This window comes from Bacteroides muris (ex Afrizal et al. 2022), assembly GCF_004793475.1.
Classification (GTDB): domain Bacteria; phylum Bacteroidota; class Bacteroidia; order Bacteroidales; family Bacteroidaceae; genus Bacteroides; species Bacteroides muris.
Genome location: NZ_SRYZ01000004.1, coordinates 1 through 115343, shown reverse-complemented (window position 1 = coordinate 115343; position 115343 = coordinate 1). Strand labels below are relative to the sequence as shown.

83 protein-coding genes, 1 tRNA gene and 7 pseudogenes (1 of these 91 running past the window's edge) are annotated in these 115343 nt (G+C 48.0%); 34 read left to right on the top strand and 57 right to left on the bottom strand.

Annotated elements, in window-relative coordinates; translation table 11 throughout:
* The 9 genes from epsC to E5355_RS03345 all read left to right on the top strand — a co-directional run.
* Window positions 1-264, top strand: partial view of a serine O-acetyltransferase EpsC gene (gene epsC / locus E5355_RS03385; protein ID WP_136009182.1) — the end only. 636 nt of this gene lie to the left of the window's left edge; only the last 264 of its 900 coding nucleotides appear in the window; its start codon lies beyond the left edge, outside the window; its stop codon occupies window positions 262-264.
* Window positions 265-452: 188 nt separating this feature from the next.
* The gene (locus tag E5355_RS03380; RefSeq protein ID WP_136009181.1) at window positions 453-1946 is read left to right on the top strand and encodes a THUMP domain-containing class I SAM-dependent RNA methyltransferase; all 1494 of its coding nucleotides are present in this window, start codon (window positions 453-455) and stop codon (window positions 1944-1946) included.
* Window positions 1947-2155: 209 nt separating this feature from the next.
* The gene (locus E5355_RS03375) at window positions 2156-4366 is read left to right on the top strand and encodes a S9 family peptidase (RefSeq protein WP_136009219.1); all 2211 of its coding nucleotides are present in this window, start codon (window positions 2156-2158) and stop codon (window positions 4364-4366) included.
* 189 nt (window positions 4367-4555) lie between these two features.
* Window positions 4556-5830: a phosphoribosylamine--glycine ligase gene (gene purD / locus E5355_RS03370; protein WP_136009180.1), complete on the top strand. Its 1275-nt coding sequence runs from the start codon at window positions 4556-4558 to the stop codon at window positions 5828-5830.
* A gap of 188 nt (window positions 5831-6018) precedes the next feature.
* Window positions 6019-7014 carry a hypothetical protein gene (locus E5355_RS03365; protein ID WP_136009179.1) on the top strand — a complete coding sequence of 332 codons (996 nt, stop codon included), beginning with the start codon at window positions 6019-6021 and terminating at the stop codon, window positions 7012-7014.
* The gene (locus E5355_RS03360) at window positions 6999-7478 is read left to right on the top strand and encodes a YqaA family protein (RefSeq protein WP_136009178.1); all 480 of its coding nucleotides are present in this window, start codon (window positions 6999-7001) and stop codon (window positions 7476-7478) included. The genes E5355_RS03365 and E5355_RS03360 overlap by 16 nt, the downstream gene beginning before the upstream one ends.
* Window positions 7479-7640: 162 nt before the next feature.
* Complete coding sequence (gene mnmD / locus E5355_RS03355) at window positions 7641-8324, top strand: tRNA (5-methylaminomethyl-2-thiouridine)(34)-methyltransferase MnmD (RefSeq protein ID WP_136009177.1); 684 nt, start codon at window positions 7641-7643, stop codon at window positions 8322-8324.
* 52 nt (window positions 8325-8376) lie between these two features.
* Window positions 8377-9282 carry a metal ABC transporter solute-binding protein, Zn/Mn family gene (locus tag E5355_RS03350; RefSeq protein WP_136009176.1) on the top strand — a complete coding sequence of 302 codons (906 nt, stop codon included), beginning with the start codon at window positions 8377-8379 and terminating at the stop codon, window positions 9280-9282.
* A 34-nt stretch (window positions 9283-9316) separates the two neighbouring features.
* A complete protein-coding gene (locus E5355_RS03345) occupies window positions 9317-10123 on the top strand; it encodes a metal ABC transporter ATP-binding protein (RefSeq protein WP_136009175.1) in 807 nt (268 codons plus the stop codon).
* Window positions 10124-10205: 82 nt separating this feature from the next.
* On the opposite strand, the gene E5355_RS03340 is transcribed toward E5355_RS03345, so the two are convergent.
* The 6 genes from E5355_RS03340 to E5355_RS03315 all read right to left on the bottom strand — a co-directional run bounded on the left by E5355_RS03340 (window position 10206) and on the right by E5355_RS03315 (window position 23523).
* Window positions 10206-12095 (bottom strand): hypothetical protein, encoded by a 1890-nt coding sequence (locus E5355_RS03340; RefSeq protein WP_136009174.1) that lies wholly within the window; start codon window positions 12093-12095, stop codon window positions 10206-10208.
* Window positions 12088-14613, bottom strand: a complete 2526-nt coding sequence (locus E5355_RS03335) for a glycoside hydrolase family 9 protein (RefSeq protein ID WP_136009173.1) — start codon at window positions 14611-14613, stop codon at window positions 12088-12090. The genes E5355_RS03340 and E5355_RS03335 overlap by 8 nt, the downstream gene beginning before the upstream one ends.
* 5 nt (window positions 14614-14618) lie before the next feature.
* Window positions 14619-15863 carry an AGE family epimerase/isomerase gene (locus tag E5355_RS03330; protein WP_136009172.1) on the bottom strand — a complete coding sequence of 415 codons (1245 nt, stop codon included), beginning with the start codon at window positions 15861-15863 and terminating at the stop codon, window positions 14619-14621.
* A gap of 202 nt (window positions 15864-16065) precedes the next feature.
* Window positions 16066-17745 (bottom strand): RagB/SusD family nutrient uptake outer membrane protein, encoded by a 1680-nt coding sequence (locus tag E5355_RS03325; protein ID WP_136009171.1) that lies wholly within the window; start codon window positions 17743-17745, stop codon window positions 16066-16068.
* A 24-nt stretch (window positions 17746-17769) separates the two neighbouring features.
* Entirely contained in the window at window positions 17770-20943 is a 3174-nt protein-coding gene (locus tag E5355_RS03320; RefSeq protein ID WP_246866880.1) for a SusC/RagA family TonB-linked outer membrane protein, read from the bottom strand.
* A gap of 204 nt (window positions 20944-21147) precedes the next feature.
* Complete coding sequence (locus E5355_RS03315; protein ID WP_136009169.1) at window positions 21148-23523, bottom strand: TIM-barrel domain-containing protein; 2376 nt, start codon at window positions 23521-23523, stop codon at window positions 21148-21150.
* Window positions 23524-23779: 256 nt separating this feature from the next.
* On the opposite strand from E5355_RS03315, the gene E5355_RS03310 reads away from it, so the two are divergent.
* Both E5355_RS03310 and E5355_RS03305 read left to right on the top strand, forming a co-directional pair.
* Window positions 23780-27691, top strand: a complete 3912-nt coding sequence (locus E5355_RS03310) for a hybrid sensor histidine kinase/response regulator transcription factor (protein ID WP_136009168.1) — start codon at window positions 23780-23782, stop codon at window positions 27689-27691.
* A 327-nt stretch (window positions 27692-28018) separates the two neighbouring features.
* Window positions 28019-30553 (top strand): glycoside hydrolase family 9 protein, encoded by a 2535-nt coding sequence (locus E5355_RS03305; protein WP_136009167.1) that lies wholly within the window; start codon window positions 28019-28021, stop codon window positions 30551-30553.
* 153 nt (window positions 30554-30706) lie between these two features.
* On the opposite strand, the gene E5355_RS03300 is transcribed toward E5355_RS03305, so the two are convergent.
* On the bottom strand, window positions 30707-32128 hold the full coding sequence (locus E5355_RS03300; RefSeq protein ID WP_136009166.1) for a sialate O-acetylesterase: 1422 nt from the start codon (window positions 32126-32128) through the stop codon (window positions 30707-30709).
* 193 nt (window positions 32129-32321) lie between these two features.
* On the opposite strand from E5355_RS03300, the gene E5355_RS03295 reads away from it, so the two are divergent.
* Complete coding sequence (locus E5355_RS03295; RefSeq protein WP_136009165.1) at window positions 32322-33449, top strand: AAA family ATPase; 1128 nt, start codon at window positions 32322-32324, stop codon at window positions 33447-33449.
* Window positions 33450-33500: 51 nt separating this feature from the next.
* On the opposite strand, the gene E5355_RS03290 is transcribed toward E5355_RS03295, so the two are convergent.
* The 4 genes from E5355_RS03290 to E5355_RS03275 all read right to left on the bottom strand — a co-directional run bounded on the left by E5355_RS03290 (window position 33501) and on the right by E5355_RS03275 (window position 39927).
* Entirely contained in the window at window positions 33501-34037 is a 537-nt protein-coding gene (locus tag E5355_RS03290) for a hypothetical protein (protein WP_136009164.1), read from the bottom strand.
* 36 nt (window positions 34038-34073) lie between these two features.
* Window positions 34074-36611, bottom strand: a complete 2538-nt coding sequence (locus tag E5355_RS03285; protein ID WP_136009163.1) for a leucine-rich repeat protein — start codon at window positions 36609-36611, stop codon at window positions 34074-34076.
* Between the two features lie 826 nt (window positions 36612-37437).
* On the bottom strand, window positions 37438-38709 hold the full coding sequence (locus E5355_RS03280) for an ATP-binding protein (RefSeq protein WP_136009162.1): 1272 nt from the start codon (window positions 38707-38709) through the stop codon (window positions 37438-37440).
* Window positions 38710-39171: 462 nt separating this feature from the next.
* Window positions 39172-39927 carry a response regulator transcription factor gene (locus E5355_RS03275; RefSeq protein ID WP_136009161.1) on the bottom strand — a complete coding sequence of 252 codons (756 nt, stop codon included), beginning with the start codon at window positions 39925-39927 and terminating at the stop codon, window positions 39172-39174.
* A gap of 90 nt (window positions 39928-40017) precedes the next feature.
* On the opposite strand from E5355_RS03275, the gene E5355_RS03270 reads away from it, so the two are divergent.
* The 6 genes and pseudogenes from E5355_RS03270 (at window position 40018) to E5355_RS03250 (ending at window position 46147) form a co-directional block, all read left to right on the top strand.
* Window positions 40018-40575 carry a sugar O-acetyltransferase gene (locus tag E5355_RS03270; RefSeq protein ID WP_136009160.1) on the top strand — a complete coding sequence of 186 codons (558 nt, stop codon included), beginning with the start codon at window positions 40018-40020 and terminating at the stop codon, window positions 40573-40575.
* 20 nt (window positions 40576-40595) lie between these two features.
* Entirely contained in the window at window positions 40596-41240 is a 645-nt protein-coding gene (locus E5355_RS03265) for a DUF1349 domain-containing protein (protein ID WP_136009159.1), read from the top strand.
* A 27-nt stretch (window positions 41241-41267) separates the two neighbouring features.
* Window positions 41268-41399 (top strand): annotated as a pseudogene (locus tag E5355_RS19780) (IS982 family transposase); the annotation flags it as partial.
* Window positions 41400-41987: 588 nt separating this feature from the next.
* A pseudogene (locus E5355_RS20290) lies at window positions 41988-43941 on the top strand (DUF2723 domain-containing protein); the annotation flags it as partial.
* Window positions 43942-44042: 101 nt separating this feature from the next.
* Window positions 44043-45380 (top strand): annotated as a pseudogene (locus tag E5355_RS20285) (hypothetical protein); the annotation flags it as partial.
* A gap of 110 nt (window positions 45381-45490) precedes the next feature.
* A complete protein-coding gene (locus E5355_RS03250) occupies window positions 45491-46147 on the top strand; it encodes a polysaccharide deacetylase family protein (RefSeq protein ID WP_136009157.1) in 657 nt (218 codons plus the stop codon).
* Between the two features lie 178 nt (window positions 46148-46325).
* Here the strand turns inward: E5355_RS03250 and E5355_RS03245 are convergent, their stop codons facing one another.
* The 12 genes and pseudogenes from E5355_RS03245 to E5355_RS03190 all read right to left on the bottom strand — a co-directional run.
* The gene (locus E5355_RS03245) at window positions 46326-47558 is read right to left on the bottom strand and encodes a DUF4861 domain-containing protein (protein WP_136009156.1); all 1233 of its coding nucleotides are present in this window, start codon (window positions 47556-47558) and stop codon (window positions 46326-46328) included.
* 166 nt (window positions 47559-47724) lie between these two features.
* A complete protein-coding gene (locus E5355_RS03240; protein WP_016272247.1) occupies window positions 47725-48528 on the bottom strand; it encodes a gluconate 5-dehydrogenase in 804 nt (267 codons plus the stop codon).
* Between the two features lie 38 nt (window positions 48529-48566).
* Window positions 48567-48719 carry a 5-keto-4-deoxyuronate isomerase gene (locus E5355_RS03235; RefSeq protein WP_035457530.1) on the bottom strand — a complete coding sequence of 51 codons (153 nt, stop codon included), beginning with the start codon at window positions 48717-48719 and terminating at the stop codon, window positions 48567-48569.
* A 284-nt stretch (window positions 48720-49003) separates the two neighbouring features.
* A tRNA-Gln gene (locus E5355_RS03230) sits at window positions 49004-49074 on the bottom strand.
* A 124-nt stretch (window positions 49075-49198) separates the two neighbouring features.
* Window positions 49199-50491 (bottom strand): tyrosine--tRNA ligase, encoded by a 1293-nt coding sequence (gene tyrS, locus E5355_RS03225; RefSeq protein ID WP_016272246.1) that lies wholly within the window; start codon window positions 50489-50491, stop codon window positions 49199-49201.
* A gap of 107 nt (window positions 50492-50598) precedes the next feature.
* Window positions 50599-51264 (bottom strand): TatD family hydrolase, encoded by a 666-nt coding sequence (locus E5355_RS03220; protein WP_136009155.1) that lies wholly within the window; start codon window positions 51262-51264, stop codon window positions 50599-50601.
* Entirely contained in the window at window positions 51261-51482 is a 222-nt protein-coding gene (gene yidD / locus E5355_RS03215) for a membrane protein insertion efficiency factor YidD (RefSeq protein ID WP_016272244.1), read from the bottom strand. Before yidD ends, E5355_RS03220 begins: the two co-directional genes overlap by 4 nt.
* Entirely contained in the window at window positions 51479-51895 is a 417-nt protein-coding gene (rnpA, locus tag E5355_RS03210) for a ribonuclease P protein component (protein WP_136009154.1), read from the bottom strand. The genes yidD and rnpA overlap by 4 nt, the downstream gene beginning before the upstream one ends.
* Before the next feature lie 173 nt (window positions 51896-52068).
* The gene (locus E5355_RS03205; RefSeq protein ID WP_016272242.1) at window positions 52069-52821 is read right to left on the bottom strand and encodes a uroporphyrinogen-III synthase; all 753 of its coding nucleotides are present in this window, start codon (window positions 52819-52821) and stop codon (window positions 52069-52071) included.
* Between the two features lie 4 nt (window positions 52822-52825).
* Complete coding sequence (locus E5355_RS03200; RefSeq protein WP_016272241.1) at window positions 52826-53557, bottom strand: DUF4271 domain-containing protein; 732 nt, start codon at window positions 53555-53557, stop codon at window positions 52826-52828.
* Window positions 53554-54141: a TIGR00730 family Rossman fold protein gene (locus tag E5355_RS03195; RefSeq protein WP_136009218.1), complete on the bottom strand. Its 588-nt coding sequence runs from the start codon at window positions 54139-54141 to the stop codon at window positions 53554-53556. Before E5355_RS03195 ends, E5355_RS03200 begins: the two co-directional genes overlap by 4 nt.
* A gap of 338 nt (window positions 54142-54479) precedes the next feature.
* Window positions 54480-55404: pseudogene (locus tag E5355_RS03190) on the bottom strand (RHS repeat-associated core domain-containing protein); the annotation flags it as partial.
* A gap of 140 nt (window positions 55405-55544) precedes the next feature.
* On the opposite strand from E5355_RS03190, the gene E5355_RS03185 reads away from it, so the two are divergent.
* A complete protein-coding gene (locus E5355_RS03185) occupies window positions 55545-55736 on the top strand; it encodes a hypothetical protein (RefSeq protein WP_316929046.1) in 192 nt (63 codons plus the stop codon).
* A gap of 122 nt (window positions 55737-55858) precedes the next feature.
* On the opposite strand, the gene metK is transcribed toward E5355_RS03185, so the two are convergent.
* The 13 genes and pseudogenes from metK to E5355_RS03120 all read right to left on the bottom strand — a co-directional run.
* On the bottom strand, window positions 55859-57151 hold the full coding sequence (metK, locus tag E5355_RS03180) for a methionine adenosyltransferase (RefSeq protein WP_136009153.1): 1293 nt from the start codon (window positions 57149-57151) through the stop codon (window positions 55859-55861).
* 286 nt (window positions 57152-57437) lie between these two features.
* Window positions 57438-58361, bottom strand: coding sequence for an Rpn family recombination-promoting nuclease/putative transposase (locus E5355_RS03175; protein ID WP_016272236.1), 924 nt, complete (start codon window positions 58359-58361; stop codon window positions 57438-57440).
* A gap of 125 nt (window positions 58362-58486) precedes the next feature.
* Complete coding sequence (locus E5355_RS03170) at window positions 58487-59221, bottom strand: HAD family hydrolase (protein ID WP_136009152.1); 735 nt, start codon at window positions 59219-59221, stop codon at window positions 58487-58489.
* 6 nt (window positions 59222-59227) lie between these two features.
* On the bottom strand, window positions 59228-60223 hold the full coding sequence (locus tag E5355_RS03165) for a lysylphosphatidylglycerol synthase transmembrane domain-containing protein (protein WP_016272234.1): 996 nt from the start codon (window positions 60221-60223) through the stop codon (window positions 59228-59230).
* A complete protein-coding gene (locus E5355_RS03160; protein WP_016272233.1) occupies window positions 60213-61121 on the bottom strand; it encodes a CDP-alcohol phosphatidyltransferase family protein in 909 nt (302 codons plus the stop codon). Before E5355_RS03160 ends, E5355_RS03165 begins: the two co-directional genes overlap by 11 nt.
* Before the next feature lie 7 nt (window positions 61122-61128).
* A complete protein-coding gene (locus E5355_RS03155) occupies window positions 61129-62688 on the bottom strand; it encodes an NTP transferase domain-containing protein (RefSeq protein WP_136009151.1) in 1560 nt (519 codons plus the stop codon).
* A gap of 327 nt (window positions 62689-63015) precedes the next feature.
* Window positions 63016-63471: a 2-amino-4-hydroxy-6-hydroxymethyldihydropteridine diphosphokinase gene (gene folK, locus E5355_RS03150; protein ID WP_016272231.1), complete on the bottom strand. Its 456-nt coding sequence runs from the start codon at window positions 63469-63471 to the stop codon at window positions 63016-63018.
* Between the two features lie 29 nt (window positions 63472-63500).
* Window positions 63501-64559 (bottom strand): tRNA preQ1(34) S-adenosylmethionine ribosyltransferase-isomerase QueA, encoded by a 1059-nt coding sequence (queA, locus tag E5355_RS03145; protein WP_016272230.1) that lies wholly within the window; start codon window positions 64557-64559, stop codon window positions 63501-63503.
* 74 nt (window positions 64560-64633) lie between these two features.
* Window positions 64634-65350, bottom strand: a complete 717-nt coding sequence (truB, locus tag E5355_RS03140; protein WP_016272229.1) for a tRNA pseudouridine(55) synthase TruB — start codon at window positions 65348-65350, stop codon at window positions 64634-64636.
* Window positions 65351-65360: 10 nt separating this feature from the next.
* A complete protein-coding gene (locus E5355_RS03135) occupies window positions 65361-66164 on the bottom strand; it encodes an undecaprenyl-diphosphate phosphatase (protein ID WP_136009150.1) in 804 nt (267 codons plus the stop codon).
* A 157-nt stretch (window positions 66165-66321) separates the two neighbouring features.
* A complete protein-coding gene (locus tag E5355_RS03130; RefSeq protein WP_136009149.1) occupies window positions 66322-66564 on the bottom strand; it encodes a DUF3098 domain-containing protein in 243 nt (80 codons plus the stop codon).
* Window positions 66565-66776: 212 nt separating this feature from the next.
* A complete protein-coding gene (locus E5355_RS03125; RefSeq protein WP_136009148.1) occupies window positions 66777-67649 on the bottom strand; it encodes a cell division protein FtsX in 873 nt (290 codons plus the stop codon).
* 213 nt (window positions 67650-67862) lie between these two features.
* A pseudogene (locus E5355_RS03120) lies at window positions 67863-68756 on the bottom strand (class I SAM-dependent methyltransferase); the annotation flags it as partial.
* Window positions 68757-69068: 312 nt separating this feature from the next.
* On the opposite strand from E5355_RS03120, the gene E5355_RS03115 reads away from it, so the two are divergent.
* The 4 genes from E5355_RS03115 (at window position 69069) to E5355_RS03100 (ending at window position 72540) form a co-directional block, all read left to right on the top strand.
* Window positions 69069-71141 carry a DUF3836 domain-containing protein gene (locus E5355_RS03115; protein WP_328515052.1) on the top strand — a complete coding sequence of 691 codons (2073 nt, stop codon included), beginning with the start codon at window positions 69069-69071 and terminating at the stop codon, window positions 71139-71141.
* A 132-nt stretch (window positions 71142-71273) separates the two neighbouring features.
* Window positions 71274-71666, top strand: a complete 393-nt coding sequence (locus tag E5355_RS03110) for a DUF3244 domain-containing protein (RefSeq protein WP_136009146.1) — start codon at window positions 71274-71276, stop codon at window positions 71664-71666.
* A 31-nt stretch (window positions 71667-71697) separates the two neighbouring features.
* Entirely contained in the window at window positions 71698-71910 is a 213-nt protein-coding gene (locus tag E5355_RS03105) for a hypothetical protein (RefSeq protein ID WP_136009145.1), read from the top strand.
* 42 nt (window positions 71911-71952) lie between these two features.
* Window positions 71953-72540, top strand: a complete 588-nt coding sequence (locus tag E5355_RS03100; RefSeq protein WP_136009144.1) for a hypothetical protein — start codon at window positions 71953-71955, stop codon at window positions 72538-72540.
* A gap of 271 nt (window positions 72541-72811) precedes the next feature.
* Here E5355_RS03100 and miaB read toward each other — a convergent pair whose 3' ends face one another.
* A complete protein-coding gene (gene miaB, locus E5355_RS03095) occupies window positions 72812-74185 on the bottom strand; it encodes a tRNA (N6-isopentenyl adenosine(37)-C2)-methylthiotransferase MiaB (RefSeq protein WP_136009143.1) in 1374 nt (457 codons plus the stop codon).
* Between the two features lie 386 nt (window positions 74186-74571).
* Here miaB and E5355_RS03090 point away from each other — a divergent pair, with 386 nt between their 5' ends.
* Both E5355_RS03090 and E5355_RS03085 read left to right on the top strand, forming a co-directional pair.
* A complete protein-coding gene (locus E5355_RS03090; protein ID WP_136009142.1) occupies window positions 74572-74952 on the top strand; it encodes a hypothetical protein in 381 nt (126 codons plus the stop codon).
* 94 nt (window positions 74953-75046) lie between these two features.
* Complete coding sequence (locus E5355_RS03085) at window positions 75047-76543, top strand: acetyl-CoA hydrolase/transferase family protein (protein ID WP_136009141.1); 1497 nt, start codon at window positions 75047-75049, stop codon at window positions 76541-76543.
* 139 nt (window positions 76544-76682) lie between these two features.
* Here the strand turns inward: E5355_RS03085 and dcm are convergent, their stop codons facing one another.
* The 10 genes and pseudogenes from dcm to E5355_RS03030 form a co-directional block, all read right to left on the bottom strand.
* Complete coding sequence (gene dcm / locus E5355_RS03080; protein WP_210434513.1) at window positions 76683-78659, bottom strand: DNA (cytosine-5-)-methyltransferase; 1977 nt, start codon at window positions 78657-78659, stop codon at window positions 76683-76685.
* Between the two features lie 5 nt (window positions 78660-78664).
* Complete coding sequence (locus E5355_RS03075) at window positions 78665-79540, bottom strand: TdeIII family type II restriction endonuclease (RefSeq protein ID WP_136009140.1); 876 nt, start codon at window positions 79538-79540, stop codon at window positions 78665-78667.
* A gap of 4 nt (window positions 79541-79544) precedes the next feature.
* Entirely contained in the window at window positions 79545-80312 is a 768-nt protein-coding gene (locus E5355_RS03070) for a PmeII family type II restriction endonuclease (protein WP_210434512.1), read from the bottom strand.
* A 576-nt stretch (window positions 80313-80888) separates the two neighbouring features.
* Window positions 80889-81560: pseudogene (locus E5355_RS03065) on the bottom strand (efflux RND transporter permease subunit); the annotation flags it as partial.
* Window positions 81561-81596: 36 nt separating this feature from the next.
* A pseudogene (locus tag E5355_RS03060) lies at window positions 81597-82082 on the bottom strand (efflux RND transporter periplasmic adaptor subunit); the annotation flags it as partial.
* A gap of 135 nt (window positions 82083-82217) precedes the next feature.
* A complete protein-coding gene (gene dacB, locus E5355_RS03055) occupies window positions 82218-83699 on the bottom strand; it encodes a D-alanyl-D-alanine carboxypeptidase/D-alanyl-D-alanine-endopeptidase (protein WP_136009139.1) in 1482 nt (493 codons plus the stop codon).
* Between the two features lie 174 nt (window positions 83700-83873).
* Entirely contained in the window at window positions 83874-85232 is a 1359-nt protein-coding gene (gene lpdA / locus E5355_RS03045; RefSeq protein WP_136009138.1) for a dihydrolipoyl dehydrogenase, read from the bottom strand.
* Between the two features lie 193 nt (window positions 85233-85425).
* Complete coding sequence (locus E5355_RS03040; protein WP_136009137.1) at window positions 85426-85827, bottom strand: PH domain-containing protein; 402 nt, start codon at window positions 85825-85827, stop codon at window positions 85426-85428.
* Between the two features lie 205 nt (window positions 85828-86032).
* Window positions 86033-88045 (bottom strand): RagB/SusD family nutrient uptake outer membrane protein, encoded by a 2013-nt coding sequence (locus E5355_RS03035; RefSeq protein ID WP_136009136.1) that lies wholly within the window; start codon window positions 88043-88045, stop codon window positions 86033-86035.
* A gap of 12 nt (window positions 88046-88057) precedes the next feature.
* Window positions 88058-91282 (bottom strand): SusC/RagA family TonB-linked outer membrane protein, encoded by a 3225-nt coding sequence (locus E5355_RS03030; protein ID WP_168354267.1) that lies wholly within the window; start codon window positions 91280-91282, stop codon window positions 88058-88060.
* A 342-nt stretch (window positions 91283-91624) separates the two neighbouring features.
* Between E5355_RS03030 and nadB the strand changes: the two genes are divergently transcribed.
* The 3 genes from nadB to E5355_RS03015 are packed head-to-tail and all read left to right on the top strand — an operon-like array spanning window position 91625 to window position 97177.
* Window positions 91625-93196 carry an L-aspartate oxidase gene (gene nadB, locus E5355_RS03025; RefSeq protein WP_136009135.1) on the top strand — a complete coding sequence of 524 codons (1572 nt, stop codon included), beginning with the start codon at window positions 91625-91627 and terminating at the stop codon, window positions 93194-93196.
* Window positions 93197-93214: 18 nt separating this feature from the next.
* Complete coding sequence (locus tag E5355_RS03020; protein ID WP_136009134.1) at window positions 93215-94963, top strand: transglutaminase domain-containing protein; 1749 nt, start codon at window positions 93215-93217, stop codon at window positions 94961-94963.
* Window positions 94964-94993: 30 nt separating this feature from the next.
* Entirely contained in the window at window positions 94994-97177 is a 2184-nt protein-coding gene (locus E5355_RS03015) for a DUF3857 domain-containing protein (RefSeq protein WP_136009133.1), read from the top strand.
* Here E5355_RS03015 and E5355_RS19320 read toward each other — a convergent pair.
* Together E5355_RS19320 and rbr are read right to left on the bottom strand one after the other, a co-directional pair.
* Complete coding sequence (locus E5355_RS19320) at window positions 97174-97341, bottom strand: hypothetical protein (RefSeq protein WP_168354266.1); 168 nt, start codon at window positions 97339-97341, stop codon at window positions 97174-97176. The two genes, E5355_RS03015 and E5355_RS19320, sit on opposite strands and share 4 nt — an antisense overlap.
* A gap of 126 nt (window positions 97342-97467) precedes the next feature.
* The gene (gene rbr / locus E5355_RS03010) at window positions 97468-98046 is read right to left on the bottom strand and encodes a rubrerythrin (protein ID WP_136009132.1); all 579 of its coding nucleotides are present in this window, start codon (window positions 98044-98046) and stop codon (window positions 97468-97470) included.
* A 322-nt stretch (window positions 98047-98368) separates the two neighbouring features.
* Here rbr and E5355_RS03005 point away from each other — a divergent pair, with 322 nt between their 5' ends.
* The gene (locus E5355_RS03005) at window positions 98369-100045 is read left to right on the top strand and encodes a SulP family inorganic anion transporter (RefSeq protein ID WP_136009131.1); all 1677 of its coding nucleotides are present in this window, start codon (window positions 98369-98371) and stop codon (window positions 100043-100045) included.
* 204 nt (window positions 100046-100249) lie between these two features.
* On the opposite strand, the gene E5355_RS03000 is transcribed toward E5355_RS03005, so the two are convergent.
* The gene (locus E5355_RS03000; protein WP_136009130.1) at window positions 100250-101254 is read right to left on the bottom strand and encodes an Rpn family recombination-promoting nuclease/putative transposase; all 1005 of its coding nucleotides are present in this window, start codon (window positions 101252-101254) and stop codon (window positions 100250-100252) included.
* A gap of 147 nt (window positions 101255-101401) precedes the next feature.
* Here E5355_RS03000 and E5355_RS02995 point away from each other — a divergent pair, with 147 nt between their 5' ends.
* Window positions 101402-102286, top strand: a complete 885-nt coding sequence (locus tag E5355_RS02995; RefSeq protein ID WP_136009129.1) for a DNA/RNA non-specific endonuclease — start codon at window positions 101402-101404, stop codon at window positions 102284-102286.
* 127 nt (window positions 102287-102413) lie between these two features.
* Here E5355_RS02995 and E5355_RS02985 read toward each other — a convergent pair whose 3' ends face one another.
* Window positions 102414-103187: a radical SAM protein gene (locus tag E5355_RS02985; protein ID WP_136009128.1), complete on the bottom strand. Its 774-nt coding sequence runs from the start codon at window positions 103185-103187 to the stop codon at window positions 102414-102416.
* A 376-nt stretch (window positions 103188-103563) separates the two neighbouring features.
* Here E5355_RS02985 and E5355_RS02980 point away from each other — a divergent pair, with 376 nt between their 5' ends.
* Both E5355_RS02980 and E5355_RS02975 read left to right on the top strand, forming a co-directional pair.
* Window positions 103564-103878 carry a hypothetical protein gene (locus E5355_RS02980; protein ID WP_246866879.1) on the top strand — a complete coding sequence of 105 codons (315 nt, stop codon included), beginning with the start codon at window positions 103564-103566 and terminating at the stop codon, window positions 103876-103878.
* Window positions 103871-104074, top strand: a complete 204-nt coding sequence (locus tag E5355_RS02975; RefSeq protein WP_136009127.1) for a helix-turn-helix transcriptional regulator — start codon at window positions 103871-103873, stop codon at window positions 104072-104074. The genes E5355_RS02980 and E5355_RS02975 overlap by 8 nt, the downstream gene beginning before the upstream one ends.
* A 79-nt stretch (window positions 104075-104153) precedes the next feature.
* Here the strand turns inward: E5355_RS02975 and E5355_RS02970 are convergent, their stop codons facing one another.
* Window positions 104154-106199, bottom strand: coding sequence for a helix-hairpin-helix domain-containing protein (locus tag E5355_RS02970; protein WP_136009126.1), 2046 nt, complete (start codon window positions 106197-106199; stop codon window positions 104154-104156).
* Between the two features lie 97 nt (window positions 106200-106296).
* Here E5355_RS02970 and E5355_RS02965 point away from each other — a divergent pair, with 97 nt between their 5' ends.
* Window positions 106297-106929 (top strand): DUF4294 domain-containing protein, encoded by a 633-nt coding sequence (locus tag E5355_RS02965; RefSeq protein WP_136009125.1) that lies wholly within the window; start codon window positions 106297-106299, stop codon window positions 106927-106929.
* Between the two features lie 162 nt (window positions 106930-107091).
* On the opposite strand, the gene E5355_RS02960 is transcribed toward E5355_RS02965, so the two are convergent.
* Both E5355_RS02960 and E5355_RS02955 read right to left on the bottom strand, forming a co-directional pair.
* Window positions 107092-108054, bottom strand: a complete 963-nt coding sequence (locus tag E5355_RS02960; protein WP_136009124.1) for a YitT family protein — start codon at window positions 108052-108054, stop codon at window positions 107092-107094.
* Between the two features lie 505 nt (window positions 108055-108559).
* Window positions 108560-109087 carry an RNA methyltransferase gene (locus E5355_RS02955; protein WP_136009123.1) on the bottom strand — a complete coding sequence of 176 codons (528 nt, stop codon included), beginning with the start codon at window positions 109085-109087 and terminating at the stop codon, window positions 108560-108562.
* 563 nt (window positions 109088-109650) lie between these two features.
* Between E5355_RS02955 and nadA the strand changes: the two genes are divergently transcribed.
* A complete protein-coding gene (gene nadA / locus E5355_RS02945) occupies window positions 109651-110589 on the top strand; it encodes a quinolinate synthase NadA (RefSeq protein ID WP_246866878.1) in 939 nt (312 codons plus the stop codon).
* A 71-nt stretch (window positions 110590-110660) separates the two neighbouring features.
* On the opposite strand, the gene E5355_RS02940 is transcribed toward nadA, so the two are convergent.
* From E5355_RS02940 to leuS, 3 genes are all read right to left on the bottom strand, one after another.
* On the bottom strand, window positions 110661-111239 hold the full coding sequence (locus E5355_RS02940; protein WP_136009121.1) for a non-canonical purine NTP diphosphatase: 579 nt from the start codon (window positions 111237-111239) through the stop codon (window positions 110661-110663).
* 39 nt (window positions 111240-111278) lie between these two features.
* Window positions 111279-112181 carry a YitT family protein gene (locus E5355_RS02935; RefSeq protein WP_168354264.1) on the bottom strand — a complete coding sequence of 301 codons (903 nt, stop codon included), beginning with the start codon at window positions 112179-112181 and terminating at the stop codon, window positions 111279-111281.
* Window positions 112182-112249: 68 nt separating this feature from the next.
* Entirely contained in the window at window positions 112250-115087 is a 2838-nt protein-coding gene (gene leuS / locus E5355_RS02930; RefSeq protein ID WP_136009120.1) for a leucine--tRNA ligase, read from the bottom strand.
* Window positions 115088-115343: the final 256 nt, after the last annotated feature.

The following is a 115343-nucleotide window of genomic DNA, read 5'->3' as shown; positions in this document are numbered from 1 at the left end:
GAGACCTGCATCATCGGCAACAACGTGAAGCTGTACCAAGGTGTGACCCTCGGTGCCAAGAGCTTCCCGCTGGACGAGGACGGCAAGCCCATCAAGGGTATTCCCCGCCATCCCATACTGGAGGACAATGTGATAGTCTACTCCAACGCCACCATACTGGGACGCATCACCATCGGACAGGGAGCCACCGTGGGCGGCAACATCTGGGTGACGGAGGACGTTCCGGCAGGAGCGAGAATTGTACAGACAAAGGCGAAGAAATGAAAAGCCCGGAATCCTGCTTAAAAGGCAATATTGCTGCATCTGACAGGCACTTGTGTCTGTCACGTCAGACACAAGTGTTCAACGCAACAGACACCAGTGTCTGAGCCGACAGACGCCAGTGTCTGGCAAACGGGAGACAAACTACTGATAAACAACAGAATAAAAACAGTAAAATAGTAAATAAATAGATGAGCGAACAATCTTTTGAAATGATTGCCAAAACCTTCCAAGGACTGGAAGAGGTACTGGCGCAAGAACTGACTGCACTGGGCGCCAACGATATAGAAATAGGCCGCCGCATGGTATCTTTCAGTGGAGACAAGGAAATGATGTACAAGGCAAACTTCTGCCTGCGTACAGCCATCCGGATACTGAAACCCATCAAACACTTCACAGCCAAGAATGCCGACGAGGTTTACGAACAGATTAAAGCCATCCGATGGGAAGACTATCTGGATACGGACAAGACCTTTGCCGTGGACGCGGTTGTATTCAGCGAGGAGTTCCGTCATTCCAAGTTCGTTTCCTACAAGGTGAAGGATGCCATCGTGGACTATTTCCGTGAGAAGAGCGGCGAACGTCCCGGCGTGCGTGTCAACAAACCGGACGTGCTGCTGAACATACACATTGCCGAAACCAAATGTACACTCTCTCTCGACTCCAGCGGCGAATCGCTGCACCGCCGCGGTTATCGCCAGGAAGCAGTAGAGGCCCCACTGAATGAGGTGCTGGCCGCCGGCATGATATTGATGACCGGCTGGCGTGGTGAATGCGACCTGATAGACCCGATGTGCGGCTCGGGAACCATTCCCATTGAAGCGGCGCTGATTGCACGCAACATCGCTCCGGGCGTATTCCGCAAGGAATTTGCTTTCGAGAAGTGGGTGGATTTTGACCAGGAGCTGTTCGACACCATCTACAATGACGACAGCCAGGAACGCGAATTTACGCATAAGATATACGGTTACGACAACAACCCGAAGGCAAACGAAATTGCCACACACAATATAAAGGCTGCCGGCGTAAGCAAGGATGTAGTACTGAAGCTCCAACCTTTCCAGCAATTCGAGCAACCTGCGGAGAAATCCATCATTATCACCAATCCGCCCTACGGCGAACGTATCTCTACCAACGACCTGCTGGGACTTTACTCCATGATTGGCGAGCGCCTGAAACATGCCTTTACGGGCAACACTGCGTGGATTCTTTCTTACCGCGAAGAGTGCTTCGACCAGATCGGGCTGAAAGCCACCTCCAAAATTCCTTTGTTCAACGGTGCGCTGGAATGTGAATTCCGCCAGTACGAAATCTTCGACGGAAAGTACAAGGAATTCCGTGCCGAAGGCGAGGAGCTGAGCAAGGAACGCAAAGAGTTTCGTCCGGCCGGGGGAGAACGGAAAGAGCTCAAGCCCGGAGAAAGAAGGGAGCCCCGTCCGAGATTCGGTGGAGAAAGACGCGAATTTAATAGGGAAAAACGTGAATTCAGCGGCGAACGCAGACCGAGAGAATTCAGAGACGGCGAGAAACGCGAATTCCGTCCAAGGGAAAGAAGAGAGTTCAAAGACGGGGAAAAACGGGAGTTCAAACCGAGGGAAAGACGTGAATTCGGCGGAGAACGCAGACCGAAATCGGGAGAGTCTTACCCGGAAAGAAAAAGAAGGGAGACGGAAGATAAACAATGAAGGAACTTTCCTGATTAGCGTCGTAGATTATTGAAATTCAAGGGGGATGTATCAAAACACCAAAAACATGAAAATCACCCCTGTCACAGATATCTGTAGCAAGGCTTTGCCAAACTCAGTGCTACCATACAAGTGAGAAGCACCCCCGACAGGCAGAGTAGAAGTGAAAGTATTCAGAAAAGAGAACAACAAAAACAATGACAAGGAGAATGAATGCAAAGGAAATAAGTAAGAGCATTCTTGCACTGTTGATGGCAGTGCCTGCTCTGTTTACAACAAACGTTATGGCACAAGAACTGAAAAAGCCGACTTTGGAAGATTTGATTCCCGGAGGCGAAACGTATCGTACCCCCGAAAACCTGCATGGATTGCAATGGTGGGGTGATGTTTGTATCATTGCGGACATAGACAAAGTAAAGGCCGTGAATCCGCAAAACGGCAAAGAGACAGTACTTTTCACCCGCGAAACCGTGAACCGCGCCCTGAAAGCCGCCGGACTGAAAGAGCTGTCGCACCTCTACAATCTGAAGTTCCCCTGGGCGGAGAATACTGAAGTCCTGCTCCCCCTACCGCAACGCTACGCCGTCTACAACTGGCATATGGACTCTGTGACCGGACGCGATGACCTGCCCAAAGAGCCTGCAGCCAATTACGACTACAACACTGCAAGCCATAACCTGGCTTACACCGTAAAGAACAATCTCTACGTGAACGGACAGCGCGTGACCAACGAACCCGAAGGCATCGTCTGCGGACAAAGCGTACATCGCAACGAGTTCGGCATCTCGAAGGGCACATTCTGGAGCCCGTCGGGAGACCTGCTTGCCTTCTATCGGATGAACGAAAGCATGGTCACCCCCTATCCGCTGGTGGACATCACGTCAAGAATAGCCGTAACGGACATGATACGCTACCCCATGGCCGGCATGCTGAGCCACGAAGTAGAGGTAGGTATCTATAACCCTGCCACCCAAAAGACCATCTACCTGAACATGGGAGCCCCCAAAGACCGCTACTTCACCAACATTACCTGGGCACCGGACGGGAAAAGCCTCTATCTGATAGAGCTGAACCGCGACCAGAACCACTCCGTTCTCCGCCAGTACGACGCAGAAACCGGAGAGCCCATAAACGGCATCCTCTACGAAGAGAAGCATCCCAAATATGTGGAACCCCAGCAGCCCATCCTCTTTCTGCCTTGGGACAGCAGCAAATTCATCTACCAAAGTCAGCGCGACGGCTACAACCATCTGTATCTGATGGATACCAAAAACCAGATGTATCCCGAGACACACTCTGCATCCGCAGGAGGCACTTACCGTCAGGGCTGCAAAGTGAAGCAACTGACGCAAGGCGACTGGCTGGTGCAGAACGTGCTCGGCTTCAACAAGAAGAAGAAAGAAGTCATCTTCACCGCTACCAAGGAATCGCCCCTGCAAAGCAATATATATAAGGTGAACGTAAACAATGGCAAGCTCACCGCAGTGGGTAACAACGAAGGAGTGCACCGCCCTCTGTTATCTGCATCGGGAGGCTACCTGATAGACCGCTATTCCACTCCCCGGATTACCCGCAATATCGACATCGTATCGACCCAGAACGACAAGGTCGCAAATCTGCTGGTAGCCACGAATCCCTACGAGGGCTTTGAAATGCCCAGCATAGAAGTAGGCACCATCAAAGCCGCCGACGGCAAGACAGACTTGTACTACCGCCTGATAAAGCCTGCCGACTTCGACCCGGCAAAGAAGTATCCCGCCATCGTCTACGTATACGGCGGCCCGCACGCCCAGATGATAACGAACGGCTGGATGAACAATGCCCGCGGCTGGGACATCTACATGGCAAACAAAGGCTATATCATGTTCAGCCTCGACAACCGTGGCAGCAGCAACCGTGGACTGGAGTTTGAAAACGCCACCTTCCGCCAGCTGGGCATCGAAGAGGGCAAGGACCAGGTGAAGGGTGTGGAATTTCTGAAAAGCCAGCCTTATGTGGACGGAGAGCGTATCGGCGTGCACGGCTGGAGCTTCGGAGGACACATGACCACGGCACTGATGCTGCGCTATCCCGAAATTTTCAAGGTAGGCGTTGCCGGCGGACCGGTTATCGACTGGGGATACTACGAGATAATGTACGGTGAGCGCTATATGGACACTCCGCAAGCGAACCTGGAAGGCTACAAGCAGACGAACTTGAAAAACCTTGCCGGTAACTTGAAAGGACATCTGCTCATCATACACGACGACCATGACGACACCTGCGTGCCGCAGCATGCCCTTTCGTTCATGAAGGCGTGCGTGGATGCCCGCACCTATCCCGATTTGTTCATCTATCCCACGCACAAGCACAACGTTCTGGGACGCGACCGTGTGCATCTGCACGAGAAGATAACAAGATATTTTGAAGACTATCTTTAACGTACAATTTGCCATTTACAATGTACAATCTGCTATGCAGTATCACAGTATAGCCTGATTATACATTGTAAAACGGAATCATAAAGCGAAACAAATCATTAAAAGTATAACACTTGTACAGATTACCATCTGCCTGTCACGTAGCACAGCCCGATTGTAAATTGTACATTGTAAATTGTAAATGGAATCATGAAAGTATTATTATTAGGCTCCGGTGGCCGCGAACACGCTCTGGCATGGAAGATTGCCCAAAGCCCGAAAGTAGAGAAACTATATATCGCTCCCGGCAATGCAGGTACAGGCGAAGCAGGCGAGAATGTGAACCTGAAGGCGACAGACTTTCCCGCACTCAAGACCTTTGCCCTTGAGAAAGGAATCGACATGATTGTTGTGGGTCCCGAAGACCCCCTGGTACAAGGCATCTTCGACAGCTTCAAGGAAGACCCTGCCACCCGCCATATTGACATCATCGGCCCCACCGCCAAAGGTGCCACTCTGGAAGGCAGCAAGGAATTTGCCAAAGGCTTCATGATGCGCCACAACATCCCCACTGCCCGCTACAAAAGCATCACTGCCGACAACTTGCAGGAAGGACTCGATTTCCTCGCAACCCTCGAAGCGCCCTACGTTCTGAAGGCCGACGGGCTGTGTGCAGGCAAGGGCGTACTGATTCTGCCCACGCTGGAAGAAGCTCAGAAAGAACTGAAGGAAATGCTGGGCGGCATGTTCGGCGATGCCAGCGCCACGGTAGTCATTGAAGAATTCCTCAGCGGCATCGAGTGTTCCGTGTTCGTGATGACAGACGGCCGCCACTATAAGGTCTTGCCCGTAGCCAAGGATTACAAGCGTATCGGCGAAGGCGACAAAGGCCTCAACACCGGTGGTATGGGCAGCGTTACCCCCGTGCCTTTTGCCGACGAAACATTTATGGAAAAAGTACGCACCCGCATCATCGAACCTACCGTAAACGGCCTGCTGGAAGAAGAAATCGGCTATCAAGGCTTCATCTTCCTGGGACTTATCAACGTGAAGGGCGAACCTATGGTGATTGAATACAACGTCCGCATGGGCGACCCCGAAACCGAAAGTGTGATGCTGCGCATCAAGAGCGACCTGGTAGACCTGCTCGAAGGCGTTGCCAAAGGCGACCTCGACCAACGTGCATTGGAATTCGACCCGCGCACAGCCGCTTGCGTCATGCTGGTGAGCGGAGGATATCCGGAAGCTTACGAAAAGGGCAAGGCAATGACCGGATTCGACCTCGCCGCCCAGACCGACAGCATCTTGTTCCATGCCGGAACGGCCACGAAAGACGGGCAGACCGTAACCGCCGGTGGCCGTGTCATCGCTGTCTGCTCCTATGGCGAAACAAAGGAAGAAGCTTTGCAGAAGAGCTACCGCGTAGCCGACATGATAGACTTCGAGAAGAAGTATTTCCGTCGCGACATCGGATTTGACTTATAAGAGCCTCTCCCCTAACCCCTCCCCCATAGGGAGGGGAATAGGGATGGTCTGTAAATGTAAACAGAAAAAAAGAAGCTTACGCAGGCAGAGGGGAACAAAGGACAGATTGTGAATAAGATAAACAGTAAACATAAAACAGAAGTAACCAACCTCCCCTCCCTACAGGGGAGGGACCGGGAAAGAAGCTTATGAGAACCAAACGATTCCAGAACCGGATAACGGCAGGGCGGTTCACACTACCCGCCGCTATCCTGATTTCAGTATCCTGCTGGACACTGACCGCCGTTCTGTTGTCCGAGACGGAGACACAGCAAAACGGATATTCCCTTTGGGAAACATTCTGCAACTTCTGCATCCCCACCTGGGCAAACCGTCTCTTCAGCTTCATTCTGTATGCCGTCATCGGGTATTTCCTGATACAGCTTAACAATACGTTTGCCATCATCCGGATGCGGGCATCGGTACAGACTTCTGTCTACCTTCTGCTGATATCCGTCTGCCCCAGCCTGCACATGCTGTATGCGGGAGACTTGGCAGCCGCCTCCTTCCTTGTGGCACTGTTCTTCCTCTTCAGAAGCTACCAGCAGGTACGGCCCACAGGCAGTCTCTTCCACGCCTTCTTCTTCATCGGACTGGGCAGCCTGCTTTTTCCGCAGCTCATGCTGTTTGTCCCCATCTTCTGGATAGGCGCCTACAACTTCCAGTCTCTCCAACCCAAAAGCTTCTTCGCTTCATTGGTAGGATGGAGCGTACCCTACTGGCTGTTACTGGGACACGCCTTCTATCACGGACAAATGGAACTCTTCCGCCAGCCCTTCCGCGAACTGGCAACCTTCGCTCCCGTCCGGTTCGACTATCAGCCGTGGGAACTCGCCACCCTCGGGTATCTCCTTGTTCTGTTCATCGTCAGCGCGGCACACTGCCTTATTGCCGGCTATGAAGACAAGATACGTACCCGCAGCTATCTGCACTTCCTCATCCTGCTGAATTTCTGCATCTTTGTCTATATCGGACTGCAACCGGCATTATGTGTCCATCTGATGTCCTTCCTGCTCATCAGTGTCAGCATCCTGGCAGGACACTTGTTTGTACTGACAAATAGCCGCAGTTCCAATATATTCTTCATTTGTGCATTCATCGGATTATTCATTCTATTAGGATTCAACATATGGACGCTTTTGTAGATACACTCGTACAGCTGCTAATTGACTGGGGATATGTCGGTCTGTTCATCTCTGCCCTATTGGCAGGAAGCATCATTCCGTTCAGTTCCGAGATAGTGATGGTAGCACTGGTCAAGGTCGGTCTGAGCCCGGCACTGTGCATACTCTCCGCCACCTTGGGAAATACGCTGGGAGGCATGACGTGCTACTACATGGGACGTCTGGGACGTATAGACTGGATTGAGAAATATTTCAAGGTAAAAAGGGAAAAGATAGAACGGATGCAGCATTTCCTCCAAGGGAAAGGGGCACTGATGGCTTTCTTCGCCTTTCTGCCTTTTGTGGGAGAGGCCATAGCCATTGCACTGGGCTTCATGCGCAGTAATCTGATGCTGACCACCACGTCCATGTTTGCAGGGAAACTGGTGCGCTACATAGCTATGCTGTGGGCACTGCAAGGAGCCATTTCGATGATGAATTATTGACATGTAGTGAGTTTGAGCAATAGATGTATAGATACAACGCGTTGGATGTATAGATGCAACGTGCTGGATGTATAGATGCAGCACGCTGGATATATAGGCACAACAACACGCTGAATCACAGAGAATTAAACTAAATAAAAACATTCAACAAAAGCAGAAGTGATGCAACGAATCATAGAGAAGACGGAAGACGGAAGTGCGACACTGTTTGTACCGGAACTGAATGAACATTATCATTCGGTAAAGGGGGCACGTACAGAGTCACAGCACATCTTCATCGACATGGGACTGAGGGCATCCGCTACTGTCCGCCCGCATGTCCTTGAAATCGGCTTCGGCACCGGGCTGAATGCCCTGCTCACACTAGAAACTGCCGAAAAGGAAAAGAAACATGTGCACTATGCCGGCATCGAACTTTATCCGCTTGCATGGCCGGAGGTAGATGCGCTGAAATATAGCGACAATCCTCTGTTCGAGGAACTGCATCAGGCTGCGTGGGAAGAAGAAGTCGCCATAACTCCTTATTTCACACTGAAAAAAGTGCGGGCAGATGTCGAAACAATAAGCATTGACAACTTGTTAATGATTAATAAATCTCCGTTCGATGTTGTCTATTTCGATGCCTTTGCACCCGAAAAGCAACCGGGAATGTGGGAGGAAAAAGTCTTCCGGAATATCCATGCTGCCATGAGCACCGACGGCGTGCTGACCACCTACTGCGCCAAAGGGGTGGTACGCCGCATGCTGCAAGCCATAGGATTCAAGGTAGAACGTCTTCCGGGCCCCCCCGGAGGAAAACGGGAGATATTGAGGGGAAGGAAAGAGGAAGTGAAAATAGATAATTGATGCCCCTTGCCACGGCCCCGCCAAATTGCAAATTGTAAATAATAGATTGTAAATGAAAAAGTTTTGTTTTTTACTCCTCATAGCCACCTTGCTCTTCTCGTGCAAGCAAGAAGGCCAACAGAACAAGAAGAAGAATGACGATAAACCCGTGATTACCGTCACCATCGAACCGCTGCGGTATTTCACCGAAGCCATTGCCGGTGATGAATTCACCGTCGTCAGCATGGTGCCCAAAGGTTCAAGTCCGGAAACCTACGATCCCACACCCCAGCAGCTTGTCGACCTTGCCCGAAGCAAGGCCTATTTCCGCATCGGATACATCGGTTTTGAACAGACATGGACGGAAAAACTGACGGACAACGCTCCCCACCTGCAATTCTTCGATATGTCCAAGAATGTGGAACTTATTCTGGACGATACTCATGCGCATCATCATAAAGACGGGCATGCACACGAGGAGCATGCACATGCCGGTGGTGTGGAACCACACATCTGGAATTCCACCATCAACGCCCAAATCATTGCCGGAAACATTCTGAATGCACTCTGTGCCATAGACAAAGCCAATAAAAGCGCCTACATGGAACGTTACAACGCACTCATCCGGCAGATAGAGCATACAGACAGCCTCATCTGCCAGATGCTTTCCAGCCCGAGTGCCGACCGTGCCTTCATGATTTATCATCCGGCACTTTCCTACTTTGCCCGCGACTACAACCTGCACCAGATTCCTATCGAAGCCGGTGGAAAGGAACCCTCTCCCGCCCATCTGAAGAACCTGATAAACTCCTGCAAGAAAGAGAAGGTACGCGTCATCTTTGTACAACCGGAATTCGACCGCAGCAATGCCGAACTCATCGCCCGGCAGACCGGAACCCGGGTGGCGGATATCAATCCCCTCTCATACGACTGGGAGGAGGAGATGATGAATACCGCCAGAGCGCTTGTAAAAGAATAAACGATGATTCTGTCCATTTAACGAAGAAGAAGCTATGCCTGCATCCCCCATTATAGAGATAAAGAACCTCAGTGCCGGATACGATAACCGGACTGTACTGCATGATATAAACCTGACTATCTACGAACATGATTTTCTGGGCATCATCGGTCCCAACGGTGGCGGAAAGACTACGCTTATCAAATGCATACTGGGACTGCTGAAACCCACTGCCGGAGAGATACTTTATCATCCCTGTTCCCCGTTGCCCGAATCAGTCGGCTCTCAATGCCCCCCCCTCAATGCTCGATTATCCATGGGATATCTACCCCAGTACAGCAGTATCGACCGGAAGTTTCCCATTACAGTAGAAGAAGTCATCCTTTCAGGCCTCAGCAGCAAGAAGCCGCTTACTTCGCGCTTCACCGCCCGACACCGGGAAAAGGCCCGCCATGTGATAGCCCGCATGGGACTGGAAGGCATGGAACAACGCGCCATAGGTGCCTTGAGCGGCGGACAGTTGCAACGCGCCCTCCTGGGCCGTGCCATCATATCCGACCCGCAGGCAGTGATTCTCGACGAACCCAACACATACATCGACAAGCGTTTCGAAGCCCGCCTCTACGAGCTGCTGGCAGAGATAAACAAGGATTGTGCCATTATTCTCGTCAGCCACGACATCGGCACGGTGCTGCAGCAAGTCAAGTCAATTGCCTGTGTAAACGAAACCCTGGACTACCATCCCGATACCGGCGTTACGGAAGAATGGCTTGAACGCAACTTCAACTGCCCGATAGAGTTGCTGGGGCACGGGACACTGCCGCACAGGATATTGAAAGAACACAAGCATTCTCACGGATGACTGGAAGCAAGGGAGGCCGGCCCATTGTGGAACCGACCTCCCGTAACCCTTCTGAATAACTATCCAACAATCTTCTTATCCGTCACTTATATTGGAAAGCCTTATACGAATGGGGCAGTAATGACAAACGGAAAGAGTTCTTTGGTGTCACCAGACGCCTGCTCTGTACGGGTTCGGCAGGAAGGGGAGCCAGAATATCCCCACTCTCCAGATTTCCCAACCTCGTCACCCCATCATCGGTAACGATACGCACTTCCACCGGTTCATCATTGAAATTCTCCACCACCAGTGTTTTATTGTCATACACAAACAATCCGACTTTGGAGGGAGCCTCCAGATAGACATCCATATCCTTACTCATAATGCGGCGAATCTCGTTCAAGACTTTTGCCGGAAAATCATATAAACTCCCCATATCGTCGGGAATGGTAAGAACATACAGATTACCGGTAGCATACGGGGCTCTCAACAGAATAGGATAGCCCGAAACTCCACCCGTCAGCGGACGACCGGCACTGACCATCTCCCAAGCATCATTCGTATAATACTGCACCTGCGGAATCAATAAGTCACGTCCGGACTGCCCATGACGGCCGAAATCATTGACAAGGGCTTTCAAGTCAGTACAACGCAACTCGGCTATCTCTGCAAGCTTCTCAGGAATGGCTTTCAGCAAACTGCTTGTCACCACCACATCACGTCCGCTTTGCAGTTGTCTCTTGATTTTAGCCACGATTTCCGTATCTTGCGCAGCTTGTGCAGTCAGCAGAACCACTTGCTGGTCTTCCGGAAAAACAGGACGCATATCCATCGGCAAACCTATCATGCCCAAATAGTTCTGAAGGAAATCATCACCGGCGGCATGAAAAGGCTTGTAGGATTTTATACCCACCGGATTCCCCAGCTTATGAATCAACTTATCCGTTTGTTTCAGCACAACACCGGCTATACGGGCCATCGTGGTAGGTTCTACCAAAGAGCCGTCTTCCAACCGGATGGGAGCGGTCACCTCATCATAGTTAAAGCTGGTACCCATTCCCTGCCAGGGAGTACGGTATTTAGGAGACAACTTCACATCCAGAAGCTGGTGATAGGCAAAGAGAATAATCTCGGGAGCCTTGGCAAGCATGGTCAAATGAAGCTGTTCGGCATACCGGTCCATACCCATGTTCAGTCCACCTACATCGACCCATCCCCCACCGTTATAACCCGGACGCAGGTTATCGAAATAACGGATAATATTATAACTCAGATAGTTCTGCAAATGCTGATTACCTGCCGGGTCCCTTGTTTCAGTACCGGTCCAGACACCGTCAAAGAGCTGGGGACCTTCCTCCAAATTAAATCCCAAACCTTGAAAGTGATCATACCAGTTGGGATATTTGATAATCACCTTTACCTGAGGATTCACTTTCTTGGCAGGTTTCAGCACGAGGTCACGACCGGCCTCGGTCATCAGCTTCAAGCGGTAGTCCGTCCAGCTCTGCATTCCTTTTGCCTTTATTTCTATGTCGGACTTGCAGCTGGTGAAGAAGAAATCATCCAGAATAAACTCATCAAAGTGTTTCGCCGTGTGTTCCGCAATCTTTTGCACCATCTTGCGGTGTTCGGGATTGGAATAGCAGAATGTCTCGAAACTGTTTGCCTCGTTGATGGTATAGGTAATACCTCCAGCTGTCTCTATACCCCGGTCATGAAAGAATTTCTTTGCCTGCTCCAGAGTGGCATCCTCCACAACCAGCAAGTCCCGGTGTGTTTCCAGATAAATCTTGTCCACTTCCAACTGTTGTGAAATCACATTCCAGGTAGAATCCAGCCAATGGATGTCCTTCATCTTGTCTACCTCGTAAGCACGGACATAAATGGATACTTTGAAACTCTCGTAAGCTTTTGCCTGCATGGTCATATTACAAACCATGCAGAGCAGAAAAACTACAATTACAAACTTATCTACCTTTATTTTACTATTCATTGCAATTCAATATTTTATTAGACGCCAATACCATATACATAAACCACGTAGCATGTCCACCCAGGCAATACTCACCTTCCTGCCACAAGAACGGAAAATGAAGCAGTTCCGGTAGATCGGGACGAATCAGATTAGTACCCGGAGAAACTCCACCCGGGATATAAGACCAATCAGCACGATTGACACCATAGGCGGCCTTCATCGTTTCGGCACCAACCCCCGTTACAAAAGCTGCCTGGTTACGTCCCGGATGCATACCCAGCAGATACTGGACGGCATTAAAAATGTAGTCCGGTGTAAATAAGTCAGGATAAGCAGCATGTAAATAACAGTAGTTATAGCCCAAATGCTGAGGCTCCCATGAACCGGAAGAACGGTTACCTCTGTCATGCGGCACTCCATACGGAGTTTTACTGCTATACTCCTGATACATGGCCTGTAACTCCGGCAATGCCTTACGAATAGCCTTGCTGAAACGGACATTGCCCACAGCCTGGTCGAACCGTCCGATGAACCAGCCCGTCTGACGGATATTCTTGCAGATGAAATCCTGCTGCTGCAAAACGAAATCGCGGTACCCGGCTTCCTTCGTTGCCAGATAAAGCTCTACGGCGGCATGTACTTTCGTTGTCAGTATCCAATTGTTATCACAACGTGTAATCTTAAACAGCTCACGGGCTATTTCCAGACAATCTGCCGCCAGAGTATCATTATGTCCCTTCAGCACGCGTGAAATACCTGCCAGCCAAGCGGCCACCTGTAACTCACGTCCCGGATTGTCTTCCGTAAACACCCAACGGTCATCAGCCGTTCCACTGACATGATCAGTATGGGCCGAAGCATCTCCCAAGTGTGCATATTGCCGTACAGTAGGACACAAAATTCCTCTATAGAGGCGTCCCAATGCCTTCCAACCGGCTACTACGGTCAAAGCCCCGTTTTCCACTTGCTGTAACAAGTCGTTTTTCCCGTCAGGCTGGTGTATCTCTACAATCCGTTTTTCGAAATCAATGGAAGTCTCGTCCCAGTAGGCGCCGAAATTCTCACAAGCCATAGCGAGGATATAGGCTTCACCTGCCTGCGACTCCACACGCAGGTCATAATCGCCTGCATCGTGCCAACCGCCTACGTTCAATCCCGGAACAAGATCGCCCGGCTGATATTTGCACAGAGTAGAAGGTCCCTGGCTATATCCGTCAATGTGATTGATATTCGTTTGGGCCATTCGGGCATCGTCCTGGTGACAGAAGTCATGCCATACACGATACTTCTCGTTGACACGCATGTGACACATCTGTACCGGCAGGAAATATTCCACCTCCGCCTGCCAGATTCCTTTATCCCAAACATCCTTTGCAATACGGAACACCGGAGAAGCCACATCACCGTACATCACCTGATAAAGTCCCTCTTCCGTAATTTCCGTAAAGTCGAACTGCAAATAATGGTAACGCTGGAAATCTCCCCAATCCTTGGCAGCCTGCTGCTTCACCAGTTTCCTGCCATCGGCTGCAATACGGTAGAGGGCAGGTTGCCGGAAATCCGTATCCCGTTTGTCCAATTCGATGACAGCCACTTTCTTCTGTCCGGGATGATAACCCACTTGGGAAGTCTGTACTACCGGTGCATAGCGCCACTCCTTGGTAACTGTGGGACGGATAATCCATTTTACCGCATCCCCTTTCGTTCCTGCCGGAAATTCCGAACGAAGTACAAACCAACCGTTATTATGGTTTATCCGTCCGTCATACAGCATCAAATCCCCCTTCTCACTCTCAATCATAATCTTTGCCAACTCATCCTGCGGATTGAGCACAAACTTTTTTCCCGCGGCAAGAGGAGCAGAGACAATATCATCGGCAATCATCGGATTATAAGTCTTCCGGTCCAGAAGCAACTGGTCCAGGCTGGCTTTCCCCTTAGGATTGAAATCTCCGATATGTTCCATATTAGAGGTCTGCTTCATCGTGGGTCCCATCGCCTGATGAGGGAAAACGCCCGTCTGGTTATCCATTATCCAAGGCTTGCCCAACAAAGTAGAAGGCACCAACTCCAGATTGAAACCGAGTTTCCCGGCAAAGCGTTCCGGAACCGGCCGGTCCAAATCAACAGTCAATACCAAATAGTCCTTCTCCCCTTTCACCTTAATAGTATAGCCGAAAGCAAAATCCGGATAGAGCATCGGATTGAAACCCGCCATATGCTTGGACGAGTCAGGATAGCTCAGTGTGACACGGATTTCGTTAGCGACCTCATCCACCACCCGTTTCCGCATCTTGGGCAATCCCTGCCATTGTCCCTGCGAAATCTCAAAACGCACATCACCGCCTGCGGCCCTGCGGTCTCCATTCAAAACCAAAGTGACACCTCCCTGGTGTCCTTCGGGATAAACATCACTGAACACCATCACATTGGCCCCGTGGTTTTCAAAATACCCCGACGGGTTAATCTTGAAGTCCTGGGCTTGCAAACCTGCACAAAACATCAGCGATGCCGCACCTATTATCAATTTCTTCATACATATTATTTTAAACGATTATACATTTCCACTCCCAAACGTACCGTATGATATGGACAACGCCACATACTCACTTTGGGAGCTTCCTTTTTAGGCTCTCCGTCGAAACAGTCGCTATACCATTCCCCATATTCCTTGTCTATCATATGGTCTTTGACAAAAGTCCAGACCGTATCAACCGATTGTAGATAAACGTCACTCCCGCTGATTTGCCAAGCATTGACACAAGCTATCATCGTTTCAATCTGGCCCCACCATGAGGCATGCTTGGTTTTTCTGTCACCTTTCTTCTCGTAAATCATATAGCCTTTATCACTCATTCCTTCAGCCAGACAAGCTTCCGTCACATCCAATGCAAGCTGATTTGTCTGTTCTATCAGGTCCTGATTTTCCAGCGTACGGGCAGCCTCACAAAGCAACCATCCAGTCTCAACATCATGTCCGTAAGAATCCATTTCGACCAGACTATTCCACTCATTATCAAAGAACAGATTGAAATGCCTCCTTGACGGGTCGTAAATGCGGTTCATGAACAAATCGACGCAAAACTCAAGCCTTTTCTTCAAACTGCTGTCCTTCCAACACTGATATAAAAGAGTATAAGCTTCCAACACATGCAGATGGGCATTCATGGTCTTGGGAGCGTTATTATCATATTGCTCCAATTTTTCCCAATTTTCGGTAAAGGATTCCACATAACCGTCATATTGCGGTTCGCGACCTTTTTCTTCCAAGACATGATACAAACTAATAGCAGTTTTCAGACTTTCGTCGTTACCCGTCGCCAGATAGTGCTCTGCTAATCCATAAATAGCATAAGTCATGGCATAAGTATACTTAGAGGCATTCACTACTTCACCATCGGGGTTGACCAACCAATACACCCCACCGTTCTTCTTATCAATAAATGTATCGATAAAATAGCGCTGAGACTTGTTGGCAAGTTTCAGATAAGATTCATCTCCAAATGTACGGTATGCAGCAGAAAAACTCCACAGAATCCGGGCATTCAGAACCCCTCCTCTCGGAGCATCCACTACCGGAGTACCATTCCGCAATACAGTTCCATAAAAACCGCCGTCGGGAGCCACTGCATAATCCATCCAAAACGGCAACACGCTGTCCCTGACATTCGTGACAATCTCTGTACGCATGCGTGTCTGCATATCTGTCTCCCCTGAATGCGACCGGCAGCCTGCCAGACAAGACGCAACCAGCAGTGCTATCCAATAAAACATCTTCCTTTCCATAATTATTCTCTAAAACCGTCAAACTTTTCCTTGTATAACTCCCCTTTTATCAGAGACTGGTGTTCGTCGTCTCAAGTACTGGTGTTTATCATGTCAGACACTGGCTTTCATCACGACAGACACTGACATCTATCATAACAACGACCGGTGCCTGACATTTCACTCACAAATATTTTATTATTAAGTGTTTATCTATAATTTATCAATATCCCGGGTTCTGGTCTTCCTGATTGATGAGCGGATTCGTCAAAATCTCATTCGTCGGAATCGGGAAGATTTCCTGATAAGCCTCGTGCTCAAAGAAACGGAATGAGTCACCGGTCTGCAGACAAGCCTCTTGTGAAGAGTTGGCTGCTGTCTTCGGATATTCGGCGGCAAACCATTCTTTACACATACCCATACGGCACAAATCATGGTAAAGCGAGAACTCGGCATTGAATTCATGGCGACGCTCTATAATCAGCGCCACCTTCCATACCGGAGAAGTATAGCCTTTGGCTGCCTTATAGCTTGTATAATAGGTCTCTGCATCCGGCACTTCCACCGTCTGGGTATTCAACATGTCGGCGGGTAGGTCAGTCATTGTCGCTTCCATCTCCAGATTACCCCAAGCGCGGTTACGTATCTGACGTATCATGTTCCATCCGGTAGCGTTGTCATCTGTCTCGAAACAACATTCTGCATAGTCGAGCATGATGCCTGCATAACGCTTCAGAGTCAACGAAATCGGATTGAACACCTTGTTGTTCTCACCCGGCTTGCATCTCCAGTATTTCAAGGAATAAACAGTAGGCATATTTTCGGAACCTTGGAAAAGACCGTCAAAACCACTTGTCACCCCTACAGTCTGCCCGGTAATAGGATGCGTATCCCCTTTGGCAACAGCAGAGTACTGGCGGCGTTTGTCACCCGGTTCAAAGGAACGTACAAACTCCCAAGAAAGACAGAGAGAACCCCAGCCTCCCCATTCGGGTGCCGCACACATATATCCGTACCACATCATGGCATCTGAAGACGAATCGGCTCCCCAACCCATATATCCTTGTTCATGATACATCACCTCAAATACGGACTCTTTAGTCCAATGTGTATCCCAGGCATGAAGGTTACCGAAGCAGGGCTCCAATGAATAGGTTCCGCTGTCCACTATATCCTTCAGTTCCGTCTTGGCTTTCGTAAAGTCTTTCTTCAACATATACAGCTCGGCCAAATAAGCTTTGCAGAACCCCTTGGTTATACGTCCGTATTCACCATTCATGGGTAACCAATCCAGATGGTCGCGTCCAAAAGACAAATCTTCCTCGATAGCCGCATAAGTCTCATCCACGGATTCCGGGCGTGCCTTTCCTACCGAAGTAGTATAGGTTTCACCGGTAAGCAACATCGGTACCCTTCCGAAAAGTTTCGTCAGGTAAAGGTAGTTATAACCGCGGATGGCACGTGCTTGCGCTTCATAAACGGTCTTGGAATTGCTGTCCGCAAATATAGAGGCATCCGCTGTCTCCAGGCCAGCCAGGAAACGGTTTGCACGGTCCACTGCACGATAACTCATCCGCCATGCAGTCTCCAGGGAACCCTTATCGGGTTTCCAGGCATGACGCTGCCATTCCGCATCCCAACCGGAAGCCTGACAGTCCATCGTAGAATGGTTGGCAGCAAATACCTGAGGCTTGAATCCCCATGTCTCGTCATCACCGGAACCGTGCTGGTCCGTATAAAAGGTATCATAAAGTCCGTTCAGTCCGGAAAGAACATTCTCCTCCGTCTTAAACATGAAATCCGCCGGAAGAATATCGTAATGATCCACTTCCAAATAATCGTCACAAGACGTTACGGTGCTTAAGACCAGCACACCGATCAACAGTTTATATAAGTTTTTCATAATCATATTTTTTATCCGTTAGTATTAGAACTGTACACTCAGACCGAAAGTAACCGACATCGGGAACGGATAACGTCCTCCGTCAAATCCCGAATACAATACATTGGAGTCACCGACTTCCGGATCACCGAACTTATTGTACGAAGAAATGGTACATACATTGTCGACACTGGCAAATACGCGTGCATTTTCCATTTTCACCGGTTTCAGCACATTCTTCGGGAATGTATATCCTATCTGAATATTTGAAATCTTCAGATAATCCCCCTTCTGGATGTAAGCGTCGGACACACGCATATTCTTATTATAGTCTGTCTTGGTGATACGCGGATATTTGGCACCGGTATTCGAAGACGACCATGCATTATTGATATATTCCTTCAGTACATTCTGATAACCGCCGTCGGGTGCATAGACAGAGGTCAAGCGGGCCGAAGAATAAGAAAGGATATCCATACCGGCTACACCGTACAAGTTCATTGAGAAATCAAAGTTTTTCCAGGAAGCGGTAAGGTTCATTCCGTAAGTGAACTTGGGATATCCATTGCCTATAACAGTACGGTCGGCATCGGTAATCTGCCCGTCACCATTCAAATCAACAAACTTATAGTCGCCGGGCTGGGTAGTCTTGTCCTGATATACACCACTTTCAACTCCCTTTTCAACCGCCAGCCTATTCATTTCATCAATTTCGGCCTGGGTTCTGAAAATACCTTCTACCTTCCAGCCATAGTAGGAACCTACAGGATAGCCGTTCTGTGTAATGGAGTGGTTGTCCCAGTTGTCGCCATCTTGTGCTGAACCTGACTTGCTGAATATCGGATCGCCGACTTCAATAGCCTCGTTCTTCAGAGTAGACCCATTCAGTCTTATGCCGATATTCCAATCGCTGAAGCTCTTGTTCCATGCAGCAGTAAACTCGAAACCTGAGTTACGGATATGTCCCGCATTAGTATAGACATTGGCGAAACCGGTGGAAGGACGAATCTGACGATACAGAAGCAGGTCTTTTGCGTCACGGATAAAGTAATCGGCAGAGAAAGAAAGCTCATTGTTCATAAAGGCAAAGTCAATACCGATATTTGTCTGCTCATTGGTTTCCCATTTCAGGTTGGTATCAATTTCTTTCTGCTGGGCGATACCGGCACCGTTAATCACACTCGAACCATTAAAGAACCAGTACATTGCATTTGCCGAAGACAACTGTGCAATGGACAAGTTGGTACCATTGCCCGCATTACCGGTCTGTCCCCATCCGGCACGCAACTTCAAGTTACTGAACAGTTCCAAATCCTTAATGAACCTTTCCTCGGAAAGACGCCAAGCTACAGAAGCGGAAGGGAATGTACCGTAACGATTGCCGGCACCAAAGTTCGAAGAACCGTCGCGGCGTACCGTTGCAGTCACAATATAGCGGTCGTTCAAAGTATAAGTCAGACGGCCGAAGTAAGAAAGGAATCTTGTCTTCAGGTCCAGCCCGCCATCCGTTTGCTTGGAAGAAGGATCATTGGTCAATGAAATTTGGCGGATGTTATCTGCCGGGAAATCGTTGGCACTGGAATTCAGCCAGGCACCGTTCGTATCGCTGGTAGAGAAACCGGCCATTGCACTTACGCGGTGGTGCTCATTGGACCAGTCATAGTTCAAGAACGCTTCCAGACCAAGTGAGGTAGACTGGCTCTGATTCAGCGAGAACGAGTCCTTACGGTCTTGAGTTCCAAAAGTTCTGTCATTGTAAGCCGTATAGCCATTATAACCTCTGGTATAATAATTATAGCTGGCAATGGTCTTGAAAGTCAATCCTTTGTACAAATCGAGCTGCAGAAAAGCACTGGCGAGCAAACGGTCCCATTTATTGATGCTGTCGGCAGTCCTGGCAGCAGCAACCAGATTGTCAGCTCCCTTGTTCACGTCACCGTTACCTTCTTTCTTGTAATGTCCCCAAGTACCGTCGGGCAACACAATAGGCATGGAATAGAAAACACCGTCCTCTACATAATCCATGGTTGGAATGGCTTGTGCATAATTTCTCAGGTTGCCTCCTCCCATCTTTTCCGAATGCGCATAGTTCAAGTTCAAGCCTACATGCAGGAAGTCTTTCACTTTGTGGGTGATATTAGCGCGTGCCGTCAAGCGTTTAAAATTCGATTCAATCACGATACCTTGATTGTTCAAGTAACCCAGAGATAAGTTGGCCTGGGTATTTTCGCTGCCTCCCGAAGCAGAAAGATTATAGTTCTGCTGTAATGCCGTGCGTGACATTTCGTCCTGCCAGTCAATGCTGTTCAGCCTGCCTATGTAATCCTCGCCATACGCCAGATTGGTCATGGCAATACCGTCATTCTTGACGGCGGAACGTACAGCGCTTGCAAACAAGTCCGCGTCAGCCACATCAATCTTATTCGAATTGAACTGAAGGGCATAGTTGGCCGAGAAGTTCACCTTTGCCTTACCCTTACCGCCGTTCTTGGTAGTAATCATAATGACACCATTGGCACCGCGGGTACCATAGATTGCCGTAGCCGAAGCATCCTTCAGAATTTCGATGGACTCTACATCATTAGGATTCAAGAAATCGATGGAAGTTCCCACCTGCACACCGTCCACTACATAGAGTGGGTCGGCAGAGCCATTCACGGTTGCCACACCGCGGATACGGATGGAGAAACCTCCTTCCGGGTCACCGGAAGAACGGATGACAGATACACCTGCCGCAGCTCCCTGCAAACCTTGTCCCAAGTTCACCGGATTCCGCTTCATCATCTCCTCCGCATTCACGGAAGCCACAGAACCGGTGAGGTCGGATTTCTTCATCGTACCGTAGCCCACAACAACCACCTCATCCAAGGTTTCGGTATCCTCCTTTAAAGTAATTTTCAGAGCATTCATATTCCCGGTTACTTTGACCGTTCGCGCCAGATAACCGATGTAACTGGTCTTCAGCGTAGAACCTACGGGACACTGCAAGGAGAAGTTACCCTCCAGATTGGTAATCATACCGTTTGTCGTACCTTCCACAATGACATTGGCACCGATGATGGGCTCGCCTTTCTCATCCACCACTTGGCCCTTCACAGTAACTACACTCTGCTGTACGACAGTGACACTTGCAAACGGCTGTACGCTTGTTGCAAAGAGAGGTCCGGCACATGCCAGCGATACTGACATAATGCCCAAATACTTCATCACATTTCTCATAAATACTAAATACTTAGGTTTAACAAATACCCCAATCATAAGTACAAAAGCTGTGCGACACAATTTTGTGCCACCTTAGAGGCACTGCCGTGCCATTGGGAAGGCACATCTGTGCCACCATAGTGGCACAGATTTCGGTAACTATATCCCGTTCTCTTCCATACCGGCTGGGGCGAATTCAATATAGATTTCCAAAGATTAAGTTCAGAAACTCAGGGAAGTTCCTTCAACCTTGTTCAACAATTGCGGTTTGGCCTTTCCGCAATCCACTTTCACAACCTGAATACGGTTGTCGGCAGGTAGACAAACCAATCCTTCCGCCTGCTTCTTGTCAGCACTGTATACCTTCAGATTCATTTTGCTCCAATCCATCTCAGCAGTGGACTGCACCAACTTCAGATGAGGAAGTACCGAACCGTCACGTACCAGCATGATTATCGGCAGACTGCCTGCTTCAATCTTATGCCATCCGCCTTCATACACTTTCTCTGTCTGGTAGTCTATCCACTTTCCTTCGGGAAGGTAAACAGTGCGACCAGTCATACCGGATTCGAGCAAAGGGGCAACCAGAATCTGCGAACCGAAGAGATACTCATCGTCCACCTTCCATGCTCCCGGATCATCGGGGAATTCTACAAACAAGGCTCTTAGCATCGGCAACCCCTTTTCTGTACATTCTTTAGCCTGAGCGTACACATAAGGCATCAGACGATACTTCATCTCTGCACTCTTGCGGAAGACATCCTGCACACGCTTGCTGTCGTACAACCACGGCTCTGTCGGAGGTGCCCCATGTGCGCGGGTATGGGAGGTAAGGAAACCGAACGGTATCCAGCGGCAATACAAGTCCTCCGGAGTGGATTTTACAAAACCGCCCATATCATGGCTCCAGAAGGAGAAACCGGACAAGCCGAAGGACAAGCCTGCACGAAGCGTACCCAGTAGTCCCGTGTTCGTAGTTGCAGCATCACCGCCCCAATGCAATGGATAGCGCTGGGAACCGGCCCATGCGGCACGTGCCCACATTATATTCTCGTTGTGCAACTTCTTGGTTATCTCGGACACTGCCATATCATAACGCACCGGGTAGAGATTATGCTCATACCATCCGCTCTTGCCAGAGGCATAAATACCGTTCAGTGGAGCAGCCTCGCCAAAGTCAACCTTGATGGCACCGACACCGATATTCAGCAATCCCGCCAGTTTGTCCTGATACCACTTTACTGTTTCCGGATTGGAAAAATCGAGCACAACATCTTCGTAGGGAAGTTCACCATTTCCATTCTTCACATACATGTCTTTCTCTATCAGTTCAGAGAAATAACGGTTTTTAGGAGTGAAATAAGGCAACTGCCACAAACATACATGGAAACCTTGTGACCTCAAATCCTTCAACATCTGCTGTGGATTCTGGAAACGGTTCTCGGAGAATTCATAGTCACACTGCCAGTCCACATCAAACCAGCCGGTATCGAAATGGATAACATCGCACGGATACTTGTTCTTACGGATATTGGCCGCTACATCATAACCTTCCTTTTCACTGAAATAGGTAATACGGCTCATCCACGTACCGAAAGACCACAAGGGGGGCATACCCGGCTTTCCTACCAAATCGGTGTACTCGTCCAGAATATCTTTTGGCTCGCCAAAAAAGACGAACAAATCCAGGTTTTCGTCGCCCATAAACATTTTGTTCAGCCCAATATAAGTAGCACCAAAATCACAAGTCACGGGAGCGGATGTATGCATAAACATACCATACCCCCGGTTACTCATAAAGAAAGGAATCGGTTTGTACATCTGGTCCGTCTCAGGTCCTTGTGGATCTGTAACAAACAGATTTACTTTCTGCCCCACTTTGTTCAACCCTGTAGCAGACTCGCCACAGCCAAAAATCATCTCATCCGCAGTTAAAGTAAATACCGGATTGATGCGGCGGGCATTGTCGCTTCCCCGCTTCACAAAACAGAACGGCGTGTATTTTACCTGCGTAGAGTCCGCATCACTCAAAGCGGCAGTCTGACTCAAGATACGTCCGGCTTTATCCTTCAAGACAATTCTCCAGGGATTCTTGTTAATCTGAATGGTTCCATAGTCGCTGGAATAGACAATCTTGTCATTCGTCTCGGTAACTTTCCAGCTTCCATCCCTGCCCGGTTCCTTTGCCAACATGATGGAAGCGGCAGGTTTAGGTTCCACCGGGGTCGTTAGCATACGGATACGTACTGTACGCGGAGTTACAAAGTCAATCTTGAATTTGAGGTCAGGGTCATTTTCATAGGCAGTGAAAGGGAAATCGAGCATTCTCATTTTACGGGGCTGTGCACCGTTGGTATTGAAGGCTTGGCGGGGCATCAGATGCCCGCGTTTCCAGTTCACCAGCCCTTCACCCGACTTGGCATCGAATGACTCCAAGTGGTCTGCAAAAAACAAGGTATTACTCAAGTCACGGAAATCGGCACTCATGTCCAGAGGTTGGTTCATCAGATACGAGGTACCGTCATTGACATGTGGCTGTGCCAACAGATTGCCGCCGGCAAACAACAGCATCGCCACTGCTAAAAGTTCTTTCTTCATACTATTAGGATTTAAATAATCTTGCCTGCAAATGTATTTTTCTTAAAGGAAACACAGATGCCTTAAAAATGTATTTTAATATCCGGTTTTGTTTCATAGAACCCATACAGGGCCATTGGAAACAAAATGCATACTATTTTTCACCAAACGGAGGATATCATCCCACGCGAATACGCAAATCTTCCCTTGCTCGTTCGGAGGATTATATCTAAGTTTGCAGTTACAATATTGTCAATCCTTCCAATAAAGAAAATACATGAAACAACTGCTTCTATTCCTTATATGCAACCTGGCCTTCCTCCTTACTGCTCAAGGTAACTCAGCGGAAATCCCGCCGGCTGTCATGTTCAAGCAGCTCTCTACAACAGAAGGACTCTCCAACAACAGTATCCGAAGCATCTACAGAGACAAAAGGGGATTCCTCTGGGTGGGGACAGAATCAGGACTCAACAAATACGACGGCTACTCCTTCCAGCAGTATTACCAAAACAACTCCGACCTGCCGGACGATGCCATCAGCGAAATCTTCGAAGGGCCGGACGACAATGTATGGATAAGGACTTCCAGCGGCTACAGTATCTATAATTATAAGACCGGTAAATTCGACAATGACTATAAACCCATACTCGATGGGCTGCAAATCCCCAGTAAAAACATTCTGAGGATGGGAAAAACCTCCAAGAATGAATTTTGGGCCTACGACTATTCCAAATTTTACATACGAAGCATGGACAACAGCTCCATCAAAGCCTATCCACTGGCAGTTGAAAAGATTTCAAGCCTCTATATAGGTGTCCAGTTCATTTATATAATGTACTCCAACGGTACCCTATACAGTATCAGCAAGCAGACTTCCGAAGTCAAGGAAATAGCCATTCCCGCCATCTATAGACCTTTGCTGGAGAATCATGAGCCACACATTTACATAGACCAAAACGAAAGCCTATGGGTATACACCTTCCAAAACAGCCTGCTTTTGCACAAGAACAGTTTTACACAGCAATGGGAGAACATCAGCCTGAACGATAATACCCGCATACAGTACAATCGCGTGCAACGCATCCTCGACCTGGGAGACGGCAACGTATGGATACTTACCAGCCATATGGGGCTGTTCGTTTACAACATCCTGGCCAAATCGCTTACCAACTTAGTGCACAACCCATTGAAACCGCACACCATTGCCAGCAACAATCTGAATACCATTTACCGGGACAAAGACGGAACCATATACATAGGGAATTTCAAACACGGTATTTCCTATTATAGCCCCACGTCCCAAATCATACTATGCAACAAATCCCTGGAATATGATGACATCCTGACCTTCTGCGAAGACACAAGCCAGGAATCCATTTACTACGGAACAGACGGTACGGGACTAATCCGACGCTCACTGGTGACTGATTCATACGAAAAAATTGCAACTCCCGCCAATATTGTAGTTGACTTATCCATCGACTCCAAAAACCGCTTATGGATAGGCACCTTCCAGAAAGGACTGCTATGCTACTCGAAAGGGCAAATCAAACAATACACAGTAAATAACAGCCAGCTTCTCGAGAACAATGTGTATACAGTAGAGGTGGACAAACACGGATACATCTGGATAGGCACCATGAAGGGATACATACAGAGGTTAAATCCGGAAACCGGGCAGTTTGACACCATCTTGTACCGTCCGGGAGAATTCTTTGTCCGTGATATGTACTATGACAAAGACAGCACCCTTTACGTAGCAACCAGAGGAGGACTCATTATTATCGATACGGAAACCCAAGCCTATAATATCTACACCGAAGCCGGCCGCTTCAAGGAGAACAATATGCTCACTGTCTATAAGGACAGCCGGAACCTTCTTTGGATAGGACATCCACACGGACTGAGCATATGGAACCAGAAGAACGACTCCATCTACTTCCTTGACCAGAAAAACGGACTTGCCGCCAATCTCGTCAGAGCCATCACAGAAGACAACAACAACCAAATGTGGATTGGCACCGGCAACGGCATCTCACGAATCAAAATAACAAACGATACATACGCCATCGTGAACTACTCCGCAAGCGACGGACTGATATGCAACGATACCAATGTCCACGCCATCCTCAAACTGCAGAACGGCAATATACTGATAGGTACCCCCAAAGGTTACCAGACTATCATTCCACAAGACATCCTGACCACAAGTTATGATGCCAACATTTACCTTACCGGTATTGAGCTCAAATCCGGAATGCCCCATCCGGACATCCTGAACGGCAGCTCACTTGAATGTGCACAACACCTTTCCTTCACTGAAAAGGAAAATTCATTCACTCTGTCCTTCTCTGCCCTCGACCTGGTGGAAACGGATAAGATAAAATATGCCTATAAGATTCATTCCAACTGGATTTATGCCGAAAACAACAAAGTAAACCTATCCATGCTGACTGCCGGAAACTATACTTTATCCGTCAAGGCATGCAACTCACAAGGCATATGGAGCCCCAACATCAAGGAACTGAAAATAAAGATACTCCCTCCTTGGTGGCGCACCTGGTGGGTCTATACCATATATACCGGTATCATTTTGTGTATCCTTCTGTCCATTATCCGCAATCTGCGCTTACGCCAAAAGCAGAAACAAATCATGCAAGCCATCGAGGTGGAAAATGAAAGGCAGCAGAAAATCAACAATATGAAACTACAGTTCTTTGCCAACATAAGCCACGAACTGCGGACTCCCTTGTCACTTATCATCAATCCGCTTGAAGAGTTTTTCGTAGACCATCCCGAATATCGTAAAGGTATTCTGGATATGGTCAAACAAAATGCCGACTATCTGCTGGAACTGATTAACCAACTGCTGGATTTCAGAAAGCTGGATGCCAAGGCTGAAACCCTGAAATGCAAACATGACAACATCCTTATCATTCTGAGTGAAATATTCCACTCTTTCAATCCGATAGCACAGAAGCGGAACATCAGCTATAGCCTTACCACTCCACAACATTCTGTCTTCATGGATTTCGACTATGACAAAATACGCAAGATATGCACGAACATACTGTCAAATGCATTCAAGTTCACTCCCAATAAAGGAAGCATCTCACTGGATATTGCCGTAAGAGGCACAAATCTGGAACTGACCTTTACCGACACAGGTTGCGGCATAGAAGATGAATCCAAGGAGAAAATATTCCAAAGATTCTATCAGTCTGGGAAAAACCAATCAAGCAACGGAGGCAGCGGCATCGGACTGCACATTGTTTCCGAATACGTAAAGATGCATCAGGGTACTGTCTGTGTCAGGGATAACCAGCCTTGCGGTTCCGTATTCCTGATTACCCTCCCCCTGCACCAGAACAGTAATGAAAGCAGAAATGGAGAACCAATCGAAAAACCGGAAATAAAGGAAGAAACCCATCCATTCACCATATTACTCGTAGATGACAACTACGACTTCTTGAAGTTTCTCTCTGAAAGTCTCGCCAGACAGTATCATGTATTAAAAGCCACAAACGGAAAACATGCACTGAATGTACTGGAAAAGGAAGATATTGATTTAGTGGTCAGTGACATCATGATGCCCGAGATAGATGGTCTGGAACTATGCTCAACCATCAAGAACGATATACGCTATTCACATATCCCCATCATCCTGCTGACAGCTAAAGCAAGCGAGGAGCATCAATTGGAGGGACTTGGCGTCGGTGCGGACGACTACATCACCAAGCCTTTCAATATGGAAGTCCTCAAGCTGCGCATCAACAAGATTATCGAGATGAACGTAAAACGGCAGAAAATATTCAATCAGGACATTAAAATCGAACCAAGCCGTATCACCATCACCCCTCTTGACCGGCAGTTGGTAGAAAAAGCCATCCGGATTGTAGAGGACAACATCAGCGAAACTGAGTTCTCTGTCGAGGAGCTGGCCAGCAGCCTGAATATATCACGCAGCTATTTCTACAAGAAAATGATTAAGATTACGGGCAAGAAACCCATCGAGTTCATCAGAACCATCCGCATGAAACGGGCACAGCAGCTCCTGACAGAAAGCCAGATGCAAATCGCGGAGATTGCCTACACACTAGGCTATAATTCTCCCAAAGTATTCTCCAAGCATTTTAAAGATGAGTTCCACATCAGCCCGTCCGAGTTCATAAAGCAGCAGGCTGAATAGTCACGTTATTTTGCCCCAATACATCCAACGCTACTAAAGCAGCACTCCGGTTGACAACAATCTCATTGGAAACATAAGAGCATTCCGCATCCGTAATAAGATTCATCCGACAAGAAGGGCACAATTGATTCCAATAGAGACTACCTTTGGACATCCGGCCCTTGCTTTATCAAGACCAATATCTGTCAGTTCCCCCCACACAATATTTGTCTTCGAAATATAGGCAAAAGACACATTCCATAACGTAATTGGCTACAAACAAAAACCATCTGTTTCCCAATTAGTCCGTATATTAGTGGAAAATTCTATAACTCAAAAATAGATACTATGAGAAAGAAACATTTCCTGTTTGCATCAGTCCTAGCACTGCTTTGCGGCAGCAGTACGCTGCATGCGCAAGACTTCAAGCTGACATCCTCCGGTTATTTCAAGAACCAGGGAGTCGACGTCATGGCTTTTGATGACATCTATCCCGAAGGACACCAGGGAGGAGTATGTATCATCATGAACGGACACCGCGTGGCAACGAATGGAGACATCCGACTGGAAGCCACCCCCGGACAATGGCAACCCGTACCGAAACAGCTCGACCGGAAGCTCGGCGACAACAGCATCACCGCCACGCTGTGCTATCCCGACTCTTCACGCCACCTCACCGGATTCAATCCGATGATTTACCCGGACCTCCACCTTATATATACGGTAAAAGTGGAAAGCAAAGGTAAGCACATCGAAGTGACCGTAGACCTGGACCGCCCCATTCCCCAGGAATTCATCGGGAAAGTGGGCTTCAACCTCGAATTCTTCCCAGGTTCCCTCTTCGGCAAGCCTTGGATTATGGACGGTCAGAGCGGAATCTTCCCGCAACAGCCCAACTCCCCCCTGATGACAACCCAACCCAACCATCTGCATACAGGAAACTACCATGACGGCAAGCAATCGCTGGCAGACATGGACAAACTGATAGGAAAAGGTTACAGCCCGATTGTGGCAGACGACATCATCAGCGAACCTTACGCCAAAGGAACCAAGTTCACCTCCCGACCGGATGACCCCTACAACAAAGTCACCATCGAATCATTGGGCGGTGATCTGCAACTGTTTGACGGCCGGATGAACCACAACAACGGCTGGTTCGTACTGCGCAGCAACATAAAGCCGGATGTCACCAAAGGCGCCGTCAAATGGATTATCACTCCGAACGTAGTGGCCGACTGGATGTATCAGCCGGTTATCCAGACTTCACAGATAGGTTATCATCCCGCCCAGGACAAGGAAGCTGTCATCGAAATGGATATACGTGACAATAGAAAGGAAACGGCACAAATCATCCGTATCGATGCCGACGGCGAAAAGGTTGTCAAGAACGTCACTCCTGCCAACTGGGGAAAGTTCCTGAGGTACAACTACCTGAAGGTGGACTTCACGGATGTGAAGGAACCGGGACTTTATAAGATCAAATATGATACTTCCGTGTCCCCCATCTTCCGCATCGACAATGACGTATATGCCCGCGGCGTATGGCAACCCGTACTGGAATATTTCCTTCCCGTACAGATGTGCCATATGCGCGTCAACGAGAAGTACCGCGTATGGCACGACTGCTGCCACATGGACGATGCCCGGATGGCACCGGCACACAACCATATCGACGGCTACGACCAGAAAGAGGGCCTGTCCAAGTTCAAGTCCGGTGAAGTGGTTCCCGGAGTGAACATAGGCGGCTGGCACGATGCCGGAGACTTTGACCTCCGCATCGAATCCCAAGCCGGAGAATCCTATATCCTGGCATTGGCCTACGAAGCTTTCCGACCGGATTTCGACGTGACTTCCATCGACCAAATAAACCGTGTGACGGAAATCCACCAGCCCGACGGTAAGAATGACTTGCTGCAACAAGTAGAGAACGGCGCCCTTACGGTAGTCAACGGCTATCTGGCACTGGGACGTCTCTACCGGGGAATCATCTGCAACGACCTGCGCCAGTACGTACTTCTGGGTGATGCCGCCGCCATGACGGACGGAAAAATCGGTAATGAAGACGACCGTTGGATATTTACAGAGGACAACCCCGGACGGGAACTGTCGACAGCTGCCCAACTTGCTGCCGTATCACGTGTATTGAAAGGCTTCAATGATACATTGAGCGTGCATTGCCTCGACATTGCCCGCAAAGTATATGCGTCTACCGGAAGCGGCAACAACAGAGCCTTGTTCCCCAAAGTGCAGGCAGCCGTAGAACTGTACCTCACCACGGGCGAACAACCCTATATGGACTTCATCCTGGACAACCAGGAGCTCATCACCAAGCAGATAGGCCGCATCGGCTGGTACACGGCACGTGTGGAAAAACAGTTCGCACAGATGAAGAACAAGAAAGCCAAAGCTTTCTCCACCGCTTTCCGCAAAGCTCTGACCGGATACAAACAAGAACTGGACAAGCAAGTGCAGGAGACTCCCTATGGCGTTCCCTACCGTCCGAACATCTGGGGTGCAGGCTGGGATATACAGCGTTTCGGCTTCCAGCACTACTTCCTGACAACCGCCTATCCGGAAATATTCCCGAAAGCACCGGTATTCAATGCCCTCAACTTCATTCTCGGATGCCACCCGGGCTCCAACCAGGCTTCCTTCGCCTCGGGTGTCGGCGCACAATCAGCCACTGTAGGCTACGGACTGAACCGCGCAGACTGGTCGTACATTCCCGGTGGAGTCATTTCCGGTACGGCGCTTATCCGTCCCGACTTCCCGGAACTCCTCACGTTCCCGTTCCTCTGGCAACAAACTGAGTATGTGTTGGGAGGAGGTTCGTCCCACTATATGTTCCTGGTACTTGCAGCAGAACAGTTGCTGAAACAATAAGAAAGACAGAGGGGGAACAAAACCCTCTGGATATTTTCTTTTAGGCGCGGATTACACGGATTTCACGGATTTAGTTTACTGCATCCGTGGATTCCGCGTAACCCGCGCCCAATATTATAGTATAATGAAAGTGTTTATATACTTTTCACTCTTTCACCAATTATCCGTACGGAACGGAATGGTAGGCAATTCATTCCCACCGATCATCGTACCAATCTGGAAATCATGGAAACAATAGCGCACGGCAACAGGACGGGACACCTTCTCCGAAGAAATCACGACCTCATTCGTCTGCCAGTGCAGCCATACTTTGTCGGCAGGATGGAACACACGGTCCTCACCCGCCACTTCGAAACCGCGAAGGTCATAGTTGCGACAGATACCCATTTCCAAATGGTCGAAGGAAACCCATGCTTCACTGCCTTTAGCGGTCCATGACTTATATTGTGGGCCGAAACAGTGTATCTGCTTCAATCCATAGGTGAGGTTCAATGCCAGATAACTCAAACGTTGGCCCACCTTCGTCTTGTTGCGGGGATGGATATTGTATATCTCATAAGGCTCTACAAGGTCGTTTGTAGAAATCATGGCACTGTTCGGAATCAGGCTTTGGGCACGGAATTGCGCTTCACGTAGGTAAGCAGCTTTCTCTTGCTGGATACCTCCATAGGCGTACGGCGCTATTTCGGCAAAGTAGAAAGGCAATTCGCCCAGTCCCCATTCTTTGCGCCACAGCTGCACCATATCGGCCAGACGCTCGGCGTATGTTTCATGACGGCCTACGTTAGACTCGCCTTGATACCAGATGAACCCTTTGATGGTATAGTTCTGAAGCGGCTTCAGCATGGCATTGTACATCAGCATGGGGCGGTGCATGGGATGCAGGCGTTCGATGGAATCGGGGTTGAGAGATATGTCTGGATAGTTTTCCAGCAGTTCACGGCTTATCCAACCTTCTACAGTGGCTCCACCGTAAGCGCTACAGATGATGCCGACCGGAATCCGGAGAGCACGGCTCAACGAAGTGGCAAAATAGTAGGCCGTCGCACTGAAATCAGGTGCGGTTTCTATGGAAGATATGTTCCAGCTACCTTTGCAGTCGGTTTGTGGTTCATAAGTCTGGTGCTTGGGAACGGTGAACATATGCACCCCCTTGTTCTCGGCAGAAGCTATGATGTCATCCGCTCCGTTCATGATGCAACAGCCGGCAAAACCTTTCAGGGGCATTTCCATATTGCTCTGGCCGGAAGCAAGCCATACTTCACCGATTAGGATATTCTTCAACGTAGTTTTTTCTCCGTCATCAAAGGTTATCTCATAAGGCGTGTATCCTGCTGCCGGAGTTTTCACGGCAAGCAGCCAACGTCCGTCTTTATCGGCACGGCAAGTGGAGGTTTGTCCGTTCCACGAAGGCGTGACGCGTACTTCGGCTTTCGGTGCAGCCGTTCCCCACAGTTTCACTTCAGTCTGCTGCTGGAGTATCATGTTGTCGCCTACCAGTGCAGGCAGTTTTACTTTAGCGCCCAGCGAGGCGGCGCAGCATAATAGAATCAATGCAAGAGTCTTACTTTTCATAGTATATTTGTGTTTAATACTATACTCGGAATCAATAACGTGAGCAAAAATAAGGCTTTTTTGCTCACGTTCTCCGTTTCATGTGCAAAAAGTGGGTGTTTTTGCACATGTGCTCAAACAAAATTATACATAGATGTATTATACATTGATGTATAATTTGTATATTTGTCATTAAATCAAGAACAGAAAGCTTATGAAATCACCTTTTCAATACGGCACACTGGTTGATAAAGAAAGTTTCGTCAATCGGGTAGAAGAACGAAAGCAACTGAAAGAATTGCTTGAATCGGGCATCAACGTAATGCTTATTTCACCGCGCCGATGGGGAAAATCGTCGCTTGTAAAAGTAGCTATGGACGAACTGACACAAGAAGACAAGCATATCCGTGTCTGCTTCATTGATGCATTCAGCATCAAGACGGAAGCTGAATTCTACCGCATCTTTGCGCGAGAAGTCATTTCTTGCGCCGCCTCCACCCTTGAAAAGAGGCTTGAAGATGTGAAACAGTTTCTTAAAGCCGTTTCTCCCAGTATCACATTGAAGAGCGACCCAACCGATACCCTCTCCTTTGACTTGAAATTGGAACTGGAAGAAAAAAGTGTCATGGAGATACTGGAACTACCCGAAAAGATAGCAGCTGCCAAAGGCATACACCTGATTGTCTGCATCGACGAGTTCCAACAACTGGCACTACTACCCGGCTACAAAAGTATGGAGGGAAAAATGCGCTCTGCCTGGCAGAAGCAGCAACAAGTTTCCTATTGCTTTTACGGAAGCAAGCGGCATATGATGATGGACATCTTCAACAATTCTTCTAGCCCCTTCTACCGCTTCGGACAAGTACTGTTCCTGCAAAAGATAAAGAAAGAGGAATGGGTACCCTTCATCGTCAATGCCTTCCACCGGACGAACAAAGAAATCAGCGAACAGCAAGCAGAACAACTGTGCGACATCGTGAAATGCCATTCGTGGTATTTGCAACAGTTGTGCTATTTCATCTGGAGCGGTACGTCTGAAAAAGTGACAGATGAGATTATCGAAATCCGTACCCGCCAACTGATAGACACCAACATGCCTATGTTCATGAACGACACCGAGAACCTGACTGCTGCCCAAACTGCCATGCTTCGTGCTGTAGCCGATGGTGAATACCGCTTCAACTCCATCCCCGTAGTGCGGAAATATGAATTGGGCAGTGCACAGACCATCACACGCAACAAGCGTATGCTGACAGAACGTGATTTCATTGAGAAAGAAGGAAACAAGTATGCTTTCTCCGACCCTATATTCGAGCTTTGGTTCAGAAGGGAGTATTGCTAAATGTGAGAAAGGGCGTGAGCAGGAAGTGATGCTTCCTGCTCACGCCAACAACTAAAGTTTCATAGACATTAAAATGCTTCTTCCTTGTAACTCATACATAGTAGACTCTATTAAGACCATCTTAGTACTTATTCCACTCATGCACAGGTTTCCTATCCTATGATTATCAAACAGCCTCTGGCCTTGAGAATCTATATATTCAGTATGTACATATACATCTGCATTCTCCAAATCCACTTCTTTCAACTCTGATAAAGAATATTCAAGTTCAATAGAGGCATGCATTTTCTCCGTTATCGCAACCGGATTAAATGGCTTACAACTATATGCATGATTCAATTTCGTAAACTCATTTAATAACTTAGGATGGCAAAGGGCAATATGGCTATTGGTTATTACTGCATTTTGCCAGTTCTTATTTACATAGGTAACCACAATACGTATCATATCATCCCTGATTATTCCATCACAAGCAATCAATGCTATTTTTGTTTTCTTTTCTATATATTTGCAATAAAATGGAATTCCGGTGACAATAGCCGATATGCTTATAGAGATAATCGAAATTATTAAAGATATTATTCCCATATAGTACGCCTTTTGATAGTACAACAAATTATCAATTCATTCCTCAACTATAGTTTTGAACTCTCTCCACATTATTGCTGTATGGTATGCTTCATTGCACCCCTTAGGGACATACAATGTTGCATTATTATAAACCTCATTATTAAAACCGATTATTGAAGGAGGAATAGTTGACCTACAATGTATTTCCTTAATATATTTACTGTCCCAAAATACCCCACCCGTTTTTAATCCAGTACCAAATATGATTTTTTCCAAGGAAGTACAATCATAAAATGTAGTTTCTGGAAATCCCGTAACACTATCAGAAACAATAATTGATTTTAAATTTGAACAATATGCGAAAGCATATCCTTCAATATATGTTACTGATTTCGGTATCACTATTTCTTTCAAAGAAGAACAATAGCTAAATGAATTTGCATGTATGCAAGTAATTTTATCCGGCAAATCAATAGATTCTAAAGAAGAACAACCACTAAATGTAGAACCATTACTAAATGTAGAATCACCAATCATCTTAATAGAATTCGGTAAATTTATTTTCTGTAGAAGAGAACATGAATAAAAACAAAATCCTCCAATAGTCGCTACATTGTCAAATAGTTTAACCTCAATAAGATTTTTACAATAAGCAAAAGATTCATTTTCTATCTTTACACAAGAATAAGGCAATAATACTTTTTTAAGAGATTTACATTTACGAAACATACAATTCCCAATAACATTATTTTTAGTATAGCAATCCTCATATTTATCAAGAGTCCCTGGTTTATAAGAATCAGGATAGCAATATATTTCGCCTCCTTCCACTATATTAACATTAGTGAGATCTAAATATTCAAGAACACCATTTGTTTCCTTCTCTATATAATTCACACCAGCCATTTCCCTAATCAGCCTGATATCAGATCCGTTAATATCACCTTCAAGAACAATTTTTTTAACCTTTAAATAATCAATATTCAATATTTCCATTTTTCTTTTTAAGGAACCAGCCGTTTCTAATGTCAATTCCAAAACTGATTTTCCCTGTTGGACAACATTCAATGTATCCGCTAAACCTTCATTATTTCTATTGTAATAGATGATTTTAGCCTCTCTTTTATTATAAGCTTCATTTGGGGCAATCATATAATAAAGTGTATGGGTGGAAACGCTTCTTGTTGTGGTTACAGTAATCCAATCCACTTGTGGCATTCTCACATCAAAGTCAAAGTTACTATTTAGCTCTACTGCAATTCGTCCGCCTTCATCAGATATTGTATATTCATTTTTAATCAAATCCAAAAAAGCCCTTTCAGCTTGACATACTTTTAAAACCTCTTTCTGTTTACCATTTTGAAAAATGATTTCTCCTTCACGTTTATTGTACTCGTTATTTTTATCAATAATGAACGAAAGATTAGAGGTAGAAAGCCCACGAGTAGAAGTTCCTTTATGAATCCAACCCCGATATTGTTCAGGAATAAAAGTTTCATAGGCAACATTGGCTTTTATTTCTATCCGAATAGTACCACCTTCCATTCCTACTGAATATTCTTTCTGCGACAGCAATATCGCATCCTTCTGCACCTGAACAATCTTCAACGTATCTGCCACAGATTTATCATTCCTATCATAATAGATAATTTCGGCCTCCCTCTTGTCATAAGTCTCATTAGGAGTAACAGTATAATAAAGCGTATGGCTGGAAACACTTCTCGTTACGGTTGCGGTAATCCAATCTACCTGCGGCATTTTCACATCAAAGTCAAAATTACTGTTTAGTTCTACTGCAATTTGTTCCCCTTTATCAGAAACAATATATTCATTCTTACTCAGCAATACGATGCCGCCTCCTATCTGATACACCTTCAAAACTTCCTCCAATTCACCGCTTCGGAAGATGATTTCTCCTTCACGCTTGTCATATTCCTCGCTCTTGCTGATATAAAACTTCCGCACAGTTCTATCCATGTTGGTTCTTGTAGCAGATTCGAGCATTTGATTATATCCTTTGTTGCCCATAATTATTTGCCCGGAACCAGAACTTTCATGAATCCAACTTTGATATTGCTCTGGAATAACAACTTCATAAGTAACATTTGCTTTTACCTCTACCTGGATTTCTCCTCCATTCTTATCTACTTCAAACTTTGCAGTAGTCAGAGTGATGGCATCTTTCTGTTTCTGCGTTACTACGATACTCTTAGTCAAATCACCGGCTGTCAGGTTCAGTACCACATTACGGTCATCGACTCCTTCATTTCTTATTACTTTAACTAAGACTTGATTTTCTCCGGCTTTTCCCTTATTGGGGAACACCGTACACCAGCTGACATTACCGCCTGACTGTGAAACATCTATCGACCAATCTTTATTGGTTGTAAAAGAAAGAATCGCTTCGCCACTATCCGAAGCGAAATTCAAGCTTTTGGTAAAGTAAATTTCACTATCAGGATTAGGGATAATCTCTGCCGGAGTATCATCATTCGAACAACTACTCAAAGCGGTCAACAGGCACAAGACTGCCATTGAGTACAACAAACGCACATAGATGGAACTTTTAGAATTCACTTTAAATAGAATCATAACCAGATAATATTAGTCCTCGCGTTCCTCCGAGAATATAAAAAAAGACAGCGTGGAACTGCGTGCTATTCATCGTCTTTGAAGGTCCTAGGAAAACCCGATACACCAATGAACAGACAGCAGACCCACGCCGAAACCAGCGTAGGAATCGTCTGTGCCATTCTTGTGTATCTTGAAAATTTCCTAGGTTCTCAAAGACAAGAATGAAGCACAACGCTTCTTACAATATCATTTCACAAAACATTGAAGCTAAGGACACTTCCTTGCTTCGATGGCAAATTTAACGATAAAGAATGAAAACAAGAAAAAGATTGGAAAGTATTTTTGAGGCTGATGCATACAGAAGATAAATCCGGTTTTGTCATTCTGACACTTTGTATTTTCTATCGCACGAGAATCCCGTACTTCCGACCGATTATCCACACAGAAAGAAATACGAGAGCGAAAATCCATAAGTGTCAAGTTATAAGTATTATACCAAAACGAACGTCCTTCCAATAAATCGGAATCACCTCTCCGAAAGCCCGGATACACCGAAAATGCAAAAGCAAAAGAACGTTTTACTAAAACAGAGTAACCGTTTTACTAAAACGCAATACCCCTTTTAGTAAAAAGCAATCACCCTTTTAGCTTAAAGGTGTAGCCAATTTCTGCATAAAAGCCCTACAAAAGCGGAAGAATATGCAAGAAGAACGCATCTTTATGACCCCAATATCCACAATATATCCTAAATTCGTCCTTCTGCCCAACCATGTGCGGCAGAGAAATCTACAGAAACATTACTTTTTGTCAAAAATATAAGGATATTACTGCCTTTCAGCACCTTTTACAACAACCCATGCAGTTCCCACGCCCGCACATGCCGTATTCCTTCATTGGATGGCAGACAGAAATCATCAAGCGAAACAACCAGTTTCTCATAATTATCTTGTATCGACTCCAACGAAGCATACTCACGACGCATCGTCTGCTCGTCAACCAACATATAAGTGGATTGCAGATAAACCGTGCGGTCGCCTTTCCGTGCCACGAAATCCACTTCCTTCTCTTTGGCACATCCGGTATAGACATCATAGCCTGCCCTGAGTAACTCCAGATAGACAAGATTCTCCAGTTTATAACCCACACCATAGGCTGTTCCGGGATAGAGGAAATTCTTAAAGGCAAGGTCGTTGATGTAATATTTCGCCGTACCGGACAGTATTTCCTTTCCGCGCAAGTCAAAGCGTTCACAACGATACGCCAAGAACGAGTCTTCGATATAGCCTATGTAGGCAGCCACGGCATCATAGCTCGTCTTCCGGCCCTGGCTCTTGAAATAGTTCACGATGTTGCCGATGGACACTAAATTAGAGGCATTGCCTACAAGAAACGCAAAAAGGTCCTCAAGCAGTCGGGGGTCACGTATGCTGTAGCGTTGGATGATGTCCTTCAGCAAGATGGTGTCCTTCAAGGCAGACAAGTAATTGCGCTGCACCTCCTGCTTTTCGGGCAAGACAAAAAGTTCCGGGATTCCGCCCGTATTCATATAGCCCATATAGCTCTCACGGTTCTGTTCCAGATGCCTTATCTCTGTATACTCCTGATAGCTGAAGGGATATATCGGAAATTGGACGTATCGCCCGGAAAGCAGCGTGGCAAGCTCACCGGACAGCATCCGTGAGTTGGAGCCGCTGATAAAGAGCTCGTACTCCTCGGTATAGTCCTGCGAATAAGAATTGACCGACTTTTCCCATTCTTGGATGAGCTGCACTTCGTCGATGAAAATATACATCCTTCCCTGAGGGTGCAGTTCGCTTTTATAAAGCGCCACCAACTCTTCCAAATCCTTGTGAGTCTTCAAGAAAGCAAAGTCGCTCAGTTCCCGGTTGATGAACAAGGTGTTCTGCGGAGGGACACCGTTTCTTATCAGTTCCCTTGCTATCTGTCTCAACACATAACTTTTTCCGGTACGCCGCTGACCGATAAGCACCTTTACAAGACGATTACCTACGTAGTCCATGATTCTGCCGGTATAAGCTACCCGCATGAAACCGAAGTCAAAATCTCCTTCTGTCCAGAGATTGTACTTCCTAAGTATATCCATTCTTTCGTCCATAACCTAAACTTTAGTTGCAAAGATAACAATTTTCGGTTATAAACGAATATTTCTATCAACTCTTTCGTTCATAACCTGAAAAATTTGCGAAAAAGGCTAGATTTTCGGTTATAAACGAAAGATTCATTTAGACAAGCAAGGAGGATATTTCCTTTCCGCATCCCCCTTTATCGGCCGGATATTCCCTCTATAGAATCATCATTGTTGCATCTATACTTCCACCGCGCTGCATCTATACTTCCACCGTGCTGCATCTATAGATGCAGCAAATCCCTTAACCTATCCTAATAATGCTGCTTATTGTCACCTATTTAGAAGCGAAATCATTATATTTGCGCCCATATATGCCAATACGTTGACTAAGCGATGGCAAAACAGCTGCTGAAACAATAAGAGAGACAGAGGGGGAACTTCCGGCTCATTGCTCAAGCCACGGTAAACATATTATTTTTTGTTTGATGCTCAAATTAGTTTTAAGTCTTTTGCTACCCGGCACGCCTCAATAGAGTTTTTCACTTGAAGTTTGCCTAAAATTTCCTGTCTGTGCCGACTAACTGTATTTATGCTGATAGAAAGTGTTTCGGCTATTTTCTTACTTGTCAGCCCTTTGTCAATGAGGCTCAATACCTGCTTTTCTCTGACGGACAGAATCCTTGTGCTGTCCTGTTTGCCAATTTCTGTCATTTGACCGTTAGCTGAATTGATTATCAGGCATTTGGCTGGAATATCAAACAGTAAAGGGCTATAAAGGCATAAAGCCAGCCACAGCGTGTCGTTAGAAGGGGCAGAAACATAGAACATCCGATGCAATGCTGATATATAATTATTTTTGCCGTTCTTCATACGAAGTTTGCTTATCAGATAATAATCAGTGCGTTTGCTCTTGGGCTGGTGTTTGACAAAATGGAAAAAACACAATTCTTGTAAGTGCTTCCCTGCCAAATCGTCAGGATGAATGAGCTTGAAGATTTCTTTTTCCCAAATGGAAGACACCTTGCCCTCGTCTCCGCATTTATCTATTTCCAGCATTCGGGAAAAACTACCATAATAAATGTAACTCATATTGGTACGCATATCACTCAATACGGCTACCGCACTCTCCATCCGTGCATAGTTGCGCGCTATATCCTTATACTTGCCCAGCAACTCGGAGTATGGTTGTTCTTCCGCAAAATCCTGTGTGAAAAACTCCTTGCTCAATATATCGATTGTGTCCATAGCCAGAAATAAAAATGGTTATTTATAATCATTGTGCAGTATATAACAATACCCTACCTTTGCAAAGGTAAAAAAACTAAATGGTTGTTTATGATAAGTGAGAAGGAAAAGTGCCGGCAAGGAAAACTGTACGATGCCAATAATGATGCGGAATTGATAGCCGAAAGGCAGGCATGCAAGGCATTGTGCCATGAATATAATCATCTACTGCCATCGGAAACGAAACGCAGGGAAGATATTATTGTCAGTCTATTCGGAAAATCGGGGCATAGTTTCCTGATAGAACAGCCGTTCTTCTGTGATTATGGTTATAATATAGAGATTGGCGAAAATTTTTATGCCAATGTGAACTGTGTTATTTTGGACGAAGCAAAAGTTAAGTTCGGTGATAATGTGTTCATTGCTCCGGGTTGTGGGTTTTATACTGCCGGACATCCTTTTGATGTGGAACAAAGAAATCGCGGACTTGAATATGCACGGCCGATTAGCATAGGCAATAATGTATGGATAGGAGCGCACGTTTGCGTCTTACCGGGAGTTATGATAGGCGACAACTGTGTCATCGGTGCGGGAAGTGTGGTAAATAAAGATATTCCGGCAGGAACATTGGCAGTCGGGAATCCTTGCCGTGTTATTCGAAAATTATAACATTAACAATATATTGAGAAATGAAAAAGTTACTATTGAGTGGAATGATGATTGCTGCTTCATTTACCTGCATGGCGCAATCATTGGAAAAGATGCAATGGTTCAATGAACCTGAACAATGGAAAATTGAGAACAATTCGCTTTCGATGCATGTTACTCCCCAGACTGATTATTGGCGTATATCCCACTATGGATTTACAGTGGATGATGCCCCGTTTCTGTACACATTGCGTGGCGGGGAATTTGAAGTGAAGGTAAAAATATCTGGCGATTACAAGACCCGTTTCGACCAGTCGGGACTGATGTTGCGCATCGACCACGAGAACTATATCAAGGCCGGTATTGAGTTCGTGGACGGGAAATATAATCTTAGTACCGTTGTAACTCATCATACAAGTGACTGGAGCATTATATCTTTGGATAAGCCCGTCCCGTTTGTATGGATTAAGGCGGTACGCCGACTGGATGCCGTAGAGATTTTCTATTCTTTTGATGATAAGGAATACACGATGATGCGCAACGCTTGGCTGCAAGACAATCATCCCGTCATGGTAGGGATAATGGGAGCTTGCCCTGACGGTAACGGTTTCAAAGCCAAATTTGAGAATTTCTCAATTAAGCATTTGCCAGATTTGCGCAGGGTTGAATGGCTAAGGAAAAACTAAATATCAAAAACAACAAGCATTGCCGTCCACTCCGGACACCGTTCCTTCAGTAACTTCATAGCCAATTCATTGTCGGCTATTGCAGCATACTGCTTTTTTGAAAAGAAACCCGTCATTGATGCAAATCTTATCAATGACGGGCAATTTTGCATTTTCTAATTGTATATCGAATTCCTTTAGATGCTGTGGCACCTATTGATTCAACATTTACAGGAATACAGATGGAGGTCAATACTGTACAATCAGAAATAAGCTTTATCATTACATTTGCCTTCTATCGATTTCAAAAGAGAGTTATTTTCAATAATTACAGTTTTCAAAGAAGCACAGTAAGGCTTTCTTTCGTCCATAATCTAAAAAGGCTGCAAAGAAGATACTGTTTTCGGTTATAAACGAAAAGTCCATTCAGGGCAAGCAAAGTGGACACTTCCTTTTTGCATCCCCTCCATTATCGGCCGGATATTCTCTCTTATAGAATCATCATTCCCTTAACCTATCCTAATAATCCACCTTGCTGTCACTCATTTAGAATTGAATTTATTATCTTTGTCGCGTTGTGTGCCATGCATCCGCGTAATGCCGAAGCAGGCAATATGGCCTGTCGCGACAGACACTGGACTTCAGCGCGACAAACACCAGTGTCTGACGTGACAAACACTGGACTCTGACACGACAGACACCGGTGTCTGTCAATAAGCATTAAGCAACTGGAAATAAGAAGATTATATAATAAAGAATTTCATCTGAATGAAACAGTACAAAACCGTAAACAACCTTGTAGGCTGGATTACCTTCCTCATTGCAGCGACGGTCTACTGCATGACCATCGAACCTACTGCAAGCTTTTGGGACTGCCCGGAGTTCATCACCACCGGCTATAAGCTGGAAGTAGGACACCCGCCCGGCGCACCGTTCTTCATGCTGGTGGCCAACCTTTTCTCACAATTTGCTTCCGATGCCTCCACCGTTGCCAAGATGGTGAACTACATGAGCGCGCTGATGAGCGGCGCATGTATCCTGTTCCTTTTCTGGAGCATCACGCACCTGGTACGCAAACTTGTGGTGACAGACGAAAACAATATCACACGCGGCCAGATGGTTACCATCATGGGTAGCGGCCTGGTGGGCGCACTTGCCTACACGTTCAGCGATACCTTCTGGTTCAGCGCTGTGGAAGGCGAGGTTTATGCCTTCTCCTCACTGTTCACTGCCGTCGTATTCTGGCTCATACTGAAGTGGGAGGACGTTGCCAACGAGCCTCACAGCGACCGCTGGCTGATTCTCATCGCCTACCTGACGGGACTTTCCATCGGCGTGCATTTGCTGAACCTGCTCTGCCTGCCCGCCATCGTACTGGTATACTACTACAAGAAAGTACCCAACGCCAATGCCAAAGGCTCTCTGCTGGCATTGCTTGCCTCGGGCATACTGGTTGCAGCCGTACTATACGGCATCGTGCCGGGTATCGTGAAAGTGGGCGGCTGGTTCGAACTGCTCTTCGTCAACACACTGGGCATGTCCTTCAACACGGGTGTCATCGTATATATCATCCTGCTGGCAGCCTGCCTCATCTGGGGTATCTACGAAAGCTACACCGAACGCAACAAGGCACGTATGGCACTCTCGTTCATACTCACCATTGCCATGCTGGGTATCCCGTTCTACGGACACGGCACCAGCTCGGTAGTTATCGGTGTCATTGTCATTGCCGCATTGTGGCTCTACCTCCGTCCGAAGACGCAGGCAGCCGTCAAGGAGAAACTCCGCGTATCGGCACGCACGCTGAACACCTCGCTGCTCTGCACCATGATGATTGTCATCGGATATTCCTCGTATGCACTTATCGTTATCCGCTCCACCGCCAACACACCGATGGACCAGAATTCTCCGGAGGACATCTTCACACTGGGCGAATACCTGGGACGCGAGCAGTATGGCACACGTCCGCTGTTCTACGGCCCTGCCTTCACCTCGCAAGTGGCGCTCGACGTGAAAGACGGCTACTGCGAACCGCGTATCAAGTACAACGGCACGAAGTTCATCCGCAAGGAGAAAGCTACGCCCGAGGAAAAGGATTCGTACATCGAAATCCCCGGACGCATTGAGTACGAATACGCCCAGAACATGCTGTTCCCCCGTATGTACAGCAGCGCTCACACGCAGCAATACCAAGCTTGGCAGGACATCAAGGGCTACGACGTGCCCTACGACAAATGCGGCAACATGATAATGGTGAACATGCCCACACAGTGGGAAAACATCAAGTTCTTCTTCTCCTACCAGCTCAACTGGATGTACTGGCGCTACTTCATGTGGAACTTCGCCGGACGCCAGAACGACATACAAGGCAGCGGGGAAATAGAACACGGCAACTGGATTACGGGCATCTCCTTTATCGACAACTGGCTGGTGGGCGACCAGAGCCTGCTGCCCGCCGAGTTGCGCGACAACAAGGGGCACAACGTCTTCTACTGCCTGCCGTTGCTGCTGGGCATCATCGGCCTGCTGTGGCAAGCCTACCGCGGACAGAAAGGCATCCAACAATTCTGGGTGGTCTTCTTCCTATTCTTCATGACCGGTATCGCCATCGTGCTCTACCTGAACCAGACCCCGAGCCAGCCGCGCGAACGCGACTACGCCTACGCCGGTTCGTTCTACGCCTTTGCCATCTGGATTGGCATGGGTGTGGCAGGACTTATACAAACAGCGGACAAGCGGATGAGGAAACAAGACTACAAGGAGGCAGGTGAGGCAAGTGATGCCAATGCGTTTGTGCCCTCGTCAACGTGTGCCCTCGTCATCTCATTCGTTTGCCTCCTTGTCCCCATACAGATGGCAAGCCAGACTTGGGATGACCACGACCGTAGCGACCGATACATGGCACGCGACTTCGGGCAGAACTACCTGATGTCACTGCAAGAAAGCGGAAACCCGATTATCTATACCAACGGCGACAACGATACCTTCCCCCTCTGGTACAACCAAGAGACCGAAGGTTTCCGCACCGACGCCCGTACCTGCAACCTCTCGTACCTGCAGACCGACTGGTACATCGACCAGATGAAGCGTCCTGCCTACGACAGTCCTTCCCTCCCCATCACGTGGGACCGTATGGAGTACGTGGAAGGCACCAACGAATACATCCCCATCCAGCCGGAATACAAGAAAAGTATCGACCAGCTCTATGCCGAAGCCGAGAAGCAGGCACTGGACGGTAATCAAGAAGCGCTGGTAAACGTGAAGAAGGAATTCGGAGACAACCCTTACGAGCTGAAGAACATCCTGAAACACTGGATACGCGCCCCCAAGGACAAGGACCTGAAGGTGATTCCTACCGACAGCATCGTTATCAAGGTGGACAAGGAAGCCGTGCGCCGCAGCGGCATGATGATACCGGGCGACTCAATCCCCGACTACATGCACATCTCGCTGAAAGGCAAGCGCGCCCTCTACAAGAGCGAGCTGATGATGCTCGAGATGCTGAGCGAGGCCAACTGGGAACGCCCCATATACATCGCCGTCAGCGTAGGCAGGGAGAACCAGCTGAACATGGAGAACCACTTCGTTCAGGAAGGACTTGCCTATCGTTTCACCCCGTTCGACACCGGCAAGACGGGCGTGACGATAGACTCCGAAAAGATGTACGACAACCTGATGAACAAATTCAAGTTCGGCGGCATCGACAAGCCGGGCATCTACATCGACGAGAACGCCATGCGCATGTGCCACTCTCACCGCCGCATCTTCTCGCAGCTTGTGCAGCAGCTGATGCGCGAAGGCAAGAAAGACAAGGCTAAAGCTGCCCTGGACTATGCCGAAAAGATGATTCCCGCCTACAATGTGTCTTACGACTGGCAGAACGGTGCCGTACAGATGGCAGAAGCCTACTACCAGCTAGGCCAAACCGACAAGGCGGACGAGATGATGAAAGCCCTTGCCGACAAGGCCATAGAATACCTGACCTGGTATCTGAGTCTGGACAACAACCGCTTCATGATTTCTACACGTGAATTTGAATACCACTGGGCTGTACTCGATGCCGAAGTAAAGGCTATGAAGAAGTACAACTCCAAGCTCACCGAAACCTACGAGCCGAAAGTGGAAGAACTGTATAATATGTATGCGGACAGAATGAAATAGGAGCATTCAACCATAATAAGAGAAGTCTTAATTATAATGTATTCACTAACAAACCATCCTCAAACCTCCCCTCCCCTGTGTAGGGAGGGGTTGGGGGAGAGGCTTTAATTATGTTTATAGAACAACCTCCTGAGTTTTTTCGTAAACTATACCCCGGTGCAGTCTGGAGGATGGACCCCAATGAAAAAGCCGTCTATCTGACTTTCGACGACGGCCCCATACCCGAAGTAACTCCTTGGGTGCTCGCTCTGCTGGACAAGCACAATATCAAGGCCACCTTCTTCATGGTAGGCGACAACATACGGAAGCATCCGGACGAATTCCGGATGGTTGTTGAACGCGGACACCGCATCGGTAACCACACCTTCAACCATATCCGTAGTTTTGAATACACAGCCAAAAATTATTTGGGAAACACCGAGCAGGCGAAAATCTTCATGGAAATGGGCGGAGACATTAATTGTAATGTGGAGAAAGTCCTCTACCCTCTCTTGTTCCGTCCTCCCCACGGCCACATGTTCGCCAACCAATACCTCACGCTGAAACGCACCTACAAGATTGTGATGTGGGACCTCGTGACACGCGACTACAGCAAAAAGCTGCGCGGCCCGCAAGTGCTTGCCAACGTGATGCGCTACGCCCGCAACGGCTCCATCATCACCTTTCACGATTCTTTGAAATCCTGGCACAACGGAAACCTGCAGTACGCACTTCCGCGTGCCATTGACTTTCTGAAAGAAGAAGGGTACGAATTCAAAGTGCTGTAAAATCCGGTCGGGAATGACACGGCTCTTTTATTCAAGGAAGCTAGAAGAAGAAGTTAGAGGGAGTTAAATGGAGAGTTATCGTCCTTCTGGCTCAGGAGCTAGAAGCCGACAGTTCTATCAATGTAGAGCGATACTATCGGCCTCTGGCTTTTAACTCCCTTGAATGATAACCAAAGGATTATTTGACTTCAATTGTCAGCGGATTGCGCACCTTCTGTGCAAATGCTGCCATATAGCTGTTCCAGGCTTCAGCAGTCTTGATGTCCGCACAGTCCCAGGCAAAGCCCCAGTAATACACATAGTCGGCATCCGGCTCATAGTCGCTGACAGCCAGTACATGACCGTCTGCATTGTTACGCATCTTCTTCTCCTCTGGGGAGAACAGAACAGTCTTGGCTTCCTTTACAACGGCAGGAAAAGCGGCCCCCATGAATATCTTGCCATTATCCGATCCGGTAGTGGGATCTACATACGTCATATAGCCACCTGCTGCATCAGCCACCACAGCGCCGTCCGGTTCGTGCAGCACAATGCCGGTAACAATGGGCAAGGATTCCTTTAGACAGCTATACGAAATGGCAGTGCGGTTCAGATGAGAACCGGCATCCAGCGTAATCAGACGTGTTTCCACCACCGTAGTATCCCCTTTCACAGCCAGCGGATTGAACTCCAGCTTCACAGTAAAACGCAAGGGGCCGTTGTCCAGCACTTCCTGCGTCTTATAGCACCACGGATAGATAATGGTATCATTCACCATCAGTGCAGATACCCCGGCTCCCAGTGTGGGGCCTACTGCATAGCAGTCCATGCCATAACCGTGGTCTATATGATAGGAGAATGTGCGTACCAGTTCACCGGCCGCCTTCGGGTCTGTCTTGCGCAATTCGTTTACCTGCTTCCAGGAGTCTGCATCCAGCTCTTTGGCATACATGTCTTCCAATACCGGTGCAGCAGTGCCCCGCTTCGTGAACAAGTCGTAGCCGAAGCCACGTTCACCCCTTGCCTGCAACGCAGGACCGTAGGCACGGAAACCCACCAAGTCGTTCTCCCAGGCCATGTCGTCCAGACGTTCGGGAAACTGACGCCCGCAAGCCCTTACCTCCACATCGACGGGAGTACCGGTCTGAATGGTATATGCAGCCGATGCATTGGCGGCTACCGTGGCGGGGAAGATTAGCTTGTCATCATAGGTCACTTGGTAGGGAACTTGTTCCCCCTCGACATTCAGAACCACAATCTGTGCGGTGTCTGCCAGATTCAGACGGTTCGAAATCTCGGCCATGGACACCTCTACCATCTCATCGGAACGATCCATCGACAGCGGATTGGTTACCGTAACGGTCACTGTCTTGCTGTCGTTGCAAGCAAGGCAGGACAAGGCCGCCATACATAATAAAAGAAAGTTTTTCATATAATCATTGCTTTTTCCTAATCAGTTATATAACTTTCCTTCAGGCACAGATTTCGCTGATCATACGGATTTTACTTATCTTTTCCGCGTAATCCGCACCTAAAAGAAAAAGGTGACAAGTGACATTATCCCGCCACTTTATCACCTTCTCAACTATCCTTCAAATTTATTTCGGTTGCTTTCCGATGTAAGCCAGAATACCTCCGTCTACATAGAGTACATGACCGTTGACTGCATTAGAGGCTTCGGATGCTAGGAACACTGCCGGACCGGTAAGTTCTTCCGGGTCTAACCAGCGGCCTGCCGGAGTCTTGGCGCAAATGAACGAGTCGAACGGGTGACGGCTTCCGTCAGCTTGCTTTTCGCGCAGCGGAGCAGTCTGCGGAGTAGCAATGTAACCCGGGCCGATACCATTACATTGGATGTTGTATTCACCATATTCAGAGCAGATGTTACGGGTCAGCATCTTCAAACCACCCTTGGCAGCAGCATAGGCCGACACAGTCTCACGGCCCAGTTCGGACATCATGGAGCATATGTTGATGATTTTACCGTGGCCCTTCTTCATCATGGCAGGCAGAACAGCCTTTGATACGATGAACGGAGCATTGAGGTCGATATCGATTACACGGCGGAAGTCAGCAGCCTCCATCTCGTGCATAGGAACGCGGCGAATGATACCGGCATTGTTCACGAGGATATCAACGGAACCTACTTCCTTTTCAATCTGGGCTACCATAGCCTGAACAGCAGGTTCGTCTGTCACATCACATACATAACCGCGTGCCTTGATGCCCTTTTCAGTATAGGCAGCCAAGCCTTTGTCTACCAACTCCTGGTTAATGTCGTTGAAACAGATAGTTGCTCCCTGCTCTGCAAAAGCTGAAGCGATAGCAAAACCGATACCGTAAGAAGCACCTGTGACAAGGGCTACTTTACCTTCCAAAGAAAAATTCAAATACGGATTCATAATGTAAAATTATTAAGTTTAAATAAGTGATATTCTATTTATGTACGATTTGCAAGTAGTTTATACTCAATGGAAACTTTATCTTGGGAGAATGCCTTCTCTATAAGGAAATCGCAACGGATGTTTTTCGTATCGTAGCTTTTTACATCATCCGGATGCTCAGCATAGCGATTTTCATAGCTCGTTTTCATGATTGCACTACATCTAATAGGTTATAACTTCAGTCATCAAAGATGCCTCGTTTGCGTACACGATGCAAATGTAGCAAAAGAAAACGGAGAAACCGTATAAATTTGTATCAATTATATAGCAATATCGTTCAAAGATTCGTGAAAAGGAAAAATGGGGTTGCCGTGTCACCTAATTTGGCACCGAAATCGTGTCTGTTTTTCTCGATACCTATTTAGAAGTAACAAAAAAACCCACTAAAACTTACGATTTTAGTGGGTTTTTAGCTGCAATTGGTGTATCGTAGTTGGACTACCAGGATTCGAACCTGGACAAACAGAACCAAAACCTGTTGTGCTACCATTACACCATAGTCCAAACATGAGGCTTTCTGTTAAAAAGCGGTGCAAAGATAAAAGGAAGCCCCGAAATATCCAAATATTTCGGGGCTATTTTTACTTCCGAAGCATTATTTCCTTAATTACTTCTCTTTAAAATACCGTTATTTGGCGATAATCAGATAATAATTCTTCTTTCCGCGCTGTACCAGCAGGTATTTTTCGTCAAGCAGGTCGGCTGTCGTAATCACCTGGTCGAAAGCAGTCAGTTTCTCCTTATTCAGAGAAACGCCGCCGCCTTGCACCAGCTTGCGCATCTCACCCTTGGAAGCGAATACAGCAGCATTATCCACGAATAAATCCACCGCCTTTACACCGGCTGCCAGTGCATCACGGGATATTTCAAACTGGGGAACCCCCTCGAACACAGCCAGCAACGTATCTTCGTCCAACTTCTTCAGCGCGTCGGAAGTTGCATTGCCAAACAAGATGTTGGATGCATCCACAGCGGCATTGTAGTCCTCTTCGGAGTGAACCATGATAGTGACTTCCCTCGCCAAACACTTCTGAAGGACGCGCAAGTGGGGAGCAGCCTCGTGCTCGGCCGTCAGAGCGTCAATCTCTTCCTTAGACAGTGCGGTGAATATCTTGATATAGCGTTTGGCATCCTCGTCGCTCACGTTCAGCCAGAACTGGTAGAACTTATACGGAGAGGTGTAGCGCGGGTCGAGCCAGATGTTTCCGGACTCTGTCTTACCGAACTTGCCACCGTCAGCCTTCGTAATCAGCGGGCTGGTCAGTGCAAACACCTCCCCGCCGTTCGTACGGCGAATCAGCTCGGCACCGGTGGTGATGTTACCCCACTGGTCGCTGCCACCCATCTGGAGCTTGCAACCTTTGGTTTCATACAGATGAAGGAAATCGTATCCCTGCAGCAGCTGGTAGGTGAATTCCGTGAAGGAAAGGCCGTCACGTGCCTCACCGTTCAGACGCTTCTTTACAGAATCTTTCGCCATCATATAGTTCACGGTGATGTGCTTACCCACCTCACGGGCAAAATCGAGGAAAGTGAAGTTTTTCATCCAATCGTAGTTGTTCACCAACTCGGCACGGTTGGGGGCATCCGAATCAAAATCCAGAAACTTGGAAAGTTGCGCCTTCATGCCGGCCAGGTTGCGCTGCAACGTCTCTTCCGTAAGCAGATTGCGTTCGGCAGACTTTCCGGAAGGGTCACCAATCATACCCGTAGCACCGCCTATCAGCGCCAACGGCTTGTGTCCGCAACGCTGAAAGTGACGCAGAATCATCACACTGCAAAGGTGCCCAATGTGCAAAGAGTCCGCAGTAGGGTCGAAACCAATGTATGCAGTCACTTGTTCCTTAGCCAGAAGTTCTTCCGTACCCGGCATCATATCGTGGAGCATGCCACGCCATCTTAATTCTTCTACAAAATTCATCGAATGATTAAGTTATCTGATTAATTATTTAAGTGATTATCTATGAATTGTTTGATTCCTATCTTAATCTGCGCAAAAATACGACTCTTTATTTGAAGAAACAACTCTTAGGGTTTAAAAAAGACTTTGCAGACATTTCTCCGAAGCGTTTCTCCAAGCTCTTCGGGAGAGATGCCGCGCACCCTGGTGGCGCGTGCATACAATTCCCCGATGGCAACTTCGCTTTCATCTGTTTCGATGAACAGCCGGTCGGCAGGTATACGGCACAAGGCCGCTTTCTGGTACTTCTCCCCGAATGAAAGGTAAAAGCCATGTTTCAGATACTCCTCCGCCAGCGCTGCCTTGCCGCGGAAACCATGTATTATCCACGGATTCGACGGGCGCAAGTCCCGCTTCACCTTCAGCAGTTCATCGACCGCCTTGACCAGATGAATCACCAGCGGCTTTCCTACTTCCTCCGCCAAGCATGCCTGACGCCTGAACACTTCTACCTGCAAATCCATCGGAGCATCTGCCAGCTTGTCCAGCCCAGCTTCGCCCACGGCAAGTACTTGGGGATGGAGTACTACCCTCTCCAGGCCGCATACCCTGCTAGCCACAACATTCTCTGCTACTGAATGGTCACCTCCAGTCCGGCCTATATGCCAGGGATGTATTCCCACCGAATACCATCCGCCGCTCTGTGGAGAGAACGCTTCGGGATAGCAATTCACAATGGCCGCTCCGCGCACTTGCGGGAGCCGATGCGTATGTATGTCTACTGGAATATTCATGGAACGGGATCATATCCGGAACCTCCCCAAGGATGGCAGCGCAGAATACGCCTTATTGCCAGCTTCCCCCCCTTGAAAGGTCCGTGTTTCTTGATGGCCTCCACCGCATATTGCGAACAAGTGGGGGTGAAACGGCATGAAGGCCCTATCATGGGTGATATGCACTTCTGATAGAAATAAATGGGAAGTAGCAACAGATATGAAAGCAGACGCTTCATGGTATCTGGGGAGTTTGCGTGGCTTCAGCATTCGCTGCCACCCTCTCGGCAATGCGTGCCAAAGCAGTCTTCATACGGTCTTCGATAACGGAAGAATCCACCAACTGGTCTGAAAGATAGATGAAAGCGACGGCCAGACGGCATTTCTTTTCCGCCAATACTGCCAGCAGTCCTTGTTTGTTCATGCGGTAGGCTTCACGTATCTGGCGTTTCACGCGGTTGCGCTTCACCGCCCGCTTGAAACGACGCTTCGAAACACTGATAAGAATGGAGGCAGACACTTCCAGTTCCTCCACCGGCAGATAAACCACACGCAAAGGGAAGACCGAAAACGAGCGCGAACCGCCCGCAAACATCTTCTCTATTACTTTCTTCTTGTCCAACCGTTCGGACTTGCGCAAGGTATTTGGCATGAGCTATAAGTTATGAGTTATAAGTTATGAGTTATAAGGGTGATACAAAAAAGGAGCTACAAGTACCTGGCGACATAAAAGCACAACCACTTGTAGCTCAATTTTATAAATCCACCGTTACTACTACAAGCCATAAGCAAATCACTCATAACTTATAACTCATAACTCTTTTTTTACTTTCCTTTATTATTCTCCTTGATAAACATGTCAAGCGCCGCCGTCATTGAGGGAGCTTGCACGCTGGGGGCTTCCAAGTCAAGACGAAGTCCGGCATCACGGACTGCCTGGGCGGTGGTAGAGCCGAATGTACCAATTTTGATCTCCTTCTGGTCAAAATCAGGGAAATTCTTCTTCAAGGCACTGATACCTGCCGGACTGAAGAACACCAGCATGTCATAATCAAATGCCTCATCTGGAGCAAAATCATTGCTGACGGTTCTATACATGACAGCTTCCGTATGCTGAATCTTATTCTTATCCAGCAAATTCTTCACGTCATCATTGTGTACATCCGACATTGGCACCAAGTACTTTTCAGCCTTATGCTTAACAATGGAAGGTATCAAATCGTCAATCTTCCCGGTGTTTCCGAAGAAAATCTTACGCTTACGATACTGCACATACTTTTGGATATACAGAGCAACGGCCTCCGTCACGCAGAAATACTTCATTGTTTCGGGAATTGTCACACGCAATTCCGTACATAAGTGGAAGAAATGATCAATGGCATGACGCGAAGTAAAAATAACGGCAGTATGGTCCAAAACCGAAATTTTCTGTTGTCTGAACTCTTTCGCTGAAAGGCTCTCCACTTTGATAAATGGGCGAAAATCTATCTTCACACCATATTTCTCGGCAATGTCGTAGTAAGGAGATTTCTCTGATGCCGGTTTCGGCTGCGACACAAGTACTTTCTTAATTTTCAACGTCCTAAAATTTTATTATCAAAAAATCGTTTAGCTGAATCACACCTTGATACAAAACAAAGCAAGGAATGATTTCGAGGGCACAAAAGTACAAAATTAAAAGTGAACTGCCATATAAATTGTTACAAAAAAGCTTTAGCCACTTGTATAACATCAATATTTTAGCAAAAAAGGCTAAAATCAATCCGATTACTATTGTCAACTGCAAACTCAAATCGAAATAGACTATGAATAGAGCAAACGGGAAAAGGGCGAACCCCAAATAATAAAGTAGCGTAGAATAGGACTCGAGCCATAACGTCGTAACACTTTCGTCAAAAAAAATCCAACCCAGAAAAGAGTAGAGCATCCACTTCAAGCACAAATAGAGGAGACACACACCGATGTAAATCCCCAGCAGAAGTCCCGGCGGCACATGGTGTACCAGTTCCGGCTGTATATCATTGAAGTAGCTGAAGATACAGACACCCGCAAGGATACAGGTCTGCAAGATGAGCAACAACAGATAACGCATGTCGGCGGCTGTGGAAGTGGCAAATATGCTGGTACGTTCGCGATGAAGCAGGAAGTCCTTTACCAGTTGCAGCAGAAACTTGCGGCTGCGTGACAAGACATAGGCCGACAGAAAGAAGCAGCACAAAAGGACCACGGTGATGCCATCGTCCATTCTCGGAGAATACGGAATGGGGATCCCCTCCGTCCCCACTACTGCCCAAGCCATCAACAGCCCTATCATATTGCAGCGAATTTACGGATAGAGGCGTCCCACAAAGGAGTGGTATGTATCAGCTCCACAGCTTCCTGCGGTGTCTGTGCCACATGCCAGATAGCACCGTGCTGCGTACGCATGAAGTTTTCGTCCACTGCCTGCCGAAGCATATCGAGCAGAGGGGCAAAATAATTCTTGACGTTCAGTATCACAATCGGATTCAGATACAATCCAAGTTGCTTCCAAGTAATGATTTCCAGCAGTTCTTCCAGCGTGCCGCAACCACCGGGCAGGGCAATGACAGCATCGCTCAAGTCGGCCATTGTCTTTTTCCGTTCGTGCATGCTTTCCACTTCCACGAGTCGGGTAAGTCCGGTGTGATGCCATCCCTGCTCCACCATGAAACGAGGGATGACTCCCGTCACCTTGCCCCCTGCCTGAAGCACCGCATCCGACACGGCAGACATCAGTCCCATGTTTCCCGCACCATTAATCAAACGGATGTGTTTTTGCCCCAGCAGAGTGCCCAACTCACGGGCTGCATCGAAATAAACGGAATCTATCTTTGTGCTCGAAGCACAATATACGCATACGGAATTTATCTTGTTCATCATCTTGTTACCTCCTTTTTTAGGTACCGCCACAAAGGTACATGATTTCGGGGAGATTTGAAACAAATTTCTTTCTTCCCACTTACGTCGGGGGATTTTTCATGAATCAATAACGGATTATGTGTGCCACAGGCACTGGTAAGGCACATTAAACAGGGCTACACCCTTTGCCCCGGATAGCTACACCCTTTGGGATAAATGGCTACACCATGTCAAGGAAAGGGTGTAGCCTTATATAAAAGGTAAAATTCCCCGCTGACATATAGTGATGAAAGCAGGGAATCGTTCACTTTATTGAATCAAAGAACCTTATATATCAATATTCGAGCCAAAAGTAATCCATCAGGGTCAATCCGATTAATAGGATTATTCCCGCAATAAGCATAAAGACCGGTATTGAAATACTTCTCTGCCAGCGGGTCAACCGTTGTAAACCTCCCCAGCGCCGCATCATAATGTCTTGCCCCATAATCATACCAATTCAGCCCCTTCTTCGTGTCAAGCTCCTTGCCGTTGTACTTGTAAGGCTGAACGTTGTTGGTACTGGCGAACACTCCACCGAAGGGATAGTAATGGTTCGTCTCCTCCACAGTGCCGCTCTGGTTGATGACTACCCGGTTGTTCCCCTGATGGTCTTGCAAGTAGTAATGGTACTTGCCGTCACTCAAAGTAACATAGCCTTCATCGGTCAGCAGCAACTTCTGAACACCGTTCTCATAGACCACGTTTCCGCAATAGTCCGTCGTGGTGGTAGTGCTGCCTGTCTTATGGACAGTTTTCAGCTTTGTGCCGTCGGCACCATAAGTATAGGCAATCGTACTACCGTCACTGAACGTGACCATATTGGGCAAATTCAATACATTACTAGGTAATTGTACTAATTCTCTTGTTTAAATCTTTAGTTAAATTTCCATTGGAATCGTAAGTGTATTCGTTCGCCTGCTTCACGCCGTCCTTGAACTCGAAGCCACCACCGTAGGCGGAAGCCGCTGCCGCATCGTCCACGCGGTTCAACTGATTGCCACCGAGGGTGAAAGTCAGGTTATCAATCAGTCCGTAACCGGAAGCAGCGGTCTGACCGTAACGTTGCAAGGTCTTGATGTTGCCGTTCTTGTCATAGGCGGTTACATTCTCACTGAAACGGTCGGTGTTCGTATTGATGCCGGCTGTTTCGCCGTAGGTCGCGTTCAGCAGCCTGTCCAGCCCGTCGTAGGTGAACTTGTATCCTCGTACAGTGCTTTCATTCCCTGCTTTCCAAGTCATGCTGCTGATGCTGCCGTTGTACTTGGCTGTACCGTTACCGGTGTTATAATACAGATTCTGCGTGAACTTGCTTCCGCTGACACCCGTCAGCTCTCACAGAGAATCCCGGATACGTCACCTTCTCCGTCACCGATACCGGCATTCCCCCGGAATACTCGGAAACCATCTTCGAACGCTTTGAAAAGGCCGACAACTTCGGGCAAGGCACCGGCCCGGAACTCAACATCTGTTGCCTCATCGCCGAACGGCTGAAAGGGAAAGTGCTGCTGGACAAGGAGTACAAGGAGAGGGAAAGGTTCGTGTTTATCCTGCCGATGAAAAAATCCATTTGAAGAGCAAGACCAAAACAACAAAGGCTGCCTCTTCCGCATCCCCGGAATGCCGGTATATGCAGAAGGGCGGCCCTCTATAATAAATAGCCGTAAAGCTATGCTGATTACAAATCGAAGGCTGATTACAAACCGAATGCGGCTTTCACCTTGTCCACGTAGTCCAGCTTCTCCCAGGTGAAGAGCTCTACCTCTACATCCTTGTTGCCCTCGTAGCGGCTCTTGAAGTGCTTGACGATGGTCTGCGGCTCGCGGCCCATGTGCCCGTAGGCGGCAGTCTCCTGATAGATGGGGTTGCGGAGCTTCAAGCGGTCTTCGATAGCTTTGGGACGGAGATCGAACAGCTCGTCAATCTTGCGGGCTATCTCACCGTCGCTCATGTTGACATGGCTGCGACCGTAAGTATCCACGAAGATATTGATAGGACGTGCCACACCGATGGCATAGCTCACCTGTACCAGCATCTCATCGGCCACACCGGCAGCTACCAGATTCTTGGCAATGTGGCGGGCAGCATATGCTGCGCTGCGGTCTACCTTCGAAGGGTCTTTGCCGGAGAAAGCGCCGCCGCCGTGGGCACCCTTGCCGCCGTAGGTATCTACAATAATCTTGCGCCCCGTCAGCCCGGTGTCACCGTGAGGACCACCGATTACGAACTTGCCCGTGGGATTGACGTGGTATGTGATATGGTCGTTGAACAATGCCAGCACCTTTTCATGATGGATGGAAGCAATAACACGCGGCATCAGAATCTCGATTACATCCCGACGGATTTGAGCGAGCATTTCTTCATCAGCCTTGAGTTGTGCGGCCTCGCTGTCGTCGGCAGGCTGCACGAAGTCGTCGTGCTGGGTGGAGACTACGATGGTGTCGATGCGTACGGGCGTGCCGTTGTCATCATATTCGATGGTCACCTGGCTCTTGGCGTCGGGACGGAGGTAGGTCATCACCTTGCCTTCGCGACGGACGTCGGCCAGCACTTGCAGGATGCGGTGTGCAAGGTCCAGTGAAAGCGGCATGTAATTTTCCGTTTCGTTGGTGGCATAGCCGAACATCATTCCCTGGTCTCCGGCACCCTGCTCCATAGGATCCTGGCGCTCTACACCCCGGTTGATGTCGGGGCTCTGCTCGTGGATGGCGCTCAGCACGCCGCACGAATTGCTCTCGAACATATACTCGCCTTTGGTATAGCCGATTTTCTTGATTACTTCGCGTGCGATGAGGGGCATGTCAACGTACGCTTTGGTTTTCACTTCTCCAGCCAGCACTACCTGCCCGGTAGTAACCAGAGTTTCGCAAGCTACTTTTGAACTGGGGTCGTAGGCCAACAGTTTGTCAAGCACAGCGTCCGATATTTGGTCGGCCACTTTGTCGGGGTGTCCTTCAGACACCGATTCGGATGTGAATAAATATCCCATTTCTGTTGAGAATTGATAGTTGATAATCGATAGTCCGATGAATGGAGAAAGGTATATATGAGTAGGTGCGTCCGGCACGCGCGGGCCGTCAGGAAAGGATGTGTTTTAGCATTTTTTTCCGTGGTTGCAAGCTACTCAAATCTCTCCACATATCGTTTTCGGGCGCAAAGATAAAAAAGAAATCTTGTATCCGCGCTACGGACGGCGGAGATTAACACTGATTCACATGACTCTTTCGGATTCCAATTCCTAAGTCCGAAGAGCGATAACTTTCTTGACTGTTTGCCTATAACGCCTCTATTTCTTCTGCCGATAGCCCGCTGCACCGTGCTATGATTTCCACGGGGATGCCTTCGGCTTTCATCCTCAGTGCCATCTCCTTTTTTCCTTCTTCTATTCCTTCGGCTTTTCCTTTGGCTAATCCTTCTTCTAATCCTTCGGCTCTTCCCTCTGCTCTTCCCTCTGCTCTTCCCTCTGCCCTTCCCTCTGCCCTTTCGGTATGGATGTTGTCCCTTAGGATGACCACATTGTCCAGGTGGCGGTAGTAAGCTTTCAGCTCGTCGGGCGACAGCTTGTCCAGCTGCAGCTTCTCCCTTGCCTCGGACAGTCCCGGCGCGGTGGCGTCTTCCGGAATCTCTCCGGTGTTGAGGAAGTATATCCATTGCTCCAGGGGCACCTTCGACCATCGGTCGAAGTCGTTCACCTTGAGTATGTAGTATTCCGGATATAGCTGGCTCACCTCGTCCGCCTTGAACGTCTGCTTCTGGAAGGGCGAGAGTTGCAGCAGCTCGTTGTTGTGTATGCCCCTGAACTCGGTCTTTCCGTGGTACACGAAGTCCGTTCCGCTTCCGAGGGCGAAATATACGATGTTGATGCTGTATATCTTCCTGATTTTCTCGTATCCCTCCCCTCTGTTGATGTATTCTGTCACCAGCTTGGACGTTCCGAACAGCATGCGCTGGAAGTAGGCGTACTCGTTGTTGTTCTGTATCTCGAAGAGCAGCAGTTCTCCCGTCTCGTCCTCCGCCAGCAGGTCCACGCGGTTGTACTTGTCGTATTCGCTTTCCTGGTTGCTTTCGCTCTCCAGCAGTCTCTTGATGATGATTTTCTTCTTCATCAGTGTGGTCATGAGCCCTTCGAGCACCGCGAAGTTCGCTTTGTCTCTCAGCAGGCGTTTCATGGCCCAGTCAAAACGGATGTAGTTGGACATGGTTTCTCCTCCTCTTTTTTGGGTTATTACTGTTAGTCGTTCGCAAAGTAACGGATTAAAATCTTAATAACCAAGGGATGAGGAGGAGTCTTTTGTTTTGGGGAAGTTAGAAGGAGTTATCTCCCTCAAATAAACTCCAAACACCGTTCTATCTCCTCCAGTTCCGTCACTACCACATCCACCGGATTGCTGTCGGCGTCGCGCGGCTCTTCCCATTGGCTCCCTTTCAGCCAGATGGTGCGGCAGCCCAGGGCACGGGCAGGCTTCATGTCCTTGTCGAAAGAGTCGCCTATCACCGCGGTTTCCGACACGGGCAGGTTGCAGGCACAGACACCCAAGGCAAAAATAGCCGGATTGGGCTTGCGCACACCCACCACAGCCGACTCGATGACGCAGTCGAACAACGGCAGCAAGGCGGCGTCCTGCAACACGGTGTGCAAGTTTCCGTAAAAGTTGGAGACGAGCACCATACTATACTTCGGCCTCAGCCTGCCCAGCACCCTGGCACTCCGCGCCAGCACCTCGCGAGTACATCCGTCGGCATACGCGGCCATGGCCTCTGCCAACTCCTCGCGGGGGGCAAAGGAAGCTGAAAGCATGCCCTGCTCCTGCAAGTACCCGAGCTGGATGCGGAGCTTTGCACAGAGCACGTCGGCAAAGTGGAAATGAGGTTGTATCAGCGGATGCATGGCCAGCGTCCGTTCGCCGTGGATATATGCCTTGCGAAAGGCATCCTTCGCCACCGGCACGTCGAAGTGCCGGTATACCTCCCAAAGCACCTCTCCCCAATGATTGCCGCCCGTATCAAGCGTACCGCCAAAATCAAAGATAAGCCCCTTCACGTTCAATTTGTCTTCCATAATGTTTCATGTATTTTGTTTACTGTTCCCTATCTTTATCAGTACAATCCCTATAGCTATCCACACCAATTCCCTCACCCGGGTGATGAGTCCGGTATAGACACCCAATGCTCCCGACAGATGAAGCCCGCCCACTGCAAGCGCCAAGCCTCCCTCACGCGCGCCCAGCTGCATTGGAGAAAAGAATATCAGATTGCTGAACAACGACGAAAAAGCCAGAATCAGCACTGCATCACCCACACTTACCTCTGCCGAAAAGGCGCGCAGGACGAAGTAAATCTCAAGACTCGACAAGAGGCGCGCCATGAATTCCAATACCAGCGAACTGTAAAACGTCTTCTTGTGCTGTCCGTGAAGCAAAGCTATCTGCTCGTCTATCCGCACCAAAGTCTCGCGCTTGGACTCCAGGAAACCGGATGCCCGCTTCCTGAGAAAAGGAACTTTCTTCAACAAGCCCAGCGCCTTCAGCATCATTCCTGCCCGATAACCCTTCAAAAAGAAGAAGACGGCCAGCAGACAACATGCACCCACCACGGCCAGCAGCAATGCCATGGAGAGACTTACCGGATACATGAAAATATAAAGGAATATAGACAGGAACCAAAACCAGATATGAGAGAATATGTGCATCATGACATACAGAATGACCGAAGAAGATGCCTTACTCACTCCTGTATAGGGGGCAAGTTCCATAATCCGATAAGGCTCGCCGCCCATCAACCCGCAAGGCGTAGTATAATTCAGCGCAAATCCGCTGACCGAAAGCTTATATACCTTCCAGAAGGGAATGGGGTATTTCTTCCCGTCGTTGATAATCAGATACCAGGAACAAGCATTCAGCAAATAGACGAAAAGCCAGAGCAGCAATACGGCGGGAAACCATATACCCGCACGCAGCAGGCTTCGTCCTATCTCGGAATAATCCATGCGCATCGTACAGACCATCAGCACTACGGCAAGAATCCCGAAAAGCATGAACCAGTTGCGGTACTTATTCTTCATAACGGTCTATGTTTCGGTTCAGACAATTGCAATGTTTCTCATGCCGGAAACGCATGTAGAAGAACAAGACGTTCAGCACCGTCGCCTCAAATACGAAGTAAGCCCAAGGTATTCCGGCCAGCACCGAAACAGACAAAACAATGGCACGCACATTGAAGGTCAGCGCATTGGCATACTTCATCAGCGGACGGCTCCCCCGACGGAAATCGTCACGGAGACTTTGAGGCACCGTCTCGGGAAACCTCCTGCCAACCTCGGAGATGAAGCGCTGGAAAGCAGGCGTCATCTGTTCCTGCGAACGGGTATAACGGATGTAGAAGAACAAAAACAACTTCTGCAGGCAATCTCTCTTCCAGCCGAGAGTACGATAGGACTCGCGCAACCGCCGCGATGTGTCCAGTTCGCTGTTCTCCTTCCCCTTCAGGAAGAAAAGGTGGATGTTCCGGTAGTAATCGGCCAGCTGGCACTGCTTGGCATGGCACACCAGCCCCGAAAAGGCTCCCAGTACCCATATCCCGATTCCCCACTCCGGTTGCAGCCGCAGGCAGACAGCCACATAGATGGCCAAGAACCAAAGGTCGCCGGCAAAGCCGTCGAGTATGCGCCCGAGCAGGGTCTTCTGTCCGGTAAGGCGAGCCAGCTGCCCGTCGGCGCTATCATACATATTCGCCCATACCAGCAAAAGTATGCCCAACACATTCAGACAGATATCCTTGTAATAGAACAACACACCGGAAGCCACGCCCAGAATAATGGAGAAGACCGTCACCATGTTGGGATGTACGCCCAGCCGCCTGAACAATAACGCCCAGCGATAACCTGCGGGACGATAGAAAAGGATGTCAATCCACTCCTCCGTATCGGCCGACTTCAATGTAGATACAAATTCATTTCCCATTCGTTTGCTATTTTTTGATATGATTCGCTATCCGTTCCATGATATACCCTGCTATCTTTTCGGCAGCCTCCACGCGGCAAGGAGAAAAACTGGGCCAGTCGTTAAAGTCGAATATCTTCATCTCACCGTTCTCCATCACCACGCAATCGCCTCCGTAGACGGGGACATCCATGACCCAAGCCGCCTTGTCGGCATATTGTTTCAGCAGCCCCACCGAGAACGGAAGTCCCCTGGCCTCGCCGTTCACGGCTTCGAGCCCGAACTTGGTATGCGACACCATCGAAGGGTAAAACCAATGGAAGAAATCCGTGCCACGCACTCCGTAGAACTTTACCAGATCACCGCGAAGATGCTCGTTCACCACCACTACGCCGATTCCACGCTGTCTGAAACGGGCCATTGCCTGCTCTGCCTCCCGGCGGTTCTCCACATAGCAGACATCGTCTTTTATCATCGCACAAGCATCACCCCGCTTCACCCAGCACGGATATGTCAGGTCGTCCGGAAGAGTATCGTCCGGCCTTATAATCCGGCTCTCAGGATGCGGAATGCCATTGCCCGTCAATATCTCCGTCATCGGGACACGGACACAGTTGGCCACTCCAAAACCGGAATTGACCACCAGCCTACCGTCCTTCTCCAGTTGCTGCAACCGGGAGATGGCGGCTTCTCCACGGGCCATGCTATAGAAATAATCGGCCTCCACGCATTGCTCCACAAAATCGGCCTCGGTATAAATCACCACGATTGCTCCTTTCGACCTCAACCTTTCGGCCACTTCCCTGAGGATGGCGGCATCATTGTCTACCAAGTTGGGCGAATATGCGTTTCCACGGCTTATTCCCACAATCTTGACCGGACGGCGTACGGGTTCTCCCTTCAAGAATATCTCCGCCTTGCGGATATCGTCTTTATGGTCTACATCTACTATCTTCGCAAAGGGGCAGGCCTTCAGCCTGATTCCTTCCGCTATCAATGCCCGCTGGAAATTCCGCATACGCGACATTCCACCACGAATGCACTTCTCGAGCACGTCCAAGGCATTCGGCTTCAAACAATAGATACCACCGGAAACGTATTTGTCCTCCGGTTCCTGCGTATCGTGAAATCCCTTGATTCGGCAGCCTCCGTCCGTAGCCACATATAGCGGCTTCTCATCGTCCACAAACGGAGTGACGGCCATGCACCCATCCGCATCAGCCGTTGCAAATGTACGAATATATTCCTCAAAATCATCTTCTTTGAAAATCGTATCGACAGTAGTGAGACAGAACGGACCTTCCCGCAGATAAGGAGCAATGGCATGAAGACTGTGCATGGAGCTGGGAGTGTCGCGGACCACCAGCCTCAGCGGTACGGGCAAGGACAACTGTTCCAGGTGTTCCTTCACGGATGTGCTCCTCTCATTGACGATGACAACAATCTCCGTGGCACCATTGTCTACAAAGATGCGCAACAAGCGGTCAATCATCGGTTCCCCCTGAATCTGCACCAAAGGTTTGCAACACTCCACCCCTTCTTGTAAAAGACGGCTTCCCTCGCCTGCAGCTATAACGGCAAATTTCATAATATCACTAAGGCTTTCAGTCCCTCCAAACCTGCTGAATAAAAAACGGAAGCGTGGAACTGCGTGCCACTTATCCGTAGTTGAAGGTCCTAGGAAAACCCGAAAACAGAAATAGATGGACAGCAGACCCACGCTGAAACCAGCGTAGGAAACATACCATGCCATTCTCTGTTTTCTTGAAAATTTCCTAGGTTTTCAACTATCAGAATGAGCATTACGCTTCTTACAATATTATCTCACACAAAAATCGAGCGAAGACACTTCTTCAATCTCATATGCAAATATAGGGAATATGTCTGTTCCCTACAAACATGTGTATTCTTATTTTTACAACCCTCTGCCGGCTGCTATCTCCAATACGCTCCGGGGCGCTATCTCCGCCAGCGGACGCATCACAAAATCGCGTTCGCGCATCAGCGGATGGGGAAGTTTCAATCCGAGCGTATCCAGCACAATGTGAGTGCCGTCGTCGGCAAAACATAGCAGCAGGTCGATGTCTATCACGCGGTCGCTATACACCGCATTGACAGACTTGTGCGTACGCCCCATCTCATGCTCGATTTCCTGCGTTGTTCTCAGCACCTCCAAGGGTGCCAAGGCAGTTTCCACGCAAAGTGCGGCATTCAGAAAAGTATTATCGGAAGAAAAGCCCCAAGGGGCAGTAGCATAGAAAGCAGATAGGGAAATCACTTCCCCTATCTGCTTTCCTATCTTCAAGACGGCCATGCGGAGGTTCTGCTCTTTATCGCCGAGATTAGTGCCAAGACTGAAGTAAACGGTCATATATCGTGTATATTCAAGGGAGGGAGAATTTATCGGTCTGTAATCAGCATCGCATCTCCATACGTACCAAAGCGGTACTCCTCCTTCAAAGCCACGTTGTATGCTTCCATCACCTGCTCGTAACCGCCGAAAGCGGCCACAATCATCAGTAGCGTGCTGAGCGGCATGTGGAAGTTGGTTATCATGGCATTGGCCACGGTGAAGTCGTATGGCGGGAAGATGAACTTGTTGGTCCATCCCTCGTATTCCTTCAAGTGTCCGTCCGTGCTGACGGTGCTCTCGATGGCACGCATCACGGTAGTGCCTACGGCACAGACTTGCCTGTTCAGGTCTTTGGCATGGTTCACAATCCGCACGGCTTCCTCGTCCACAATCATCTGCTCGGAGTCGGTCTTGTGCTTGGTGAGGTCTTCCACATCAATGTCGCGGAAATTGCCCAGACCGGCGTGCAGGGTGACATAGGCAAAGTCGATTCCCTTGATTTCCATACGCTTCATCAGCTCGCGGCTGAAGTGAAGGCTGGCGGTAGGCGCCGTCACGGCTCCCTCGTTGCGCGCAAAGATGGACTGGAAACGTTCGGCGTCGTCCGGTTCTACGGGACGGTTGATGATGCTGTGGGGCAGCGGCGTTTCGCCCAGCGCATAAAGAGCCTTCTTGAACTCATCGTGCGGACCGTCGTAAAGGAAGCGAAGCGTACGCCCGCGCGAAGTGGTGTTGTCGATAACCTCCGCCACCATGGAGTCGTCATCGCCGAAGTAGAGCTTATTGCCGATACGTATCTTACGGGCAGGGTCCACCAGTACATCCCACAACCGGAGCTCTTCGTTCAACTCGCGCAGCAGGAACACTTCAATGCGCGCACCGGTCTTCTCCTTATTTCCGTAGAGGCGGGCGGGGAAAACCTTGGTATCGTTGAAGATGAACACATCCTTGTCATCAAAATAGTCCAGAACATCCTTGAACATCTTGTGCTCAATCTCACCCGTCTTGCGGTGCAACACCAGCAGACGCGACTCGTCCCTGTACTTCGTGGGGTGCAAAGCTATCTTCTCTTCGGGAAGCTTGAATTTGAATTGCGACAGTTTCATAAGTATATAATGTGCTAATGTGCCGACGTGCCAATGTGCCGATGAAGCGCAAAGCAGGCAGCACGTGTTAATAATCAGTTTTCTTCTGTTTCTATCTCCTGCGCGTCTATCCACTCCTTGAAGTCGAGGGGATTAAGACAGTCCTCCAGCCGGACGTCGCCCACGCGGGTACGCTCAAGGGCCGTGAGGTGGGCGCCGCTCTGCAAGGCTTCGCCGATGTCGCGTGCCAAGGCGCGGATATACGTTCCTTTGCTGCACACCACGCGTACTTTTATCCACGGCTCGGCAATGCCCAGCCCGTCGTCCAGCAGCTCTATCTCGTCGATGACCAGCAGCTTGGGTTTCAGTTCCACCTCCTCTCCCTTGCGGGCAAGGTCGTAGGCACGTTTCCCGTTCACCATGCAGGCCGAGAAAGCGGGAGGCACCTGCTGTATCTCGCCGACGAACTTCTTCAGCGTCTCCTCCACCAGCCCGCGGGTGATGTGCTCCGTGGGATAGGTGGCATCTATCTCATGCTCCAGGTCGTAAGAGGGAGTGGTGGCACCCAAGCGGATGGCGGCAACGTACTCCTTCGTGTGATACTGGAACTCCTCAATCCGTTTCGTGGCCTTGCCCGTACAGACAATCATCACCCCCGTGGCAAGCGGGTCGAGGGTACCGGCGTGGCCTACTTTCAACTTTTTCACCTTTATCCGCCGGCAGATGTGGTAACGCGCATGCCCCACAACCTTGAACGATGTCCATCCCAGCGGCTTATTGAAATAGAGGACTTCTCCTTCTTTAAAATTCATCCGTATCAGTTTATCCGTTAATCAAGCTCAATACCAGCGTCGCAGCGCCAGCTATGGCGCAATAGACGGCAAAATAAATCAGCTTGCCCTTCTTCACGATATTTATCATCCACTTGCAGGCCAGACAGCCCGAAACAAAAGCAGCCAGGAAGCCTACCATCAGCGAAAGCGCAGGGATATCTCCCGCAACCGCCTCACCTTTCAGCATCTTCATCCCGTCCAGCAACGCTTCACCCAGAATGGGGGGTATCACCATCAGGAAAGAGAACTGTGCCAGCTTCGCTTTGCTGTCGCCCAGCAGCAGACCGGTTGCAATGGTGCTGCCCGAACGGGAAAGCCCCGGAAGCACTGCGCATGCTTGTGCCAGGCCGATGACGAAGGCATCCTTCATGCTGATGTCCTCCTTCTGTTTCGGCTTATAATAATAGGAGAAAGACAGCAGCAGAGCCGTCAGCAACAGGCAGCAGCCCACGACGAGCAGTCCCGAACCGAAAATGGCCTCTACCTCGTCCTTGAAGAATACCCCTACAATGCCGATAGGTATCATGGACACCAGTATATTGACGACGTAGCGCGTCTCCCCGTTCATCTGCCACTTGAACAGCCCCTTGAAAATCCAGTCAATCTCTTTCCAGAGCACCACCAGCGTGCTGAACACCGTGGCCACATGCACCACTATCGTAAAAGCAAGATTCTCCTCTCCCTCAACGCCGAACAATGCCGAACCGATGGCAAGATGTCCGCTACTGCTCACCGGCAGATATTCGGTCAGTCCTTGAATAAGCCCAAGGATAAGCGCTTCAAACCATTCCACTATAGTTATTTATATAAATTATGAGTTATGCGAATCAGTAGTTGAAAATAATTTCTTTTTTACCGTTTATGAATCGAATGTGATATACCGATTATCTTCATTCCCCTCCTCCGGTTGGAGGAGGGGTGCCCGCAGAGCGGGGTGGTAGGTAAGAAATCTATTGCTCTTCCGCCCCGCCGCCTTTCGGCTTGTGCAACACGGCATATATCATGAACACAAAGCCCAGCAGGCAGACCGCAGGGGCCACCTTGATGCGTCTCACACTGAATATGTCCGGCTCGAAGTTCGTCGGAGTAGACGCGGGGCCGGTCATCAGAAGAAAACCAATGACAACCACTGCCATTCCGATGGCAAGCAGGATAAAATTGGTCTTGTCAAAAGCGAATTTCTCTTTACTCATCTGGTTATTTACTATTTAACTATTTACTATTTAGCCGTACTGCAAAGCAGCACTTTCTCTCTATACACTTCACCAGAGAAGCTTGTGAAAGCTCTCTTAAGGTTTTCTTTTCAGGCGCGGATTACACTGTTTCAAGCCGCTGTCATTGCACAACTTCCGTGAGATCCGCGTAATCCGTGCCTGAAACCATATCGCTTATACACTTCAGTGCGTTAAATATAATACAGCGCACTTGCCTTCATCCTCAGATACTTGTTGATGGAAAGCAAGGCGCACAGCCACGTGATAAGCACTCCGAACACCAGCACGGCGCCCGACACCAGCACCATTACTTCGGGTGTAATCACCCTAATCAGTTCCGGTTCGTAGGACACCAGCCAACAGGCAGCTCCCCACAGGATGCCGTCGGCTATGAAAGCGGCCAGCACACCTATCCAGAAATTGCGCCGCAGAAACGGGCGGCGGATGAATCCCCAGCTTGCCCCCACCAGCTTCATGGTGTGAATGAGGAAACGCTTGGAATATATGGCCAGACGGACGGTGTTGTTTATCAGCGCAAAGGAGATAAACGTCAGTATCACGGCCAGTCCCAGGAGCATCAGGCTGATGTTCCTTATATTATCGTTCACGGCATCTATCAGGTCTTTCTGGTAGAGTACTTCCTGAATGTCGGTATTCTTCTTAATCAGCTTCTCTATCTTGGCGATGCTGTCCGAATTGGCATAGCCGGAATGCAGCTTAATCTCGATGGAGGCAGTGAAAGGGTTGTAACCGAGGAACTCCTGCGGGTCTGTGCCCATCGCCTCGGTTTGCTCGCGGAGCGCCTGCTTCTTGGAGATGTACTCCGTCTGCTTCACGAAAGCCTCCTTGTCCAGCCTCTTCTGGAGCTTCAGAATGTCGCTTTCCTTCATATCGTCGCTGACTAGCACGGAGAAGCTGATGTTCTCCCTGACGTATATGGAAAGATTACGAGCTGCGAGCACAAAGAATACCACCAGCCCCAAAAGCAGCAACACCAGCGTCGTACTGATGCTGGACGTAATGAACTGCATGTCAAAATAGGATATCGAATTCTTCTTTCCCATAGGCCTCTCCCCTAACCCCTCCGACTCCCCCGTTGTCGGGAGAAAGCAATCCCGTAGGGAGGGGAATAAGTTTGATTTTATTTATATATTGATATTATTTTAGTTGTTTCTCTCTCCCATTTCAAGAGTATCTCCTCCCTTTCTTATACAACCCCCTCCTGTTCCAGAAGTATCTGCCCCCCTCACTATGGGGGAGCGGTCGGGGAAGAGGCTCTTCTTCCTGAACACATAAATCATGGAACTGCTGCGCTCCTTCTTCACCAATGCACTGAACCATGCCAGCGTACCGGCAACCATTCCCCTCAGGAAAGTACACGAACGCCCCATGTGCTTTTCCGTCAGCATGGATACGTAGAAGGCATCGAACGGCATGGGATGGCGCTCCGCCATGATGAAGCCGTGCTTGGAACCGAATTGCTGGATGGTGCCCGGCGTGAAGTGCCACAAATGGCGGGGCACATCGTAGGCAGCCCAGTAAGCCCCGTATTTCTTTGCATCGAAGGAGGAGCAGTTGGGCACGGCCACAATCAGCACCCCTCTTTCAGTCAGCAGGGAGTGCAGGGATTCCCACGTTTCGTTGAGGGGTTCCAGATGTTCCATGACGTGCCACAGGGTGATGACGTCGAAACTGCCTGGTGCAAAATTCTCCAGTGCCGTAGGAGGTTTCACATCCAGATGGAAACGTTCCTTGGCAAAGGCACGCGCCTGCGCACTCTTCTCCACAGCCTCCACCTGCCAGCCGCGACGCTGCATGGCATCGGCAAAATAACCGGTCCCCGTACCCAAATCCAGCAGGCGACCCTTCTTACGGTGCGCTTCACGGAGCACAAGGCGTGCCTTGTGTCCCAGCATATAATTGCGCACCCAGTGGTACACGGAATTCATTGCCCCCTTGCGGGTATCGGTATGTGAAATGTAATCAGGGGTTTCGTAGTAACGGCCGATTTCAGCCTCCACAGGAAAGTCTTGTGTGAAAAGGAAACCGCAATCGCGGCAGCGGCACAAGTGGAACATTTCGCCCGAGGCATAATAGTCCACACATGTCAAGGCACGCTCCAAATGCGTTCCACCACATAACGGACAAGCTTTTATAGTGAGTTTATTCATCGAACGTTCTGTCAATAAGGAGGTGCAGCCCAAACTGAACAGACCGCACTACACCTAAATTTGGTGCAAAATAACAAATAAAAAGTGGGTTATAGGGTTTCCATTAAGGAGATTTAAGAAAACAAGCGCTTGCGCCCACTCCTCCGGAGAGGCCGATGACAAAGGCCAGTGCCTGACGCAACAGACACCAGTGTCTGTCACGACAGAGGCCAGTGTCTGCCAGCCTGTTCGATATTGAGCGGACAACTGTCCGATAACGGACAGTCTGCATAAATATTTATTCACTGATTATCAGAAGTTTAATTCTTTAACATAGGAATTGATTCTTATCAAGCGAAAACGTTCGGGAAGAAGAGCAACCGGAAAATCACCAACGAAGAGGTGAAAAACGAATTAGTGGTTGCCAAGACCATCTTCAAGCAAGACGGCGCGCAACTTTACCGCCACATCCGTTATGAATACTCTTATGACGACCGGCAACGCCTGACCTGCAAGGAAGCCTCCAAATGGGACGGCGCCAAAGGCGCATGGATGCCCGAAAAAATTCACAAAATTCACAAAAATGAAAGCACGCCCCCATGCCGTGCTTTCATTTTTGTTTTATCTTTGCCCCACACATCAAAAACTACACCCATGAAGGCAACTATGCTGACCCTTATCTTATTCTTTACCTCCCTGTACTTCTGTTCGTGCAGCGAACACCGGTATCCCCGCGTCCTCCTTACGGCCGACTCACTGGCACAAACCAGCCCCGACAGCGCCCTCTCGCTGCTGAAGCAACTGAAAGACAGCATCGGCCGCGAACCCGAAGAAACCCGCATGTACTACCACCTGCTCCGCATCAAGGCGCAAGACAAAGCCTACATCGCACATACCTCGGACAGCCTCGTCCGGCAAGTGGTGCGCTACTACCGGAAGCACAAAGACCCGAAACTCCTGCCCGAAGCGCTATACTATGCAGGACGGGTGTATCGTGACCTGGGGGACGCGCCGCAGGCACTGGAGTATTTCCAGAGAGCAATAGAGGCAGCAAAAGGCAGCACAAACCACAAGCTGCTGAGCCTTATGTACAGCCAGACCGGAATGCTCTTTCTCTATCAAGACATCTATGACAAGGCACCCGAAATGTTCAGAAAAGCCTATCACTACAGCACGTTGGCACAGGATAGCATCGGAATCGTGTACAGGCTGCGCGACATCGGCCGCTCCTTCACCACCCTGCAGCAAGCCGACAGTGCCATCTACTACTACCGGAAAGCGGATGAACAGGCAGAACGCATCGGAAACCTGCACCTGAGAAGTATCGTGAACAGTGAATTGTCAGGATATTATACTGATTTGGAGAGATATGAAGAGGCGTACAAGGCAATGCAGGTGGCAATAGTACAGTCAAAGGCAACAAACCTATACGCACTGTATAGCACTATCGCAAGTTACTATAAAGGTAATAATCAGTTAGATTCGGCCACCTATTATTATAATAAAATGCTATCTGCCAACGACTACATCTACAAAAAAGAGGCTTATCGGGGATTATACAATATCGCAAGAGCAAAAAATAAAAATGAAGAGACTTTCACGTATCTAGACCAATATCTGGCATATACGGATTCCGTTCAGAGCATGAAACAAGCAGAGATTATACGAAAAGCAAATGCGTTATATAATTATCAATTGAATCAAAAAGAAGCCAAAAGCTTTAAAATACAGACTTTCAAAGAAAAAAGGCAGAAGGTACTTTTCGGCATCGCTTTCATTTTCTCTATTATTCTGTTCATCGCCTATCGGGAATATCATAAAAGGAAAGAACAAAACATAAAAACACAACGACAAAAACTTGATAGAATACAAAAAGAGCAATACAAACAGAGTCTTGCCCAAATCGAGAAAAACCGGAAAGAAATCGAGAATTTAGAAGTCTCCTTACAAGAAGCAACAGCTTCACAAGACGAACTGCGCCACGCCTTGCTTTGTGCGCAAAAAGAGCTAATCGAAAAAAGCAATGAACAGATTGAAGCCAGACAAAAAGTACAAACTCAAGCAGAGATTACATTGAAACAATCTGCCATTTACAAGAAGTTTCACAATCTACTTCCACAAGAAGAAACAAACAAAATAAACAACTCCGACTGGGAAGAACTAAACCATACAATAGATGAAACCTACAATCAATTCAGTCAACGCTTATTGGAATTTTATCCCATATCAGACATTGAACTGAAAGTATGCCTGCTTATAAAAATAGGCATTCCCCCAAGACAAATAGCCGCCTTAACCATACGCAGCAAGCAAGCCGTCACCTCCATACGTAAACGATTATACAAAAAGCTTTTCGATGAAGACGGTAGTCCGGAACAACTAGACTGTTTCATACAACAATTCTGACACGTAACCCTTCTCGCGTACTTCGCGTGACAGTATGCAATATACAGTTGCGTACCAAGTGCGTACTGCATTTTTGGGCAATACGCAATAAAACGACATACCTTTGTCGCAAATTCTAAAGCACAGTATATCATGAATAACAAGCTATTTATATTGGCGATATTAGTTTTAAGTATTTTGCCAATGTCATTCCTTCAAGCTAAAAAGAAAGTTATAACATTAACACAATTGCCTGCCTCTGATATAAACCAAAGTCAATGGCAAAGAAAGGAGCGTTCCATAACAGGAAATAAACTCTTTGTCCTACATGATAAAGACATTTTCTACATATACTCGGATAATTTGATAGAAGAAGTAAAACTCACCATTAGAAACAGACATAACGACATCATATATTCCACTATTGAGCCTATATTTTCTGACAAGGAAAACATATTCGAACTAAATATAGGTTATGGAAAGTACGTGATAGAATTGGAATATAAAGAAACCGTCTACTATGGCTATTTCGAAATAACAGAATAAAGAATCATTAATTTAGAAAGGTACAAGAAATATGAGAAAAGAAATTTTGCTTATCGCATCCTTGTTCATGCTTGGAGCATGCTCGAACGATGTAGAAAAAGACTTGAAATCAAATGCAGAAATCAACAATGCGGAATTGAAGATTACCATTGCAAAGAATGAAGACATGCTGGTCTTCAATAGCAACGAGGATTTTCAGAATGCTATTTCTAAATTGAACGCCGCTCCCACTGTAGATTTATAAACTAACCGGACTTAATTACCCAATACTAAACCCACAATTATTATGAAACATGTAATGCTATTCATCGTCCTCTGCCTGCTCTCACTCGGAGCACAAGGACAAACCGAATCGGGAATCATCGTCGAAGGTGGTACCGGAAACATCAAGACCAAACTGACCCCGTCCGCCGCAGCAGCAGCCGGTTCCTACGACGTAGACTACAAGTACAACCTCTCCTTGGGCTACAAGTTCAGACTGCATGCCAATCAGGCCTCCCCGTTCTTCTTCGACCTAGAAGCCGGATTGGGAATGAAGTACTATGACTACACGTTCGGGAAAATGCCGGGCGAACCCGCCTTGGTGAAGGGAAGTGCCAAGAGGTTCTCCGCCTTCGCCACCGGAACGGCCAACTACACCCTCTACAAAGGGCTGAGCATAGGTGCAGGCATCCAGCCCACGTGGTTCTTCAACCAGAATGGCGGAAACAGCCGGAAATTCGACATCCCGGCAATAGGAAGGATAGCCTACCGCTTCAAAGCCTTCGAAGTGGGCCTGAACTACAAGCACGGACTGATGAACAGCTTGAAGACCGACTACCTGAAATCGGGAAAGTTCAGAGAATACACTCTCTCCGTGTGGGTTCCGTTCTAACCGGCACCATCCATGCGCCGGAGGTACCGGCAGCCGTTAAAGAGGGTTATTCGGCCCCGGCAACTCGCCAAAGGAAGTGCCCCTCCCTTTTTTCGAAGAATTTGAGGGTGTGTCATAATGCCCGAATAGAAAGATTTACCCCTGCTACAGATAGCTGTGGCAGGGTTAATTTCTTAAAGAACAGAGGACACACCCTCAAATTTTTTTATTGGGGCATTATGACACGCCTCCGGCTCCTACAGCTCCTTGACGAAGTCTGTGTCTTGTCCCTTCAGCCAGCCACCTCTTCTCCCTTCAGTGTGGCCGAACTGGATTCGGTAATCTTCACCATCACAAAATCGCCTATACGGTGCGAGCCGCGGTCGAACACCACCACACGGTTCTGCTCCGTACGCCCGAACAACTGGTCGCGGCTGCGCTTGCTGACGCCTTCCACCAGCACCTCGTAGGTCTTGCCTACGCAACGGGCATTGGCCTCGGCGGAAAGACGGTTCTGCAAGGCGATGATTTCATTCAGACGGCGAATCTTCACTTCCTCGGGCACGTCGTCCGGCAGGTGCTTGGAAGCATGCGTGCCGGGGCGTTCGCTGTACTTGAACATGAAGGCAGCATCGTATCCGCACTCCTCCATCAGCGAAAGGGAAAGCCGGTGGTCCTCCTCCGTCTCACTGTGAAAACCGGAGAATATGTCCGTAGACAAGCCGCAATCGGGAATGATGCGGCGGATGGCTGCCACGCGGTCCATATACCACTCGCGGTCGTACTTGCGGTTCATCAACTTCAGGATGCGGCTGCTTCCGCTCTGCACCGGCAGGTGGATGTGCTTGCACACGTTGGGCATGTCGGCAATGACCCGGAGGGTTTCGTCGCTCATGTCCTTGGGGTGCGAGGTGGTGAAACGGATACGCACGCCCGGCGCCGCCTCCGCCACGGTGCGGAGCAGCATCGGGAAGGTAATCGTCTCTTCGTCCGGTTTCTCGAAGCGGTAGGAATTGACGTTCTGTCCCAGCAGGGTGACTTCCTTATAGCCCTTTGCCACAAGGTCGGCCACTTCGCCCAGGATGCTATCCACATCACGGCTGCGCTCGCGGCCACGGGTGTAGGGAACGATGCAGTAGGTGCAGAAGTTGTTGCAGCCGCGCATGATGGACACGAATCCGGAGATGTGGTTTCCGCAGATGCGTGAGGGGATGACATCCCGATAGGTCTCTGTAGTGGAGAGCTCCACGTTGATGGCTTTCTCGCCGGCTTCTACCGACGCTATCAGTTCGGGCAGGGTGAGGTAGGCATCCGGCCCCGCCACCAGGTCCACATGATGGTTGGTAATCAAGTCGTTCTTCACACGCTCGGCCATACAGCCCAGCACACCCACTATCAGACCGCGTTTCTTCTTCCTGAGCGAGTGGAAGAATTCCAGACGATTCAGAATCTTCTGTTCCGCATTGTCGCGGATGGAGCAGGTATTCATAAACACGGCATCGGCTTCCTCCAGGGTGTCGGCCACCGAATATCCCGCCATCTGCATGACGGATGCTATCACTTCACTGTCGGCCACGTTCATCTGGCAACCGTAGGTCTCGATGAACAATTTCTTGTCGCCATCGGCAGTTGCAGATTTAAAGTCTGCTCCCGTTGCTTTTTCCATAATCAGTTCGTTTAAAATCAATTTATATCATTTTGAAATCTGTCATTCAAGATGCAAAGATACTCCTTCCCTTCCAATAAACTGATGAAATAGAAGAAAAATGCCATTACAGATTGCCAATCTTCAACCTGTCAGCTAATTAATGTTAAGAGAGCGAACATTTTCCGAGTGCGGATTTGGCATAGAGAAAATTAATTCACAAATTTGTGAAGTGAAAGAAACATTAGATTTTTTCATAGTTAAGGTTTAGGTTAAAAAAATTAAGGGGAGCTGTGAAGCTGCCCTTTTTTATTACCGATTCCTTGCCCGTAATCAGATTAAATAATTAACTTTGCCCAAAGCGGAGATAATTGCCCTGTCTTTGGGCGGAAAATAAGGAAAGAATTATGGAAGATGTCTTCAAGTTTCTGTTAGTTGCGGCTGTCATAGCCACCGGACTCATCAGGCAGTTTAAGAAAGAAACAAACAAGAATGCCGACAAGAGTCCCGGCATACCTATGCCCGATGTGGACAACCCGCTGCCCGAAAACTGGGGCGGAGGTACTTACGGCGGCTTTATTCCCGAAGGTCCCAAGCCGACAAACAAACCGAAGACGGTATCCAAACCGTCCGCCAAATCCAAATACACTTCCATAAAGGCCTCGCCCCCCTCCCCCGCATCCCATCCGCAGGAGCCCGACGAAGCAACATCCGAATACGGCATCCACTCGGCAGAGGAAGCGAGGAAAGCCATTATCTGGTCAGAGATACTTCAACGGAAATATTAAGACAGCGGATAATGGAGAACTGATGACGGAGAAGCTATGACAAATACTTAAGAATTCCTTCAGAACCTTTACACGAAAAATAACTATTTATATTATGGCACTCAATTACATTTCGGCAGCAGAAGCTGCGAGCCTCATCAAACATGGCTACAACATCGGCTTGAGCGGATTCACCCCCGCAGGAACAGCCAAAGCCGTCACGGCTGAACTTGCAAGAATCGCAGAAGCGGAGCATGCGAAAGGAAACCCGTTCCAGATAGGCATTTTCACCGGTGCCTCTACCGGCGATTCCTGCGACGGCATTCTTTCACGCGCTAAAGCTATCCGTTACCGTGCCCCCTACACTACCAACGTGGATTTCCGCAAAGCCGTGAACAACGGTGAGATAGCCTACAACGACATCCACCTCTCGCAAATGGCTCAGGAAGTGCGCTACGGTTTCATGGGAAAAGTAAACGTCGCCATCATCGAGGCATGCGAAGTGACCGAAGACGGTAAAATCTACCTGACGGCTGCCGGCGGTATCTCTCCGACCGTCTGCCGCCTGGCCGACCGGATTATCGTAGAGCTGAATGCCGCCCACAGCAAGAGTGCCATGGGCCTGCACGACGTCTACGAGCCTCTCGACCCGCCCTACCGCCGCGAAATCCCCATCTACAAGTCGAGCGACCGCATCGGACTGCCCTACATTCAGGTAGACCCGAAAAAAATCGCAGGCGTAGTGGAGACCGACTGGCCGGACGAAGCACGCGGCTTTGCCGATGCCGACCCGCTGACCGACAAAATCGGACAGAACGTGGCCGACTTCCTTGCCGCCGACATGAAGCGCGGCATCATCCCGCCCACCTTCCTGCCGCTGCAATCGGGCGTGGGCAACATCGCCAATGCCGTACTGGGCGCTCTGGGACGTGACAAGACCATCCCCGCCTTCGAAATGTACACAGAAGTTATCCAGAACTCCGTTATCGGACTTATCCGCGAAGGCCGAGTGAAATTCGGCAGCGCCTGCTCGCTGACCGTGACGAACGACTGTCTGGAAGGCATCTACCAGGATATGGACTTCTTCCGCGACAAGCTGGTGCTCCGTCCGTCGGAAATCTCCAACAGCCCGGAAGTGGTGCGCCGACTCGGTGTTATCTCCATCAACACCGCCATCGAAGCCGACATCTACGGCAACGTGAACTCCACGCACATCGGCGGAACCAAGATGATGAACGGCATCGGCGGAAGCGGTGACTTCACCCGCAATGCCTATATCTCCATCTTCACTTGTCCGTCCGTTGCCAAGGAAGGTAAAATCTCGGCTATCGTGCCGATGGTTTCGCACATGGACCACACGGAACACGACGTCAACATCATCATCACCGAACAAGGTGTGGCCGACCTCCGTGGCAAGAGTCCGAAAGAACGTGCACAAGCCATCATCGAAAACTGTGTCCATCCGGACTACAAGAACATTCTGTGGGATTACCTGAAACTGACCGACGGCAAGTCACAGACTCCCCATGCCCTGCGCGCTGCACTGGCTATGCACGCTGAGCTGGCCAAAAGTGGAGACATGAAGAATGTAGACTGGGCACAGTATAAATAAACTGCTCCCTAAAAAGGCGGAGAAAAACCGCCCGAAAGATATACCGCGTTGCATGTATATTTCCGGTTTGCTGGATCTATATATGCAACGCGTTGCATATATAGATGGAACACGCTGCATCTATAGTTCCAACAACAAGCTATTTCAGCCCGTTCCTGCGCAACAGTTCCTGCATTGTTGTATCCGTAAAAGTTCTCCATATCTTCAGCTCAACAAACTTATAATCATCGAACAGCTGACCAACAAATTCTATCTCGAAGACCAGTCTAAAGTCGTTAGGATCATTGCCTGATTGACCTTCCTTACGAGTACCCACACGTGCCATCTTGATGAAGTAAAGGTCACGTACCCCCTTTCCCTTTAGGTATGGCATGAAATAGTAAAGCTCGTTCAGCGCAACACTTGAAGGAAACTTCTTGCCAGTATAGTAAATTTTTGCCGACTGCTCAAGATATTGTTCAAAGTTGTCTTCCTTCACAAAACTTATCAAGCAGTTTTTCGTGAAATCCAAGTACAGCTTACGAGTTGGAGATATGCGGTATTCGGCTGTATCTTCATGCACCATTGTATTTTCAATGATACTCGCATCTGCATATTTCTCAAAAAGACCAAGAAAATCAAGTTGCTTAATACGCTGCTTCGACTTTTTGACAGCGATATCGCCTTGCCCCTCAAACACGCCTGTATTTACAACTGCATTCGCAAGTACTTTGATGACCGGCACGGCTACGCTGTTACCTATCAACTTCATCCATCTTGGACGTGTCGGCGGCAACCTATAATTATCGGGAAAACCTTGAATGCGGCACGCTTCAGATTTGGTAATTTTCCGATAGTTGCCAGGACGGAAAACCCGTTGCATAAATAAGTCCCGAAATTCGGCTATAGTATCAGCATCAATTGATTCTGTTGAAACGAAGTCGTTCGTGTCACTGGCTACAAGTGTCGGATAAATCTTGCATGTAGGAAGAAATATGCGGTTAACACCATCTAATCCTGTACTTATCTTGGTATTCTTGAAATCATAGCGAACCTCCGTACAACGGATGATATTGTCTTCTTTCAACTGGCTTAGAGTTTCCAGAACCTTTATTTTCAGTTTCTTTACTTCTCTGTTATTTTTCAATTGCCCGATGTTCAACATCCGGTTGTTGTTCAAAGAAAGCAGTAATTCTGCCGCTTCACTCAAATTGTGTTTCTGCTCAACTATTTCATACAGATACTCTACATGTTTGAGAATATTCTTACGCACAAGTTGCTCTAACTCCTGCCTTGTTATGGTTACATCCAATCCTTGGAAATGAGAGAGAGAGAGAGGATTACCGTCAAGTTCACCATACTCTTTCTTTCTTCTATTACTCAGTAACAAATAACAAATGTCCTTCTCTCGCTTTGTGGTGTCAACGATATCCCATGAATGAATAGTCGTATCCCCATTGCGGAGGTCATTAAAAAGAAAATAGTCATTAAAACCTTTCTCGTTACACGAAAGGCTCCAACGTGCTTTATGCTCTTCACGCTGAACTCTTTCTTTTATCTCACAGTCATCCAATACATCACACAAGCGTACCTGCCCCGGGAACGGTGCCGGAAGGACAAATTTTTTGAGATAACGTTCTTCTTTGAATCCGATAATATAAATGCGCACACGCGTTTGAGGGACGCCATAGTCGTAAGCGTTCAATACATATTTACGGGCATGATACCCAGCCTGATTGATACGTTCGAGAATGTAATCAAGTGCTTTCTGATTACGAGGGTCAGACAACCCCTTTACGTTCTCAAAAATAAAAGCCTTGGGACGTACTTTATTCAACAGGTAAAGTGTATCGTTCCAGAGTTGCCCACGGTCATCATCAAATCCAAGATTCTTACCTGCAATTGACCAACTTTGACATGGAACACCAGCCGTCATAAAATCATGTTCAGGCAGCTCCTTGAGTTTTGTAATATCGCCAAAATTGAATCCTTCTGACTCATTGAAATTCTTACAATAAGTATTTATTGCATCCGGAGCTATTTCACTGAAGCCTAAACAAGTTCCACCTACACTCTCAAGTGCAAGCCTAAATCCTCCAATACCAGCAAAAAGGTCTATAAACGAAAAATTTGCCATCTGTATTATTTCAATGTGTCTTTATCAAATCCTTCGGGTGGTTCAATTCCCAAGAATTCTCTATATATTCTTTCTTTGTAATGCTTGCCCAGCTTATTAATCTCTTTAATAAAGTTTTGGTAAGTTCCTGCACCGCCTATAAAATCCCATAGTTCCTCACCAATAAGTACCGATTTGTCTTCCTTCATGTTGAACCATCGGTTAGGAAAAGACCAGTTGTAGTTTTCTTTTTTACCATAAGGGTTATAGGGGAGAGTATAAAATGTTTCATCTATAGGATGCCCCTCCATGGCAAGTAGTTTAAACATTTTCTCTTTGCTGACTTTAGTCTGATCACTGTTGGGCAAAGGACCTTTCAACTCGAATGCATAATTCTTACCAGTTCTTTCGCTCTTAATTAAAATATCACAGGTTACGCTTACGGGTATTGGTTCCCCTCCACCTTCCAGAATATACGTCAATTCTTCATTCCAGCTTGGCTTCAATCTCTTTTTTCCATCAAAGCCATGCTCCAGCCTATTCAGCACTTCTTGAATTCTTCGGAGGCTTTCCTCACCAACACTTCCTTCTATAGTACATCCTTTTATGCAATGTCCATGGTATACTTTCCCAACAGCAACCGCAAGTTTCTCCCATGCAGAGCCAAAAGGAGTAACAAATCTACGCTCAAAATGTGACCCCTTAAATATTTCATCAGGTACAAGGGCAGCATATAGAGGCTTATTAGCACGATGCTTCTCAGTGACGAAAGGATCTGATACCAGAACTCTATCCATGACTTTATCCATCATGTCTTGTATGATGGATAAAGTGGCTTCGGACACACTCTCGTATCTTGTTACATTCTTTTCGTCTGGTTCGTTAAAGAAGAAAAAAAACATAAACTTAGTTCTTTGTTGGTTTTAATGATTTGATAGCAGCATTAAGCCTAACTATTTTATTCCAGTCTATATCGCCATTATCGCTACAATAATCCTTAATAAACTCCTGAGTAAACTTGTTTATCATTCGCCCATATGCCTTAAAATATTCTTCATTCTTCTCCTTGGCTTTATATCCAAGTGGTTCAATGATATCAATAAACAACGTAGGTTCACCGGATATAAGAGCCCAAAATTTTTCACCGCAGTACTTCTCATGGGTACTATCGTTATATGTTTTGTTGTCATTTCCATAACAACATCCCTCAACACACATGGTTGCTACAGCCTTACGGCTTGTGTTGAACACTTTTACAGCCTTAACAAATTGCTCTTTTTGCTTTTTCATCGAAGTTGAGTTGCTCCATGACGGACCGGACTTGACAGATACAAAATAGTGTACCCCCTCCTTATCAAATTCAAGATCAATCCCCTCTGCAGAAGATTTATAGCCTGAATAAACAGTTTCTGCCACAAAATGTGCAATGCCTTCCATCCAGTTCCCAAATATGCTTTCTTCGGCAGAAGACATATAAACAGAGGCCAGATTCTCTACCATAGCCCCTGCAGTAACAATATTCTTCGCCTTGAACATATATGGATTCTTACGTGAAAGCAATTCCTTAAGATTTATCTTTTGTAGTTTTGCTATTCTTGCAGCATGAAACTCACCTACGTTTTTTTCTACGTAATCTGAAATCTTATTTATCAATTCTTGGTTCATAATAATCATTCTCCACGTTTTTCAATCAAATCTGTAACTTTAATGCTCAAACATTGTGCTATTTGCGGCAAAGCTTTCAAAATTACGAGTTTCAATCTAATTAAATATACCATATCATTAATTTGATTAAACTTTTAAGCGAAATTATATAATAATATCGAAAAAAGAGAATGTACATCAAAGAATCGTTCTTTCTCACGAGAAAATAGATGGTTTGAAATTGGAATCACCACCTACAAAAGCGGGCTGCCCCGGAATCACTTCCCGGACAGCCCTTCCTTCACATTTAAAGTGAAGATGCAGAGAGAGTAGTATGATGACACTCTATTCCTGACCTCCCCCTAACGCCTTGTAGAGGTTAATCAGGCTTTGTATTTCAGAAAATCGGTTGGCCGTCTGTGCCAGTTGTGCGTTGAGCAATGTCTGCCGGAAGACAAGGGAAGCCTCCTCCTGCCGGGCACGGGCTATGCGGTACTGCGCAATGACCTGCCCGCGGGCAAAGAGCGACTGCGTCAGCGAGCCCACTGCCGAAGCCAGGAACTTGCCGGGATTCACAATCATTGAACCGGCAGAATTGATCCAGCCCGCACTCCCGCCCAGCGAACCGGTCGGTGCCTCGATGTTCTGCTCGCCCAATACGGCGGTCACGTCCGAAGGAACCAGTCCATACTGCGCCATGCGTTCCGGTTTCAGCCAGATACGCATACTGTAGGTATCGCCCAGCTCCATTACATCACCCACACCCTCGATACGCTTGATTTGCGGAATCACGTTGATGTCTAGGTAATTGGCAAGGAACGTCTGGTTGTAGCGCCCGTCGGTGCTTACCAAAGCGCCGATTTGCAGGAAGCTGGTCTGTCGCTTCTGGGTAGTCACACCGATTTTCGTCACCTCGGCAGGCAGCAATCCCTGTGCCTTGGCTACACGGTTCTGTACGTTTACCGCAGCCATGTCGGGGTCCGTACCCTGCTTGAAATAAACTTGTATGGTGGCAGAGCCGGCATTAGTGGCGGTAGAGCTGATGTACATCATGCTCTCCACACCGTTGATACTCTCCTCCAGCGGCATGATGACGCTGTTCAGTACGGCTTCGGCATCGGCACCGGTGTAGTTGGCACTGACGTACACCGTGGGAGGTGCAATATCAGGATACTGTTCCACCGGCAGCGTAAAGAGCGAAATGAGCCCTATCACCAGAATCAGTACGGAGATGGAGAAAGCCATCACCGGCCGTTTTATAAATATATTTCCTTTCATCTTAATCCATCATTGATAGTTGATAAATAGCAATCATCATTTCACTTGCGTCCCTTCGCGCAGTAGTCCGGCACCGGCGGATACAATCTCGTCACCGACTTTCAGTCCGTCCAGCACCACGTATTCGCGTCCGTCATTTATTCCTGCCACGGTAATCAAGACGGAAACGGCTTTGCCATCCACTACCTTGTATACTACCGTCTTGTCCTGCAACTGTATGGTGGCTTCTTGCGGAACCACGATACAGTTCCTGTAAATGGTAGGCACCACCACCGTGCCCGACGCCCCGCTATGGAGCAGGCGCGATTCGTTGGGAAAGACCACGCGTGCCACTACCGTACCCGTCTGGCGGTCGATGACACCGCTGATGGACTCGATGGTACCTTTCTTGTCATAGACGGAATTGTCATTCAGTCTCAGTTCCGCTTGAGGCATGTTCTTCAACGCCTCGTCCACGCTTCCGTACTGGCGAGTCAGGGCAAGCAACTGGTTTTCGGTCATGGAAAAGTAAACGTACATGTCTCCGGCACGCTACCGCAATACGAAGGAGGAGTGATTTCCTCCCCCCACGCTTGGGGCACACTTTGTAAAGGTCTGCTTTAGGAAGCCAAACCTTAACTTTACGACACTAAAGGTCAACTTTACAATGGCTAAACCTCAACGTATCACCTCATCACACACCGCATCCTGAAAAGCGCGTGCTTCCCTGCCCGACAGTGCATTCTGGTTCATGACGGCAAAGGCTATTTCGTGTCCGTTGCGGGCCTTAAGGTAACCGGCCAGGCAGTTGACGGCAGTAAAGGAACCCGTCTTGGCATGTACGTTCCTATGGGAAGGGGTGCCCTTCTTCATGCGAAACTCCAGCGTACCGTCCACTCCACCGATGGGCAAAGCCTTATAGAGTTTCCGGAATACATCAGTACGCGAGTAGGCGTATCTGAGGAAGGAAACCAAAAGCTCCGGAGAAATGTAGTTGTAATTGGAAAGGCCGCAACCGTCCGCCAAGTTATATCGGTCGGGATTATGCCCCAGCTTCTTTATCAGCATACGGACGGCAGAAAGCCCGTCCTCGGCAGAGACACGCTTCTTTCCGCTGCTCTGCACACCCAACCGGCACAGCATGGCTTCGGCATTGAGGTTATCGCTCTCCTTCATTATCTGTCTCACCACATCCTGCACGGGAGTTTCGTAGAACGCCATCCGCACGGAGAGGCTGTCTCGGCGGAACTCGCCGAAGAGGTAAGAAGAGGCTACGGCAGAGGGCTTCACCACCGTTTCAAAAGCTTCAGATTCTGCTCCTGCCGTCGGAATGCACCGGATGCCTCGTGCCTGCAAGCGTTCCATAAAGGTGTGCATGAAGAAGTCCTGAGAAGAGAAGATATTGACCGTACCTGTACGGCGGGCATCGACGTTGCCCGCCACGGTGATGTTGTTCCCGTTCACCAGCCAGTCGCGCCCCACACGGAAGCGTCCGGCAGAAGGGGTACGGCTTTGGGTCTTGTTCGTCAGTGTATAATAGGAAGAGACGGGAGTACATTCAAGGTGTGCGCTGTCGCCCCGTTCGCCGGATGTGGCGGTGACCGTCACCACTCCTTTATTCAGCATCAGCGGTGAGAGGTAGGGTTGGAAGGAATAGGGCGTATCGTCCCACAGCCAGCCACTTCCCCAGTACAAGGAGTCTTTCATGGAGACATCGCCATACACCTTTCCTTTGATGACAGAGAAGGGAAAGCGGGCCACGGCAGCCACCAGGGAATCCAATGCCTCTTCATCAAACTCCGGATCGAAACCGCCTATCACATACATATCCCCCTGCAAGGTATCGCGCTCTATGGTTCCCCGGTACCACACTTCCGTACGGAACGGCTCGTCGGCTTCGGGGCGGGCAAGTGCGGTAATGGTGGTCAGCAGCTTCATGGTGGAAGCGGGACGGGAAAGCTTGTCCGCCTGATAGCCGTACAAGGACTTTCCGGCAGTCAGGTCATAGACCGAAATCGCCACGTTGGAACCTGCGGGAAGTTTGTGTTCTATCAACGCATCAATCCGCGCAGAGAGCGGCTTCACCGGAGCTACCGCCTCTTGAGCCCACAAAGGCAGCAGGCAGACGGATAAAATTAACTGCAACAAAATCCTTTTCATAAGTACACCTGATTATTCTTCAACTGTTCCTTTCGCCACCGGCTTCTCAAAACGAGTGCCGCACTTGCTGCATACATACTCCCAATGCTCAGTGCCCGGAGATGCGGCCTGTCGCAGGTGATTAGCTTTACAGTCTTCATCTTTTATGTTTATATGAGACAACAGTCATGGACTCTATAATGCCTCCTTGAATATTTCTCCCACCGTGGGGTGCGGAAAGACAATCTTTTTCCACTCATCGGCAGTCAGCCCCAACTCGATGGCCATGCCTGCCAGCGTGATGATTTCGGAAGCGGGATTACCCAAGACATGTGCCCCCAATACGGTATCGTCACTGCCCAGCAGCAACTTGCAGACGCCGTTCACACCTTCGTTCTCGGCGACGAAACGGCCACTGTACGCCATCGGCAGCTTCACGGCACGGTAGGCTACGCCTTTCTTCTGCAGGGACTCTTCCGTCTCGCCTACACCGGCTATTTCGGGATTGGTATATACCACGCCGGGGATGGCACGGTAGCTCATGGCATCCTTCTTGCCGATGATGGAATGTATGGCTACTTCCGCCTCGCGGACGGCTGTATGTGCCAGCAAGGAATAGCCCGTCAGGTCGCCGCAGGCATATACTCCGGGAACTGAAGTCTGCATCTGTCCGTTGACAAAGACATTTCCGCGCTCCGTTCTTTCCAAGCCCAGATTCTCCAGGCCGAAGCCTTTCATTACCGGACGGCGGCCCACGCTCATCAGAAGCCGTTCGGCAACGACGGAACCGGGACCGTCGGCTGTTTCATAATTCACCCGGATAAGGGAAGAAGCTTCGGCAGCATCCGGCATGACAGATACCACTTTTGTACTCAACATGAACTTGATTCCCCGCTTGGCATACTCTGCACGGAGCATCCCCGCCAGCTCGCGGTCCATACCGCCTCCCAGTATCTCGTCCAGCATCTCGACGACAGTTACCTGCACTCCCAGGCTGTTGAAGAAAGAGGCGAACTCCATACCGATGACACCGCCGCCGATGATGGCAAGCGAGGCAGGCAGTTCCTTGTTGTCCAGCGCGTCACGGTAGGTCCAGTAAGGCACCTTGTCTATGCCGGGAATGGCAGGGACAAAGGTTTCGGAACCGGTACAGAGCAGCAGGTTCTCGCATTCGTAGGTTTCTCCGCCGCACTCCACATGATTCTTGTCCGCTACCGTGGCTTCACCGCTGACAATCGACACGCCACAGGCGGCAAGCTTGCCCTTCACGCCAAGTACCAGCTTGCGCACCACCTTCTGCTTGCGGGCTATAATCTTGGGCAAATCGAAGGCTACCTCCGATACACTCACCGCATACTTCGAGGCATGACGTGCCCCATCGTATGTCTTGGCAGAATACAATAAAGTCTTGGTGGGAATACACCCTTCGTTCAGGCATACTCCACCAAGACTTTGCTTTTCAAACAGTACGACACTCAGTCCTGCCTTTCCGGCAGCTTCGGCAGCAGTATATCCCGCAGGACCTCCGCCGATAATGGCAACTTGGTATTTCATAGGTCAATCAATGGTTAGTGATTAATTTGTGCGCAAGTTAACAAAACCCGTATTCTCCGACAAAAAAGAACAGTTTTTTCTTTCGGAGAATGCATCGGAAAACCACGGTTCTTTGTAAAATTGACAAATGCCAGTGTCTGTCAAACGGAATTCTCCCCTCGGGAAAATAAAGCGTTCACGATAGGAGCACACACTATCGCTCCCCCCTCCTCCGTTCCTCCAGCAACCGGATAAACTCCTCCTCTTTGACGGGAAGAAGCACTGCACACTTGCCCTCGCCATATTTCACGAGCACATAGCGTATCACTGCAAACCGTCCTATCTGCATGGAAGAAGCACGCTCCACGGAAGCGATGTCTTTTATCAGAATTTCCTTGCTCCTGGAAAAACGGCCGAAGGACAGCATCAACTTCCCGTCGGGCGTTACGGTATAGGTGGTATGGATAAGCTTCTCAATGATAACCACCAGCCAAAGCATGAAAAGAGCAGCCGGCAGCGAAAGCTTGCTCCAAAGCATATAGACGGTGAGAATACCTATCAAGATGAGGAACAAATACTGCCCCATAGCAATGCGCGCATGAAAGATTCTATTCATTAGTGTTCTGATTTTTGTCGCTAAGGTACGCATTTTTATGATACGAAAGACATAATCCCTTAAATGAAAGAGCTGTGCCCCCCATGTCAGCAAAAAGGCAAGGAAACTCTCACGAGCTCCCTTGCCTTTTCAATTAAATTATTATGTCTAAACTTAACGAGGGTGTATAAAAGCCCTCATTATTTTTATTGTCATCCGATCCGGACTACTCAATAGCCGTTCCGTTCACAGTCTCGGGCCAATAAGGATTCTGATACAGCACCGAGTTACCCACCGTCTCATCCGGTGACAGCAACTCCATCTCGCGGATAGGTACAGGAGACAAATAGTTGGCCTTCGCCCAAATATACCCTTCATACACCGGATTATTATCCTTCATAATAGAGTAAGGACGCAGATATTTATACTTCGGATCAGAGATATTCGCACCCTCTACCCCCGTATAGCTGTAATTCACTTCAGCTCCATTCTCATCGTGATTGCAATATTCGTGCATTTTCGTCCAGAAGTTGCAGCCCTCGGGCACCCATCTCTCCGTCAGCATGTGGTCGAATGAACGCCAGCGAACCAGGTCGCTCCAACGCATGTTCTCACCGATAAACTCGCAACGACGTTCACGACGGATGTTCAGCAGAGTAGCATCCACCAGTTGTCCACCCGACATCTTTCCCCAGTCCGTCTCCTTGCTCATATCCGTGGCGGCAATCGTCTTCTCGAAGTCCGCATCCACGCCTGCACGATTACGAATGGCTCTCCAATACTGAGATGCCTTCGAGTTGATGTTGCCATTCAGCAAATAAGAAGCCTCTATATAGTTCAAGTAAGCCTCCACACCACGGAAGACAATGCAGCCTGTGGTCGATTCGGCCTTTCCCCATACATTCTGAGCCTGGTCGAAGCTGGCATACTTGCGCAAACGATAGCCCGTGCGATCTTGCATCTCCTGACGGTTTGATACCGGATGTGGGCGGAAGTACTGCTCGCCCTGCGCACTCTGCTGCGAGTGGAAAGGCAAGAAATTGCTCTCGCCAAACATAAACAGCTGCAAACGCTCGTCGCGGTTCGCCTTCACTTTGTCCAGCGTTTCGTCGCCCTCATACGGAGCCACACTAGTAGCCGCATACCAAGGCATACCGTCGGTCATCAAGAAACTCTCCACATAGCTCTTCAACAACCCGTGGTTACTGCCGGATTGTACCCATGCCGGCGCACCATGTGCAATGGTAAACGAACCCGACTTAGCATATTCTCTCCACATCAGCACCTCGCTATTATCGCTCAAGTCTTCCGAAGCAAACAATTCGAAGTAAGGATTCCATCCCGAAACCGTCGTGATTGTGGGCGGCTCCAGCGTGCCCGAGTTAGGGGTCAGCGTCACCACATCCGCCACTTGCTCCGCAGCATCCATCGCCTCTCTCAGGAAGAAGTTCACTTCCTCGTCCACGTTCAGGCTGAAACCAGTATGCACCCTCCGGCCCGGCCAGGTTTCGTCGCCCGGCACACGGCCCGTTCCCTTATGGTACTTCTCGAATGTAGCCTCGTATAATGCCACACGCGACTTCAGAAGCAGAGCCACTTGCTTGTTGATGCGGTTATTTCCCGCAAAGCCCCACTCATGCAAGCGTTCAATCGCATTGTCCAAATCTTCCAGAATGAAACGCGCCACTTTGTTACGGGGCTGGCGCACCGCCTTCTCCATCATTACCGCCTTGTCGTCCGGCAACACTTCCGTAATGATAGGATAGTCACCGAAAGATTTCAGGTAATTGAAGTAAACCATGGCACGCAAGAAGTACATCTCGCCTATATAATGTCTGATGTCAGCCGCATTGCCCGACACCTGACCTGCCTCGAACTTAGGCACAGCCTGCTCGAAAAAGTAGTTGCAATAACGAATCAACGAAAAACTCCAACCGCCACCCGTATTGGGCACTCGCCAGTATCCTTCCTCATAATAAGTGGCACTGTAACCACCTGACACTGCATTGTCCGTGCTGCCGTCGCCCGCACCGATTCCCATGCCATAGCCGCCATGTGTAGAAAACAAACTATTGTATTGGCTGATGGAATAAGCGGCAAAATGGTCGGTTGTCGTAAAATAGGCATCGGGAGTGACCGATGACAGTGGCTCTCTGTCCAAATAATCTGTGCAAGAAGAGAACATAAGCGCTCCTCCTACCATGGCACAAGCCTGAACTACTATATTCTTAAGTCTCATAATTCTCAGTCTTTAAAAATTAACGTTTACACCAATTGATACAACTCTCTGCAAAGGATACAACTTACCCGAACCAGATCCTGCCAAGTCGCCCGTAGCTTCAGGGTCAAAGATGTCGGACAGACTGGTGAAAGTAAGCAGGTTGTCGGCCGATACATACAGACGAAGTCCGGTCATGCCTGCCTTCTGTATCCATCTCTGCGGGAAAGTATATCCCAACTGGATGTTCTTCATACGCAAGTAAGCACCATTCTGCAGGTAACGTGTCTGCGTCTGTGTGTTTCTGCCGCCACTGAAGTTCACTTTCGGATAGTAAGCATTCAGGTTGGCTCCCAAGGGGTCGCCTTCCGGACGCCAGAAGTCCCAGTGTTCCTCGAAACCGGCAGCCTGCCATTCGTTACCTTGTGCATTGGCACCCCAGAAGTAGTTACCCGTCAACCACAGGTCACGTTTTCCAATACCCTGGAAGAATACGCGGAAATCAAAACCTTTGTAAGCCGCATCCAGTGTCAGACCAAATTTATAGCGGGGTGTGTTGTTACCGATAATCTGATAATCACCCGTATCACCCAGTTTGGAAGAACCGCTGCTGATTTTGCCGTCGCCGTCCAAATCGGCATACATGATATCGCCGGCTCCCCAGCCACTACCCAAAGCAGATTGGTCTACCTTGGCAAGATGTGCATCCATCTCTTCCTGAGTCTGAGCTATACCGATAGTGGTATATCCCCAAATGTCACCCAGCATTCTGCCATTGTAATAAGAACCGATGCTCATGGATTCGTTGGGATAGCGGGTAATCTTCTGACGGTCGTCAGACAGTACCAGCTTCGCTCCGTACGAGAATTCGCCTATGCGGTCTCTCCAGCCCAGTTCCAATTCCCATCCATAGGATTTCATATCGCAGTTGTTCACCTTCGGAACAGAAGTTCCCAAAGCATTCGACAGTTCGGGAGCAGGACCTACCATGTCCTTTGTCTTACGCACGAAGTAGTCGAACGAACCTGTCAAACGATTGCTCAGGAACGACCAATCCAAACCGAAGTCCAGTGTTTCCACCGTTTCCCAAGTAAGGGCGGCGCTCACCATTCCCGGATTAGAAGCATAGTTCGGACGGCTTCCGTTCACCAGCCAACCGTAATTGCTGCCATTAGGCATCGACTGTGCAAAAGGATGCCACGGGTCTTTAGTGTTCACGTTACCCAACTGTCCCCAAGAAGCTCTTAACTTCAGGCTGCCCAGCTCTATCTTTTCGGCCACATCCTGGAAGAATGCCTCATTGGCAATGTTCCAACCTGCCGAGAACGACGGGAAGAATCCCCACTGCTTGTCTCCTACAAAACGGGCCGAACCGTCGTAACGGCCATTGGCCTCGAACATATAACGGTCTTTGTAGCTCCAGTTGATACGGCCGAAGAAACCAGCCACGGAAGTATGGTCATAACCTCCACTGGCAGTCGGGTCTTCGGTAGCTGTATCCAAGGTCGGTACATTGGGCGAAATCAATGTATTCTTCTGGGCCGAGATGTTTCTCGTTTTATAAAGTTCGGCATTGAAACCTGCCATTACCTTGAAGTAATGCCCATTGTCAAATTGCTTAAAGTAGTCCGAATAGATATTAGTGGTATAGTAATTCTCTTTCCAAGAATATTCGTTCACGCGCGAAGAACCCGCAGAATAACCACCATATCCCATGTCCCATACGGTATAATAAGGATTTCCTTCCACGTCATAGGCCTGTACCGGAAGCACTTCCCAGTGCTGGTATTGCGTGGTAGTGCGCACACTTCCCTCCAAGTTGATTTTCCAGTTCTTGATAGGTTCGAATATCATGTTCAACTGGTTGGTGAAAAAGTCCTTCTGGCTGTTCTGCTTACCGCCGTTCTCCATTTGTTCCACTTCGCCTTCATCCATCGGGAATCCGTTCGGGTCGTAAGCCGGATGTACAGGCCATTTACGCGCCAGATTGTGGAAGAATTGACCGGTCAGGTACGTCGGACGATTGAAATCCTCGCGCGTCCATTTAGTATTCAGAGTCACCTTGAACCAATCTGTCACCGCAGTAGAAATCTTCGCATTCAGCGTATAGCGCTGGAAGTTGTCCGAGCCATGGTTAATCAAACCGTCCTGGTCCAGGAAACTGCCGCTCATCATGAACTGCGTCTTTTCCGAACCACCGTTGATACTCACATTATGCTCGTGCGAAGGTGCCCATCCGCCAAAGAATTCGTCCATCCAGTCGGTATTGCCATTGGCATTGGACCACTTTTGCCAGATACCTGAACCGTTGTCCACGGTAGTAGCCTTCAAAGTACCTTCCTGATACTGCTTGATACGCTCCATCACTGCATCTGAGAAGATAGCTCCACCGCCTCGATTGCTGTTGGCACGGTTAAAGTACTGCGCGAACTTATAAGAATCCATCACATCCGGCAATCCGATGGCATTGCTGAAACGCACGTTACCGGAATAGCTCACATTCGTTTTACCGCTCTTACCGCTCTTCGTAGTAACCAGAATCACACCAAACGAAGCACGCGCACCGTAAATAGAAGCCGAAGCGGCATCCTTCAATACGGATACCGATTCAATATCATTCGGATTCACCGTGTTCAAGTCACCTTCGATACCGTCAATCAAAATCAACGGACCAGAAGAAGAACCGTCGCCAATCGTACCCGTACCACGGATATTGATGCTCAGACGGCCATCCAGCGAACCACCGCTGTTGCCCACCGTCAAGTTCAATCCCGGCACCACGCCCTGCAAAGCCTGCGAAGCATTAGCCACCGGACGGGAAGCAATCGCTTTGGCATCTACCATAGCTACAGCACCTGTCACATTTACCTTGCGCTGGCTGCCGTAACCCACTACAACTACCTCTTCGAGTGCCTGCGAATCGTCCTCAAGCACAATGTTCAACGGAGTACCGTTCCATACCACCTCCTGTGTGCGGTATCCCACAAAAGAAATCTGGATAACGTCTCCCTTCTTCACATTGGGGATAGAGAAATCCCCGTCAATTCCCGTAATGGTACCCACGGTAGTTCCTTTTACCACTACCGACGCTCCGATAACGGTTTCACCGGCCATGTCTTTTACCACACCCGTACACGTACCACTCTGCTGAGTCATCAGTACATTGTCCATACCGTAATCAGCTACTGCATACGCTGTTCCTGCAGAAGTACTCAAAAAGAACAGCATCATACTGACTGTTTTTAGTCGTTTCAACATAAAAGTGATTGTTTAATGTTAACAAATGTTTTTATTCCATCTATCAATAAATCCATCAGGTTTGTCTACATTATATTAATTGCAGCGCAAAGATATACAACTTTTTATTATAAAAGCATATAATAAAAAAAATATTTTAAATATTCATATATGAATCACCCATGCTTAGTTGTTGTAAGAAGGGCAAAAATAAATATTAAAGTATATGGAATCTCAATATACTCTAATCATTATAATACATCCAGAGAAGATTCTATGCAATTTGCATTGTTTTTATAACTAAGATATGTGTTTTTAAGAAGGTTTACACTATCTTTGTGACCGTTTTAATACACAAAACCTATGGTAAGAAAGTTCGATTTTCTCGTTATCGGCTCCGGACTTGCCGGTATGAGTTTTGCGCTGAAGGTAGCGCATAAAGGAACAGTAGCCCTCATCTGCAAGGCAGGTTTGGAAGAGGCAAACACTTATTTTGCACAAGGAGGTATCGCCTCTGTCACCAATCTGGCCGTAGACAACTTTGAAAAGCATATAGAAGATACTATGATTGCGGGTGACTGGATCAGCGACCGTGAAGCCGTAGAGAAGGTGGTGCGCAATGCCCCCGGACAAATCGAGGAGCTTATCAAATGGGGAGTGAACTTCGACAAGAAGGAGAACGGAGAATTTGACCTGCACAAGGAAGGCGGCCACTCCGAATTCCGTATCCTCCACCATAAGGACAATACGGGCGCAGAAATACAGACAAGCCTCATTGAAGCCGTAAAGCAGCATCCCGACATCACCGTACTGACCGACCACTACGCCGTGGAAATCATCACCCAGCATCATCAGGGAATCATCGTGACCCGCCACACTCCCGGCATCAAGTGCTACGGTGCCTACGTGCTGAACGAAGCGACGGGCGAGGTGGACACCTTCCTTTCCAAAGTCACCATCATGGCAACGGGCGGTTGCGAAGCCGTTTACCGCCACACCACCAATCCGCTGGTGGCCACGGGAGACGGCATTGCCATGGTATACCGTGCCAAGGGAGCAGTGAAGGACATGGAATTCATCCAGTTCCATCCTACAGCCCTTTTCCACCCGGGAGACCGCCCCTCGTTCCTCATCACCGAAGCCATGCGCGGTTATGGCGGCGTGCTGCGCACCAAAGACGGAAAGGAATTCATGCAGAAGTATGACCCGCGACTCTCGCTGGCCCCGCGTGACATCGTGGCACGTGCCATCGACAACGAAATGAAACAGCGCGGTGAAGACCATGTGTATCTGGACGTCACCCACAAAGACCCCGAAGAAACCAAGAAGCACTTCCCGAACATATACAAGAAATGCCTCAGCATCGGCATAGACATTACAAAGGAATATATACCGGTGGCCCCCGCCGCCCATTATCTATGCGGCGGCATCAAGGTCGACCTGGACGGGCAGTCCAGCATCCGCCGTCTGTACGCCATAGGCGAATGCTCGTGCACCGGACTGCATGGCGGCAACCGCCTGGCAAGCAATTCACTGATTGAAGCCGTGGTTTATGCCGACGCGGCAGCCAAACACGCGCTGAGCGTATTGGAACGTTATGACTTTAACGAAGATATCCCCGAATGGAACGACGAAGGCACCATCTCCACCGAAGAGCGCGTCCTCATCACTCAAAGCATGAAGGAAGTGAACCAGATTATGGAGGCATACGTAGGCATTGTCCGAAGCAATACCCGGCTGACACGCGCCTGGAACCGTCTGGACATCCTCTATGAGGAGACGGAAGCCCTTTTCAAGCGGAGCAAAGCCACCCGCGAACTGTGCGAACTGCGCAACATGATAAACGTAGGGTATCTGATAACCAAGCAAGCCATGGAGCGCAAGGAAAGCCGCGGACTGCACTACACGATAGACTATCCGCACGCCGGGAAATAAACATAAATCCTCTCCATCATGAAGAAACAATATTTCTCTTTCATTTTTTTGTATATTTTCTCAAGCTGTCTCTACAGTCAGACGATGGACGACAATATCATCATCAACTGCTGTGAAGACAGCTATGTTTTTAAAGAAGGCCCGGGAAACAACCCCATCGTACAAAACACCCGAAAGACCGAATATGAAGCTTCACGAATGGGAGCTACCGTACAACCTCATATGTTCTATGGCGAATTCATCTCTCTGGACGAAGCCAAAGCTAAGGGAGTACTTGCCCCCAAAGCCATCCACCGCCATGCCACACCGGAAAATGTATTCTTCGACGATACCCGTATCTGCTACTTCAACCTCTCCCTAAGCCGGCAGGGGAAAAAGGCGGCCGTACAGTTTAGCCGTACCTTCCATGACCTGCGCTACTTTACACGCATCTACTTTCCGGAGGAATACTTCATCCGCAAGAAACGTATCACCGTCACCATTCCTGCCGCACTGTCCCGTTTCCGGTTGGTGGAGAAGAACTTCGGTCCCGGCATCCGGTGTGAAAAGAGCGTGAATAAGGAAGGGGATTCCCTTTTTGTCTACACCTTAAAAGGAGTGCCTGCCACCCGAAAGGAAGAAGCTGCTCCCGCAGACAACTGCCTCTATCCCCATCTGCTGGTGACCGGTCCCTTTGCCGATGTACAGGCCATGTACCGCTGGCTGAACGGACTGGCCGAGGTGGACTGCACTCTCCCCCAAGTCGAAATGCTGACGAATGAAATTACTGCCGGATGCACCGATGAACTGGAGAAGATACGCCGCACCTATGCCTACGTACAGCAGAACATACGCTACATCGCCTTTGAAAACGGATTGGCAGGACATCGGCCCGACCGGCCTGCCGAAGTGCTGCGCAAGCGTTACGGCGACTGCAAGGGAATGGCACTCCTGCTGCGCACATTGCTGAAAGCCCAAGGATTCGATGCCCGAATGGCCTATATCGGTACGGACGACATCGCCAGTTCTCCCGACGAAGTGCCGACACTGGCTGCCATCAACCATGCCTTCTGCCTTCTTTTCCATCAAGGGAAAAGATATTGCCTGGATGCCACCTACCGATACCTACCGCCCGAAGACATCCCCCAAGGTATACAAGGCCGAAAAGCACTGGTAGAAAACGGAGACAGCTGCCTGATACTGATTCTTCCCCAGCAGGATGCCTCCGCCTCTACGGACAGTCTCAATTATCACTATCGCTTGATGACGGACAGCAATCCCCCTACCCTGAAAGGCACCGCCACCCGCGTAAGTACGGGCGAATACAAGGAATACCTGCTCAGTCTCTACCATGACACCCCCAAGGAGAAGCAGACAGACCTGCTAAACAATCAGATAAACAATACCGCTGCCGTACAATCGGCCGATGGAGAGTACTGCCTCGAAGCAGACCCGCACGAAGATTTCTTCCACCAGCCCATTGACACCACCCGCCGCAAGCAGGATTACCTACTGCCGCGGAGATGCCGTATTGTACGCGAGGTAACGATTGATATTCCACAAGGATATGCCGTGTCCTATTTGCCTGCAGACTTTCACATTGAAACGAATCAGGGCATCCTCAGTTGCTCCTACCGCGCCGGAACAGGATATATCCACTTCCGAAAAGTGATGGAGATACGCAGAAAACGTATTCCACTTGCTCTTATCCCTGCTTGGAATGATGCCCTGCGACAATGGAAAAAAGCCTGCAACGAACAGATAGTAATCCGGCAAAGCACCCTTTAAACAAATAATTGAACATAAAACGCCATCACCATGAAAACAACACGTTCTTTCCTACTACTGCTGATGTTACTTGCCACTTCGGGACTGAATGCCCAAAAGGAAGAAGACAAATATGCTGCGCTCGTAAGCGAAGTACGCAATGAAGTATGGTCGCTGAACCTGCCCGACTTTAAAAATATGACTGTACCCGAGAAATACAGAAACGAACCTGCCGTTATCCTTGCCGCACACAGCCGTCTGGAGGTAACCCGGAAAACCAAGTTGGACTGGTGGGGAATGGGACTGACCAAACAACAGATAACCTACCGCAGCATCTACCGCCAAATGGTATACATCAACAGCCAAAGTGCGCTGGAAGAGATGTCACAGTTCAGCTTCCTTTCCCAGAAAAAAGAACGCTACACCCACAACGAACAACAGCGGATACTGGGCGTACGCAGCATCAAACCGGACGGAACAGTCAAGGAAATAGACCCGCAAGAGTACATGGAAACCGATGAAAGCGGCTTTCCAAGCAGTCGCAACGTCCAAGAAAAATGGAACAAGCTGGCCGTACCCGGACTGGAAACCGGAGACATCATCGACTTGTTCTTCGTACGATACACCATACTGAACAACCAGAACCCCGAACCTTTCGGCTTTTACTTTATGGACAGCTATCCTCTGCTTGCCTATTCCATCCATTGCGAAATAGACCCGAAGCTGAGCACTTTCTACCGTTGCCTGAACGGAGCAAGGGACTTCGACCACAGTACCGATACCGAAGGAAACCATATTCTCGACTTGCATACCGGAGATTCCGGACGTGTCATTCCCGACTTCTGGTACAACAGTGCCCGGCAAACGCCCATGATTCTGATGTACATCTACAACAGCAAGACACCCTATGCCTGGATGCCACCCAGCGCCCGTAAACCCGGACTATATGCCAACCCCAATCCGAAGCTGATGACAGATGACACACGTGCCTCCATGAAGGCTCCCGGCACCAACTGGTCTGGTCTGCGCAGCGGACGGAAAGGCGAAATATCCAAAGCCCTCAAAGCCCGTCAAGCCGAAGGATGGAGCGATAAGAAACTGATGGACTACCTCTACCAATACTGCTATTACCGGTATATGGAAAACGGTGCAGACTATACTCCCGCCAGTTTCATCCTGCTGATGCACGAACTTCTGGAAAAAGCAGGTATTCCCCACCGGACAGGAATCACGACCAAAGATACCCGGGAGCCTTTGGACCAGCTCATCAACTACAGCAATACCACTTGGTTTATCTATCTGGAGGCCAACGGAAAATACTATACTCCACCGGCCTGCTATGCTGTTCCCGGTGAAGTGCCTGCCAGCCTGCAAGGCGAAGAAGCCATACTGGAAGACAACACATGCCTTACCCTTCCCTCTGCCATTCCCCAAGACAACCGGGATATGGCTACCATAAACGCTTCTATAAGCGGCACCACTCTCCACATCAGTCGCCGGGAAGAGATGAGCGGTGCTCTGAAAGAACACTTCCAACCCTACCTCATTATGGACGAGGACCTTTACAACTCCATTCGTCGCCAACTGGGTATTACAGCCACTATCTACGACGAAACCAAAGAAAAATTCCATGCCGACCTGCGCGAAAGTTACCGCCGTGAACGGGAGCAGGAGAAAGAGCGTTACCGCAATGAAATCATCGGTTATCATGGCTCGGAAGAAGGACTGGAAACACTCCTCGGCTACCAGCTTTTCAGCATCGGAAACCGGGCAGACAGTGCGGCACTTGCCTATCAAGTGGACTATGTACTGGACGGATACGTAAAGAAAGCGGGTACAAACTTTGTTCTCTCCGTAGGTCGGTTGATAGGGTCACAGCCAGAGCTGAAAGGCGAACAACGCCTGCGCAAGGAGGACATTTATTGGGAGATGCCCCGTTGTTACCAATGGGACATCACAGTCAATCTGCCGGAAGGTTATCGAATTTCTCCCGAAGGCCTGGAAAGACTGAACGTAAAAGTAGAAAACGACTGCGGCGCTTTCATTGTCCAAGCCACCACTGAAGACGGAACATTAAGAATAAAAGCCGAAAAACGCATCAACCACAAGACGGAACCGGTAGCCAACTGGGAGAAACTGCTTGAAATAACCGATGCTGCCAACAGTTATGAAGCACTTTCAATAGTGTTCCAAGCAACCATTAATCCCCCTACATCTCCAACAACCGGCTATTAATCCTTCTCTGCCCGCTGCAGCATCGCCATACACAGCTTGCTGTCGTACTGTACAGCCACTGCAAAACGACTGCATACTTTTTGCAGCGTCACTGCATACCGGTTTGCAGCAGCACTGCAACTGATTTGCAGCAGCACTGCAACAGTTTTGCAGTCGCACTGCAATTTGTTTGCAGTGACGCTGCAGCAAATGTGCAGCTACAAGCTATATGACTGTCACAGCAAACAAAAAGCCCCGCAGAGCTTGCTTTCGCTCTGCGGGACTTTGTTCTCTCTATGAGGAAATTATCATCAATAGTTTGACTTCTTTACTTCGAAGTAAGCCTGCGGATGCAAGCAAGCCGGGCAAACCTCGGGGGCTTCCTTACCGGTATAGATGAAACCACAGTTGCGGCACTGCCATACCACTTCGCCTTCCTTGGCAAATACACTGGCAGTCTCTATATTCCGGATAAAAGCCCGGTAGCGTTCCTCGTGTCCCTTCTCGGCAATAGAGATGTTGCGGTACATGGCAGCAATTTCAGGAAAACCTTCCTGTTCTGCAATGTCAGCAAACTTGGGATAGTCCAACGACCATTCTTCGTGCTCACCGGCAGCAGCTTCCTGAAGATTTTCCAGCGTAGTGCCGATAACACCGGCAGGATAGCTGGCTGTAATCTCTACCATGCCACCTTCCAAGAACTTGAACATACGTTTTGCATGCTCCTTTTCCTGGTCGGCTGTCTCCGTAAAGATAGCAGCAATCTGTTCGTAACCTTCTTTTTTAGCCGCACTTGCAAAATAAGTGTAGCGCATTCTTGCTTGTGATTCACCGGCGAATGAAGTCAGCAGATTCTTCTCTGTCTGAGTTCCTTTAACACTCTTAGCCATAGTTTCTTTTTTTTATTAGTTAATGTAATTACGTATAAATATCGTTCGTCTTGTTTATAAATAACACAAAATTATGAATTTAGTTTAAAGCAGCCACACTTTTGCCTCATCAAATCTACCTATCGTCTTATAGAAAGAAGTTATCTCCAGCGATAATCCGAAAAGGCATTACAGACATAATTAACAGCACATATCTGATAAACAAAACAAAATACATCATAGTTGTGTTCACTAATATCCATTATTTTATCTACTTTTGCAGGCAATTTGCAACATGTACATTACATTCTGTATAAGAAACATATAAAAAAAGTAGATTATAATGAAAGCGTTCGAATTCAGACCAAAGCTATACACGGCTTTAAAAAATTACTCAAAAGAACTATTCATGGCAGACTTGATGGCAGGTATCATCGTAGGTATCGTTGCCCTTCCGCTGGCCATTGCATTCGGCATCGCCTCCGGCGTATCACCGGAGAAAGGTATCATTACGGCTATCATAGCCGGTTTCATCATCTCCCTGATGGGAGGAAGCAAGGTGCAAATTGGAGGACCGACCGGTGCGTTCATCGTCATCATTTATGGCATCATCCAGCAATATGGTGAATCGGGGCTGATTGTCGCCACACTGATGGCAGGCGTACTGCTTATCCTGCTGGGAGTGTTCAAGCTGGGAGCCGTCATCAAGTTCATCCCTTATCCCATCATCGTAGGTTTCACAAGCGGTATTGCCGTCACCATCTTCACCACGCAGATTGCCGATATCTTCGGACTGACGTTCGGAGGCGAGAAGGTTCCGGGAGACTTTGTAGGAAAATGGATAATTTATTTCCAACACTTCGATACAATCAACTGGTGGAATACACTTGTAAGTATCATAAGTATCTTTATCATCGCCATTACTCCCCGGTTCTCGAAAAAGATTCCGGGTTCGCTCATTGCCATCATCGTGGTGACAGTAGCCGTCTGGCTGATGAAGACGTATGGAGGCATCGACTGCATCGATACCATCGGCGACCGTTTCAGCATCCGTGCCGAACTGCCTGAAGCCGTGATGCCTGCCCTGGACTGGGAAGCGATAAAGAATCTGTTCCCCGTCGCCATCACAATCGCCGTACTGGGTGCCATCGAGTCTCTGCTGTCTGCCACCGTGGCCGACGGTGTAATCAGTGACAAGCACGACTCCAACACAGAATTGATAGCCCAGGGTGTTGCCAACATGGCTACTCCGCTGTTTGGCGGCATACCTGCCACCGGAGCCATTGCACGTACCATGGCAAACATCAACAATGGAGGGAAAACTCCCGTAGCCGGCATGGTGCATGCGGTGGTATTGCTGCTCATCCTGCTGTTCCTCATGCCGCTGGCACAGTATATACCGATGGCCTGCCTGGCGGGTGTACTGGTCATAGTATCCTATAACATGAGTGGCTGGCGCACGTTCAAGGCATTATTGAAGAATCCTAAATCGGATGTCACGGTACTGCTGATTACTTTCTTCCTGACCGTCATCTTCGACCTGACCATTGCCATTGAAGTGGGCTTGGTGATTGCCTGCGTGCTGTTTATGCGCCGTGTCATGGAGACTACCGAAATATCCGTCATCAAGGATGAAATAGACCCTAATTCTGAAACGGACATTGCCAGCCATGAAGAACACCTGATAATCCCAGAAGGTGTGGAAGTGTACGAGATAAACGGTCCCTACTTTTTCGGCATCGCCACCAAGTTCGAAGAAACCATGGCACAGTTGGGCGACCGCCCCAAAGTACGTATCATCCGCATGCGCAAAGTCCCGTTCATCGACTCTACGGGTATTCACAACTTGACCAGCCTTTGCGAGATGTCTCAAAAGGAAAAAATAACCATCGTGCTCTCCGGTGTCAACGAAAAGGTACATAAAGTATTACAGAAATCTAGCTTCTATGAGCTGTTGGGTGAAGAAAATATCTGTCCGAATATAAATGTAGCACTGGAAAGGGCCAAGAAGTTGTTATAAAGGGAACTGTCTCAAAATAAAAAAATCGAAACATCCTAATTTATAAATCATAAGTTAGAGTACGAAAATCCCCCTATTTTAGCCCTTAGTTTATATAAGGACAAAATAGAGGGATTTTTTCTGCTTGCAGTTTCAATCCAGAAGTCTTTCAATTCTCAAATTCTATTTTGAGGCAGCCTCTTCCTCAAGCTTGCACCGATGAAATTATAGATTTCTTATCTCATCTACAGGAAGTCCGGTGGTTCCGGCTATTATTTCTGTTGCCAGCCCCATCTGCTTCATGTTTCGGGCTATCTCTTTTTGTTTTTCTAATTTGCCTTCGGCTAACCCCTGCTGTAATCCCTGCTGTAATCCTTGCTGTAATCCTTGCTCTATGCCTTGCTCTATGCCTTGCTCTATGCCTTGCTCTATGCCTTGCTCTATACCTTGCTCTATACCTTGCTCTATACCTTTTGCTATGCCTAACTCCAACCCTTTCTGCTCAGCCGTTTTTATCACGCTGTACCAGTCACGATAATTCTTCAAACTATCTTCATATTCTATCAACTCCACTTTATTGAAGTTTGCTATCTCAGCAGCGCGGAACAAACGTTCGAACACGCGCTCTTGAAGCGCCTGAGGACGATCCATCAGACGCGAGAGATTACGCAGTACAAACATCCATTTATCAAACATGCTTTCCAGTTCATGTTCCTCCTTATTGAATTTGGGCATTTCCAGATAGATGAACGTCAACTTGTCATAAAACACTTTCTTTGTATGTACATCGGCAAGCTTCACTTCGTGATAAAATTGATCAATACCGGAATCATCGCTGAAGATGAAGTTCAAGATACCTATGGTATAGACTGCTTTCAGGCCATAGTCCCAATCCTGTCCCTTAACGGCTTGCTCACGAATGGGAAACGTGGCATAATAGATGCTACGTTCCTTGAAGAAAGCTTGTTCTCCTTTTTGCATCTCTACCAAGAATTTCTCCCCTCGGTTGTTCTCACAATAGATGTCGAACACTGCCCGCCGATCACGCTCTTGCGTCCCCAGATGTTCGGTATTCAAATAGGTGACATCCGTAATTATCTGTTCGCCAGGCAACAATGCATTCAAGAAACTGATGAGCAACTCTTTGTTCAGCTCCGTGCCAAACAATAGTTTAAAAGCAAAATCAGTATAAGGGTTCACATAACGCTCGCGCAATCCTTCACTTCCCATAATCATTTATTCCTCATTATTGGTTCGACAACAACAAAGGTAACGATTATAATCGTAAAAAGCATTTAAAAACATATCTTTGCACTGAAAAAAGAAAGAGCGGAATATAATTCTGATTCAGACAACTTGACACCTCCTAAAAACAATATGGTAAGAAGAAAGAAAAAGAAACAACCCCTAAAAATAAATTATCTACTGATATTTATAGTCTTGGTATGCTTGGTTTACGAACCTATACGACAAACCGTGTATGAAAAACACAGAGAAGAACAAAGTAGCACACAGCATACGTCCGAAAAACAAGATACAAAAAAAGAGGCCACGCCGTTCCATGCTGCCAATGGAACAAAACTGGAAATACCGGCTAAATTGAAACATGCCACCGAACAGATACTGTATCGGAAAGGATACACAGTATCCTACAACAAGGAGTTGAAAATACCCAACTGGGTAGCCTGGGAACTCACTCCCGAGAAGCTGGTGGAGCGTGAAAGCCGCACAGACAAGTTCCTCCCCGACCCCGACTTGCCAGAAGACGAGGCGGTAACCACCGACGATTACAAGGGAGCCGGCATGGACCGCGGACACATGTGTCCTGCCGGTGACAACCGCTGGCACTGGAAAGCCATGCAAGAGAGCTTCTACATGACAAACATTTGCCCGCAGAATCACAATCTGAACCGTGGCGACTGGAAAGAACTGGAAGAGTCATGCCGCCGTTGGGCACAAGAAGAAGGCAGGATATACATCGTATGCGGTCCTATTCTCTATGACCAACGTCACCGCACCATCGGCAAGAAGCACAAGATTACAGTGCCCGAAGCATTCTTCAAGGTCGTTCTGTGTGCAGACAGCAATCCCCCCAAAGCCATCGGCTTCATTTATAAGAATGCGTCGGGCAATCATCCGTTGGACAGCTACGTCAATACAGTGGACGAAGTAGAACGGATTACAGGTATCGACTTCTTCCCCGCCCTTCCGGATGAAATAGAAGAAAAGGTGGAAACCGAGTATGACTTGAAACTGTGGTAAAGGAGTTATTCCTTTACCCAGACATCTTGTTGAAATGTTCTTCGTAACCAGCATCCACTCTTTGCCTATCACTCAGAAGAAGCTCTCGCTTACATCTTTAATTGCTATTGATTTCATTAGCATATTATTAATAAGAAACACTTACCGGTATACCCGTTTCCCGTATCCGTTCCGCAATGCGATCCAGTTCCTCATGAGTGGCCTTCTGCAAATCATGGTCGGGCGTTTCACGGTCGATGGTATAAATCATCACTTGACGGGGAGCAATCTCCTTGACAGTTTCCAGCCAGGGAAGAACAAATTTATCGGATGTATTATTCATATCCTGTCCTTTATAACTTCCTTTGAGAAACATGGTCTGGATAATGCAGTTCCCTTTGAACGCTTTCATTCCTTCTATAATCTTCCGGATGGAATAATGTCCGGCAGGACGGTCAAGTACACGGACATACTCTTCATCCACCGTATCCAGTTTAAGGATGTTGTTGTCAATCTTGTTTAAAGCCTCAAATACGGCAGGACGATGGATAAAGGTAGAATTGCTCAGTACGCTCACCTTTGCATTCGGAAAATAGTTGTCGCGCAAGGCAAGTGTATCTTCTATGATTTCGGGAAAACAAGGATGTGCCGTCGGTTCTCCATTACCGGCAAAAGTCAGTACATCCGGTGTAGGCCCGTTTTGCTGCATGTCCCGCAGGCGGGCTTCAAGGGCCGAACGGACTTCTTCGCGCGTAGGCAACGGCTGTTTGGGACGATAGTCGGCATTGAAACCACATTCACAATAAATACAGTCGAAGGTGCATACTTTGCCGTCTGCCGGCAATAAATTTATTCCCAAAGATACTCCCAGACGGCGAGAATGAACGGGACCGAATATGGGAGATGGATAAATGACAGTCATACTATTTATGATTTGACGATTTACGGTTTGATTAATGCTTAAACAATCTTACCGCTCCAAAGTTAAGTGAAAACTATGGTATCTGGCAATGTTCGGCTTGCAAAAGTTTACCCATAAAAGAAAATATTCCCTTTATAAAGCATAGATTTTATGCTATAAAAGTAAACTATACATTACATTTTATATGTTTTACTTGTTTATATGTAAAGCATACATTACATTTACAGACATCTAAATGTATAGTATTATGAGAAAGAACTATTTATTTCCAACCACTTTCAGAAAGATAGGTTGGTGTTTATTTGTCCCATTCGCCATCACGTCCTTCATCTGCCTCTTCGACGGCAGCAATGAAGATTGATTGAAGGTAAACGCGTTGTCAGTAATTCCCTGGGGTATTATCAAGAACTCTTTATTCGACGAGTTGAGTATGATAGGGCTTACGGCTTCACTCTTGTTCATAGCTTTCTCAAAAGAAAAGGACGAAGATGAATGCATTGCCAATATTCGTTCAAACTCTCTTATCTGGGCTACCATAACAGCGTATTCCCTACTGATAGTATGCACTATGCTGATTTATGACATGCAATATCTTAATTTTGTATTCATAGACTTGTTTATGATATTGTTTCTGTTCATCATAAAGTACAACATTGAACTTTATAAATTTAGGAGGAGCAACAATGACTAATACAATAAGGGTAGAAAGAGCCATCAAGCATATGACCCAACAGCAATTGGCTGAAGCCATAGGAGTGAGCCGGCAAACCATCAATGCCATAGAATCGGGAAAGTATGTCCCTTCCATCTTGCTGTCATTGAAAATATCAGAGATATTCGGAAAGACTGTAAATGAAATTTCCATGCTGGAAGAAAGTGACAGATAAAGAGAAGGCTCTAAAAAACTGTTTTAATTTTATTTCAGTTTTCTTCTGAGCAACCTGAAAAATAAAATTAAAACAGTTTCTAAAACTTGATACGCAGTTGCATCTGCAAGTCCGCTTTCCTATTTCCCGGTATCTCATCATTGCCCGAACCAATCGTCTGCCTATCCTGATAAACCGTCTGTCCGAACTTGGCAAGAAACATGAAGTTCTTACTCAAATCATATCGCAGATGAGTGGAGTAACGGAATCCTTTGCCATAGAAGGAAGGGGTATAGAAAGTATATAACAATCCACGCTCGGAGGCGTAAACACGCGAATCGTAATCGTCCGTATGAAACCAAGTTCCCTGCACGGAAACCGACAGAGGGAAGGGGAAAGTGTACGAGCAAAGTTGAGTACACTGATAACCTTGCCGTCTATCAAAGCGATACCCTTCCCCATCCTGCTGGCGGAAGTGGTTATAATCTATTGTAGTACGAAAGATATATCTTCCCGCCATATAGGTCAACCGATAACGGAGTTTATGGTGATAGATAGGTTCGATAACTGTACCGCTTGTACCCGTCACGTCTCTTTCTTTCTGTTTGTACCGATAATTAAAATACATCGAAAGGCTCTTTCGAGGAGTATAAGTAACCTGAAACATGGCATCCGCTCCCTTTGAAGACTTGCTGATACGGTATTTCCACCAAGGAAAAGAAAACATATCCAGTGAAGCGAAAAACTTCCAACGGGCGAAAGGTGTGGCCTCTGCTGCCAGATACCATCCGTTCTCATTCTGCGGCATACTGCTTTCGCCAAAGGAACGCCCAAACAAAGTCCAATAATCATATGAATAATACCGATGAACAAGTAGCAGATGATAATCGGAAGAAAGATTATACTTCAGCCGGTTCAGCAACGCATAGCCTTTACTGCCGGTTGCCGCTTCCCCCACCCAGACAAAACGGCCCAGACGATACCTATAATCCATGCCCACGTTATAGAAATCACTTCCATGAAGATTGTACTTTGCATACTTGTTCAACCGAGGCTCGTAAGGACGGTTGAAAAAATAGTAAATCCCCGTTACTCCCACCTTCAGAGAATTCTTTTCATAGGTCATGTTTCCACCTATTACCTGCAAGGCAAAGGCATTCATCTTATCTGCCTCCTTCTGCGTGCGATGCAATCCCGTCTTGTAAATGGAAGTTATCTCGCCATCCTCCACCACACCGTCCATGGAGCGATGCGAATAGAAAGCCGAAATATCCAAGTAAGGCAATACTCCCACCGTTGCCGCCGCTCCCCGGAAATAATTGTACTCATCAGTAGAACTATGCTTACGGATGCCTCCGGTACGATACTCTGCCGTAGACATAGAGAATGTTTTTCCTAAACGGAAATCCGTACTGAGTACCAGTCCCTGCCCGAAGCTCAGACGGTAATTGCCCAATGCCAAAGCCTTCAGCCTTCCCAGATTCTTTATCAGAAAATAGAAAGAATAGTAATCATAGCCTTTTCCGTTGTGCAGGGCAAAGAAAGGTTCTCCGGCATCCTTCTCTCCCGTCATGCCTATCTGAAGATAATCTCCGTAATGAAAACCATAGCGCAAAGAATGGTAAGGGGAAGGTCCCAGGTAATTCTTTTCGTATCCTTTACGGATATAGAACGGCACGTCCAACCGTGCCAATGTTTCGTGTTTCCCGTATTTCAGTATAGATTTTAAAGCAGGATACCCCCTACCCGCTTTCACTGCCCGCACACAGACAAAGGGCAGCAGTAGGTCGATGGTACGTTTATCCATCTCCTCCACCAGCTGCAATTCATAAATGGTCTGCATCTGTCCGTGTATATAGACATAAGCCAGAAGATTCTCTATCTGTATATCCGTAAGAAAAGGAAACTGCTCCAATTGCCGTTTAGTGGCGGCATTGAGGTTGACAGGCTCTTGCAGACGTCGGGACAACTCCTCCAATTCATCTTCCCAACCGTATTCTTCCTCATTCCCGATGGAAAGTTGTTCCAGATTTTCTTCCAAAAGAAGCAAAGGCTGTTCTTTCTGAAGGCTGGATGTATTTTGAGCTTCAAGCATAGGAGTCATTGACAGCATACTTACAAAAACTCCTATCTTGAGTAATTCCATTAATAGTAGGTCATTTTCATGTTTTGGGAAGCGAAGTTACCTTAAATAAGTTAATTGAGCAAGGAAAAATCAACATAATGCAACAACATTACACAGAATGGTGTACTTTTGCAACATGAACGCAAGGCTTAACATAGTAATACTCATCATGTTTCTTTCTCTCGGAAGCCTGAAATGCTTTGCGCAGCAACAACCTCGGCCTGCTGCACAAAAGAGTGTCTATCTTACTCCCATGTGCGTTCACGAAGGAGATACCATCCCTTATGTCAAGCTCCCCACTGTCTACATCTTCAAGCCGCTCAGGTTCAAGAACAAGCGCGACATGAACAAGTACTACAAACTCATCCGTGACGTAAAGAAGGTACTTCCCATTTCCAAGGAGATTAACCGTGCCATCATCGAAACCTACGAATACATGATGACCCTGCCCACCGAAAAAGCCCGCCAGAAACACATGAAAGCAGTAGAGAAAAGCTTGAAGGAGCAGTACACTCCCCGCATGAAGAAGCTGACCTTTGCCCAGGGCAAACTGTTGATAAAACTGGTAGACCGACAGACCCGCTCCACCGGATATGAACTGGTGAAAGCATTCATGGGCCCTTTCAAAGCCGGTTTCTACCAGACTTTCGCCGCACTCTTCGGTGCCAGCCTGAAAAAGCAATACGACCCCATGGGAGAGGATGCACTGACCGAACGGGTGATACTGATGGTGGAAAGCGGGCAGCTTTGATAATCTCTGATAACCCAAGCTGTGGCTCTTAAAAAAGAGCTCATCTGAATCTCATACATGTTGACAACATTGTTACAAATGTAAAGAAACAAAATATAACACGCTGATTTACAAAGAAAACAATTGTTGATAACAGAATGAACCAATTGTTGATTACTCCGCTTATTCGGGTTGCACCTCCCCTACCATCGGAAGTTCTTTCCATCCTTCGCCAAAGGCATCGTACGCATCGGTAACCACCACAAAAGACTTAGGATCCACTTCCCTTATCTTCTGCTTGATGCCTATCACTTCCTTGTAGCTTACCACAAGAAACAACATTTGCTTGTCCGCCTTGGTATAAAGACCGCTGCTCTTAATGCAAGTGGCCGTACGGTCCAAATCCTTCAGAATATAATCGTGCAAGGCAGTAAGCTGCATGTCACTGATCACAAACAGTATCTTGTCGTTCTTCTCGCCGTTTATCACGTATGCCAATACCCTCGAAGTAACAAAAATGGCAATGAGCGAATAAAAAGACAAGTGCCACGAGGGTTGCGTGGCGTCATCCGGATTGCCGATGCCGAAACCGATAACCAGCAGCCCGAAACCCACCACAATGCCATCTACCAGCAATATCGCCTTCGAAAAACGTATATGACAGTATTTCTGCAATATCATCGCCACGATGTCCGTGCCCCCTGTAGTAGCCTGGCTACGCACTACGATGCCACAGCCCACCCCAATGACCACCGCACCAATCACGGAAGTCAACATCAAATGGTCTGACATATCCAGACTTCCGCCCAACAACTGCGTAGGGTCCAACCGGTGGAGCGCTTCCTCGGAAGGATAGGAGAGGAAAGACAGCACATTCATGGCAAGCGGAGTGAAAAGTGCCGCCACGATGGTACGTGCTCCAAGTTTCGCTCCCAATACCAATACGGAAATTATCAGCAAAGGAATATCAAACATATAACCGAACGTACCTACCTGAATGGAAGGAAACAAGTTATGAAGCACGATACTGGCTCCATACACCCCTCCGGGAACAAGATTGTAAGGATTGATAAAATACACGAAACCTGCCGCCAGAATAGTACAACCTACAAAGATGCCTATCCATGAAGATATTATCTTTTTCATACTGGTATGATTTTTATATATATACGGCAAATATACAAAATTATAGGAAAACATCAGGTATATGCCGTAAGATAAATTACAGAACAGACGTGGCTCTTTCGTTCATCTAAGGGAGTTAAAGGGAGTAGAAGAAGTTATCGCCCTTCGGACTCAAGAGTTAAAGGTCGATAGCTTAACATCTGCTTCCTTGCCGGAAGCGTTATGAACAGGGTTCAACTACTGATTCGCATAAATAATAAAAAGACAGTAACCCTTCTTCCGGATTATTTTGCAATCTGTTGAAAATATTGTTGGTAACAGGAAAACACATCACAACAAACAACTGATTATCAATAAATAAATACTGTTAATAACCAAATAAACCGTTGTTCATTCTCTTTCCCGTTTCCACCTAATTATTCCATCCATGGATGGAATAAACACGATATATTGACAGCTTATCAACAAGCTTGTTAATACTGCTGATTATGGCATTCCGTTATATCATACATAAAGAAAACAGGGCTTATCTCAGTTTCTTGAATAAGTCCCAGATGACAATACCTGCCGTGACCGATACATTCAGCGAATGCTTCGTACCGTACTGGGGAATTTCAATGCAACCGTGCGAATGGTCAATCACCTCTTGTTGGACGCCCTTCACTTCGTTTCCCATTACCACGGCATACTTTTCAGTCTTGTCAAGCACCAGTTCGTCCAGCATCACGCTGCCTTCTGCCTGCTCCACGGAATAGACCGTATATCCTTCGGACTTAAGGTTGTCAACAGCTTCAACAGTGTTATCAACATACTTCCAATCTACTGTGAATTCCGCTCCCAAGGCAGTTTTGTGCATCTCCGGATGGGGCGGGGTAGCCGTAATGCCACAAAGATAGATGCACTCAATGCGGAAAGCATCCGAGGTACGGAAGACGGAACCTATATTATGGAGACTGCGGATATTATCCAATACCACCACCAAAGGTAGCTTTTCGGCTTCCTTAAATTCTTCTATGCTGATACGATTCAGTTCCATTATCTTCAGTTTACGCATGACGATGTTATTTTATATCTTATTATACAATGCTTTATATATCATCTGACAGATACTGGACTTTGTCACGTCAGGCACCAGCGTCTGTCAAACAAAACAATATCCTTTGTTTCTATTGATACTGCAAAGATACTTCTTTCCGTTTATATCCCGGTTAATAACCGTTGAAAAGGTGTCGATACAATAGGGAAACAATTTTAAAAATAGTCCTTGCATTATTCAAAGGTCTGCATATCACGATACCGCAACGAACAAACCAAAAAAGTTAAGAAGAACTTTCAAGGGTTGCTTCAACATATTTTTCAGTCCGATTTCATCGATTTATAACCCTAAAGTTATTAACTTTGCATATTATTAACAACATGTTAATGCTGTTTTACAGAAGTCTTATTATCAACGGATAAAACTCAAAACTCCGGTTTATAAGCATAAGGGTAAAATTCGGCTTGATACTAATAACTTCATGGGCAAGAAAAATCACATTTATTTGTCCACACTATTAACAGCCTATCATCACTATCAAAAGATTTTTAAAGAAGAAAGAGAAATTAAAAAATATGATTATGGATAATCTTATAGAAGCTATCAGACTGTTGAAGCAGAAGAAGAACGCAGTTATTCTGGGACACTACTACCAGAAAGGTGAGATACAGGATATAGCCGATTACGTGGGCGACAGCTTGGCTCTGGCACAATGGGCGGCACGGACGGAAGCGGACATTATCGTGATGTGCGGTGTGCACTTCATGGGAGAAACGGCAAAGGTGCTTTGTCCCGACAAGAAGGTACTGGTGCCCGACATGGCGGCAGGCTGTTCGTTGGCAGACAGTTGTCCGGCAGACAAATTCAGTCAGTTTGTCAAAGAGCATCCCGGATATACGGTGATATCCTATGTGAATACAACGGCTGCCGTAAAGGCGGTGACTGATGTGGTGGTAACTTCTACCAATGCAAAGCAAATCGTGGAAAGCTTCCCCAAAGATGAGAAAATAATCTTTGGACCGGACCGGAACTTGGGCAATTATATCAACTCCGTTACCGGAAGAAATATGTTATTATGGAATGGCGCATGCCATGTACACGAGGAATTCTCGGTTGAAAAGATTGTTGAAATAAAACAGCAACATCCCGATGCGGTGGTACTGGCACATCCCGAATGCAAGAGTACGGTCTTGAAACTGGCTGATGTGGTAGGGTCTACGGCAGCTTTGTTGAAGTATGCAGTGACGCATCCCGAAAAGAGCTATATCGTGGCCACCGAAAGCGGTATCCTGCACGAGATGCGGAAACAATGCCCGCAGACAACGTTTATTCCGGCTCCTCCCAACGACAGCACTTGCGCCTGCAATGAATGCGGCTACATGCGACTGAATACATTGGAAAAGCTTTATGATTGCTTGAAAAACGAATCACCGGAAATAAAGGTGGATGCCGAGATTGCAGAAAAAGCAGTGAAACCGATCAAGAGGATGTTGGAAATATCGGCTCAACTGGGGTTGTAATCCTCCGTCATCTTATAACACCGGTACTCCCCCCGATTCTCCTTCTGGGAGGAGGGGGGAGTACTTTGGCTTTATTTCATCAGGAACCTGCAAAGTTTAGCGGTGGCCAATGCCCGGTGACTGATTTTATTCTTCAGTTCATTCCCCATTTCGGCAAAAGTCTGCGTATATCCTTCGGGAATGAATATGGGATCGTAGCCGAAGCCTGAAGTGCCTTTTTTGTTTTCTGCGATTTCTCCTTTCACAATGCCCTCAAACAGATGTTCCTTTCCGTCGATGATAAGTGCAAATACGGTACGGAATTGTGCTTTCCGGTTATTGATGCCCTCCATGTCTTTCAGCAATTTCTTCATGTTTGCTTCCGAATCGTGTGCATCGCCAGCATAACGGGCGGAATATACACCCGGTGCCCCGCCAAGAGCCTCCACTTCCAAGCCGGTATCATCGGCAAAACAGTCCAGATGATAGTTATCGAAAATATATCTTGCTTTTAGCAAAGCATTTCCTTCAAGAGTGTCTGCAGTTTCCGGAATATCAGTATCACATTTGATATCCTTCATGCTGAGAAGTTCGACCTTCTCTCCCAGGATGTCGGTCACTTCTTCCAGTTTGTGTGAATTGTTGGTGGCAAATACAAATTTCTTTCTCATATCATGTTCTCCTCATACCTGTGTGACCTATACAAGTCTCTATTTCACTTTCAACCGGTCGAACCCTTCTCCGTATACCCCGATGACGGAGCTTTGTGAGATGAAAGCGTTCGGGTCTATGTCTTTCACCAGCCTGAATATTTCTATCGATTGGCGTTTGTAGGCAAGGACAACGAGTACCTTCACGTTGTGCTTACTGTACCAGCCGGTACCGTCGAGCACTGTTACACCACGATGGGTTTCCTTGGTGATGCGGTCGGCAATCTTGTCGTATTCTTTGGAGAAGATGAAGAATTGCACGGACTGTCGTGCGCTGTTTATGATGTAGTCCAGTACAAAACCTATGATAAACAGGGTTACAAAACCGAATATCACCCGTCGCCAGTCGTGGAAGATGAAATAGCAGGAACTGATGATGACAACGTCGCAAGCCATAATCATGCGTCCCAGCGTCACGTCCTTGTATTTGTTGATAATGGCGGCAATGATGTCCGTGCCTCCCGTACTTCCGTTGTTGTTGAATACTACTCCCAATCCTGTACCGCACATGGCCGCACCTATCAGGCAAGCCATGAAGTCCTGCCCTTCGCCCAGAAGCTGGGGGAGTGTTCCGTCGGCCCCTTTCATCAGTTCCTGAAAAATCCAAAGGAGAAATGTCAGTCCGAAGATGGCAAACGTGGTGCGGATGCTGAATCGGGGACCGAGTATCTTGATGGCAAATGTCATTAACACGGCATTAATGATGAAGTAGGACCACTGGATGGGAAATCCCGTGGCGTAGTACAGGATGGCGCTGATACCGGTAGTGCCTCCGGTGGTAATTTGGTAGGGAAGCAGAAACGCCACCCATCCCAAGGCATAGCTGATGAGTCCGAAAGTAATGAAGACATAATCCTTCACTTCTCTCATCACTTCCGCTTTGGTTGGCTTTGTAATCTTCATATTGATTAAAGTTACAGGTACGGATGATGAGTGATGAGTCATAGGTTCACTCATCATCCATTATTCATTTATTTTACAACGATGTTTACAATCTTCTTCGGCACTACGATTACCTTGACGATGGTCTTGCCTTCCATCCATTTTTCAGAGCGTTCGTCGGCCAATACGGCAGTCTGTATCGCATCCGATGCCGCATCTGCGGGGAACTCCATGTTGAACCGTGCCTTTCCGTTGAAGGAAACTGTGTAGTTGACCGTATTTTCCACCAAGTATTCTTCGTTGTATACCGGCCACTTGGCATCGCATACGGATTCTGCATTGCCTAGTGTCTCCCACAACTCTTCGCATACATGCGGAGCAAAGGGAGCCAGAACGATGATGAACTGGTTCAGGATTTCCTTCTTGCTGCATTTCATTCCGAACAACTCGTTCACGCAAATCATGAAAGCACTGATACTTGTGTTGTAAGAGAATTGCTCGATGTCTCCCGTCACTTTCTTGATTAGTTTATGGAGGGATTTCAATTCTTCCTTGGTGGCAGGTTCATCCGTTACCAGATAATTGCCGTTGCGGTCGTAGAACAATGACCAGAACTTCTTGATGAAGCGGTGTACACCGTCTATTCCGTTCGTATCCCACGGCTTTGATTGTTCTACCGGTCCCAGGAACATTTCGTACATACGGAGAGTGTCGGCACCGTATTTTTCGACAATCATGTCGGGATTGACCACATTGAACATGGATTTACTCATCTTCTCCACAGCCCATCCGCAGATGTACTTGCCGTCTTCCAGAATAAACTCGGCGGTTTCGTATTCGGGACGCCATGCTTTGAAAGCTTCAAGGTTCAGGACATCATTGGACACGATATTCACATCCACATGGAGTGGGGTAGTGTCGTACTGGTCTTTCAGGTTCAGGGATACGAATGTATTGGTATCTTTGATGCGATAGACAAAATTGCTCCGTCCTTGAATCATACCTTGGTTCACCAGCTTTTGGAACGGTTCTTCGGCTATGGAAAAGCCAAGGTCGTGCAGGAATTTATTCCAGAAGCGGGAGTATATCAAGTGGCCGGTGGCATGTTCGGTGCCGCCTACGTAAAGGTCTACATTGTGCCAGTATTCATCTGTTTTCTTATCTACAATTGCCTGGTTGTTGTGCGGGTCCATGTAACGCAGATAATAGGCGCTTGAACCGGCAAATCCGGGCATAGTATTGAGTTCCAGCGGGAAGACGGTGATGTTGTCTATCTTTTCGTTTTCTACAACACATTTGTTCACAGTATCCCAAGCCCATTTTGTGGCATGTCCCAATGGAGGTTCACCGGTTTCGGTAGGCAGGAATTTGGCTACTTCGGGCAATTCCAGGGGGAGGGCACTTTCGTCAATCATGTAAGGCATGTTGTCTTTGTAGTAAACCGGGAACGGCTCGCCCCAATAGCGCTGGCGTGAGAAAATGGCATCACGCAGACGGAAGTTCACCTTTACACGTCCCAAGTTATGCTCTTTCACATATTTCTTGGTAGCGGCAATCGCTTCCTTGATGGTCAACCCGTTCAGTGAAAGGTCGCAATAGGAAGTAACGCCTTCGCGTGGAGAGTTGCATACGATACCTTCCTTGGCATCGAAGCTCTCTTCGCTTACATCACAGCCTTCTACCAACGGACGGATTTCGAGGCCGAAGTGCTTGGCAAAAGCATAGTCACGGCTGTCGTGTGCAGGCACAGCCATGATGGCTCCTGTACCATATCCGGCAAGTACATAGTCGCTTATCCAAATAGGAACAGCCTCACCAGTGAAGGGATTGAGGGCATAGCTTCCGGAAAACACGCCGGTAACGCTGCGGTCGGCAATACGTTCACGTTCGGTACGCTTCTTGGTGCGTTCCAGATAAGCATTTACTTCGTCTTTCTGTGCATCGGTCGTGAGTTGCGACACCAGTTCGCTTTCGGGAGCCAAAACCATGAAGGTAACGCCAAACATAGTGTCTGCACGGGTGGTGAAGATAGTGAATTCCAAATCGCTGTCTTTCACTTTGAATTGTATTTCGGCACCTTCGCTACGTCCTATCCAGTTTTTCTGTGTTTCCTTCAGGGAATCGGTCCAGTCGATGGTATCGAGTCCGTCCAGCAAGCGTTGTGCATAGGCAGATACACGAAGGCACCATTGGCGCATCTTCTTCTGGACAACGGGGAAACCACCGCGTTCGCTGACGCCGTCCACCACTTCGTCGTTGGCAAGTACGGTTCCCAGCTGTGGGCACCAGTTCACCATCGTTTCACCTAAGTAGGCGATGCGGTAGTTCATCAGGATTTCCTGCTGTTCTTTTTCGCTTTTGGCATTCCACTCTTCGGCAGTGAAGTGCAGTTCTTCGCTGCATGCGGCGTTCAATCCTTCGTTTCCGTATATTGGGAAAGCATCTATCAGTTCCTGGATGGGACGGGCTTGCTTCTGGTCGTTGCAGTAGTAGCTATTGAACATCTTTTGGAAAGCCCATTGTGTCCAGTGGTAATATTCCGGGTCGCAAGTACGGATTTCCCGGTTCCAGTCGAAGGAAAATCCTATCTTATCCAACTGTTCACGGTATCGGTTGATATTGTTGACGGTCGTAATTGCAGGGTGCTGTCCCGTTTGTATGGCATATTGTTCTGCTGGAAGGCCGTAAGCATCATATCCCATGGGATTCAGTACATTGAAACCTTGCAGTCGTTTGTAGCGGGCGTAAATATCTGAAGCGATGTATCCTAGCGGATGACCTACATGCAATCCTGCACCGGAAGGGTAGGGGAACATGTTCAGTACATAGAATTTTTTCTTCGTTTCGTCTTCCGTCACTTGGTAGGTTTTGTTTTCCACCCACCTTTTCTGCCATTTCTTTTCAATTTCCCTGAAATTGTATTCCATAGTGGTACTAATTAATATTTTGTTGAAAACATTGTTTATTCAATGGTTAAAACCGGTTAGTATCCGGTTGATATCGGTGCAAAGTTACGGGTTTATTTTCAGATTTGTAGCGAAGTAACATAAAAAACAATGGCAAAGGCTTGATAATTCACTTTTTATTGCCTAGATTTGTGATGTGCTTTTAAAACTAATTTTTTATTTATTTAAGTTTCGCAAGTCAGCATGAAAGTTTATAAGAGGGTATAAAAGAAGGCAT

Bases quoted from the DNA above. Each gene is read 5' to 3' on its own strand.
- E5355_RS03380 (WP_136009181.1), top strand. From the start codon at position 453: ATGAGCGAACAATCTTTTGAAATGATTGCCAAAACCTTCCAAGGACTG.
- E5355_RS03375 (WP_136009219.1), top strand. From the start codon at position 2,156: ATGAATGCAAAGGAAATAAGTAAGAGCATTCTTGCACTGTTGATGGCA.
- purD (WP_136009180.1), top strand. From the start codon at position 4,556: ATGAAAGTATTATTATTAGGCTCCGGTGGCCGCGAACACGCTCTGGCA.
- E5355_RS03365 (WP_136009179.1), top strand. From the start codon at position 6,019: ATGAGAACCAAACGATTCCAGAACCGGATAACGGCAGGGCGGTTCACA.
- E5355_RS03360 (WP_136009178.1), top strand. From the start codon at position 6,999: ATGGACGCTTTTGTAGATACACTCGTACAGCTGCTAATTGACTGGGGA.
- mnmD (WP_136009177.1), top strand. From the start codon at position 7,641: ATGCAACGAATCATAGAGAAGACGGAAGACGGAAGTGCGACACTGTTT.
- E5355_RS03350 (WP_136009176.1), top strand. From the start codon at position 8,377: ATGAAAAAGTTTTGTTTTTTACTCCTCATAGCCACCTTGCTCTTCTCG.
- E5355_RS03345 (WP_136009175.1), top strand. From the start codon at position 9,317: ATGCCTGCATCCCCCATTATAGAGATAAAGAACCTCAGTGCCGGATAC.
- E5355_RS03340 (WP_136009174.1), bottom strand. From the start codon at position 12,095: ATGAATAGTAAAATAAAGGTAGATAAGTTTGTAATTGTAGTTTTTCTG.
- E5355_RS03335 (WP_136009173.1), bottom strand. From the start codon at position 14,613: ATGAAGAAATTGATAATAGGTGCGGCATCGCTGATGTTTTGTGCAGGT.
- E5355_RS03330 (WP_136009172.1), bottom strand. From the start codon at position 15,863: ATGGAAAGGAAGATGTTTTATTGGATAGCACTGCTGGTTGCGTCTTGT.
- E5355_RS03325 (WP_136009171.1), bottom strand. From the start codon at position 17,745: ATGAAAAACTTATATAAACTGTTGATCGGTGTGCTGGTCTTAAGCACC.
- E5355_RS03320 (WP_246866880.1), bottom strand. From the start codon at position 20,943: ATGAGAAATGTGATGAAGTATTTGGGCATTATGTCAGTATCGCTGGCA.
- E5355_RS03315 (WP_136009169.1), bottom strand. From the start codon at position 23,523: ATGAAGAAAGAACTTTTAGCAGTGGCGATGCTGTTGTTTGCCGGCGGC.
- E5355_RS03310 (WP_136009168.1), top strand. From the start codon at position 23,780: ATGAAACAACTGCTTCTATTCCTTATATGCAACCTGGCCTTCCTCCTT.
- E5355_RS03305 (WP_136009167.1), top strand. From the start codon at position 28,019: ATGAGAAAGAAACATTTCCTGTTTGCATCAGTCCTAGCACTGCTTTGC.
- E5355_RS03300 (WP_136009166.1), bottom strand. From the start codon at position 32,128: ATGAAAAGTAAGACTCTTGCATTGATTCTATTATGCTGCGCCGCCTCG.
- E5355_RS03295 (WP_136009165.1), top strand. From the start codon at position 32,322: ATGAAATCACCTTTTCAATACGGCACACTGGTTGATAAAGAAAGTTTC.
- E5355_RS03290 (WP_136009164.1), bottom strand. From the start codon at position 34,037: ATGGGAATAATATCTTTAATAATTTCGATTATCTCTATAAGCATATCG.
- E5355_RS03285 (WP_136009163.1), bottom strand. From the start codon at position 36,611: ATGATTCTATTTAAAGTGAATTCTAAAAGTTCCATCTATGTGCGTTTG.
- E5355_RS03280 (WP_136009162.1), bottom strand. From the start codon at position 38,709: ATGGACGAAAGAATGGATATACTTAGGAAGTACAATCTCTGGACAGAA.
- E5355_RS03275 (WP_136009161.1), bottom strand. From the start codon at position 39,927: ATGGACACAATCGATATATTGAGCAAGGAGTTTTTCACACAGGATTTT.
- E5355_RS03270 (WP_136009160.1), top strand. From the start codon at position 40,018: ATGATAAGTGAGAAGGAAAAGTGCCGGCAAGGAAAACTGTACGATGCC.
- E5355_RS03265 (WP_136009159.1), top strand. From the start codon at position 40,596: ATGAAAAAGTTACTATTGAGTGGAATGATGATTGCTGCTTCATTTACC.
- E5355_RS03250 (WP_136009157.1), top strand. From the start codon at position 45,491: ATGTTTATAGAACAACCTCCTGAGTTTTTTCGTAAACTATACCCCGGT.
- E5355_RS03245 (WP_136009156.1), bottom strand. From the start codon at position 47,558: ATGAAAAACTTTCTTTTATTATGTATGGCGGCCTTGTCCTGCCTTGCT.
- E5355_RS03240 (WP_016272247.1), bottom strand. From the start codon at position 48,528: ATGAATCCGTATTTGAATTTTTCTTTGGAAGGTAAAGTAGCCCTTGTC.
- E5355_RS03235 (WP_035457530.1), bottom strand. From the start codon at position 48,719: ATGAAAACGAGCTATGAAAATCGCTATGCTGAGCATCCGGATGATGTA.
- tyrS (WP_016272246.1), bottom strand. From the start codon at position 50,491: ATGAATTTTGTAGAAGAATTAAGATGGCGTGGCATGCTCCACGATATG.
- E5355_RS03220 (WP_136009155.1), bottom strand. From the start codon at position 51,264: ATGAATATTCCAGTAGACATACATACGCATCGGCTCCCGCAAGTGCGC.
- yidD (WP_016272244.1), bottom strand. From the start codon at position 51,482: ATGAAGCGTCTGCTTTCATATCTGTTGCTACTTCCCATTTATTTCTAT.
- rnpA (WP_136009154.1), bottom strand. From the start codon at position 51,895: ATGCCAAATACCTTGCGCAAGTCCGAACGGTTGGACAAGAAGAAAGTA.
- E5355_RS03200 (WP_016272241.1), bottom strand. From the start codon at position 53,557: ATGATAGGGCTGTTGATGGCTTGGGCAGTAGTGGGGACGGAGGGGATC.
- E5355_RS03195 (WP_136009218.1), bottom strand. From the start codon at position 54,141: ATGAACAAGATAAATTCCGTATGCGTATATTGTGCTTCGAGCACAAAG.
- metK (WP_136009153.1), bottom strand. From the start codon at position 57,151: ATGGGATATTTATTCACATCCGAATCGGTGTCTGAAGGACACCCCGAC.
- E5355_RS03175 (WP_016272236.1), bottom strand. From the start codon at position 58,361: ATGTCCAACTACATCCGTTTTGACTGGGCCATGAAACGCCTGCTGAGA.
- E5355_RS03170 (WP_136009152.1), bottom strand. From the start codon at position 59,221: ATGGAAGACAAATTGAACGTGAAGGGGCTTATCTTTGATTTTGGCGGT.
- E5355_RS03165 (WP_016272234.1), bottom strand. From the start codon at position 60,223: ATGAAGAATAAGTACCGCAACTGGTTCATGCTTTTCGGGATTCTTGCC.
- E5355_RS03160 (WP_016272233.1), bottom strand. From the start codon at position 61,121: ATGGGAAATGAATTTGTATCTACATTGAAGTCGGCCGATACGGAGGAG.
- E5355_RS03155 (WP_136009151.1), bottom strand. From the start codon at position 62,688: ATGAAATTTGCCGTTATAGCTGCAGGCGAGGGAAGCCGTCTTTTACAA.
- folK (WP_016272231.1), bottom strand. From the start codon at position 63,471: ATGACCGTTTACTTCAGTCTTGGCACTAATCTCGGCGATAAAGAGCAG.
- queA (WP_016272230.1), bottom strand. From the start codon at position 64,559: ATGAAACTGTCGCAATTCAAATTCAAGCTTCCCGAAGAGAAGATAGCT.
- truB (WP_016272229.1), bottom strand. From the start codon at position 65,350: ATGAATTTTAAAGAAGGAGAAGTCCTCTATTTCAATAAGCCGCTGGGA.
- E5355_RS03130 (WP_136009149.1), bottom strand. From the start codon at position 66,564: ATGAGTAAAGAGAAATTCGCTTTTGACAAGACCAATTTTATCCTGCTT.
- E5355_RS03125 (WP_136009148.1), bottom strand. From the start codon at position 67,649: ATGGGAAAGAAGAATTCGATATCCTATTTTGACATGCAGTTCATTACG.
- E5355_RS03110 (WP_136009146.1), top strand. From the start codon at position 71,274: ATGAATAACAAGCTATTTATATTGGCGATATTAGTTTTAAGTATTTTG.
- E5355_RS03105 (WP_136009145.1), top strand. From the start codon at position 71,698: ATGAGAAAAGAAATTTTGCTTATCGCATCCTTGTTCATGCTTGGAGCA.
- E5355_RS03100 (WP_136009144.1), top strand. From the start codon at position 71,953: ATGAAACATGTAATGCTATTCATCGTCCTCTGCCTGCTCTCACTCGGA.
- miaB (WP_136009143.1), bottom strand. From the start codon at position 74,185: ATGGAAAAAGCAACGGGAGCAGACTTTAAATCTGCAACTGCCGATGGC.
- E5355_RS03090 (WP_136009142.1), top strand. From the start codon at position 74,572: ATGGAAGATGTCTTCAAGTTTCTGTTAGTTGCGGCTGTCATAGCCACC.
- E5355_RS03085 (WP_136009141.1), top strand. From the start codon at position 75,047: ATGGCACTCAATTACATTTCGGCAGCAGAAGCTGCGAGCCTCATCAAA.
- dcm (WP_210434513.1), bottom strand. From the start codon at position 78,659: ATGGCAAATTTTTCGTTTATAGACCTTTTTGCTGGTATTGGAGGATTT.
- E5355_RS03075 (WP_136009140.1), bottom strand. From the start codon at position 79,540: ATGTTTTTTTTCTTCTTTAACGAACCAGACGAAAAGAATGTAACAAGA.
- E5355_RS03070 (WP_210434512.1), bottom strand. From the start codon at position 80,312: ATGATTATTATGAACCAAGAATTGATAAATAAGATTTCAGATTACGTA.
- dacB (WP_136009139.1), bottom strand. From the start codon at position 83,699: ATGAAAAGGATTTTGTTGCAGTTAATTTTATCCGTCTGCCTGCTGCCT.
- lpdA (WP_136009138.1), bottom strand. From the start codon at position 85,232: ATGAAATACCAAGTTGCCATTATCGGCGGAGGTCCTGCGGGATATACT.
- E5355_RS03040 (WP_136009137.1), bottom strand. From the start codon at position 85,827: ATGAATAGAATCTTTCATGCGCGCATTGCTATGGGGCAGTATTTGTTC.
- E5355_RS03035 (WP_136009136.1), bottom strand. From the start codon at position 88,045: ATGAGACTTAAGAATATAGTAGTTCAGGCTTGTGCCATGGTAGGAGGA.
- E5355_RS03030 (WP_168354267.1), bottom strand. From the start codon at position 91,282: ATGTTGAAACGACTAAAAACAGTCAGTATGATGCTGTTCTTTTTGAGT.
- nadB (WP_136009135.1), top strand. From the start codon at position 91,625: ATGGTAAGAAAGTTCGATTTTCTCGTTATCGGCTCCGGACTTGCCGGT.
- E5355_RS03020 (WP_136009134.1), top strand. From the start codon at position 93,215: ATGAAGAAACAATATTTCTCTTTCATTTTTTTGTATATTTTCTCAAGC.
- E5355_RS03015 (WP_136009133.1), top strand. From the start codon at position 94,994: ATGAAAACAACACGTTCTTTCCTACTACTGCTGATGTTACTTGCCACT.
- rbr (WP_136009132.1), bottom strand. From the start codon at position 98,046: ATGGCTAAGAGTGTTAAAGGAACTCAGACAGAGAAGAATCTGCTGACT.
- E5355_RS03005 (WP_136009131.1), top strand. From the start codon at position 98,369: ATGAAAGCGTTCGAATTCAGACCAAAGCTATACACGGCTTTAAAAAAT.
- E5355_RS03000 (WP_136009130.1), bottom strand. From the start codon at position 101,254: ATGGGAAGTGAAGGATTGCGCGAGCGTTATGTGAACCCTTATACTGAT.
- E5355_RS02995 (WP_136009129.1), top strand. From the start codon at position 101,402: ATGGTAAGAAGAAAGAAAAAGAAACAACCCCTAAAAATAAATTATCTA.
- E5355_RS02985 (WP_136009128.1), bottom strand. From the start codon at position 103,187: ATGACTGTCATTTATCCATCTCCCATATTCGGTCCCGTTCATTCTCGC.
- E5355_RS02975 (WP_136009127.1), top strand. From the start codon at position 103,871: ATGACTAATACAATAAGGGTAGAAAGAGCCATCAAGCATATGACCCAA.
- E5355_RS02970 (WP_136009126.1), bottom strand. From the start codon at position 106,199: ATGGAATTACTCAAGATAGGAGTTTTTGTAAGTATGCTGTCAATGACT.
- E5355_RS02965 (WP_136009125.1), top strand. From the start codon at position 106,297: ATGGTGTACTTTTGCAACATGAACGCAAGGCTTAACATAGTAATACTC.
- E5355_RS02960 (WP_136009124.1), bottom strand. From the start codon at position 108,054: ATGAAAAAGATAATATCTTCATGGATAGGCATCTTTGTAGGTTGTACT.
- E5355_RS02955 (WP_136009123.1), bottom strand. From the start codon at position 109,087: ATGCGTAAACTGAAGATAATGGAACTGAATCGTATCAGCATAGAAGAA.
- nadA (WP_246866878.1), top strand. From the start codon at position 109,651: ATGGATAATCTTATAGAAGCTATCAGACTGTTGAAGCAGAAGAAGAAC.
- E5355_RS02940 (WP_136009121.1), bottom strand. From the start codon at position 111,239: ATGAGAAAGAAATTTGTATTTGCCACCAACAATTCACACAAACTGGAA.
- E5355_RS02935 (WP_168354264.1), bottom strand. From the start codon at position 112,181: ATGAAGATTACAAAGCCAACCAAAGCGGAAGTGATGAGAGAAGTGAAG.
- leuS (WP_136009120.1), bottom strand. From the start codon at position 115,087: ATGGAATACAATTTCAGGGAAATTGAAAAGAAATGGCAGAAAAGGTGG.